Origin of the sequence: Flavobacterium artemisiae (assembly GCF_042678225.1) — a bacterium.
GTDB classification, from domain to species: domain Bacteria; phylum Bacteroidota; class Bacteroidia; order Flavobacteriales; family Flavobacteriaceae; genus Flavobacterium; species Flavobacterium artemisiae.
This window is the reverse complement of sequence record NZ_JBHUDZ010000009.1, coordinates 19,379-134,721: the sequence shown is the minus strand read 5'-3', so window position 1 is coordinate 134,721 and position 115,343 is coordinate 19,379. Positions and strand designations below refer to the sequence as shown.

Sequence of the window (115,343 nt, the reverse complement as noted above, 5' to 3'; positions counted from 1 at the left end):
GTTTCGAATACAATTTTGGCATTCCATAATTTCATAGGAATATCCTTTTCCGAGGACAGGAAATGAGAATGTAGCTTCTTCTCCATTTTTAATTAATGAATATCCATCTGGAACATACCACGGAGAATTAATTTCTATCCTTCCATTTGTACCGCTTATAGAAGCTTTTAAATCTGAATCTGAAACTATAGAAGCGTGCAAAACAGCTTGAGCAGACTCATATTGTAAAATCATAGACGTTTGCAAATCTATATCATTTTTGTGTTTAATTGCTTTTGCAATAATCTCTTTTGGATTTCCGAGCAAAACATAAGACAAAAACAAAGGATAAACACCGATGTCAAAAAGTGCCCCGCCGCCCATTTCTTTATCAAAAAGACGTTTGTTTTCAGTTTCACTTCCGTAAAAGGCAAAATCAGCTTTTATGTAGTTTGGATCTCCAATTTTTTTCGTATTCACTTTTTGGATGATATCCTGAATACTTGGAATAAAACGTGTCCAAAAGGCTTCCATAAAAAACTTATTATGCTTTTTAGAAGCTTCAACCATTTTTACCGCATCAGAAAAAGATAAAGCCATTGGTTTTTCGCATAACACATGTTTACCGCTTTCTAAGGCTTTGATGGTTAATTCGGCGTGTGAATTATGCGGCGTTGCAATGTAAACAATGTCAATAGTTTCGTCATTAAACAATTCTTCATAGGAACCATAACTTTTCTGCGAATTGTATTGTAATGCAAAATCATCAGCCTTCTTTTTTTCTCTTGATGCACACGCAGTTAAAACCGCATCTTCTATTAAGAGTAAATCGGATGCAAACTGAGCAGCGATATTTCCTAATCCGATGATTCCCCATTGCACTTTTTTATTTTCCATTCTTAAAATTGTTTTCAGACTTTTATTTAAAGTGTGTTTTTTATACTTCTTTAAAATTAAAGATAAAACATTTCAAAAAAACAAAAGGGTTATAACATATATTTCATATTTTTAGCAGCAAAATTGTAAATACTATATGAAAAAAGCCCTACTACTACTCTTTTTGAGTGTTTTTTTAACAAAAACCTACGCTCAAGATTATTTCCCTGTTAATGAAAGTGTGCATAATCAAAACAAAAATTTTACTGTTTTAACCAATGCTACTATTTATGTTACTCCGACTCAAAAAATTGAAAAAGGATCTTTACTGATACAAGACGGTAAAGTAATCGCTGTCGGAACAAATGTTACTATTCCTAAAAACAGCATCACCATTGATCTGTCTGGAAAGACTGTTTATCCATCATTTATTGATATCTACACTAATTTTGGTATCGAAAAACCAAAAAGTAATCTGCCTCCTGGCCGTAACCGAAATCAGACTTATGACACTAAAAAAACTGGTTATTACTGGAATGAAAGTGTGAGACCTGAAGTTAACGGTTACGAAGCTTTTAAATACGACCAGCCAAAAGCTGACGAATTATTGAAAGCCGGTTTTGGAGTTGTTGGAAGCCACGTTACTGATGGAATTGCGCAGGGAACTGGTATTTTGGTGGCGCTTAATAATACAGATAACAAAAATCAAGTTATTGCTAATAAGATTACTAACCATTTTGCTTTTACCAAAAGTGCTTTGACGAATCAGGCGTATCCAAGTTCTTTAATGGGTATGATGGCGTTACTTCGTCAGATGTATTTAGACTTAGACTGGTACAAAAAAGGAAATTCTGAAACTAAAGATTTATCATTAGAAGCTTTGGCAGCGAATGAAAAACTGGTTCAGATTTTTGCTTCAGAAGATAAATTAAATAGTTTAAGAGCGTCTAAAATCGCTAAAGAATTCAATTTAAATTACATCTTAAAAGGAAGCGGAAACGAATTTGAGAGAATTGAAGAAATCAAAAATACGAATGCAAAATTTATCATTCCGATCAATTTCCCAGAGGCTTACGATGTTTCAAATCCATATTTATCAAATCAAATCGAATTGACAGATATGCGTTTCTGGAATCAGGCGCCGACCAATTTAAAAGTACTTTCTGATAACGGAATCGTATTTGCACTTACGACTGACAAATTAAAAAAGATTGAAGATTTTAAACCTAATTTATTAAAAGCAATAAAGTATGGTTTTGATAAAACAAAAGCTTTAGAAGCTTTAACTACTGTTCCTGCCGCTCTTTTAGGAAAAAGCAATGAAATTGGAACTTTAAAAACTGGAAGTTATGCTAACTTTATTATTACTTCTGGAGAAATTTTTGACGAGAAAACGGTTTTATACGAAAACTGGGTTCAAGGATCTAAATTTGTTGTAAATGATCTTAACGCAAAAGATATTCGCGGTAATTACGATTTAACGATCGGAAAAGATACTTACAAATGGAAAATCGACGGAACTGCTGATGCTCAAAAATCGGAAATCACTACAACAGATTCTAAAAAAGTAAAAAGTACTTTCTCTATTGCTAAAAACTGGATAACTCTCGTTATTAAACCTGCTGATACGATCAAATCAAGCTTTACACGCTTAACGGGATTAATCGAAAATCAATCTAACTTGTCTGGTAAAGCAACTTTATCAAACGGAGATGAATTGGTTTGGAATGCAGTTAAAACAAGTCCGTTTACAGCTGTAAAAGATTCTACAAAAGCAGAAAAACCAAATGCAGTAATGCCGATAACATATCCTAACGTCGCTTTTGGAGATACAAAAAAACAAACGGCTCAAACTTTATTATTCAAAAATGCTACTGTTTGGACGAATGAAAAAGAAGGTATTCTGACTGAAACTGATGTTTTAATCAAAAACGGAAAAATTGCTGCTGTTGGTAAAAATCTTTCTGATGCTGCTGCAACAGTTATTGATGCTAAAGGAAAACACATTACAAGTGGTATTATTGACGAACACTCGCATATTGCCATTTCAAAAGGTGTTAACGAAAGCGGACACAACTCAACAGCCGAAGTAACAATTCAGGATGTTGTAAACTCTGAGGATATTAATATATATAGAGATTTAGCAGGTGGAGTAACCATTTCTCAATTATTACACGGATCTGCAAACCCAATTGGCGGTCGTTCTGCTATCGTAAAATGGAAATGGGGTTCTTCTGCAGATGAAATGCTTTATAAAAACCAGCCGAAGTTTATCAAATTTGCTTTAGGTGAAAACGTAAAACAAGCAAATTGGGGAATTGATAACCCGACTCGTTTCCCTCAAACTAGAATGGGTGTTGAACAGGTTTTTACAGATTATTTCCAATTAGCGAAAGAATATGACGAAAACTGGAAAAAATTCAATTCTGGAAATAAAAAAGGAAAAGCACCAAGAGTGGATCTAGAATTACAAACACTTGCTGAAATTTTAAATAAAGAGCGTTTTATTACTTGTCACTCTTATGTAGAGTCTGAAATTTTAATGTTGATGAATGTGGCTGAAAAATTCAATTTCAGAGTAAATACATTTACACATATTTTAGAAGGTTATAAAGTAGCTGATAAAATGAAACAACACGGTGTTGGAGCTTCAACATTCTCAGATTGGTGGGCTTATAAATTTGAAGTAAACGATGCAATTCCCTTCAACGGACCAATTATGCATAATGAAGGATTGGTTGTAGCTTATAACTCTGATGATGCTGAAATGTCTAGACGTTTGAATCAAGAAGCTGCAAAAGCTGTTAAATACGGAAATGTTTCTGAAGAAGATGCTTGGAAATTTGTAACATTGAATCCTGCTAAATTATTACACATTGATGATAAAGTAGGAAGTTTAAAAGTAGGTAAAGATGCCGATGTCGTTTTATGGAGCGAAAACCCGTTGTCTATTTATGCTAAAGCTGAAAAAACGATTATCGAAGGAGTTGTTTATTTTGATCTTGAAAAAGATGCTCAAAAACAATTGGCTATTACAAAAGAAAGAAATGAATTGATTGGACAAATGCTGCAAGAAAAAAACAAAGGAAACAGTACGCAGCAGCCAACAAGAAAAGAGAAAAAAGAATACCACTGTGACACTTTGGAGCAATGGTAAGAGCTTTTAGAAAATTTGTAATGATTAATAGAGAAAAGATGACACACAAAAATATATTCAAACTGGCATTATTGTTTTGCACTTCTGTACAATTGAGCGCACAGCAAATACCAGCACCAAAACAATCAAAATCGGTTTTAATTTTGAATGCCGTTGCGCACTTAGGAAACGGAACTGTAATTCAGAACAGCGCAATCGGATTTAAAGACGGAAAACTAACCTTAGTGGCAGATGCTTCGACAATCAGACTGGCAGAGAATGCTTATGATACAACGATTGACGCAACTGGAAAACACGTTTATCCAGGTTTTATTGCTCCAAATGCTACATTGGGATTAGTTGAAATTGATGCCGTGAAATCTTCTAATGACGAGGAAGAAATCGGAAGTTTTAATCCGAATGTGAGAAGTATTATTGCTTATAATTCAGAATCCAAAGTTGTAGAAACTGTTCGTCCAAACGGCGTTTTGATGGCTCAGATTACACCAAGAGGAGGCAGAATTTCTGGAACTTCTTCTGTGGTACAATTAGATGCTTGGAGCTGGAACGATGCAATTTTAAAAGAAAATGACGGAATTCACCTTAACTTCCCGTCTAGCTTTAAAAAATCTGGAAACTGGTTTGAGCCTGGAATTATAGAACCAAACAAGGATTATCCAAAACAAGCAGAAGAAGTAAATGCCTTTTTACTTAATGCTAAAGCTTACAACCAAGCTGCGGCAAAAGAAAGAAATATCATTTTAGAAGCGGCAAAAGGTTTGTTTGACGGAACTCAAATTCTTTACATCCACGCTGATGAAGAAAAACAAATTGTAGACGCTATTCAAATGGCAGTTAATAACGGAATCACTAAAATTGTTATCGTTGGCGGTTTCGAAGCTTACAAAGCTAGTGATGTATTACAAAAACACAACGTTGGTGTTTTATTAAGACGTGTTCACGATATGCCGACAAGTGCCGATCAAGACGTGAATTTACCCTACAAAATGGCTAAAATTCTTGTAGATAAAGGTATTCTTGTAGGTCTAGAAAACAGCGGCGATCACGAGCGTATGAGTGTTAGAAACCTGCCTTTCTTAGCTGGAACTTGTGCTGCATTTGGCCTTGACAAAGAAAAAGCTGTACAATTAATTACTTCAAACACAGCAAAATTATTGGGTATTGATGCAACTTGCGGTACTTTGGAAACAGGTAAAGATGCTACTTTATTTATTTCTGAAGGCGATGCTTTAGACATGAGAACTAATAAATTGACAACTGCCTTTATTCAGGGACGAAATATTAACTTAGAAACTTTTCAAGTTAAATTGAATAATAAATTCAAAGCTAAATTCAACCAGAAATAATTTTAAAATTTCTTGCTATAAAAATGGCATCAGGCGAATTCTTCGTTTGATGCCATTTTCTTTTATAAAACAATAATTTTTAGAAAATAGTCGAAGATAAAGCAATAATTACCCTAAATGCCATCATAATTATTCAGTTTTAAAGCGTAAAATCAATAAAAAAATCAAAACAGAGGTGTTTGAGATTACCAAATTGTAAATTTTAAGTTCATTTTAACAAATAGAATCAAAACATAGGGGGTTAAAATGAAAAATTAACAAAAATTAATGAGTATACCCTATTTTTTATTGGGGTGTCGATTGATTTTATACTTTTATAAAAAATTTTAAAACTAAATAACTATGCGAAAAATTATTTTAAGTGTGATTCTTATCACAATTTTGGTACTATCCTTTATATCGAATTTTATCATTTCGGATAACCCAATTCCAGCCGAAGCTGTAAAGTTTGATACCGGAGATACAGCTTGGATGATCGTTGCAACTGCATTTGTATTGTTGATGACGCCAGGTTTAGGATTTTTCTACGGAGGTATGGTAGGTAAGAAAAACGTAATTAGTACAATGCTTCAAAGTTTTATGGCAATGGTAATTGTTACTATTCTTTGGACTGTTGTAGCTTTTGGATTGGCTTTTGGACCAACTATTGGAGGAATTATCGGAAATCCATCTTATAATTTATTCTTTGAAGGAGTTGGAACTAATACAGCATGGAGCCTTGCACCAACAATTCCATTCATATTATTCGCATTATTTCAAGCAAAATTCGCCATCATTACTCCTGCTTTAATTACAGGTGCTTTTGCAGAACGTATCCGTTTCTGGGCTTATTTACTGTTCATGGTTTTATTCATATTATTAATATATACTCCACTTGCTCACATGACATGGCATCCTGACGGAATCTTCTTCAAAATGGGAGTTCTTGACTTTGCTGGAGGAACTGTAGTACACATGAGTGCTGGATGGGCAGCTTTAGCTGGTGCAATGTTCTTAGGAAAAAGAAAAGTTCAAAAAGCGAATCCTGCTAGAATTACTTATGTATTATTAGGAACAGGTTTGCTTTGGTTCGGATGGTTTGGTTTTAACGCTGGATCTGCTTTAGGAGCAAATGGTCTTGCTGCTCAAGCTTTAGGAACAACTACTGTTGCTGCTGCAGCTGCTGCAATGGCTTGGGTTTTCCTTGATAAGATTTTAGGACACAAATTATCTGCTCTTGGAGCTTGTATCGGTGCAGTTGTTGGTTTAGTTGCTATTACTCCTGCTGCTGGTTTCGTAAGCATTCCTCACGCAATCTTTATTGGTTTATTCTCTGCAATTGTGAGTAACATTGTAGTAAGCAAATTCCCTAAAGGAAAAATCGATGATGCTCTAGATGTATTTGCTTGTCACGGTGTTGGTGGTATGGTAGGTATGTTGTTAACTGGAGTTTTTGCTTCTAAAGCAATTAACCCAGCTGTTGGAGACAATCAAGGTTTAATCTTCGGAACTCCAACATTGTTCATCAACCAGCTAACTGCTCTTGTTGTAGTTTCAATCTTTGCTTTCGTTGCTTCTTACGCTTTATTCTTCATTGTAAATAAAATTACTCCTCTAAGAGTTACAGAAGAAAAAGAAGAATTAGGATTAGATATCTCTCAACACGGAGAATTCTTATAAGAAATTAATTTTCACTTTCGTTACTTGATAAAAAAAGCACTCTAGGTCTTACTTAGAGTGCTTTTTTGTTATTGTAGATTTTTTGATTGTAGATTTTAGAATTTAGAGTAAGGTATATTGGTTTAATATTCTATTTCTAATTTTCTAATTTTCTAATTTTCTAATTTTCTAATTTTCTAATTACTTAAAATTACCAATCCCTTCTTTCAACCAGTGTAAATATTCTTCTGTACTTACATAGCTTATTGTTGGTTTAGAGCTATTTAAATTATTCTCTTCCAAATCTGTAATTACATACAAAGGCTGTGTATTGGTTTTATATTTAGAAATCATAAAATCTGTCCATTTGTCGCCTGTTGTAATGATTTTATCTCCTGCTTTGGTTACAAATTGTTCTTCTTTTGGTAATTCACGTTTATCATCAACATAAAGTGAAATCAATACCACATCATTTTTTAGAATTGGCAGAACTTTTGGATCAGACCAAACATTATTTTCCATTTTTCTACAGTTTACGCATGCGTAACCAGTGAAATCAAGCATAATTGGCTTTTTAATTTCTTTTGCGTAAGCTACACCATCTTCATAATCATGAAAAACCATAATTCCGTGCGGGCCTAATTCTGCACCTTCCGGCAATCCTTTAATCGTTTCTTCTGAAACAGCTGCGTGTCCAGAACCTCCAACACCAAATGGACTTTCGCTATAAGTAGGCGGTGGCGGGAATGCACTGATTAATTTTAAAGGCGCACCCCAAAGTCCAGGAATCAAATAAAACGTGAATACTAAAGTAAGAAGTCCCAAATACAATCTTCCAACAGAAATATGCTGCATAGGACTATCGTGAGGCAAAGTAATTTTTCCGAATAAATACAAAGTCAACGCAGCGAAAATAGCGATCCAAATAGCAATAAATACTTCTCTTTCTAAGAAATGCAATTGTAAAACTAAATCGGCGTTTGATAAAAATTTGAATGCTAAAGCCAATTCTAAAAATCCTAAAACCACTTTTACAGTATTTAACCATCCGCCAGATTTTGGCAATGAATTTAAATAACCTGGAAACATTGCAAAAAACATAAACGGCAATGCTAATGCAGAAGAAAATCCTAACATTCCGACCACTGGAGCAATACCTCCATTTGAAGCAGCATCAACTAATAAAGTTCCGACAATTGGTCCTGTACAAGAGAAAGATACAATTGCTAAAGCTAAAGCCATGAATAAAATTCCAATTATACCGCCTTTATCAGCTTGTTGATCGGCTTTGTTTGCCCAAGAATTTGGAAGCATAATTTCAAAAGCTCCTAAAAATGACGTAGCAAAAATGATTAGGATGACGAAGAAAATCAAGTTAAACCAAACATCTGTAGATAAAGCATTTAAAGCATCTGCACCAAATATTTTAGTTACAATAAGACCTAAAATTACATAAATCGCAATAATTGAAAGTCCGTAGATAATAGCATTTCTTATTCCTTTTGCTCTGCTTTTACTTTGTTTAGTAAAGAAACTTACAGTCATCGGGATCATTGGGAACACACAAGGCGTTAATAATGCAGCAAATCCTGATAAAAAGGCAATAAAAAATATAGACGATAAACTTCTAGATGATGCCGGTTTTTCTGATTCTTCAACAACTTTCGCAGTAGTATTATCTACCGCTTTTACATCTTCAATTTTTGCAGCTACTGGTGTTTTTGTTACAGTATCAACTGCCAGACCAACTCTTTTAGTTTCGTCTTGTTTTACTTCTGAAACTGTCGGAATTGCAGCAGCGTTAAAATTTCCTGGAATTGCAATCGAGAATTTTTTATTCGAATTAATGCAGACTTCTTTACAAACCTGATAATCCAATTCAGCATCAACAGTTTTTAAATTCGGATTTATAATTGTGATTTCTTGCTCGATACGCGCTTTTCCTTCAAAGAAAATTTCGTCAACACCAAAAACATCATTAAACGCTTTTTTGGTTTTGCTCTCTTTAGCTTTTCCAACTAATTCATAATTCCCTTTTTGATTTTTAAAAGAAACCTCAAGTGCCAATGGCCCTCCATCTGGTGTAAATTGTGAGTAGACATGCCAGTCTTTGTCAATTGTTCCTTCAAAAATTATAACAGCGTTATTACCCGATTTCTTTTCAATTTTAGAAGTCCATTTTACAGGTTCTACCATTTGCGCGTTTACCTGTGTAAAAGCAGCAAAGAAAAACAACAAAAGTAAAATGGTTTTAGTCCAAACATTTTTCGACAAAATTGTCTGATGGTTTTGCGTAAAGTTCATTATTGCAGTTCTATTTTAAGTATTTTGTTTGTAGTATTTTTTATTTTAAAACGTTCGTCTTGCCTAATTCCAACAACCCATACAATCAGATTATCAGAACACAAAAGCCAGGTTTTTTCTTTTTCGATCAACGATAATTTTTCATCTTTAAAAAGCTTGCTTACTTTTTTGGACTTTCCATTCATCCCAAATGGATAAAAAACATCGCCTTCATTCCATTTACGTAATGTCAGCGGAAACTGGATTTTTTCAGCGTCCACAAAGATAGCTTTATTTGAACCTAAACTTATGTGACCAACGTTACAAAGCTTTAATTTTAAGGGAAAATTAACTTCTGTATCGCCTTCATTTATTTGAACTTCCTGCTCTTCTTCAATTTCCGAAAGCGGACTTAAAATTAAGGTTTCTCTATTCTTTAGTAATCGAAATTCTTCCGAAAATACTTGTTTGCCTGATTGTCCATTTATGAGATCATAAATGTCATTCCATGCCGAAAAACCAAATTCCTTCAGCCATTCATACAAATAAGATTTATAATTAGGAAGTTTTTTAAGCTGTAGTAAATCAAAATGAATATCCTCTCCCATTTCTTTGGCAACCCGCTGATAAATCATGATCGAGGCATCTTCAACCATTTCTTTTGATTCTTGAAGATACGATTGCGTTTTCTGAAAAGCATGCAAAAAATTCGGATTGATTTCTTTTAAAATAGGAACTAAATCATGGCGTATCTTATTTCGCAGATATTTATTTGATGCATTACTGCTGTCTTCTCTCCATTCAATAGCATTTTCCTGAGCATAATTCGAAATTTCTTCTCTCGAAAATGGCAGCAACGGACGAATTACTTTATCATTTTGTTCTGGAATTCCAGTTAAGCCTTCTAAACCAGTTCCGCGGGTAAGATTTATGATAAAAGTTTCCAGATTATCGTCTGCATGATGCGCCGTCAAGATATAATCGAAATGTTGTTCTTCTAATTGTTCGTAAAACCAACTGTAACGAAGTTCGCGCGCCGCAACCTGCGTTGATAACTTATAATCTTCTGCAAATGCTTTGGTATCAAAATGAGTCGTAATAATGGGAATATTATTTTGATCGCAATAGTTTTGAATGAACTCCTGATCACCAAAACTTTCTAAACCGCGAAGCTGAAAATTGCAGTGCAAAACGGCAATTTCATACGGCAATTGTTTCATTAAATGTAACAAAACCATACTATCAAGTCCACCGCTAACTGCTAGAAAAAGTTTTTTTTCTGCCAGGAAGGGAAATCTGGAAATGATATGATTTTGGAATTTTGAAACCATTTGATAAAAGTAAAAAATTAAATTCGATCTATTTTTAAATGAAATGTTAAGCATGGTCTTTTTTTTCAGCCATGAATTACACAAATTTCACTAATTTTTTTCATGCAGGTTGAGCAATTTTTACCACAATTAGCGCTAATTATTTTTTATGCAGATGGTGCATATTTTTTGCCACAGATTAAAAAATTCACGCAGATTTTAATCCTTTTAATCCTTTAATCTGTGGCTATATATTTTTTCACCATGATCTATAAAAATGATTAGCACTAATTTGTGGCTAACTTTTTATTATTGCAAAACTTCATGCATTGCCTTAGCTTTTAGCAGACATTCTTCGTATTCTTTTTCTGGAATTGATTGCGCTGTAATGGCACTTCCAACCGAAAAAGAAACATATTTATTTTCTTGATTGTATAAAATACTTCTAATTACGACATTAAAATCAAAATCTCCATCTGGTGCAAAATAGCCTACCGCACCGCTGTACAAACCTCTTTTTGTTTCTTCCAGATTTTCAATAATATTCATTACCGAAATTTTTGGCGCTCCAGTCATACTTCCCATCGGAAATGTTGTTTTTAGAACATCTATCGCAGTATATTGCGGATCTATTTTCGAAGTGACTGTCGAGATCATTTGATGCACCTGCAGAAACGAATAAATACCGCAAAGCTCTGAGACTTCTACAGAACCTTTTTGCGCCGTATGCGATAAATCGTTACGAACTAAATCGGTTATCATAATATTTTCTGCGCGTTCTTTTGCATCATTTTCAAGATAATGTTTCGATTTTTCGTCTTCTTCTGGATCTAAAAAACGTTTTGAAGTTCCTTTGATAGGCTGTGAAATAATCGTATCTCCAACTTTCTTTAAATAACGTTCTGGCGAAGCAGAAAGAAGATATTGTTTATTATTTTTAAAGAAAACAGAGAAAGGCGCTTGTGAAATTTCGTCTAATTTTTGAAATTTTTCTAACGGATTTATAACCGCATTTTCAGCGTAAAATTCCATACAAAAATTGGCTTCGTACATATCACCTATATGAATATGTTCCAGCATTTTTTGCACTTTCTGTACGTATAACTCTTTCGAAATTCGCTGCTTGATTTCTATTTTATTTACAGATTCAAAAACATCGATTTGCTCTTTTTCAATTTCTTCAAAATCCAATTCAAGTTCATCATCACAAAAACGTAAATATTGAATTTCAAGCTGATTTCCTTTCAATAAAAAAAGTTTTTTAGGTTGAAAGAAAAACAAATCAGGAAAATGTAATCCGTCAAAATTATTAGATTGCAGCTCTTCAATATCATTCTTTAAATCATAAGAAAGATAGCCAAAAAGCCAGTCTTTGGTATTTTGCTGGTATTGTTTTAAATCTTCAAAAGCATTGTAATAATCCGTTTTTAAAGACGTAAAAGCATCTACAGCCAGCACAAAATCAAAAGTAGAATATTGCTGCGGATAGGAATTACTGTCTAAAAAAGTGACTTCCCGAAACTGCTGCGCCCAACTTAAAAGCTGCAGCTTGAATTGTTTTGGATCTGTAATATTTTTATGAATGGAAACTCTCAAAAAAGGGTAATTTTTAGATTTCAAAATTACGACAAAAAAAATCCTTCGATTAAATAATCTCTAAAAATTATTGGCACACTTTTTAGTATAGCAAAAAGTATGCTTTGCATTTTTTAATTTTTACCTGCAGGAAAACTTAAAAGAACAATAAGCAAATTGCTATAACCAATTAAATATTATTAATCAATCTAAAAAGACATCTATGAAAACAAATGCCAAATTATTTTTGATGAGCTTGTTGCTTATTGTAACCTTTATTTCCTGCAAAAAAGCAGATTCGACTTCGTCAGCAGACGTAAAATTAGAATCTGTAAGTATTGAAGATCGCGCTGATGTGACGACCGACTCTTCTGAAAATGATTCTCAAAAACAAATCGAGGCTGGACAAATTACTGCCGGCGAATGGAATGATTTAAACAATTGGGATTTTTGGGAATCTCTAAACGGAAATTCTGAATTTTCTCAAATGAGCAGCTATTGGAACTATAATTTTGAAAACAGAATTTCTGTAAACGTACAATCTAATTCTGAAAATGTAATTGATATTCCTGTCGCGTTATTAAACTCTCAAAACGAAGTTGTCTGGAATTCAAGAACTAACAATAAAGGAAATGCAGAATTATGGCCTTCGTTAGAAAATAAAAATCAGTCGAATAAACAAAACCTGAAAATTAAAATTGGTGATCAAATATTCGAAAATATTGAAACTTATAAAAAAGGAACAATCAACAAACTTGTTTTGCAGAATGCCTACAAACAAAAAACAGAGCAAAATATCGACATTGCGTTTATGGTAGACGCTACAGGTTCTATGGGCGACGAAATTGATTATCTAAAAGAAGAATTAACCGATGTAATCTCTCAAGTAAAAAATAAAAACCAAAATTTAAAAATAAATATGGGAGCTGTTTTTTACAGAGACAAAGGAGACCAATATGTAACAAAAGTATCTCCATTTTCTTCAAATAGCAGTGATACAGTTTCTTTCATTAAAGAACAATCTGCTGACGGAGGCGGCGATTTTCCTGAAGCTGTAGAAACCGCTTTGGATGAATCTATAAATAATCTGCAATGGTCTGAAAATGCGACATCAAGAATTCTTTTTCTTGTTCTAGACGCGCCACCTCATTATAATGATCAAATTATTACCCAAATTCATAATTTAATCCAGACAGCTAGTAAAAAAGGAATTAAAATTATCCCAATTACGGCCAGCGGTATTGACAAAGAAACGGAATTTTTGATGCGTTATATGGCAATCGCGACCAACGGAACCTACATTTTTATAACCAATGACAGCGGTATCGGAAATGACCATCTTATAGCTTCTGTAGGGAATTACCAAGTTGAATATTTAAATAAATTAATGGAAAGACTCATCAATGAGAGCTTAAAATAAATTTATAATACTGAAAAAGGAATATATAAAACTGTTAAAATAACAATCATTTTATAAGAAAAAATTCGTTATATTTGACATACCATTAAATTAATCCCAAAATAGAATTAGTTTGTTTGTAAAATCCGCAGTAAAGCAAGTTCAAAAAACCGACTTTATTACTGCTTTTGAATTCGACAATATTTTTTCCAATAATATAATTATATTTTTTAACCTTAAAAAATCCTAAGTATTATGAAAATCGCCACTATTATTGTCCGTGTTCTAATTGGTCTTTTGCTTCTTTTTGCATCGATCAGTTATTTTTTCCATCTAATGCCAGAGCCAGAAACTACAGGAAATTTTAAAGCATTTAATGTAGGGTTAATGGCCTCGACTTATTTAATGCCTCTTGCAAAATCAATTGAATTGCTTTGTGGAATCGCTTTTATAACAGGACGCTATGTAACATTGGCCAATATTTTAATCCTGCCAATTACGGTTAATATTTTATTTATTAACTATTTCCTTGCGCCAGAGGGACTGCCTATCGCGATTTTACTTTTTGCAGCCAATTTATTTTTGATTTATAGATATTGGAATAACTATAAAAGTATTTTTACTCCTTGATTTTTAAACATTAATTTAAAATAAAAAACCCGACAGCTTTAAAACTGTCGGGTTTCTATTTTTTAATTTGCCTTATCGTGTTTTACCCAAACCAAGTCGGTTACATTGTACCCAATTTCTTGGGCTTTGATAAGAAAATCTGCTTTTACACTTTCTGGAATAGTTTTTTCTCGCGAAAGAATCCACATGTATTTGAGACTTTCTCCCGCAACCAGCGCGTATTTATAATCCTGATCGATGGCTACAACATTGTAACCCGAATAAAAAGGACCAAAAAATGAGACTTTCAGCATACCAATATTGTCCTTTTTGACATATCTAGCTTTCCCGACACTTTGTTCCCACTTGTCTTTTTTGACATTATAGCCCTTATTATCTACTTTTATTGTTTTATCTTCATTCAAAGAATACTCGGCAGTAACGTTGTCCAAATCTCTCTCCCATTTGTAATCCAATCTAGCGATTTCATACCATTTACCGAGATATTTTGTGCCATCAAAATTAGTAACGGCTTGTGCTTTTTCCGGAATTCCGCCACCGCAAGAGTATAATGCGAGACCAATTCCTGCTCCAATCAGAATTGGAACCACATATTTAGTTTTCATAACACTATCTTTTTAATTATCATAAAGATAGCTCCTTAAACACACATCTAATTTACAAAATTATTTTGAATTATTACATTTTGTAAGCGTAAATTAAACGCATAAAAAAACCGTCAAATGACTTTGACGGTTTTTAAGTATTCACCGTTTATTATACGTGTAAAGCCCTGTTTTCTGTAGCCGCCAAAGCTGCTTCTTTTACCGCTTCCGCGAAAGTTGGGTGTGCGTGGCTCATTCTTGAAATGTCTTCAGCCGAAGCTTTGAATTCCATTGCAGTAACCGCTTCAGCAATTAAATCAGCTGTACGAGCACCAATCATGTGAACTCCTAAAACCTCATCTGTTTTTTCATCAGCAAGGATTTTTACAAATCCGTCTAAATCAGCACTTGCTCTTGCACGTCCTAACGCTTTGAATGGGAAACTTCCTGATTTGTAAGCAACTCCAGCTGCTTTCAATTGCTCTTCAGTTTGTCCAACTGCAGCAACTTCTGGCCAAGTGTAAACTACACCTGGAATTAAATTGTAATCGATATGCGGTTTTTGACCTGCTAAAATTTCAGCAACCATTACTCCTTCTTCTTCCGCTTTGTGTGCTAACATTGCTCCACGAACAACATCACCAATAGCGTAGATATTTGGAACACTAGTTTGCAAATGATCGTTTACTTCAACTTGTCCTCTATCTGAAATTTTTACTCCAGCTTTATCAGCGTTTAATCCGTCTGTGTAAGGACGACGACCAACAGAAACTAATGAGTAATCTCCTTCAAGAGTGATTGTTTCTCCTTTTGCATTTTCAGCCTGAACTGTAACAGCATCACCGTTTCTTTCAACTGATTTTACTTTGTGAGAAACGTAGAATTTCATTCCTTGTTTTTTCAACACTTTAGTCAATTCTTTAGAAAGAGAACCGTCCATTCCTGGAATGATTCTGTCCATGAATTCAACAACAGAAACCTGTGCTCCTAAACGAAGGTAAACTTGTCCAAGCTCGATTCCGATAACTCCTCCACCAATAATAACTAAGTGTTTTGGAACTTCTTTTAAAGCTAAAGCTTCAGTAGAAGTAATGATTCTTTCTTTATCAATTTTGATGAATGGTAAAGAAGATGGTTTTGATCCTGTAGCAATTACAGTATATTTTGCTTCGACAGTTTCTGAAGTTCCGTCAGCTTTTGCAACAGCAATGTGAGTTGCATCTACGAAAGATCCTAAACCATTAAAAACAGTAATTTTATTTTTATCCATTAAGTAGTTGATTCCACCAACGGTTTGATCTACAACGGCTTGTTTACGCGCGATCATTTTCTCTAAATTGATTTTTACATCACCAGAAACTTCGATTCCGTGATCTGCAAAATGAGCAATTTCTGCATAATGATGAGAAGATGATAATAATGCTTTTGAAGGAATACAACCTACGTTAAGGCAAGTTCCGCCTAATGAATTATATTTTTCTACAATAGCAGTTTTGAAACCTAATTGTGCGCAACGAATTGCTGATACATATCCGCCAGGACCTGAACCTATAATGACTACGTCAAATGAACTCATAGTTTGTTAATTTTAATTTAGCGGTTACAAAATTAAGCAATAAAGTTCTGTTTGAAGTTTAATTTTCAATGTTTTTTGTGTGAAATTTTGGGTGTTGTTTTTACCGCAAAGAGCTCTAAGATTTACGCAAAGGTTCGCTAAGTTTTATTATATAGGATCGAAATTTGCACGCAAAGTCGCTAACACGCAAAATATTTTGAATTGCCTCCAGCTTTAGCTGGAGCTACTTTTATTGAAATACAAAAAAGGCTTTAGTCAAAACTCTCAAAGTTTGGCTAAAGCCTTTTTCATAGGAATTATTTTTATATCCAGCTAAAGCTGGATGCAATTCAACTTTACAAAATTCAGAAAAGAAACTTTGCGCCTTTACGAGATAAAAAACTAAGCATCTCAAAACCTTAGCATCTTAGTATCTTTAAAAAAAATCATGGCTTCTTTTCAGGATTTCTTGAAGTGTGAAATACAGAATAAATAATTATTTCTGTTCCGATGATCTCATAAATGATAACAAAGGGAAATTTAACCAAAGTCATTTCTCGATAACTTGGTTTCTTTTTTATTACGTATAATTCTGGATTTGTTTTTAAAACTTTGAGATAGGATTTCAAATACGTTAGAAATTGCTTCCCTAAACCTTTACTTCTACTTTCGTAAAATTCGATAGATTCATCAATTTCTTTTTCTGCTAATGGTAAAATTTTGATTTTAAAAACCATACTTTGCATTCAATCGCTGCTCAGCTTCTTCCCACGAACTTGCCTCTACTTTTCCAGACAAATATTTTTCTCTTTCTTCAGCAACTACATTGTAATGGGCATCAGGAATAATGGAATCTTTTTCATCTTGTTTAATCGCATCAAAAACGCTTTCCAAAATTTCCAATTTCGAATCATCGTCAATAAATTTTCCAAAATCATTTATAAGCTTACGTCTTAATTCCTTCGTTTCCATTTTTATTTATTTAAATTCAAATTTAAGATTTTTAATAATGAAATGTGTTAAGAGTTTTGAATTTTTAGTCTCGCAATCCCGATAACTATCGGTAGTGAAGTCGCAAAGTATTTTGAATTGCCTCCAGCTTTAGCTGGAGGTATAATATTGCTATATAAAAGAGGCTTTAGCCAAAGTTTACCTTTTTGGCTAAAGCCTTTTCTATGTCAAATCTCAATTCCCCCAGCTAAAGCTGGAGGCAATTCAATTATTATACACACTAAACTTTGCATGTTTGCTCCTGATAGTTATCGGGATTGCGAGATTAAAAAACTTAGAACCTGAGCATCTCATAACCTTAGAATCTTAAAAAGAAATCACCGTAGAATTCTTCACTTCACTAATCATAAACATACTTTGTGTACTTCCGATATGCTGAAGCGAAGTAAGTTTGGTTACCAAAAATTCTCTGTACGCTTCCATGTCTTTTACAAGGACTTTTAGAATATAATCGTAATCGCCGCTTACGTGATGGCATTCTAAAACTTCATTGAGTTTGATGACTTCGCTTTCGAATTTTGTTAAGAATTCTTTTGTATGCTGAATGAGTTTTAAATGGCAAAACACCACAAAACCTTTATCAATTTTGGATTTATCTACTAGAGCAACGTAGTTTTTGATTATTCCTTCTCGCTCCAGTTTTTTGATTCGTTCGTAAACTGCTGTCACAGATAAATTGAGTTTTAAAGACAATTCTTTATTGGTCTTTTTACTATCGGTTTGGAGTAAAACTATGAGCTTTTTATCGATTTCGTCAAGAATCATATTTATTTTTTTAAGTTGAAAGAAAATCTACAGAATTAGATTTTTCATCTCAAATTTAGATTAAAAATCAATATAAATAAATATTTATAGTTTTAAAATCTATAAAAACATGTAATTATTGACATTTTTTCTAATAAAACTTTTCTTTGAGTAGATTTTCTTTTGAACGACTTGAAACAAAACAAAAAAACTAACTATTATGAAAGACTTTAATCCAGCAGATAAAATTCAGGATTTGCAATATTTTGGTGAATTTGGCGGTGTGAATCCGTCGATTTCTGATTCTTCGACTTATACTTTTTTATCGGCAAAAACGATGTTCGATACTTTTGAAGGCAATATGGAAGGCTGTTATTTGTATTCGCGTCATTCTTCGCCAAGTAATTTGTATCTGGATGAGGCTTTGGCTGCGATGGAAGGAACAGAAACAGCAAATGTTTCGGCTTCGGGAATGGGAGCTATTACGCCTACTCTACTCCAATTGTGCGGTGCGGGCGATCATATTGTTTCAAGCCGAACGATTTATGGAGGAACTTATGCTTTCCTAAAAAACTTCACACCTCGTTTTGGAATTGAAACCTCATTTGTAGACATTACAAAGCTAGATATTGTAGAAAAAGCGATTACTTCTAAAACGAAAGTTTTGTATTGCGAAACAGTAAGTAATCCTCTTTTGGAAGTTGCTGATATTTCGGGATTGGCTAAAATTGCTAAAAAACACAACTTAAAATTAGTTGTAGATAATACTTTTTCACCACTTTCTGTTTCTCCTGCAAAATTGGGTGCTGACATCGTAATTCATTCTTTGACCAAATATATTAACGGAAGCAGTGATACCGTTGGCGGCGTAACTTGTGCTTCTAAAGAATTTATTAATTCATTGAAAAACGTAAATTCTGGTGCGAGTATGCTGTTAGGCCCAACGATGGACAGTCTTCGTTCTGCAAGTGTGATGAAGAACCTGCGAACGCTTCATATCCGAATTAAACAACACAGTCACAATGCACATTTTCTAGCTGATCAATTTGAAAAAGACGGTTTAAAAACGGTTTATCCTGGATTGAAAAGTCACCCAAGTCATGAATTGTACAAAACAATGATTAATCCGGAATATGGTTTTGGAGGAATGATGACAATTGATGTTGGAACTTTAGCGAAAGCGAATGAATTAATGGAATTAATGCAGGAAAGAAATCTTGGTTATCTGGCAGTGAGTTTAGGATTTTATAAAACGCTTTTCAGTGCGCCGGGAACTTCTACTTCAAGCGAAATTCCGTTAGAAGAACAAGCAGAAATGGGATTGACAGACGGTTTAATTCGTTTTTCTATTGGTTTGGATAATGATATTCAACGCACTTACGAAATGATGAAGGCTTGTATGGTTGAACTTGGAGTTTTTGAAAAAGATTCTAAGGTTCTGAGTTACTAAGTTACTAAGTTACTAAGCTTCTGAGTTTCTAAGATTTTAAGTTTTGTTTCACGCAGATTTTAAAAGATTTAAGCTGATGTGCGCAGATTTTAAAAACAAAAATCGAATTAAATCTGCTAAAATCTGCAGAATCTGCGTGAAACAAAATATAGACAAAGCTCGTAAAGATAAAAGCCGTAAAAATATCTCTCGCAGATTTAGCAGATCAAGGAGATTTTTTTTAAAATATTTAATAAATCTGCCAAATCTGCGGGAGAAAAAATAAAAAGCCGTTCTGATATTATTTTCAGAACGGCTTACTTTAATTTTGTTCAAAATTTCTAAACGACTGCCAGTATTTGTCTTTATAAATTTCGTAGCTTATTTCAAATGTGCTCTTGTATTTTTCCATCAATTGATCTGCTACTTTGGTCGGTTTTCTGAAGTCTTTACAGGCAAAAAAGATTTCTCTTTTATTTGCTGAAGTTTGTCTTCCAATGTTTAAATAACCTTCTAGATCTTTAAGTTCTAATGTTATTTCGTCCTCAATTGCATTTAACAGCTGATATGTTTCATCGTCTGGCATTCCATTATTGTTATTGTTTCCATCAAATGGAATTGTAGTAATAAAAACCCACGGATGCGAAGCTTTTTTATCCCATTTTAAAAGATCACTATTCATGATAGCAATCACAATTCCTCCATCTTTTTTAGAGGCTTCAAAACTTGAATAATTATCATTCTCCGTATTATGTCTTGTTCCTTCGTATTTTTCTACAAATTCTTTTTCTCTCCAAATTAGATAATCTTTCAATTTCTCAATCGGAATTAATTCTTCGGTAACATCATTTGGACCAACAATTTTCATGTTATCAATCAAAGTAACCGAATGCAGTTCGCCCAAATAATTATCCAACAAGATATATACGCCATTCGCTATAATTGCTCTCTTTTCTTCTACGAAATTATCATACACAACAGTTAAGTCAATTTCGTCAGGATAACCATCATGAAGGTTTGGATAAAACTTTAAATTATCTTTATTAAACTTAAAACCCTCGTAATCAATTCCAATATTTTGAATGTCAGATGCAGGTTTTAATGACGTAAATTTCCAACCTTCAATTTTCGGAGATGCATTTACCAACTCTTCTATGGCATAAATATTTCTGATTACTCCGTCTGGTGTCAAGATCAACTCAACTGTGTTATCATCAAGCATTCCAGTTAAAAAATAAATTCCGTCGTGGACTTCGTCAAGTTTAGGAGCAAGTTTTCCAAAAAAATCTTGATGAATATTTTGTCTGTTTTTTACGATTTTAAAAAAATCTTTTTCATGTTTTAAAAACCAGTTCCAGAAATCATTATTAGATTGTATTGGCGCGTCTTTCTTGCCCAGTATTTTATCGAGAAATCCCATTTATTTAAAATTAAATTTTGACTTTTATTAAAAACAAACTTAAGAAAAAGCGCTATCAAAACATAAGAATATTTCTATAAAAAAATACCTTTTTTTAAATAGCCTGAGAAAAAAGAACTTAGCTGGGAAAATTTTATTTCACGCAGATTTTAAAAGATTTATACAGATCATGCAGATCAATTAAAAAGTAATCTGCATGATCTGCGGAATCTGCATGAAATAAAAATGGGCAAAGATCTTTAAGATGCAGAATTGCAAAATTTCTCTCGCAGATTTAGCTGATTCGGCAGATTTATTTAATATTGAAAAATCTCATCGATCTCCTAAATCTGCGGGAGAAAAACAAAAAAGCCGTTCTGAGATTTCAGAACGGCTTATAACTTATAACTCTTGACTCTTTCTTAACTTATAACTTGAGTATTGAGTTTACTATTTTTTCGGCTGTAGCCAAAGTAAATCAACAATCCGATGATTAACCAAACAGTAAAATAAATCCAGTTCCAAACGCTTAATTCCGCCATCATGTAAAGACAACAGATAAGTCCTAAAAGCGGAATTAAAGACAGGTTTTTTCTGAAAGCCCAAACCGCTAATCCAACCAAAACAAATAAGAAAATCCACATCGGAATTTTGTGCTTGAATAAACTAAAACCTGTTTCATATTTTAATGAATCACTAATTGGTAGCCCTTTTACAACTTCGGCATATTTAGCTTCATCATCTTGATATTGGCTTAACAAATGTTCTAAATCTGATGTTTCAGAAGTTTTATTATTTGCATCGATGCTTTTTAAATAATTATAAACTTTATATGAATCTGTTTTATCTAATGAAGTTACAATTGTTGTAGCATCAAAAGTTTGAGATTCGTTATTAATAAAAGCCATTGTTGCTTTATTATTGAAAGCAAAAGCATAATAAATTCCTGCAATCATTAAAACTGGCAGAATATATTTTGAATTGATATAAGGCGTTTTGAATTTTCCTCTAGGAATTTCTGGTTTATTTTGAAGTACCAAAACTCCCGCACAAACCAATACAAAGGCAAATAAAGTTCCGATACTGCATAAATCGGTTACCATTGTCAAATTCAAAAACAAAGCCGGAATTGCAACCACAAAACCAGTTACAACTGTAGCAAAAGATGGTGTTTTGAATCTCGGGTGAACGGTTGAAAATTTCTTTGGTAATAATCCATCACGACTCATACTCATCCAGATACGAGGCTGTCCCATTTGAAAAACTAATAAAACACTTGCCATTGCTACTACTGCACTTACAGCAATAATTCCTGACATCCATTTTAGGTCTAATTTATCGAATACAAATGCTAAAGGATCTCCAACATTTAGTTCGTGGTATTTTACCATTCCAGTTAAAACCAAGGCAATAGCAATATATAAAATGGTACAAATAATGATCGCCCACATCATACCGCGTGGTAAATCTCTTTGCGGATTTTTACATTCTTCTGCGGTTGTAGAAATGGCATCAAAACCAATATAAGCAAAGAAAACTGCCGAAACACCTTTTAAAACTCCTCCAACTCCATTTGGCGCAAACGGATCCCAATTGGCCGTATCTACGTAAAAAACTCCAACTGCAATTACTAATAGAACTACACAAAGTTTTACCACAACCATCAAGTTACTTGCGTTACGAGATTCTTTCATTCCTCTGTAAACCAAAGCTGTAATCAATATAATAATGAATAAAGCCGGAATATCAGTTACAAAATGAAAAGAACCAATTGTTGGTGCTGTTGTCCAAGCTGTATGTGCCTGCTGTAAAGCGACACTTAGATTTTCGAACGATTTTCCGCCACGCATTAAAGCTTCTGCATCATTAAAACCGCTTGAAGCAGTCAAATAATCCATCTGAATCCATTGCGGTAAATCTATACCGCCGCTATGGAGCAGTCCCGTAAAATAATCACTCCACGATATAGCGACCGTTATATTTCCGACGGCGTATTCCATGATTAAAGCCCATCCAATTATCCATGCAATAATTTCTCCAAAAGCCACATACGAATATGTATAAGCACTACCTGAAACTGGAACCATCGAAGCAAATTCAGCATAAGCAAAAGCAGCAAAACTACAAGCCAAAGCGGTAAAAAGGAACAAGAATATTACAGCTGGACCTCCATCTGCACTGGCTTTTCCGATCGTACTAAAGATTCCCGCTCCAACAATTGCAGCGATCCCGAATGCAGTTAAATCTCTTGTCGTTAAGTGTTTTCCTAACGCCTCATGACCGTCTGCCTCATTTTTTGCAACTTGTTTTAATATATCTTGTACCGTCTTTTTTCGGAATAAACTTGAAAATGCCATATAGTGCCTTGCGGTTAAATTAATTTAATAGAGACTTAATGCTTTTATTTTGCAAATAATGCAAAAATTATCTTTATATCAAATATATAAAACGATTTTGTTTTATTGTGTGATTTTTTTTAAACCGCTAAGTCAATAAGACACTAAGTTTTTTTTCTGCAGCAGATTTTTTTGTTTCATACAGATTTGATTGGATTACAACAGATAAATACAGATTATAAAATCAGCAGTCAAACATTCAAAATGTAACTTTTTTAATCATTACCCTACTAATCAATGAAATGTTTAATTTTTTAACGATAAACCTATGGAAAAAATCACAAGGCGTTCTTTTGTAAACAAATTTGGAATTGGTGTTGGTGCTTCGGTTGTAATGACGACTCTTCCCTCTTTTTTAACTGAAACCGAAAAAGTTCAGAAAACTTATACTGGAAAAAAATTAAATATCGCGCTCTGCGGCTTAGGAAACTACGCGTCATTATTGGCTGAAGGTCTTCAGGTTTCTGAATATTGTCAGCTTGCCGGAATCGTGACTGGAACACCTGCTAAAGCTGAAACATGGAAGAAAAAGTATAATATTTCGGAGAAAAATATTTACAATTATGAGAATTTCGATTCCATCGTAAAAAACAAAGACATTGATTTGGTGTACGTTGTGACTCCAAATTCGCTTCATAAAGAATTTACTGTCCGCGCAGCAAAAGCAGGAAAACATGTTATTGTCGAAAAACCAATGGCAATTACTGTCGAGGACTGCGAAGAAATGATTAAAGCCTGCAACGATAACAACGTACAATTGGCAATGGGTTATCGCCTGCATTACGAACCGAATCATCTGGAAGTAAAACGACTGGGACAAGAAAAAGTTTTAGGTCAAGTTCGTTATATTGAAACTGGTCTTGGTTACAGCACTTATGATGTTCGCGACATTAATAAACCTGTCGATTTAAATGCTCGTAACGAATGGAGACTTACTAAAAAATGGGCAGGCGGCGGTACCTTGATAAATTTAGGAGTTTATTGTATTCAGGTTTCGCGTTATGTTTTAGGAGAAGAACCAATTACTGTTACCGCGCAATTTGGAAATATAAACAACAAAAACAGATTTGCTCAGGTTGAAGAAAATATCACTTGGCAAATGGAATTTCCAAGTGGTGCTGTTGCTAATTGCAGCAGTTCTTATGGCTTTGGCATTGATCGATTTTATGCGGCTGCAGATGAAGGTTTCTTCGAAATGAGTCCTGCGGTGAGTTATGGACCTTTTATAGGCAAGAGATCTGATGGAAAACCATTTAATTTTCCGGTCATCAACCAACAGCAAACCCAAATGGATGAGATTTGTAAAGTCATTTTAGCAAACAAAAAACTTCCAAATCATATTACTGGTGAAGAAGGAATTAAAGATGTCAAAATCATCAATGCTATTTATAAAGCTGCTGAAACAGGTAAAAAAGTTAGTCTGAAATAGTTTTTTTGCCACAAATTGCACAAATTTTCTCGAATTATATTTTTCACGCAGATTTAGCAGATAATATAAATTTTGATTGCAAGCAAAAGATTTACGCAGATTTTTTAAAAATTGAATCTGTAAAATCTGCTTAAATCAGCAAAATCTGCGTGAAACAAAATCTATCTAATCCTTTTAATCTGTGGCTATTTTTTTCTCTCGCAGATTTAGCAGATAATGCAGATTTTTATTAAGATGAAAGATTTACACAGATTTTAAAATCAAATCTACAAAATCAGCTCAAATCTTTTTAAATCTGCGTGAAATAAAAAAAATAATCTGCTCAATCTGCCAAATCTGCGAGAGAATAAAATCTTTGCGAGCCTTCACGTTCCCGATAGCTATCGAGATTGCATTCTTTGCGTTAAATTACTTCAAGCAACTTCTTAAAATACTCACAGGATGCTGCGCCTCACGACTCGTTCCATCATAAATTTGATGACGACAGCTTGTTCCTGCAGCAGCGATTTTTACATTTTCAGCAGTGTTGCGTACTTTTGGAAACAGCGTATCCTCTCCCATTTGCATGCTCACTTTATAATGTTCTTTTTCGTAACCGAAAGAACCCGCCATTCCACAGCAGCCAGAATTATAAATCGTAACCGTATTGTTCTTTGGTAAATTCAACATTGCGAAAGTCGCTTCTACAGAACTCAAAGACTTCTGATGACAATGTCCGTGAATTTTAATTTCTTTCGTTTCTTCAGAGAAAGAATCTGGTGTGATTTTACCATCTATGATTTCTTTTTTAAAGAATTCTTCAATCGTAAAAGCATTTCTAGACAATTTTTCTGCAGCTTCTTTATCATCCGCTAGACGAAGGTATTCATCTCTAAAAGTCAAAATTGCCGAAGGTTCAATTCCGATTAAAGGTGCATTTCCTAAAACTAAATCTTTAAAAACATTCACGTTATGATTCGCAATCTTTTTGGCTTCTTCTAAAAATCCTTTCGAAAGATACGTTCTCCCGCTTTCTTCGTGATCGATTACTAAAACCTGATAACCTAATTTGGTCAATAATTCGAAAGCATCGATTCCGATATTGACATCATAATAATTCGTGAATTCGTCTACAAACAAGTATAATCTTCCGTTCGGGAAATTTGTTGTTATCGGTTTGTTATTAGCAAACCATTTTCTAAAAGTCTTTTTCGCTAATAACGGCACTTGTCTTTCAGGAGCAATTCCCATTGTTTTCTTTACCAAAGACTGATTCGAAATAAAATTCGTTATTGAAGGGAATTTACTTCCCATTTTGTTCAGTTTTGCGTTGTTGGCAAAAATTTTATTTCGGGTTGAGAATCCGTTTGCTTTTTGATATTGGTATAAAAATTCGGCTTTTAAAGTGGCAACGTCTACGTTACTCGGACATTCGCTTGCGCAGGCTTTACAGCTTACACACAACTCAAAAACTTCGTATAATTCTTTCTGGTCGAATTTGTTTTCTTTCTCAGAATACGTCAAATATTCGCGTAAAGCGTTGGCTCTTGCACGTGTTGTTTCTTTTTCATTTTTTGTAGCACGATAACTCGGACACATTGCTCCTCCCGCCGACGGCAGTTTTCTACAGTCACCAGAACCGTTACACTTTTCGGCCGCGCGTAAAACACCTAAACTATCTGAAAAATCCTGAAAAGTTTTTATGTCTGGTTCTACCCTGCCCGAAACCACACGATGATTTTCGTCCATTTTTAGGGCATTCACAATCTTTCCGATATTCAGAACTGAATTTGGGTCGAATGCCAATTTGATTCTTTTCAGTAATTCGTAATTCTTTTCGCCCACCATAAATGGAATAAATTCTCCACGTACGATTCCATCACCATGTTCCCCGCTTAACGAACCTCGATATTTTTTCACTAAATGTGCTACATCAGTCGCGATGGTTCTAAATAATTTTAAATCTGAGGTTTTCTTTAAATTCAAAACCGGACGTAAATGCAATTCTCCCGCACCTGCGTGCGCATAATAAATTGCTTCTTGTCCGTGACGTAACATCATGGCTGAAAATTCTGCAATGTAAGCTGGTAAATCGCTCAATTCTACTGCGGTATCTTCAATAGAATCGGCAGCTTTATCATCGCCGACAATACTTCCAAGAAGTCCGAGACCCGCTTTTCTCAATTCGTTTGCTTTCTCAATATCAGCACCATAAATTTTTACGCTGGCATAACCAAAATTATGTTTTTCCAAATCGGCTATCAAAGCATCTGCTTGTTTTTCAGCATCTTCTAATGAATTCGAAGCCACTTCAAACATCATAATCGCTTTTGGTTCTCCAACTAAAAAGAAACGATTTTTTACGTGTTCACGATTTGTTTTGGTACAATCCAAAATGGTGTCATCGATCATTTCGCAAGTGTACAAATGATGTTTCATTGCCACTACAACCGATTCTAAAGATTCCTGAATCGTATGATAATGCGCTACGACCATAATGTTATGAGCTGGTGGTAAATCATCCACTTTCAAAACTACTTCGGTTGTAAAAGCTAACGTTCCCTCACTTCCACAAAGCAGTTTTCCAAGATTGATTGTTGGTTCAGTTCCGCCAAACAATTCTGATTTCAGCAGAATATCAACTGCATAACCTGTATTTCTTCTGTGAATTTCAGGTTTCGGAAACTCTTTTATAATTTCTTCCTGCGTTTCCTTAACCGAAAGTTCGTCGTAAATTGATTTGTATATTTTATTTTCTAAAGTATCTCCTTTCGTTTTTTCTATAAATTCTGCCGATGTCAAATCTTTAAAAACAACTTTAGAACCGTCACTCAAAAATCCTTTAACCTCAACAATTTTATCTCTTGTAACACCATAACGAATAGAAGTTGTCCCCGAAGAATTATTTCCAACCATTCCGCCAATCATCGCACGATTTGAAGTCGAAGTAATTGGAGCAAAAAATACGCCGTGAGGTTTTAAGAATAAATTCAGTTCATCGCGAATTACACCTGGCTGTACCGTTACGGTTTTCTTCTCTGCATCAAAAGATAAAATTTTAGTAAAATTCTTCGAAACATCTACAACCAATCCGTCTCCAACTGTCTGTCCTGCCAGCGAAGTTCCTGCAGTTCTTGGCGTAATCGAGATTTCGTGTTTTGCAGCAAAGGCAATCAATTTCGCAATATCTTCCTCGGTTTTTGGTATCGCAACTGCTTTCGGTTTTATGCGATAAACTGAAGCATCTGTTGAATAAAGAGTTTTATGAAGATCATCGTATAAAAGTGTTCCTTCAAGCGATGCTGCTAATTGATCTAATTCTTTTTGAATGGACATATAGTTTGTTGTTTTTTTGATCTAAAATTGCGTTGTAAAATTACTTATTTTTTACCTTAAAACCCACAAAGATTCACAGGTTTACGAGGTGTATTTTAAAGATTATTGTCTTTATTTTTCTTATTTTTGAGTGTTTAATTTTTGAACCATTTTTCAATAAAAATGGCCTAAAATTAAACTGAAATATTCGCAGGTTTTTGGACGGAATATTTCAAAATATCATTTAATTTTTATTCAAATTGACTTAAATTAACTTTTTCATAAAACCTATCTTTTTCAGGAAAAACTTTCTTTGTTTTCAAAAGAAGTAACTAGAAAAAACAGCAAATCATCATATTCATAAAACAAGATTCTAAACAAAAAATGAAACAAGCGATTATCAATTCAACTATACATACGGGTGAAGAAATACTAACCAACGAAGTAATAATTATTGAAAACGGCATAATACTTTCTGTTCAGAAAGAAATTCCCAGTGATATTCAAAAAATTGATTTAAAGGGAAAACATATTTCAGCTGGTTTTATTGATATTCAGATAAATGGAGGCGAGAAAAAATATTTCAGCCAAACTCCAACAGAAGAAACGATTCAAGATATTTATGATGCAAGTCTTAAATATGGCACAACTCACGTACTGCCTTGTTTGATTTCATCTTCAAGAGAAACGATTCTACAAGGAATCGAATCGGTTCGTAATTATAGAAACAAACACCATAACGGCGTAATCGGAATGCATTTGGAAGGACCATTTCTGAATCCGCAAAAACGAGGCGCCCATAGCATTGATCAGGTTCGAAAACCTACAAACGCAGAACTTAAAGAAATTATCGAACGCGGAAAAGATGTGATTAAAGTAATTACAATTGCTCCAGAATGTTTTACAGACGAACAGCTAGACATGCTTTTGGCCAGCGGTTTTGAAATTTCGATCGGACATTCAACCGTAACACACAAAGAAGCACAGCACTATTTTTCGAAAGGCATTAAACTTGTTACGCATTTGTTTAACGCAATGACACAATTCGGACACCGCGAACCTGGATTGGTTGGTGCTGTTTTTGAAAACGAAAATGTATTTGCTCCTGTTATTTTAGACGGTGTTCATTGTGATTATGCTGCTGCTAAAATTGCTTACCAATTAAAAAAGGATAAATTCTTCCTGATAAGTGACGCTACTTTCCTTGGACGAAAAATCGAAAATTTTAAATGGGATAATTTTGATGCTCATTTGGTAAATGGTTTTTACAGAAATGAAGACGGAAATCTCGCGGGAGCTACCATTTCAATGGAAGAAGCAGTTCAAAACGCTTATCATCATTTGAATGTTTCTGTAGATGAAGCCATAAAAATGGCTACTTGCCGTGTTGCAGACGCGATCGGATTAGGAGATCAATACGGAAAAATTAAAGCGGGATTTCCTGCTTCGTTTGTTCATTTTAATTCTGATTTATCTGAAATAACAACTTTGAAATTTTAAGTTTTTTTGTTGTCACAAAGGCATTTATCTTATTTAATAACTAATTTTTAATTCGCTGTTGCTTTTAAAAACTATAAAAAAGACGACAATCAAAATAACACACAAAACAAGGGAGCCGGCTCGAACATTTTTACCCATTTGATTTGAAATTTCAAAAGTTAGTGTAAACAAGTACAGAAAAAGCCCGACGAAGAATAAAACAAAAGTAATCACGATCATGAAAATCTTGCCTTCGCCGATTAAAGTCTGGCGGAGGGCAAGAATCTCATCTGCCACGAAAAAAAAGAAATAAACAAACCAAACCCAATATAAAAAATGGAAAACGAAGGCTAAATTTGATTTCATGTGTTCGGGATTTTAATTCACTCTTATTTATTGTTCTTCATTTTGACTAAAACTATTCTTTACCCCAAATCCTTGTATTCAAATCCAATTCGTGAACAATGTCATACATGAATCTCACAATCGAAAGATCATTTTCAAGTAAATTTGAAGCTAAAAGTGTCTCATGAATTGGCGCTTCGAAGTAATTATAATCTAACGGAAAAGCGATATACATTTTTGAAGCTGTAAAAGAAACTGAAATGGTTCCATCTGATTTACTGTTTAAGTCCAAAATTCTTTCCATCAAGGCTGGTGTCAAAATATACCTTGCTTGTATTTGATCGCTGGAGTACGTAACAAATGTGTTATCAAAATCAGTATTTTCTAGCTGTACAATTTGAGTGCTGTTAATATTGAAAACATTTTTTGAGAACCAAGATCTTACCGAATTACCAAAATTTTTTGGACGAACTATTGTTGCCGTATCAAAATTTTTATTGAAATCAGCAACAAAAATAATTCCTTTAAAAATGTCATGCCAAGTAGTACTTGTAGAGCCATTTTTATCTTGTCTTTCTGTTTTATATTCGGCATGAACTTCTGCAAAATAAAAAGAAGTTTTCTCGTTTACACCGCTGATCATATCTTCGGTTTTGTAACGATCTGGTTCTGTCGAAAAAAGATCAGAACTTATAAACTCATATTTTGGAAATCCACTTTTAGGTGTAATTGTAAGTGTTTCGTTAATTTCTTTTAAAGCCGCTCCGATAACATTCGTTTTAAAATTGTTTTTATATATTTTGGCATCGTCTTCGATACGAAAATACATTACAACCCCTACAATCAAAGGAACTAGGCAGCAGATAATACCCAAGATTACAAATCCGATAAATAAGCCTGCCATCAAAATCAACACTGTCAGACCAAATAAGATATAGCAGGTTTGATAGGTTTCGGCAATTTTTTTTCGATCAACTTCTAATGTATTCAGTACTTGCTGTAATCGCTCTTTTAAGTTTATTTCTGAATCCATTAATTATTAAAAAGTTCTTTTGCACTAACATTTTTACGCTCTTCTTCTTGAGTTGCCAGCACATCTATTTTGGTATATCCCAGCATTCCGGCAAACATATTTCCTGGAAACATCATGATCGCATTATTATAATCGGTAACCGCAGCATTGTAAGTTCTTCTTGCAGCAGCAATTTGTTCTTCGCTTTCTGTCCAAGTAGACTGAAGGTTATTAAAATTTGAATTGGCTTTTAAGTCTGGATAATTCTCCACATTTACCATCAAACCTCTTACACTGGCACTCAACTGTGTATCTAATGCTGCTTTTTCCTGATCACTCAAATTACCGTTTACGGCTTTGGCACGAAGCTCTACAATTTTGGTTAAAGTGTCCTGTTCGTAATTCATGTATTGTTTTACCAACTCTACAAGGTTCGGAATCAAATCAAAACGTTTTTTCAACATTACATCAATTGCCGAAAATGCATTAGTAACCTGATTTCGTTTTCCGATCAGTGAGTTATACATCACGATTCCGAATAATAGTAAGAAAACGATAAGTGCTAGAATAACAATCATATTAATTTATTTTTTTAATTGGTTTCTGACAAATATAAATAAAATGAAATACCCTTTTTTTAGAAGGACATAAATTTTACTTCAATTATTTAAGATCAATTTTTCAAAGAACTTTTTCTGATGATATTCCGTTTCATAAATGATTTTCTTAAAAAGATTTTCTTTCTAACGATAAATCAAATAGGGTTTTCTCATCTTTTTAAAATCACTCAAACCCTGTTTCCAGCTTTCTCGAATTTCTTCTTCCGAAATTCCAGCTTCTATTTGCTGCTGTAGTTTTTCATTTCCTGCCCGGATAGCAAATTTTCTTTTGTCAAAAAACTTAGATTTATCTGCTGTTGTTTGATACGCTTTGATCAGCCATTTAATTTCCAATCTATTGATTTTCGGAATTTTCGACAAATCTTCTCCGTTACATTCAATTCCGTTATATAAAGGATTTTTATCTCCAAAATTAGGCTTTGGTGTAAAAGCAAAATTGCTTTTTGGCAGATCTGGCGAACCGTAAATTTGGAATTGTTTTTCGGTACCGCGCCCCATACTTACATTTGTTCCTTCAAAAAGACATAAACTTACATACAAATTGATCGCTTGATCGTTTGGCAGATTTGGCGAAGGACGAACGGGAAGACTGTAACTCATTGTGCGGTTATAATTTGAACACGGAATCACAGTCAGTTTGCATTGAATGCCGTCTTTGAGCCATTTTTGTCCGTTGATCATTTTGGCTTCTTCGCCCAAAGTCATACCGTGTAACAACGGCGTTGGATGCATTCCGATACCGCTTTTAAAAGCAATATCCAAAACAGGCCCGTCGATAATTGCTATATTCGGATTTGGTCTGTCAAGTACAATTAACAGTTTATTGTTTTCGGCACAAGCCTCCATAATTCTGTGCATGGTTGAAACATAAGTATATAATCTTGTACCAACATCTTGTAAATCAAAAACCATGACGTCAATATCTTTTAATTGTGCTGCATTTGGTTTGTTGTTTTTTCCATAAAGAGAAGTAATCGATAAACCTGTTTTCGAATCAATTTCGTCTGAAACGTGTTCACCCGCATCAGCCGTTCCTCTAAAACCGTGTTCTGGCGCAAAAATGGTTTTGATTTTTATATTTTCTTTTACTAAAAAATCAACCAAATGGGTTTTCTCGTCTATAATTCCAGTTTGATTCGTTACAATTCCTACTGTTTTCCCTTTCAACAAAGGCAAATAAGCTTTGTAATTCTGTGCTCCTGTTTTTATTTGAGCAAACGAAACTGTAGTTACTAAGACACAGATTAAGATTAGTTTTTTCATACTCTCTTATTTTTTTGCCACGAATTCACGAATTAATCTGTAAAATTTGAAAGCAGGTAACCACCAAATTTCAACTAATTTGATTGTAATAATTCGTGAATTGCTTCGCCTGTTCGCTATCGCTCGGGTCGTGGCTAATAAAACTTTTAAAATTTATTAATTTGCTTCCAGATCTTAGCACTAAAATCATCTTTGTACATTAATCTGTTTGTTCTTGTTGGATTAACGCGATTGGTCAGAATAATCAAAAATCGGTTAGTGTTTGGATTCATAAAGAAAAAAGTTCCTGTAAAACCTGTATGTCCGAAATCCTCTTTTGTAAAAAACTCGTCTGGTTTTCTTTTGTCAAAACCTAAACCGCGATAAATTCCTGCTTTTGCAAGCGGTGACTCTGTAAATTCTTTTACAACTTTTTCTTTTAGAATTTGTTTTCCTTTATAATTTCCGTTGTTCATCAACATTTTGCAGATCACGGCAATCGACTCTGCATTGGCAAATAAACCTGCATTTCCAGAAACACCACCAAAAATTGCGGCAGCTTCGTCATGCACATATCCATGAATAGTATCTTTTCTGAAGAAATTATCCAATTCTGTCGGCATTACATTTTCTAAAGAAGTCCATTTTAACGGATTGTATCCAATTTTTGAAATTCCCAATTCGGTATAAATTTCATTTGTCAGCTGATCTAATTTTTTTCCTGTTTTTGCTTCAATCATTTCTTTTACCAAAATCAAGTTCAGATCACTGTAAACATATTTTCCACGCACATTAGTATTTGCGGCAGCGATCTGTTGATGAACCGTTTTATAAAACGCTGGATTTATCCACATGTTTTTATAAATCTGAACCCAATTTTCCTTAGGTTCGAAAGAAAGATAATTGGCATCATAAACGATGTTTTTGTTTACATACATCGTATCAAACAAATCTGGATATTGATCTGATTTTTGATTACTCAACAATGATGAACCATCAGGCGTTGAAAGCAGACTTTGATAAAAAGTGATACTTGCTTTTAAACCGGAAGTGTGTGTTAAGAGTTCGAAAAGCGTTAAATCGGCAATTGGCGTATTTTTATAAAACGGAACAATTTGACCTACCTGATCTGTCAGCTTTATTTTGTTTTCCCCTACCAAACGCATAGTTGCAAGCGTTGCTCCTAAAACTTTTGACATAGAAGCCAGATCAAAAACATCTTCCGATTTTACTAATTGCTTTTTACTGTAGTCGTGATAACCGTAATTTTTGGTTATAAGATTAAAATCTCCTGTACCAACAATAATTTGCACTCCTGGAAAAAAACCTTTTTCTAATGCGTTTGTCATCATCGAATCGATATAAACTTCATTTCGTTTTACATCAAAAGAATTTGCAGTTTTTTGTGCATAACAACTGAATCCTGAAAGAATCAATAATGCAATTATAATTTTTGCTGTTTTCATAATATTACGGATTAATTCTCAAATCCTCCGCTGCAATCAAAGGTTCATTATTCGTTCCTTTTATTTGTATTCTTACTGCTTTTACAGGTTGTTTTGGATAAATAGAAGCATTTCCGTAATCGAAAATTTCTCCTTTTTCAAAATCAATTCCATTATACGAATACTCTACAAAACCGTCATTGGCAATAAATCTCGGATGATGCGGAATTCCCGTTAAAACTTCAATTTTAGAAGAAACAACTGGATTTGTAAAAGTGTACAAAATCCAATCGCCGTCTTTGCAGGCAACATCTGTTCTTAAATAGGTTTCGATATTATAATCTTCTAAATTCGAAATCGGAAACTTCGGATTTTCTGCCATCGAAGAAGTCACTTTTACTTCTGGCTCCAGATAAGGCGAACAATTAAAATTTGCTTTTGCTGCAGTTTCTTTTGCTTCTTTATTTTCAACAGAAAAATCTAAACGATACGTATTTTTTTCATTATAATTTTCAATCAAAAATCGAAGACGAGGTTTTGATTTTAATGTTTTTTCTTCAGGATAGGATTGAATCAATTGATCATTTTCAAACAATGAAACCGACTTAATCATTCCATTTGCTGTTTCGTCTTTTTCTGCTGTGAATGTCAAATACCAAATCCCTTTTTTATCAATATGTTCCGAAATATTTTCAGAAATAATAATTGTTTCTGCTTTTGAAGTGCTCCATTTTGCAACTGGAAGTTTTTCTACTTTTACTGAAGGACTCGCCGAGTTTTCATCAAAAAAAGTTCTAAAAAAATAGTGTTCGTAATTCTTTGTCTTAATCGGATTGGTGTATAATGGAGAATTTCTCGTCGGTTCGTTTCCTTGTGCATCGTAACGTACAATTGCTCCTTCATAAGGTGTTGTTACTGTAATAATTCCGTTTTGATAAATCGCTGTTGGAGGAAAATCTCTAAATGCAATTCCCATATCGGCCAAACGTTTTAAATGACTGTTGGTAAGTCTTCCATAAAAATCATCCCAGTTTTTGTCTTTTTTCTGCGACCATCCAATTTCCGAAAGCGCACAGATTCTCGGATAACTCTGATATTCCATAATTCTTGCTGGACGATCTAGATATTCGCTCCACAAAGCACCCTGAACTCCAATTATGTTTTTTTGCTCTTCGGGTGTTAAATCAGCATCTGGAATTGGTTCAAATGAATACGCTCGTTTTGTATCTGTTATAGCCGCCCAGCGATGCCCGCGTTCTGTTTCAGATTGCGCCATATCATAATAAGTATACTGCCCCGGCATCATAATTGTTTTGTATCCTTTTTTTGCAGATTCGATTCCGTAACCAATTCCCTGCCAAGCAGAAATCAGTGTATTCGGATTGATTTCGCCGCCTTTCAGAATTTCATTCCAGCCATCTGTTTTCTTATGGTATTTATCTACAATTTTCTGAACTCTTTTAAAGAAATAATTCTGAAGCTGAAAACTATCGGTAAATCCTTCTTTCGCCATCAAAGCTTGACATTTTGGGCAGTGTTCCCAATTGGCACGATTGACTTCGTCTCCTGCAATGTGTATATATTCAAAAGGGAAAAGTCCTGATACTTCTTTAATAATGTTATCCAGAATTTCGTAGTTTTCTTCGCGTCCCACGCACCAAACGTTTTTTACTTCACCCTGAACACTTTTGAGTTCCTGCGTTATAGCGCATCCAACTTCAGGATAGGAAGCCGTTACAGCACGTGAATGTCCCGAAATTTCGATTTCTGGCATTATAGAAATACCTCTTTCTTGAGCGTACGCTACCACTTCTTTAATATCATCCTGAGTATAAAAACCTCCATAACGTTGATTTCCTGACCCATAAGATGGTAATAAAACTTCGCTTGGACCGCGCCACGCTCCTTTTGCTGTAAGATCCGGCATTGATTTTATTTCTATTCGCCAGCCATTATCATCGGTAAGATGCCAATGGAAAATATTCATTTTGTGTGCGGCCAGCCAGTCAATATAATTTTTAACGGTGGGTTTGTCAAAAAACTGTCGCGAGCAGTCTAGCATCATTCCACGCCATTCAAAACGTGGATAATCTTCTATTTTTACAAATGGAATTGTTCCTTTTTTTACTTCTTTGGCAACGCAAATTTGTAATAAAGTTTTATAACCGTTTAAAACTCCGTTAGCTGTTTTTCCTTTAACAATAACGCCTTTTTTGGTAACACTTAATTTGTATCCTTCGTTTGGAAGACTCAGCTTTTCATCCACCAAAAAGAAAATACTGTTTTTTTGAGCTTTAGTTCCAATAGAAACAATCGGATTGGTATTGGTATTTTTTGAAAATCCATTTTTAATATAATCCGAACTTCTTTTTATTTTTTCGTCAACAATAATATTTACAGTTGAAGGAATTATGAAAACACCTTCTTTCTGTTTCACTTTTACAGGTTTTGGAATAATATCCAATTTTTGTGCTTGTAAAATAGTCAGTGAACTCAGGAAAAGGGCAAATAGATAAATATACTTTTTCATTACTGTCTATTTTAGCGTAAATTCGATTGGAGCACTTTCGGTCTGCGTCTGACTCAGCGCTGTGACAGCATACACATATTTATCAAAATCAGGATTTGAGACTTCTAATTTTTCAGCAGTTGTGACATTGTAGATATTTTCTGGATTAGAAAAATCGGTAATCTTTCCTTTTACAAATCGATAAATCACATATTTTTTATCGTTTAAAGATGCTTTCCAACTTAAAATTCCTTTGTCGCCTTTTTGTACCGCAACTGCATTTGTCGGCGCCTGTGGTGTAATTCTCGTAATTCTATTCGCTTCTGGAGTTAAGGCGATGTATTTGTATTGCTTTTCGATTAAAGGTTTTCTAAGCGTGTCTCCTTTTTTAAGAAAAGTGGAAGCTGTAAAATGCATCGAACCGTCGATATTTGGCATTTTACGAATCATTTCGATCTGTTTTACAATTTGATCAGGACTTCTCCATTCTGGTTCTTTTGCCGTGTTAGAAATTTTGTAATCGCCGTGGCCAACGTATACATTCGCGCCAAACTTGTGAGAAGCCCACCATTTTGCCAAAACTTCATAATTAGCTCGGTCAAAACCAATGTGCCAGTACAATTGAGGCGTAACATAATCGATCCAGTTTTCTTTCTGCCATTTTAAAATATCGGCATACAAATCGTCGTAATTGGTTTGTCCCGCCACGGTGTTTGAACCATCAGCATCTTTGGCTTTGTTTCGCCAAACGCCAAAAGGCGAAATTCCGAATTCTACTTCTGGTTTATTGGCAATAATAGTATCTCGAATTTGTTTGATAATTAAATCGACATTATCTCTTCTCCAGTTGTCTTTGTCTTTAAACTGACGCGGTTCTTTAGCGAAAGCTTCTTCATCTGGAAATTCCTGACCAGTAATTTTATACGGATAAAAATAATCATCCATATGAATGGCCTGAATATCATAATTACGAACAATTTCGCCCACAACAGAAGAAACAAAATCTCTGGTTTCCTGATATCCCGGATTAAAATAACGGCTTTTTCCGTAAGTCACAAACAACTTTGGTTTCTTAAAAAACAAGTGCGATTTTGCCAAAACATCTCTAATAGTATCTTTCTGAACGCGGTATGGATTTAACCAGACATGAACATTCATGCCGCGTTTTCCGGCTTCATCAATCATTAATTGCAGCGGATCAAAACCTGGGGCAACACCTTGTGTTCCTGTTATCCAGTGCGAAGCCGGCTCTTTGGTAGATTTGTAGTAAGCATCGGCAGTTGGACGAATTTGAAAAATAACGGTATTCAGATTATTCGAACGCAGATTATCCAAAATAGTAATCATTTCTGCTTTCATTTGTTTGTCTGACAATCCCGGTTTTGACGGCCAATCTATATTTTCTACCGTTGAAATCCATGCTGCTCTCATTTCTCTTTTTGGCGAATGCTGACCGAAAAGAATGGTTTGAAAGAATAACAGCAGGAATAAAATTTTGATATTTTTCATAGTTTTTTTGGTTTGTTAGCTGCAGATTGGTTTCCGGTATGAAAAAATACCTAACAGGTTATAAAAACCTGTTAGGATAACCAACCAAAATTTATGTCAGGCTGATTGTGTGGTAATCAGCAAACATATTCGTTTATATTTTTGCTTTTTCATTGAAAAAATTACTAAAAAACAAAAGCTGAAATTTTAGTGCATTTTCCCAATAAGCAAGATTATGTTCTCCAGGACGTTCTATGTAATCGTGGTTTATTTTCTTGTCAAGCATTTTATCATGAAGATCTCGATTTACTTTCATAAAAAAATCATCAACACCACAATCAATAATCAGCTTTAGACTATTATTTGGTAATAAATCCAGCATATTTACTACGGTGTTTTTATTCCAATTTTCTGGAAATTCGTTTATAGAACCTAAACGTTTTTTGATATCCCAATTATCTGGAAACGGTCGGAAATCTACTCCTCCGCTCATACTTCCGGCCGCGCCAAAAATGTCTTGATGTTTTATTGAAAGATATAACGCTCCGTGCCCGCCCATGCTTAAACCTGAAATAGCACGGCCGTCACGAGTGGAGATGGTTTTGTAGTTTTTATCGATATAAGAAACCAATTCTGAAGTAACATAGGTTTCATATTTAAAAGAAGGATCAATCGGGCTGTCAAAATACCAGCTGGAGTAATTTCCATCAACACCAATTACAATAAAGTTATAAAGATCGACTTGCTTTTTAAGTTCTTTGAAGTCTTTTGCCCAAGAAGCATAATTACCACTGTAACCATGAAGCAGATAAACAACGGGAAATTTTTTATCACTTTTTTTATAACTGTCCGGAAGTATTACACAAGTCTTAATGTTTTTTTTCATCGAAGCACTAAAAACCAGAACAGTATCAACTTGTGCTGCTTTTGAAGAAAAAATTATGACAAAAAAAAGTAGTAAACTCGCAAGATATTGTTTGTTCTTCATGACTCGGTTCTTTGTAATATTTTGGTTTAACAAATATATACAAAAAACGCAAAGAATTCATTATTTTGCATTATTTAACAAAATAAAATTTAAAACACGCAAAAAAACGCAAAAAAAGATGCAGTAAACTCAAATTATAAGACAAAAACTCCTGATTTTCGATAATCTTCTAACAGAGGATCTTGAGGATCTAGTTCCGTTACGATCGTATCTAACTGACTAAGATCGCAAACACCATGAGGCATTTTGGTATTTAATTTATTGGATGAAAACATAGATACCACTTTTTCAGAGGCTTCTATCATTGCTTTTTTCACAATAGAAACTTCATAACCTACTTCTGTCAGCCCTTGTTTGATACTAATACTGCTTGCCCCAATAAAACAAATATCTGCTTTTATTTTCGACACAACCTGTATTACATCCATCCCAATTGTAACCATTGCGTTTTTCTGCATCTTCCCGCCAATAAATATTAAATCTACATTAGGATGTTGTGACAACTGCATAGCAATTGGAAGACTATATGTATATATAGTTGCTTTTAAATCTGAAGGAATAAGCTTTGCAAATACTAAATTTGTACTGCCGCCGCTCATTATAATTACTTGTCCGTCACGCAATAAAGAGAGTGCTTTTGTGACAATTTTTTTCTTTTCGTCTTCTGCATTTATTGCAATCTGAAAAACATCTGCTGACTTTTCTACAAATTTAATTGCACCGCCATATACCTTCTCTAGAAGCTTTTTACTATCTAATTCGTTTAAATCTCTTCTGATCGTGTCTTCGGATAAATCGAGCGCCAAAGCTAAATCTGTAGTAACAACTTTTTGCTCTTCAAGTAATTTAGTCATTATAAATTTATGTCTTTCAGCTTTTAGCATCTTTTCCCGATTTTTAAAATTCAAGACAAATATATCAAATAATTGATATAAATATTACACTCTTCCGCAATAACCGCAACAGCACGCAAAAACTAATCTTCGCAACAAATTTTAGAAGTAAAAAAGATTTAAAACTTGCATTATTTTGCGTTTTTTAAGAATATTTTTTAAAAAAGCAGAAAAAAATCGCATTTGTATGCAATAATTAGATATATTTGCTTGACAACCATAAAAAAACCGAATAATCATGAAAAAATTACTCCTTATTTCATTGTTGGTTTTGTTCATTCAATCAACCTTTGGACAAACAAAAACAATTACTGGAACTGTAAAAAACAAAACGGACGGATTTCCGCTTCCGGGAGTTAGTGTCCTTATTCAAGGAACATCAAATGGTACAACCACCGATTTTGATGGAAACTACAGTATCAGTATCGCACCTGGACGCAGCCTTGTATTTAGCTATATGGGTTTTGAAACCACTATTGTAAAAGTTGAAGGACAGCAAAAAGTCGACATTTCACTTTCAGAAAGCACCTCAAAACTTGATGAAGTTGTTGTAGTAGGATTTGCTTCTCAGAAGAAAACTAATTTAACTGGAGCGGTAGCCAATATTGACGTTGCTAAAACGATAGGCAGCAGACCTTTGACAGACGTGAGCAAGGCACTTCAAGGAACTACTCCTGGGGTAAATATTTCTTTTAACTCTGGAAATATCAATCGTGCGGCTACTATTAATATACGTGGTGCAGGAACTATCAATGGTTCTGATGCTCCTTTAATATTAGTTGATGGTGTTCCGACTGATTTATCACTTATTAACCCGAACGATGTTGCTACCATGTCGGTGCTTAAAGATGCAGCTTCTGCTTCTATCTATGGTGCTCGTGCCGCTTTTGGTGTGGTATTGATTACGACTAAAGGAGGAAAAACTGGTGAAGGTAAAGTAAGATTCTCTTATAGTGCAAACACCGCTTTTACAAATGCAATTTCTACTCTGAAATTTTTAGATCCGACAGAAGAAATTCCTGGACTTATCGCAGCAGGAACAAGAACTGACGGTGCTGTACCAGAGATCTTTGGTCAAAACTATAATACCCTGCTTGCCGGAATTAAAAACTGGAAAGAAAAATACGCTAACAATCGCACCAGCAATGAAATGGTTTATGGTGAAGACTGGGAAATTAAAAATGGCACACCATACTTCTACAGAGTTTGGGACGCTAATAAAGAATTGTATGCACAAAATGCATTACAAACTACTCACAATCTTTCTGCACAAGGTAATCTTGGAGATAAAAGTTCATTCTTTGCTTCTTTTGGACTTACCAATCAAGAAGGTATGTTACGTGTAAATCAGGAAGAAAGAAGAAGAATAAACATTAATTTAGGATTTACAACAAAATTAGCGGAGTGGCTTACTGGAGATTTTAAAGTAATGACCATAAACAGTTCTTATGATCAGCCATTTAACTATTATGGCGGTTCTGGTACTGACGATACTAGTTATGGCGGTTATTTTGGATATGCACTTCGATGGGGTCAGTATTTCCCGAATTTCGGAACGTATAGAGGTTATAATTTCCGTACTGCCGGAGGTTATTTGTCAAATGCTTCTCGTAACGAAAACAACAGACGCAACACCAGATTAAGTGCCAAATTTACGGCTGATATTACCAAAGATCTTAATTTAATTGCCGAAGTAAGCAGTGTTAATGATTTTTACAACAGAAAACAAAACGGTGGTAAATTCTTAGCTTGGGACAGCTGGTCTGCCATGCCTTATGATGCTACAACTATTCAAACCGCTACTCCGGCAACTCTTGAAGCTGGAAACGATTATGTCGCACAATCTAAAGCAGAGTCAACTACCAATGTTGTGAATATTTATGGTAATTATAAAAAACAATTAGGAAATCATAACTTTAAATTCTTAGGCGGTTTTAACTCTGAGTGGCAGGATTTCTCTCGTAATTATGCAAGAAGAAATACTTTATTAGATAAATCAAAACCAGAATTTAACCTTGCGGTTGGAGAACAATTTGTTTCTGGATCAGCGAATAAAGATTTGAATCCAACAGAAACTACTTATTCTATTGCTGGATTCTTTGCTCGTGTAAATTATGATTATAATGGAATTTATCTTGTAGAATTGAATGCTCGTTATGATGGTTCTTCAAAATTCCCAACAAGCGAACAATGGGGCTTCTTCCCGTCTGCTTCTGTAGGATATAAAATTGTTAACGAAAAATTCATGGAAGGAACGCGCGACTGGTTAACTGACCTTAAATTACGTGCTTCTATTGGATCAATTGGAAATCAAAACGTTGGAAACAATGCTTTCTTATCTTTATTGAATTCAACTAACCCTTCATGGGTAAACAGCGGTACTACAATTCCGCCTTCTACAGGATTGCCTACAAACGTTGACCCTGCATTAACATGGGAAAAAGTATATACAAAAGACGTAGGTATTGATATTAAAATATTCAACATGCTTGGCGCTTCATTCGACTGGTACCAGCGTGATACAAAAGGAATGCTGGCTCCAGGAATTACACTTCCGGGTTCATTTGGTCAAAATGCGGCGCAAACCAATTCTGGAAACATGAGAACAAAAGGATGGGAATTGGCTTTGAACTTCAACAAACAATTAAGCGAAAATGCTTCTGTATTTGTTGATCTTGCTTTATCAGATTCAAAATCGGTAATTACAAAATGGAATAATAGTTCAAAATTACTAGCTGTTGTTACACCGACTACTTATCCGTATTATGATGGTTTTGAAATCGGGCAAATCTGGGGATTAACCAGCGATCGATTATTACAAGCTGACGATGTTATTACAAACAACGGTAAAACGGTAAACGGCGTTGATTATTCTAAAACAATGGGTGGTAATTTTAAATACGGAGCAGGAGATGTTCATTATGTGGATGTTGACGGTGATGGTGCTATAACCCGCGGTGCTGGAACGGCTGACGATCATGGAGATTTGAAAAAAATCGGAAATTCAACTCCTCGTTATAAATATGGTATCACATTAGGCGGTAAATATCGCGGATTTGATGTTTCGGCTTTCTTCCAAGGAGTTGGAAAACGTGATTATTGGGCTTCGTCTGATGCTGTTTTACCATTCTATCGTGCTCCTCAGCAAATGTATGAGAACCAAGCAGATTACTGGACTCCAGAAAACACAGATGCTTATTGGCCAAATCCATATTATGGAAACGAAGCTAACACTCTTGGTTCTGGTACTACAGGTCAAAACAACTTTGTTACTTCTACAAGATATTTATTAGATATGTCTTACTTCCGTTTAAAAAACTTCAGTCTTGGATATTCTTTACCAAAAGAACTTGTAAAAAAAGCTAGATTAGAAAAAGTAAGAATTTATACTTCGGGTGAAAACTTATTAACATGGAAAGATAAACGTCTTCCTGTTGACCCTGAAATTGACGAAACAGAAGTTTTCTGGGGAAGAGCTTATCCTTACACCAAAACTTGGTCAGTTGGGGTTGAGTTATCGTTCTAATACTAATATTCAAAATTTTAAAAATGAAAAAATCAAATATAAAATCGAGATTTCTGCTGTTTTTCGCTGCATCTCTAACAGCACTGACTACAGTAAGCTGTTCGGATTACCTAAGTGATGATCCTGCAGATAAATTTACAAATGATAACTTTTGGCAGTCAGAAGACAACGTAAAAACGTTTTCATGGGTTAATTATGATACTTTTTATGGATACGGAAACGGTACAACAATCGGACTTTCCTTTTTCTACTATCATGGAAGTGATTATAGAGTAGATGATAACTTGGCCGCGTTTACTTTTTATCAAATGCCAATCACTGCTTCAACTACAAACCAATATTCATGGAACGAATACTATACGTTGATACGTCGTTGTAATTTGATGCTTGAAAAGATTCCAACAGTAAGTATGTCGCCAGATAAAAAGAACCATTACATTGGAGTTGCTAAATTTTTTAGAGCCTATACGTATTTCCGTTTAGTTCAAAAAATGGGAGACGTTCCTTATACTGACAGATATTTAGCGCAAAGTGACCCAGCGGTTTATGCTCCAGCAATGCCAAGAGCAAAAGTAATTGATAATGTAATTGCAGATTTAGAAGAAGCGGCAAACTTAATGCTTGTAACCGATGATAAAAACGTTACAGTTAACAAATATACTGCTTATGCTGCATTGAGTAATGTTTGTACTTATGAAGGAACTTATAGAAAATACCATTTAGGACAAGACGGAAGTGCTTACTTAAACAAAGCAAAAACAGCTTCTTTGGCCGTTATGAATAATCCTGCGTATAAATTAAATGCTGATTGGAAATCACTTTACAATTCAGTTGAATTATTAGGAAATACTGAAGTGATATTGGCAAAACGTTATTTGACAAACGTATTGATGCATTCACTTCAAAACTATACAAATACTTCAACTATTCAATATGGCTTAACGAAATGGGCTGCTGACAGTTACGTAACAACAAACGGATTACCAATTCAACAAGCTGGAAATACACAATTTGCGGGTGACGATAACGTTACTAAAACTTTCACTAACAGAGATCCTCGTTTTGCAAAAACAGTAAATCCTGCCAACTATGGTTACAAAGGAAAACCATACGGAACGGCCGCATTAGTATCAATGTCTGGATATGTTTTTGAATTGTACAACAATCCTGCAACAACAGGTCCTGACGTAACAACTGGCGGACGTAACTATACAGATGCCCCATTATTTACATTGAGCGAAGTCTATTTAAACTACGCTGAAGCTTGTGCTGAATTAGGTACTGCAACAAACATTGATCTTGATTTATCGATTAACAAAGTTCGTGCACGTGCTGGAATTGCACCTTTGACAACTGACGGAATCAATGCTTCTGCTGGTGGTATTCAAATTAACGATCCTAGAAGAACTTCTGCTTTAGAATCACTTTCTGGAGTTGTAAATCCGTTGATTTGGGAAATTCGTCGTGAGCGTCAAATCGAGTTTATGAGCTGGACAACTTTAAGACAAGCAGATATTTACCGTTGGAAAAAAGGTGATTATCTAGATACAAATAAAAACCTAGATGTGAATCTTGGAGCGAGAATTGGAACTCCGGTTGGCTCACAAACTGTGGTAGACGGCAACGGATATGTGAAAATTTATCCTGCAAGTGCAAGAAATTTTGAGCCAAAACATTACTTAATGAATATCCCAACAAACGATATTGATTTGTACAAAGCTCAAGGTGTAGAGTTAAAACAAAACCCAGGCTGGTAATCCTAATAACAGATTACTACCCAAATTTTAAACTGCCTCTGAGAACTAATTTTCAGAGGTAGTTTTTAAAATCTCATTTTTACTTACTATAAATAGAAAAGAAATCAATCTGATAAAATTTTCTATAACTACTACTCTACTTCATCACAATCAAAAAAACGCTAAATAGTAATCAAATAATAATCTAATTTTATAAAGTCTTTATTTGTTTTCTAACTATTAAAAGTAATTTCAAATGATAAAATTTATAACCAAAAGTATGCTTATTGCTGCCACTCTTCTCAATACGGCAATGTATTCTAATAAGGATAAAGTAAGCACACAAAATGAAACAGTATCATTTTCAACTATCAAAACAGGAGCAGATAATTACGAAAAATACCTGCCGTTATTAAAGGATAAAAAAGTCGGAATCGTAACCAATCAAACCGGAATTTTATCTGATAAAACACATGTTGTAGATTTTTTATTGGAAAAAAAAGTGGCTTTACAAACCATTTTTGCACCAGAACACGGCTTTAGAGGAACAGCCGATGCAGGTGAACATATTGTCGATGGAAAAGACCAAAAAACCGGACTGCCAATTATTTCGCTTTACGGAGATAATAAAAAACCAAAACCAGCGCAGTTAGCCAATATTGACATTATGATTTTTGATCTTCAGGATGTTGGTGCTCGTTTTTATACGTACATTTCTTCTTTGCATTATGTAATGGAAGCCTGTGCAGAAAACAACATTCCGCTGATCGTTTTTGACAGACCAAATCCGAACGGAAGTATTGTAGACGGACCTCTATTAGAAAAAGAATTTACCAGTTTTGTTGGTATGCACCCAATTCCATTATTACACGGAATGACGATTGGTGAATATTCACAAATGGTAAATGGACAAAAATGGCTGAAAGATGGTGTTCAATGTAAACTAACAATCATTCCTTGTATTGATTACAAAAGAACAATGCCTTACAGTTTATTGGTAAAACCTTCTCCAAACCTGCCTAATGACCAATCAATAAATTTATATGCGAGTTTGTGTCTTTTTGAAGGAACCAACGTAAGCATGGGACGCGGCACTGAAAAACAATTTCAAATTTACGGATCCCCTTTCCTGAAAAAAACAGGATTCAGCTTTACGCCAAAGCCAAATTTTGGTGCAAAAGATCCGGTTTATAATGGAAAAGAGTGTTTTGGAGAAGATCTAACTTCATACCCAAAACTCAACCAATTAGAATTAAAATGGCTCATTAAAGCTTATCAAAATACCAGCGACAAAACGAAATTCTTTAATGCCTTTTTCACCAAACTTGCCGGAACTAAAAAATTACAACAGCAAATAGAATCTGGAGTTTCAGAAAAAGACATCCGCGAAAGCTGGAAAAAAGATTTAGAAGCCTTCAAAACAATGCGAAAACAGTATTTGATTTATTAATCAGATTTTATACAGAGGAAGTTTTGCCTCAAAAAGACTTTTTTAAACACATAGAGACATAGATTTTTATTTTCTGTGAAAAGTCGTATGGAAGAAAAACTCGTTTCTCCACACATAGCTATACGCTGACAACTTTGTCAAAGTTTTAAACTTTGACAAAGTTACTCACAAAGAAAATTACACAAAGCTATGTGCATTAATCCTAAGTGAAACGCCTTTTAGACGGTCCAAAAAACTATATCTCTATGTGTTTAAAAATCAAAGCCAAAAAAAATATCGAAGTTGTAAATTCCCAAAATCTACCATTTCAAAAATCAAAAAAAAGAAAAAATGAAAAATAAAAATCCAGAAACAGAACAAGAATCTTTGTACAAAGACTTGGACCAAATGAGCGTGAAAGAGCTGTTGACCAGCATTAATACAGAAGACAAAAAAGTACCACATATAATTGAAGAACAGATTCCGAAAATCGAAAAACTCGTAAAAGCGATTGTAAAGAAAATGCAATTGGGAGGCCGTTTATTCTATATCGGTGCTGGAACTTCTGGTCGTATCGGAATTTTGGATGCTTCTGAATGTCCGCCTACTTTTGGCGTGCCGCATGATATGATTATCGGAATTATTGCCGGCGGTGATACAGCCATTAGAAAAGCGGTTGAAAATGCCGAAGACGATACGGAACAAGCGTGGAAAGATTTAGCTAAATTTGAAATTTCGAGTTTAGATTTCATTATCGGAATTGCTGCTTCTGGAAATACGCCGTATGTTTTGGGCGCATTGAAAAAAGCAAAAGAACACAATATCAAAACCGGAAGTATTTCGTGTATCAGCAACGGATTAATAGCGCAGGAAGCCGATTTTCCAATTGAATTAATTGTTGGACCAGAATTCTTAACCGGAAGTACAAGAATGAAAGCCGGAACAGCTCAAAAACTGACTTTGAACATGATTTCGACTTCGGTTATGATCAAACTCGGAAAAGTAAAAGGCAACAAAATGGTTGACATGCAGCTGTCAAACGAAAAACTGGTAAAACGAGGCATCAAAATGATTATGGAAGAATTAGGAATTGAATATGAGCTTGCCGAAGAATTATTGCATAAACATAAAAGCGTAAGAGCTGTTTTAATGGAAAACAGCGCCAAAAAATAATCTAAAAACTAAACCATAACCAAAATGTCTTCTACAACCATTCTCATTTTCATCTTTGTTTATTTTGGACTTTTATTGTTCATTTCGAACGTCATTAGTAAAAAAGGACAAGACAACGATTCTTTTTTCAAAGCAAATAAAAATTCTAAATGGTATTTGGTTGCTTTTGGTATGATTGGAACCGCACTTTCGGGCGTAACTTTCATTTCGGTTCCTGGCGAAGTTGGTTCGCCAAATGGAGAACAGTTTAAATATTTTCAGTTTGTTTTAGGAAATGCCATCGGATTTATCATTATTGCCAAAGTCCTGCTTCCACTCTATTACAGAATGAATCTGACTTCGATTTACAGTTATATTGAGCACCGAATGGGAGTTAGAAGTTACAAAACCGCTGCTTCGATTTTCTTAGTCAGCAGAACCATAAGTTCAGCTTTCAGATTGTATTTGGTTGTCATCGTTTTACAGCGATATGTATTCAACGATTTTCATATTCCGTTTCCTGTAACCGTACTTTTGGCGTTAGCATTAATCTTTTTATATACTTTTAGAAGCGGTTTAAAAACGATTATTATTACCGATACTTTACAGACATTTTTCTTAGTAAGTTCTGTTTTTATCACGATTTATTTTGTTTGCGACAGTTTAGATTTAACTGTAATTGAGTCTGTTTCAACCATTAAAAACAGCAATTATTCTAAAGTATTTTTCTTCGATGATTTTTTTACAAGTAAATATCATTTTGTAAAACAAATTTTAGGGGGAATGTTTGTAACCATTGCAATGACAGGGCTTGATCAGGATTTAATGCAGAAAAACCTAAGCTGTAAAAACATTGGCGAGGCACAAAAAAACATGTTTACCTTTACGGGAATCTTCGTTGTAATCAATATTATCTTTTTAAGTTTAGGAGCATTATTATATATTTACGCTTCCAAAAACAATGTTCAAGTTCCGTTAGATTTAGTTACAGGAAAACCGCGAACCGATTTACTTTTTCCAGAAATTGCTTTAAATCATCTTTCGATTGTACCGGCTTTTATTTTCCTTTTAGGAATTATCGCTGCTACTTTTGCAACAACAGATTCGGCTTTGACCGCCTTAACCACCTCTTTCTGTGTTGATTTCCTCGGAATGGATAAATCTGAAAATCTGGATAATAACAAAAACGTCAAAATTAGGCATTGGGTGCATTTTGCATTTTCAATCTTACTTTTTCTGGTTATTATTGTTTTGAATTCGTTTAATGACGCTTCGGTTGTCGCCCTAATTTTTAGAGCTGCATCTTATACATACGGACCATTATTAGGTTTATACGCTTTCGGATTGTTGCAAAAATCGAGATTAGTAAACGACAAACTGATTCCGATAATCTGTATTATTTCACCGATTTTCACTTATTTCTTAAGCGAACATTCAGCACAATTATTCGGATATACTTTTGATAACGAATTAATTATCGTAAACGGATTATTCACTTACATCGGAATTTATTTAACAAGTAAAAAATCCAGCGAAAGAATCTCTTTCTAAAAGCAAAAAAACAGCAATACAGATAATTAAGTATTGCCAACATATTATTTCATGAAAAATACTATTATCAAAATAGGTCTTTTGACTTTGGTTCTTTTTTTAATCGTCAACTGCGGTGTTTCTAAAAAAAGTACAACCACGGTAGAAACGACCAAACCCATTGCTACAGAAAACGACGAAGTTTATACTGCCAAAACAAAATCGGAAAGAAAACCTTTTTTTAAAGATTCTGATGCCGAAAATCGCTGGGCAGACAGTATTTATTCGCAAATGACTTTGGATGAAAAACTTGGGCAATTATTTTTTGTGAATGCGTATTCTAACAAAGATTCTGTTCATGAAAATAAAGTCAAAGAATTAGTTTCAAAATACAAAGTGGGCGGTGTCATTTTCTTTCAAGGCGGACCAATGCGTCAGGCGAAATTGACGAATATTTATCAATCAAAAGCCAAAGTGCCTTTATTTATTGGTCTTGATGCCGAATGGGGTTTGGCGATGCGTTTAGACTCAACGTACCGTTATCCTTGGAACATGACTTTGGGCGCGATCGAAGATTTATCTTTACTTGAAAAAGTCGGACGAAATATGGGCGTTGAATGCAAGAGAATGGGAATCCATTTTAATTTTGCTCCCGTTTTAGACATCAATACCAATCCGCTGAATCCAATTATCGGGAATCGTTCTTTTGGCGAAAGCAAAACAAACGTTGCTGATAAAGCCACTGCATTAATGAAAGGCATTCAAAGTCAAGGCGTTTTGTGTACCGGAAAACATTTTCCGGGGCATGGAGACACAGCTTCAGATTCTCATAAAACACTTCCGACAGTTTTACTTTCAAAAGAACAAATTGATCAGGTAGATTTATATCCGTATAAACAGCTTTTTGACGAAGGTTTGGCTTCTGTAATGGTGGCACATCTTAATATTCCGAGTTTAGAACCGACACAGAACATTCCATCTTCTGCTTCTTACAGCATTGTAACAGAACTTCTTCAAAAACAAATGGGCTTTGAAGGCTTGATTTTTACCGACGGTCTAGGCATGAAAGGCGCAAGCGATTTTAAACCTGTCGGCGACTTAGAACTGGCTGTTTTATTAGCAGGAAATGATATTTTCTTATGTCCAGATGACGTTCCGAAAGCTTTAGAAAAACTAAAAATTTTCTATTCAAACGGACAAATCACAGAAGAGCGTCTGGCACATTCAGTTAAAAAGATTTTGCATTATAAATTCAAAGCGGGTTTAAACAAATACAAAGCGGTCGATTTAAAAAATTTAAGAGAAGATTTAAACAGTCCAGACAAAGATGCTCTTCATTATACATTATATGAAAATGCTGTTACGGTCTTAAAAAATGAAAAAGAAATTCTTCCGATAAAAGATCTGACTCAAAAAATCGCTTATGTAAAACTGGGCGAAGACGTAAACAGCGATTTTGTTACTACTTTAAAAAAATACACTGAGATTACAGAAGTTTCAAATACCAATGTAGATTCTTTAAATACTGCTTTAAAGAAATTCGATTTGGTAATTGTAAGTTATCACAAAGTGAATAAAGCTTGGGAAAAACATGATTTTAAATCGAATGAATTATTTTTTCTGAATAAAATTGCCGAGAATAATAAAGTGATTTTAGACATTTTTGCAAAACCTTATTCACTTCTCCCAATAAAGAATTTTGATGAATTTGAAGGATTAGTAGTTTCGTATCAAAATTCGACTATTTCGCAAATCGTTTCTGCTGAAATTTTATTTGGAGCCAAAGGCGCAAAAGGAAAATTACCCGTATCTATAAATGATAATTTTAAAATAAACGATGGATTAACGACTGAAAAAATAGACCGTTTAGCCTTCCAAATGCCGGAAAACGTCGGAATGAGTTCAGCTGTTCTTTCTAAAATTGATGCGATCGCCCAAAAAGCAATCGACGGAAAAATGGCACCGGGAATGCAGGTTTTGGTTGCCAGAAAAGGAAATGTAGTTTTCCAGAAATCATACGGTTATCATACTTATAATAAGGATGTAAAAGTCTCAAATACCGATTTGTACGACGTAGCTTCGATCTCAAAAATGATTTCTACACTGCCAAATGTGATGCAGTTATATGATAAAGAAAAAGTGACTTTAGACACCAAATTGGGAACAATGATTCCGTTGTTTGCTAGATCCAACAAAAAAGACATTTCTTTCAAAGATTTATTAAATCATTATGCTGGTTTGATTGCTTGGAGTCCATTTTACAAATCGACTTTAGATGCAAAAGGTTTTCCGTCTGATAAATATTACCGAAAAATTCCAGAGAAAAACTTCACTACAAAAGTCGCCGACAGTCTTTTCATCAGCAATGATTATCACGACACGATCATGAAATTTATTGCTGATTCTCCTGTTTCACTTAAAAAAGAATACAAATACAGTGATTTTACATTCATTATTTTAAAAGAATATTTAGAAAAAATTACACATAAAAAACTGGAAGATTTAAGTCAGGAAAATTTCTTTAATTCTTTGGGAATGAATTACACAACGTACAATCCGTTATTGAAATTTGACAAAAATACAATCGCTCCAACTGAAATTGATAATTATTTCAGACATCAATTAATTCAAGGTTACGTACACGATATGGCAGTTGCAATGGAAGGCGGTGTTGCAGGTCACGCTGGAGTATTCTCTAATGCCATGGACGTTGCTAAAATGATGCAGCTCTTCCTTCAAAAAGGAAATTACGGCGGGAAGCAATATTTTTCTTCGGCAACATTCGATACTTTCAATACTTGCTTTTATTGCACTCAAGGCGTCGAAAGAGGTTTAGGTTTTGATAAAAGATTAGGAAAGGACGGTCCGACTTGTCAATGTGCTTCGGCATCAAGTTTTGGACATACCGGATTTACCGGAAATATGGCCTGGGTTGATCCTGCAAATGAGACGGTTTATGTCTTTTTATCTAACAGAACATATCCAGAAGTAGGTGATGAAGGAAATAAACTTGCGAAGGAAAAAATTCGCGAGGACATTCAGAAAATAATTTATGAATCTATAACGAAATAAAACCAGTTACTCATTTAATGAAACTATACAAAAAGTATTAAACAAAGAAAAAGCAGCTTCGGAGAAGCAAAATATTTATAGAAATTGTATTTATTGTCGATTTTAAAGAGCTCCAGTGGAGCGAAATATAGTAGAAAATGTATCGCTCCGATGGAGCTCTTTAGATTCATTGAATTGAATTTCTATAAATTTTTTGCTCCGCTGGAGCCGACTAAAATAAATATTGTTAAAAACCAAAGAGACTACCCAATATTTCAGAGCAGTATCTTTATGCCATAGGAATTATATCAAAATTCTTTTGTCCAGAATATAATAGCTATAACTTTAGCAGCATTTTAAACGAATTTTCATGAACAAAAATATAAACGCGCTTTATCAAATTGCTCAAAAACAAAGTCGAAAAATTATTGGCTTGATGTCGGGAACTTCACTTGACGGATTGGATATTGCGCTTTGCGAAATTTCAGGATCTGGCGTCAATACAGAAGTGAAATTACTTCAATTTGAAACTATTGATTATTCCGAAGAAATTAAAACAGAAATTCGTAAAGTCTTTGCAAAAAAAACAATCGATTTTCAGCATTTGGTTTTGCTCAATGAATGGATTGGTTTACTGCACGCCGAAATGATTAACGAGAGCTTGAAAAAGTGGAATATTGATTCGAAAGAAGTTGATTTAATTGCCTCACACGGACAAACCGTTTTGCATGCGCCAAAGTTTTTGCATCAGCAGGAAAAGTTTCCTAATGCAACTTTGCAAATTGGCGATGGCGATCATATTGCGGTGAAAACGGGAATTATTACGTTATCTGATTTCAGACAAAAACATGTTGCTGCAGGAGGAGAAGGCGCGCCATTAGCTGTTTACGGCGATTATTTCTTGTTCGGGAAAGAAGGCGAAAACCGAATCATGTTAAACATCGGCGGCATTGCCAATTTTACATATCTGCCCAGTGCTATAAATGCTGAAGCCACTTTTGTAACCGATACAGGACCGGGAAATACTTTGATCGATCTTTTTGTCAAACACTATTTCCTTGATAAAAGTTATGACAAAGATGCTGAAATTGCCAAACAAGGAATTGTAAACCAATCGCTTTTAGAATATTTAAAAGACAATTCGTTTTTTAAACAAGGGTTTCCAAAAACAATTGGACAGGAACTTTTCGGCTTTGATTACGTGAATATTGCTTTGAATAAAAGTGGAAATACAACAATTACGCCTCAGGATTTATTAGCAACTTTAACACGTTTCAGCGCTGAAACAATTGCAGAAGCGATTCAATTTGCAGCTCAAAACAGCAATTATAAAATAGAAGATTTCAAGATTTATATTTCTGGCGGAGGAGCGAAAAATCCTTTATTAGTAGCATGGCTGAAAGAATTATTGCCATGCTCATTTTTCAAAAGCGACGATTTAGGAATTAATAGTGATGCCAAAGAAGCAATTTTGTTCGCGATTTTAGCAAATGAAACCGTTTCTGGTGGTGATTTTAATTTCGGAACCAATAAAATTCCATCAGTAACAATGGGAAAAATTTCGATGCCGGATTAAATAGATAAACAGTGAGTTTTTTTAAATACATAGAATCATAGATTTTGCAATGCAGAAAAGGAATTTCACTTGTTTAACAAACATAGACTTTATGTTATTCTTTTCGAAAAGCTTTAACAAAGTTTAATATTTTGACAAAGCTGTCAATGCTAAGTTATGTGTGGAGAAACGAGTTTCTCTTCCCTACTCTTTTAAAAAGAAATAAAACCTATGTTTCTATGTGTTTAAAAATCCCAAAACAATAAAAACAACAAACCACAAACAATAAACTACTAACAAACTAAAAAAACCATGACAAAAGAACGTTTAACCTCACTGGACGTATTTAGAGGATTTACTATTTTCCTAATGACGATAGTTAACAATCCCGGAAGCTGGTCTTCTATTTACCCGCCGTTAGAACATGCAGAATGGCACGGTTGTACGCCAACCGATTTAGTTTTTCCATTTTTCGTTTTTATAATGGGAACAGCAATACCTTTTGCCATGCCGGTTAAACATCTTGATGGTGCGGTTTTTAATAAAATTTTAGTTCGTTCGCTTCGAATTTTCTGTCTGGGATTATCTCTAGGATTCTTCGGCAGAATTCATTTGTTTGGTTTAGAAGGCTTGCCGCTTTTGGCTTTAAGACTCCTTATTTTCTTCGGAATCGCTTATGCTCTTTTGGGTGATTTTAGTTTAAAAGTTAAAACCTATCTTGTCTTTGGAATTTTAGCTGTTTTATTATTTTTGGCTTACAGCGGTTTAGAACATTTTGAAGATGTGAGAATTCCAGGTGTTTTACAGCGAATCGCAATTGTGTATTTTTTTACTTCACTTTTATATTTAAAAACGAATTTAAAAGCACAAATCATAACCGCAGTCTCAATTTTAATTGGATATTATTTGTTGATGGCTTTTGTTCCCGTTCCTGGAATTGGAGAAGCTAATTTTGAAAAAGGAACCAATCTGGCCGCTTGGTTCGATAATTTAGTTTTAAACGGACATCTTTGGAGCGTTTCTAAAACTTGGGATCCAGAAGGAATTTTAAGTACACTGCCAGCGATAGCAACAGGAATTACAGGAATGTTTATCGGACAAATTTTAAATTTATCTATTACCAAAATGGAAATCGTAAAGAAACTGGCAGTTGCAGGAATTGTTCTTCTAATTTCAGGATTACTTTGGAATATTATTTTCCCAATCAACAAATCACTTTGGACAAGTTCGTATGTGCTGTACACGGGCGGTATTGCGACTTTATGTTTAACGTTTTTGTATTACATTATTGATGTCGCGAATTATAAAAAATGGGCCAAATTATTTTTAATCTGGGGTGTAAATCCGATGATTGTTTTTTATTTTTCTGGAATAATTCCGAGGGTAATGAGTTCTGTAAAAATGCAAAATCCTGAAATTGGCGGTGAAGAAATTGGCTTTCAAGCTTACATTTACAAATTCGGACTTCTACCGAATTTTGAAAACCCATTAAATGCATCATTGGCCTATGCACTTTCTTATGCCCTATTTTGGTCAATTATTTTATGGATTTTATACAAAAAGAAACTAATATTCAAAGTTTAACGTTTCAGAAATAATGGTATTATTATTGCGAAATTTAAATTTCCTTTAATCATCTAAAAAAACTATTTTTGGTTTTTGTTAAAAACATTGAAATGCATAAAAATCAGTATCTAATATTCTCTACCCTATTCATATTATTCGTTTCGACGATCTCTTTTGCGCAGGAAAAAATAATGCATCCGAAAAATGAATTCAGAGGTGTTTGGATCGCAACTGTAGTAAATATCGACTGGCCAAAAACCGCTTCCGATAACGTGGAGAAAGAAAGAGCTGATTATCTTGAAATTTTAGAAACGTATAAAAAATTAAATTACAACGCTGTAATTGTTCAGGTACGTAGTGTGGGAGATGCTTTTTATCCATCTGAATTTGCGCCTTGGTCTCGTTTTTTAACTGGAAAAGAAGGTGTAGCACCGAATCCGTATTATGATGCTTTAGCTTGGATGATCGAGCAGGCACATGCGAGAGGTTTTGAGTTTCACGCTTGGCTGAATCCGTATCGTGCGACTTTCGATTTAAATAAAAATCTTTTAAATCCTGCACATGATGTATTTAAACATCCAGAATGGATGATTGAATATGGCGGAAAATATTATTACGATCCTGCTTTACCAGAAGTTCAAGCGCATTTAACAAAAGTAGTTAAAGAAGTCGTTGACAAATATGATATTGATGCCATTCATTTTGATGATTATTTTTATCCGTATGCCGTTCCCGGAAAAGTATTTAACGACACCGCTTCGTACAAAAAATACGGATCTGGTTTAAGCCTTGCCGATTGGCGTCGTGCAAATGTGAGCAACTTTGTACATTCTATTTCAGTAACCATCAAAGAAAGTAAACCTTGGGTTCAGTTCGGAATCAGTCCATTCGGGGTTTGGCGAAACAAATCTCAAGACCCGAGAGGTTCAGAGACACAATCGACATCCAATTACGACGATTTATACGCCGATCCAATGTTGTGGATGGAGCAAAAATGGATCGATTATATCATGCCTCAATTGTATTGGAGTATGAATAATCCGAGAGCTTCTTATTCTAAATTAGTAAAATGGTGGTCTGAAAATGCCAATAATACTGCAATTTATATAGGTCATGCTCCATACAAAATAAGAGGCGACGGCGACAAAAGCTGGAATTTTGCTACCGAAATTCCAACGCAGGTAGATTTTGCCAGAAGTTTTAAAAATGTATCGGGAAGTGCTTATTTCAGTGCTAAATGGTTTATGGGTAAAAATTTTGATGTTGTTCGTTTGTTAGAAGAAAATCAATATAAATATCCTGCGCTTCCTTTGGCTGTTCCGAATTTAAGACACGTTATTATCGACAAACCGCAAGTTCTTGAATACAACAAAGACAGCATTAAATACAATTTTACATTCAAAAGTCCGCTGAATACCAGAGTTCGCTACATGGTAGTTTACGGAGGTGAACATATTTCTAAAATAGACATTAACGATGCTTCAAAAATCATTGAAAAAGTTACTGTAAAAGAAGAAGACGGCAAGATTACCTTTGCAATCGCTGGTGGAAAACTAAATTTGTACAAAGCCTGCGCGGTTACTTTTATTGATTATTACGCCAACGAAAGTTCACCAACCGCAATAGATTTAAAAAAACCTGTTAAAAACTATATCCCAAATCAGCCTAATGAAAATAGACAATAAACCTTGGTTCTGGATTCCGCTTCTTAATTTCGCTTCAGGATTACCTTATGCCGTAATTATTTCGGTTTCGGTAATTATGTACAAAAATCTTGGCATTACAAATGAAGATATTGGAGTTTACACCAGTTTATTATATCTACCTTGGGTTATAAAACCGCTTTGGAGCCCTTTTATAGAACTAAAAGGAACTAAAAGAAAATGGTTTCTATCGATGCAATTGCTTATTTCAATTGCCTTTTTACTAGTCGGTTTTGCCATTCCAGCAAATGGATTTTTCATAATGACTTTGGCCATTTTTTGGGTTGCTGCTTTTGCTTCAGCTTCAAATGATATTGCGAGTGACGGTTTTTATTTATTGGTTTTACCTAAAGAACAACAGTCTTTTTTCCTCGGAATCAGAAGTACTTTTTACAGACTTTCAATGCTTGCCGGAAACGGATTAATTGTACTTTTTGCCGGTTATTTAGAACATAAATATGGTGATAATACAAAAGCGTGGTCATATACAATGATTTGTGTTGGTTTATTAATGACTTTCATAACCGTTTACAATTTCATATTTACACCTAAAAACGAGATCAATAAAGCTGAAAGTAAAGATATTCCACATCAAAACTTTGGAACAATATTCGCCAGTTTCTTTAAGAAAAAACAAATCGGATTAATTCTGACTTTTATTCTGGTTTTCAGGTTAGGAGAATCGCAATTACTAAAAATGTTAAGTCCGTTTTTACTAGACTCTAAAGAATTAGGAGGAATGGGGTTAGACACCGAATCTGTCGGAATTATTTATGGTACTTTAGGAATTTTAGCCTTAACAATCGGCGGCATTTTAGGCGGAATCGCAATTTCTAAACACGGTCTTACCAAATGGATGCTCCCAATGTTTTTGGCGATGCATTTACCAATTTTGGGTTTTATAGGTTTAGCGCATTTTCAACCGCAAGAACTCTTTCATCTTCATGCAAATATGTATTTTTTCGAAATAAATTCCCCACTTAATTTGTACACTTGTCTAACTGTAGTTTTAGAACAATTTGGTTACGGATTCGGTTTTACAGGATTTATGATGTATCTGATTCATGTTGCCGAAGGAGAATCTAAAACGGCACATTATGCTCTTGCAACTGGTTTTATGGCGTTAGGAATGATGCTTCCGGGAATGTTAAGTGGATTTATACAAAAATTTTTAGGCTATCAAAACTTCTTTATTTGGGTTTTCATCGCCACAATTCCAGGTCTTATTTTATCACGTTTTTTAATTTTCCCGAAAGATTTTGGGAAAAAACAAGAAGAAGTTTAACCCCAAATCAAACTTTTACCTATGGAAATCAATGAAAATTTGCAGGCCGAACGCAATCTAAAAGGATCTGAGTTCGAGAAAACAGGAAATCTTGAAAAAGCAATTGAGTTGTATGAAGAAAATGCTGCAGAAGGCTTTAAAGGAAATCACCCGTACGATAGATTGGCAACAATCTACAAAAACCAAAATGATCTCGACAATGAGATTAGAGTTTTAGAAAAAGCAATTTTGGTTTACGAAGAAATCACAGTCGAAGATCGTTTGGAAGGACTTCCTAAACTTTTCCGTTTCAAAAACCGATTAGAAAAAGCCCTTGAAACCAAAAAGCAATTGGCCAAACAGAAAAAAGCAAAGTTGAAATAAAATAATCTTTTTAAACACATAGAAACATAGATTTTATTTTCGTGTGAAAAGAGTATAAAAGAGAAACTCGTTTCTCAACACATAGCTATGATTGTTTAAATAAAGTGAAACGCCTTTGAGCGTTCCAAAAACTATGCATCTATGTGTTAGAAAAATTAACTCAAGGAAATAATCATGACTACCATAAAACGAACCAATTCAGACAATATTGATTTTATAAATCTGGTTGCTTTATTAGATCAGGATTTAGCTATTAGAGACGGTGAAGATCATGCGTTTTATAATCAGTTTAATAAAACCGATAAAATAAAACATACGATTGTTTATTACGAAAATGATATTCCTGTAGGCTGTGGTGCTTTCCGCGAAAAAGAAACGGATAAAACCGAAATCAAACGAATGTACGTTCATCCCGATCACCGCAAAAAAGGAATCGCTTCTGCGATTTTAAAAGAACTCGAAATCTGGGCAAAAGAAGTCGGTTATGCTTACACTATTCTGGAAACTGGCAAAAACCAGCCGGAAGCCATCAACTTATATCAAAAATTAAATTATACCATCATACCTAATTATCCGCCTTACGAGGAAATGGATAATAGTGTCTGCATGAAAAAGACTTTATAATAATGAAAATTACTGCCGAAGCATTACGCCAAAAAATAGGACAATTTTTCTTCCCTGCTGTATTCATCAACGATACCGAAGAAAATATTCAGGAAACCGAACGTTTAATCAAAGAACACAATATTGGCGGATTGACTTTCTTTCACAGTCGTGCAAGCGCTGCGACGAATTATGAAAGCAAGAAAAAAGTGGTTTTCAATGATGACAGCTACGAAAAAATCAAAGCTTTAATTGTTCGTTATCAAAAAGCAGCTTCCACTCCACTTTTAATCAGTATTGACGCTGAATGGGGATTAGCAATGCGTATCGAAAAAACACCGCAATATCCGTATGCGATTACGCTTGGCGCTTTGCCAGACAACAAATCAAGTTTAGTTTACGAAGTTGGAAAACAAATTGGTTTAGATTTAAAAGCTGCCGGAATTCAGTACAATTTATCGCCTTTGGCAGACATCAATAACAATCCGAACAATCCGGTTATTGGTTATCGTTCTTTTGGTGAAAACAAACAAAAAGTAGCCGATTTTTCGATTGAATATCTAAAAGGAATGTCTGAAGTTGGCGTTTTAGGCTGTCTGAAACACTTTCCCGGACACGGAAATACCAATGTCGATTCCCATTTAGGATTACCAGTTTTGAAGGAAACTCTGGAAGAATTGATGGAAAACGAATTATATCCGTTCATCAAAGGAATTGAAAATAATGTCGATTCGATTATGATTGGGCATTTGGCTGTTCCAAGTTTAAATGACGGAAAAGATACGTCGGCAACTTTATCAAAAGCCGTAATTCAGGATCTTTTGCGAGATAAATTAGGCTATGACGGCTTAGTAATCTCTGACGCTTTAAACATGCACAGCGTTTCGAAATTATATGATATAAAAGGACAATTAGAATGGGAAGCTTTTAACGCTGGAAATGACGTTTTATGCTTTGCCGAAAATGTTCCAGAAGGAATCGAAGCGATTTACAAAAATGCTTCGCCAGACCGTATTTTTGAAAGTTATGAAAGAATCAGAAAAGCCAAAGAAAAAGCGGGACTATTCTCAAATGAAAATTTTACTTCAGGTGAATTAAACTTCGAAAAAACATCCAAATTAAATCTCGAAATTGCTGAAAATGCGATTACTAAAATTATTGACAATTCAAACTCTGATTCAATTTTTGAAGCACAAAAGAACAACAAATTAGCAAAACTTAGTTTATACAAAAATACTGAAAATCCGTTTTTCAAAACTTTAAATTCAAAATTAGCATCACCAGAATTTGCCTTCGAAAATCTTGAAAATTCAAACATTCAGGAAATCGAAAAAAATCTAGAAAATTTCGAAACGATTTTAATTGCATTATTTCCGCCAAAAGCAAAACCACTAAATAATTTTGAAATTGACAATGAAGTTTTTGAACTGCTTTCACGATTACTTGTGACAAAAAAATGCTTCGTTTACGTTTTCGGGAATCCGTATGTTCTGCCTTTAATTCCGAATCTTAAAAAAGCCACAGGACTTGTAGAAGCATATCAGGATTTTGAAGAATTCCAAATAACAACAGCAATGCAAATTTTAGAGAATATTTCTTCAAACGGCTCACTCCCCGTAAACATTGAAATTCAATAAGTTAAAACAAATAATAGTCAAAATTTATCAACTTATAAATTTTTATAATCACATCTTATTGTAAGAACGTGCACTTCTGTCCTACTTTTGCACCAGAAATAAATCTTTAACTTTAAAACGAAAAATATGTCTTTAGTAGGAAAAAAATTCCCAAGTATTGCAGTTGACGCTATCTCTGAAATGGGTGATAATTTAAAAATCAACATCTTCGAAGAAGCAGTAAACAACAACAAAAAAGTACTATTGTTCTGGTATCCAAAAGATTTCACTTTTGTATGTCCAACAGAATTACACGCCTTTCAAGCTGCATTACCAGAATTCGAACAAAGAAATACTATCGTAATTGGTGCTTCTTGCGATACAAACGAAGTTCACTTCGCTTGGTTGAACACTCCAAAAAACAATGGTGGTATCGAAGGTGTAACTTACCCAATTTTAGCAGATACAAACCGTAACTTAGCTAACATTTTAGGTATTTTAGATATCGAATCTACAAGCTACAGCGAAGACACAGATTCAGTTATCATCGAAGGTTCAAACGTAACTTACAGAGCTACTTACCTAATCGACGAGACTGGAAAAATCTTCCACGAAAGTGTAAACGATATGCCATTAGGACGTAACGTAAACGAATATTTAAGAATGGTTGACGCTTACACACACATCCAAACTAAAGGTGAAGTTTGTCCTGCAAACTGGGAAGCTGGTAAAGAAGCAATGTCTGCTGACAGAGTTAGTACTGCTGAATACTTAAGCGCTAATTAAGCTTCTAAGATACTAAGGTTCAAAGATGCTAAGTTTTTTAACTTAACTTTTGAATCTTAGATACAATTCTACAATAAAAGTCAAGAGATTCTAAGATTAACTTAGATCTTAGAATCTCAACGACTTAAAATCCATCAAATAAATCCACACAAAGTTATTCGGTTCGAGAGCAAACTTAGCATCTTAGAACCTTAGCAACTTAGTGTCTTAAAAAGAAAAATTATGTTAATCGACTTAAACGAAGATACGTTAGCAGATTTAGTTGCTAAAAACGAAAAAGTAGTAGTACAATATTCAGCTTCATGGTGTGGAAATTGCCGTATTATGAAACCAAAATTCAAAAAATTAGCAACAGAAAATGAAGCTATCACTTTTGTTTTGGTTGATGCAGAAAATTCTCCTGAGTCTAGAAAATTAGCCAATGTGAGCAACCTGCCAACATTCGCAACTTTCGTAAACGGACAATTAGTTGGCGAAACGCAGACTAATAAACAAGAAGTTTTAATCGACTTAGTAAACGCAATTGCTTAATTCATAAACTCCACAACATGAAATTACCAGTAATTAAGCATTTAACGCAATTCATCGAAGAAAACGATCAAGATTATATCATCGAAACGATCGAAGTTCTAGAAGCAATGACAGAAATTCCGTCTCTAAAAGACGAAGAATTAGATGTAATCGGCGAATTGATTTCCAATATGTACGGCGCCCTTGAAGTTCAAAAATTGGTAGCACAAGGAACCGACAAAAAAGAAGCTTTAAATACGTTTATGAAACGTGTTTTAGGTTCTATCGATAAATAATCGACCTCCACTTTCAAGAAAAAACAAAAAACATGGCAAGGAAAGCGTTTCTAATTTAGGGACGCTTTTTTTTTAGTTTACAGTGATCAGTTTTTTAGTATTCAGTCTTAGGTTTTAGTGCCAGTTTACATTTTTCTACACAATCTTGTCATCCCGAGGAACGAGGGATCTCCACAAGTAACTCCACAATCAAAATGGACCTTTGTCAAAGCTTAACTTTGACAAACAATAATGCGCAATTATAGCAAATCTAAAATCTACCCTCTAAAATCTAAAATAAAAATCTGGGCGAGCCACCATTAGAAAAAGGGGCAAATCTTGCAGGTCTATATTCGCCCCTTTCCCTAATGCTGTCGGGCTATCCGCGCTACTTCGGTAGCATGCTCCTATCCCTCTCGCGGATAAACGTTTTCAAAAGATGTTTTTTATTTTAACGATCCAACAATAAAACAATCAATTGCCTCCAGCTTTAGCTGGAGGTGTACCAACAAGTATCTAAAGGCTTTAGCCGAATGCGCAATTTTGGCTAAAGCCTTTTCTACATCTATAAAACCTCCAGCTAAAGCTGGAGGCAATTGAAAAACCTAACTTTGTCAAAGTTTTAAAGTTGAGCGTACAGAAATGCAAATAAACAGAGCAATATTCTTACAGAATAATAGTTATAATGAGAAACAAAACAGTTCAAAAAGAATATAAATTAGTGAATTAGTGCACACTCCAAAACCAATCTTAATCTCTCCTTAAACCCATAATAAATACTTTTAGATTCGAATATTAATCCTTACTTTTGAGCCTCATTAATTTTAAACAAAAAACATGGCATCTATCACATTAGGAGGAAATCCAGTTCATACATCAGGCGAATTACCAGCAGTTGGATCACAATTAGCTGACTTCAAATTAGTTCAAAACGATTTATCTGTTGCTTCATTAAGTAACTTTGCGGGTAAAAAATTAGTTTTAAACATTTTCCCAAGTGTAGATACTGGAACTTGCGCAACTTCTGTTAGAACATTTAACGCAAGTGCTAGCGGTTTAGAAAACACTACCGTTTTATGTATTTCTAGAGATTTACCATTCGCTCAAAAACGTTTTTGTGGTGCTGAAGGTTTAGAAAATGTAGTAAACTTATCAGATTTTCAAACTGGTGCTTTTGGTAAAGCAAACGGATTAGAAATCGTTGACGGGCCTTTAGCAGGTTTACATTCAAGAGTAATCATTGTTGTTGATGAAAACGGAAAAGTTCTTCATACAGAACAAGTTGCTGAAATCGCAAACGAACCAAATTACGAAGCTGCTTTAGCCGTACTATAATATTTTCCCTTAAATGGAGTTTCAAAAAGACAATACATTTGTTACAGGTCGTTTAAAAAGCATGAAATATGCTTTTAATGGAGCTGTAAAATTAATAAAAACCGAACACAGCATTATGGTGCAATTCTCTTTGGGAATCATCATGACTATTTTTGGGTTTTATTTTCATATTTCACAAACCGAATGGCTATGTCAAACACTGGCCATCGGTTTTGTTTTAAGCATTGAAGGATTAAATACGGCTGTAGAAAAAATAGCCGATTTCATCCACCCCGATTACAGCAAACGAATCGGTTTTATAAAAGATATCGCTGCAGGGGCAGTATTTTTTGCTGCAATGACGGCAATCGCAATAGGCTTGATTATTTATATTCCAAAATTTATTTAGGCAACAGTAAACGCAAGAATGGCAAAAACTAGCAAAAAAGAAACTTTAGACAAAAAAAACGATAAACAACAAGAGGGTAAAAAATCTTGGAAAATGACCAAACAGCAAAAAATTGTTTTAGGCTGTCTTTTGGTTCTTTTTTCTATTGCACTTTTAGTGGCTTTTATTTCCTTTTATGTTAACGGACAATGGCAAACAGATCAAAGTGCTGTCAGTCAGCTTGGCGATCGCGAAGAAGTGGTACAAAACTGGCTCGGAAAATTCGGGGCTTATCTTGCCGATCTTATTGTCTATAGAGGTTTCGGAATTGCGTCTTTTGTATTTGTACGTTTATTTTTCCTTACGGGAATGTTTTTGGCATTAGAACTTTCTACTCAAAAACTTAAAAACACTTGGTTTTGGGATATTTTTGCCATTATTATTGTTTCCGTTTTATTTGGCTTTTTTGCCACTTCAGCTCCAGAATTGGGAGGAACGATTGGATATGAATTAAATTTATTTTTACAGGATTATATCGGAAAAACAGGAACTTTACTAACACTGCTTTTCGGATTAATTGTGTATTTAATTTTTAAAATCAAAGTTTCACCAGAAAAAATCCAATCGTATTTTGATTCGACTAAAAAAGAATTCAAATCTGAATTAGATGCCTTAAAACCAGTTGTTGCAGAGCCGGAAAGCGCTTATAATTTAGAAGAATTTGCGGTGGAAGAACCAGAAAGCGATCCAGATTTGGATAATATCCACATTAAAACTGTCGATTCTCAGTTCGAAATCAACAAAGAAGCGTTGAAACCAACAATTTCACATCCTTCTGAAATTGAACTGAATCCTATTTTAAAACCAATTACTCCAAAACAAGAATTACCATTAGTTTCTCCAGATGAAGCTTTTGTAATTGAAAAAGCGGAAGAAGAAGATATTATCGAAGAAAACTTAGCTTCTCGCCTAGTTGCTGATTTCGGATTATTTGATCCAACTTTAGATTTATCAAATTACAAATTCCCAACGATTGATTTATTAAAAGAATATTCAACTGGCGGCATTACAATAAATCAAGAGGAATTAGAAGAAAATAAAAATAAAATTGTAGATACACTTCGTAACTACAAAATCGAAATTGCGCAGATTAAAGCAACTGTTGGACCTTCTGTAACCTTATATGAAATTGTTCCAGAAGCCGGAATCAGAATTTCGAAGATTAAGAGTTTAGAAGATGATATTGCTTTATCACTTTCAGCATTAGGAATTCGTATTATTGCGCCAATTCCAGGAAAAGGAACAATCGGTATCGAGGTTCCGAACAAGAACCCAACTATGGTTTCGATGAAAAGTGTTATCGGAGCAGCAAAATTCCAAGAAGCTGAAATGGAACTTCCAATTGCTTTAGGAAAAACGATCTCAAACGAAACTTTTGTTGTCGATTTAGCCAAAATGCCTCACTTATTGATGGCGGGTGCTACAGGACAAGGAAAATCGGTTGGATTAAATGCAGTTTTGACTTCGCTTTTGTATAAGAAACATCCAGCGGAAGTAAAATTTGTCTTGGTCGATCCTAAAAAAGTAGAGCTTACGCTTTTCAACAAAATAGAAAGACATTATTTAGCCAAACTTCCAGATACCGAAGACGCTATTATTACTGACAATGCTAAAGTTGTAAATACTTTAAATTCACTTTGTACCGAAATGGACAATCGTTATTCTTTATTAAAAGATGCGATGGTTCGTAACATTAAAGAGTACAACGAAAAATTCAAGTCTAGAAAATTAAATCCAGAAGCGGGCCACCGATTTTTACCATACATTGTTTTGGTTGTCGATGAGTTTGCCGATTTAATTATGACTGCCGGAAAAGAAGTCGAAATTCCGATTGCGCGTCTGGCACAGCTTGCCCGTGCGATTGGCATTCACTTAATTATTGCGACTCAAAGACCTTCTGTAAACGTTATTACTGGTTTGATCAAAGCCAACTTCCCTGCGAGAATTGCTTTTAGAGTAACTTCTAAAATCGATTCGAGAACTATTTTGGACACTCAAGGTGCTGATCAGCTTATCGGACGCGGAGATTTATTGTACACAAACGGAAACGATGTTGTACGTGTTCAATGTGCCTTTATTGACACTCCAGAGGTTGAAAAAATTACAGATTTCATTGGCGGACAAAAAGCGTATGCCACGGCTTATTTGCTTCCAGAGTTTGTTGGGGAAGAAAGTGGCATTAATCTTGATATAGATATTTCCGAAAGAGATACTTTATTTAGAGAAGCCGCGGAGATAATTGTCAACGCTCAGCAAGGTTCTGCTTCTTTATTGCAGCGAAAACTTAAATTAGGATACAACAGAGCCGGTCGTTTGATCGATCAGCTGGAAGCAGCAGGAATTGTTGGTCCGTTTGAAGGCAGTAAAGCGCGTAGTGTTAATATTTTAGATTTAAGTGCTCTTGATCAATTTTTTAATAATGAACAAAATTAATCTTATCATGAAAGCAAATTTTCAAGAAATCAACAACAATTCTATCACAAACATGACTAAAAAGTGTTTTCAAATGGCATTTATATTGCTTTTGAGCTTCACTTCTATTCAAGCACAGGATAAAAAAGCCAAAGATTTATTGAACGAAGTGACTTCTAAAATAAAAAGCTACGATAATATCGTTATCGATTTTAAATATTCATTAAATAACGCTAAAGAAAACATCAATCAAGACAGTAAAGGAAATGTTACCATGAAAGGAAATCAATATGTATTGAATTTTATGGGCGTTACCAAAATTTTTGACGGACAAAAAACCTACACCATTGTTCCTGAAGACGAAGAAGTTACTATTTCTAAAGTAAACGAAAAGGATGATAATGCGATCACCCCTTCAAAAATGCTTACTTTCTTTAATTCTGGCTACAAATACACAATGGACATTGTTCAAAATGTAAAAGGAAGAAAAATTCAATACATCAAATTAGTGCCTACAAGCGGAAAAGACCAAAGAAAAGAAATTTTGTTAGGTGTTGACGTTCAGACAAAACACATTTATAATTTGATTGAGACTGGAAAAAACGGAACAAAAACAACTTTAACCGTTAATTCTTTTAAAACCAATCAGCCATTGTCAAAAAATCAATTTACATTTGTAGCGAGTAAATACCCGAAATACTACATTAATAAATTAGATTAATCAGAAGGTTGAAAATTCTAGACAAATACTTATTAAAAACATTCTTACTTACATTTACTACTGTATTTGTAATTCTATTTTTCATATTCATACTACAAACAGTATGGCTATTTATATCAGAACTAGCAGGAAAAGATCTTGACTTATTATTAGTCGTGAAGTTCCTGCTTTTTTCTATGCCTAGAATTATCCCATTGGTTTTACCGCTTTCAGTACTTTTGGCATCCATCATGACTTTCGGAAATTTGGCTGAGAATTACGAATTCGCAGCCATGAAATCATCCGGTATTTCACTTCAAAGAGCCATGAGGGTTTTAATCATCTTTATTTGCGTTTTGAGTATTGTAGCCTTTTGGTTTGCCAACAATGTGATTCCGTATGCCGAATATAAATTCGTAAACTTTAGAAAAAATATTGCGCAAGCCAAACCCGCAATGGCTATTGCCGAGGGGCAATTTAACGATGTTGGATTTTATAATATTAAAGTTGTAAAAAAATCGGGAGAAAACGGTAACCATTTAACTGGCGTTACGATTCACGAAAAGCCTAATAATATGGGCGAAAATAAAACGGTTATTAAAGCCAAAGACGGAGAATTGATCAGTAACGAAAAATCGAGCATTCTGAAACTCGTTTTAAATGACGGTTATTATTATCAAGATGTTACTCCAAAAAAATACGAAGAACGTGCTAAACTGCCTTTCATAAAAGGAGCGTTTAAAAAGCATATCATCAACATTGACTTATCCGAATTAAACAAAGTTGATGACAGCAAAGAAAGCATCAACAGCACTAACGGAATGTTGAATGTAAATGAGCTTCGTTATACACTTGATTCTTTAAACAAAAATCTAGATAACGAGATTCTTTCGTTTTCAGAAAATATTAATCAGCGTGTCGGAATCAGAAAACCATCTCCTACCCCAGCGATTAAAAAAGATTTCAAGAAAAAACAATTACCTAATAACCTACTTTCTTTGTACATCAACAAAGAAAAAGCAGACATTATTAGAATGGCAAATAGTAATATTACCAGTAATATTTACACTATTGAGACTACACAAAAAGACCTAAAAGACAAGCAGAGAGAAATCAACAAACACATGAATGCATTGTACGAGAAATTCGTAATTGCCTTTGCCTGTTTTTTGATGTTTTTTATTGGTGCTCCGCTGGGTGCCATTATTAGAAAAGGAGGACTTGGACTTCCGATTGTATTTGCCGTATTAATCTTTATTACTTTTCACTTTATCAATACTTTTGGAAAAAGATTATCACAAGAAGGCGGAATGAGTCCGTTTATGGGTTCTTGGATGTCGTCGTTTATCTTGTCACCTTTGGCGGTTTTACTCACATATCGTGCAACAAATGACAACGGATTGATTAATTTTGATGCGATTACAACTCCTATTTCACTATTTTTTCAAAAAATTTCTGAGCGATTTTTCCCAGCTCAAAACAAAGAATAACTATGTCAACAACTAAAATACAACTAAATACCATTGAGGAAGCTATAGAAGATATCCGTCAAGGTAAAGTAATCATTGTAGTGGACGATGAAGATCGCGAAAATGAAGGTGATTTTTTGGCCGCTGCCGAAAAAGTAACTCCAGAAATGATTAACTTCATGGCTACACACGGACGCGGATTAATCTGTACACCACTTACTGAGAGCCGATGCAAGGAACTTGATTTACGTGCCATGGTTACCAATAATACCGATCACATGGAAACTGCATTTACGGTTTCTATTGATTTAAAAGGAAATGGCGTTACAACAGGAATTTCTGCAGCTGACCGTTCTAAAACTGTTGAAGCTTTAGTTGACCCTAACACAAAACCACATGATTTAGCTCGTCCTGGTCATATTTTTCCGCTTATTGCTAAACAAGGCGGTGTTTTAAGAAGAACCGGACATACTGAAGCAGCAATTGATTTTGCTCGTCTGGCAGGATTTAAACCAGCTGGAGTTATCTGCGAAATCTTAAATGAAGATGGAACTATGTCTCGCTTGCCTGAATTGATTAAAGTAGCTAAAAAATTTGATTTAAAATTAGTTTCGATTGAAGATTTAGTAGCTTACAGAATGCAGCACGACAGTTTGATCGTTAAAAAAGAAGATTTTGATATTGAAACCCGTTTTGGAATTTTCAGATTAAGAGCTTACGAACAAACTACTAACAAACAAATTCATATTGCATTAACCAAAGGAACATGGAATCTTGGAGAGCCTATCTTGACGAGAATCCACTCTTCTCAGGTAAATAACGATTTATTAGGCACATTGACTAATAATGCAGAACAGCAGTTAGATGATATGTTTAAAGTAATTAACGAAAACGGAAAAGGTGCTGTGATTTTCATCAATCAAGATATGACGGCAGTTAATCTGTTAAACCGAATTTCTGAGCTTAAATCGCTTCAATCTCAAGGAACTTTAAAAGCTCCGAAAGTAATCATCGACAGTAAAGATTACGGAATTGGCGCCCAAATCCTCCATGATATTGATATTTCTAAAATTAGACTGGTTTCGAATACAGAACAAACAAAACGCGTTGGTATGATTGGATACGGGCTTGAAATTACTGAATACGTAAATTATTAATATGGGTACAATAGAAGAAAGAATTCTAAAGTCTGAAACACGTATTTTTAAAGCTGTTTTCCCGAGTACAACCAATCATTACGACACTTTGTTTGGAGGAACTGCACTTCATTTAATGGACGAAGTAGCTTTTATCTGTGCTACTCGTTTCAGCCGAAAAAAAGTAGTGACGATTTCGACAGGACAGATTGACTTTAAAAAAGCGATTCCAGCAGGAACTTTGATCGAATTAGTAGCAAAAGTAGACAGCGTTGGAAGAACCAGCTGTAAAATTCACGTCGATATTTTTATGGAGCAAATGTATTCTGAACTTCGCGAAACAGTAGTTTCTGGAACTTTTTCGTTTGTTGCGGTCGACGAAAACAAGAAACCAACACCAATTTTAGACGATTTGGACTAAATTTTTAAAAAAACTCATTTTCGGAAATACTGATAATTAGACACTTGAAAATTATTTTAAAAAAGTCTCTAAAAAAGTTTTGATAACCGAAAAAGCGTCTTATATTTGCACTCGCAATCACAAAATGATAGCAACATACTGGAGAAATGGCAGAGCGGTCGAATGCGGCAGTCTTGAAAACTGTTGACTGTAACAGGTCCGGGGGTTCGAATCCCTCTTTCTCCGCTGAGAGCTTAAAAAGAGACTTTTCAAAGTTTACAAAAAAGGCTAAAATTCACGGAAAACCCTGCAAATCAAAGATTTGCAGGGTTTCTTCTTTTATACACATTTTCAATTTTTTCAAAACTGCACAAAAGTTTTGTGGCGTAATCGTGGCGCAATGAAAAAAAATGCCAATGCGCCACAGAAAAAGTCATTAACCCCAGTAATCAAAGGGGTTAAGCACGTTTACATCTTGTTTAAACCGCGTTATAATTCTACATTTACTAATCTAATAAGTTGAGTTATGCTAGAGAACAGCTTTGGGTTAATTTTCTATCTGAAAGTGCCCCGCAATGAGAGTAAAATTAGAAGTGTCTATTTCCGGATTACTGTTGACGGTATCCCGAAAGAAGCATCCACCAGACGCCAGTGGGATATGGAACGCTGGAACCAGAAAACTGAAAGGGCGGCCGGCACAAAGGAGGACGCAAAATCCCTTAATTTTTTTCTGGACTCGCTCACCACCAGAATCCATGACATCAAAACAGAGATCCTTTACAGTGGAAAACCATTAAGCTCGCAGAAAATAATGGATCACGTCATGGGAAGAATAGCTCCAAGAGCAAAAGTTCTTGAAGAATTTCAAAAACATAATGACGAGCTGGAGGCTCTGGTGGGAAATGGATATACGGGAGCTACACTGGAGAGATTCAATATAACCAAGAATCACGTATCCACTTTTATAAAATTCAAGTATAATTCGGATGATTTTGAATTTGCCGATCTAAGTCTAGAATTTGTAAAAGATTTTGAGTTTTACCTGCGGTCTGTCCGCAAGTGCAGCAATAATACCACCCTTAAATACATTGCTAACTTCAAAAAAATCGTAATACGCGCGATTGATAAGGAAATTATTGAAAAAGATCCATTCAAGAATTTTAAAGGAAAAAAAACGAAAGTTGTAAAGAAGCCTATTTCTGCAAAAGAACTGGCACAACTGGAAGCGCATCAATTTTCGACGGAACGGCTCAATATCGTACGAGATATTTTTGTTTTCCAATGCTACACTGGCCTGGCATACATTGATGCATACCAGCTTACAAGTGCCGATATTAAGGATGGCGTGGATGGCAATCTCTGGATTATATCTGAAAGGCAGAAAACAAATTCTACAGCAAAGATTCCACTGCTTCCCACCGCGCTGAAAATTCTTGAAAAATATAAAAACCATCCAGTGAATGTCAAGCGTGGAACCCTGCTGCCGGTATCTTCAAACCAAAAAATGAATGAGTACCTTAAGGAAATTGCCATACTATGCGGTTTTCCGTTCACCCTTAATACACATATGGCGCGACGCACCTTTGGAAGCACTGTCACATTAAATAATAATGTTCCCATTAATGTCGTAAAAGAACTCCTGGGACACGCTTCAGTTAAACAAACCGAAGCTTACGCAATTACAGAGCAGGCCACAATAGGCCGAGAAATGGCTGAACTTACGCTAAAACTCAGCCAGCCAAAAACTATCATCTCCGCGACCGACAAAGATGCACTTGTCAGATTGGAAAAAGAAATCCAGAATATTAAAGACAAGTATAATATTTGATTCTGCCAAAAAAGAAAAGAGGTTATCTTATATTTTAGATAACCTCTTTTTATTCAGTACAACTTCACTTCTGACTCCAGGATGATATGAAGGAATGTATCTGAAATATCCCAGATCCTGCAGTTCCTTGAAATATTTATGATAAGTCGGAAAAGTGCTAATATGGGAGACCGCCATTATATTTTTACGGCTGACCCTTATCTTCCTGCGCTTACCCTGCTGGCAGCCTAAATAAAGTATAGCTGTTAGAATCGCCAGATGCCACACATTAAGAGTACTTTCCTCTGTAATTGGCGATAAATACTGCATAATTCTATATTTATCCCCTTTTTTACTATTTCTCATCCTTAAAAAGATTTAGAAGATCCTCCCTATTGTAATAATATGACCCCAAGACCTTCTTAAATCTGACCTTCTTCGAGGTCCGAAGATTTTGTACAGAACCTGCAGAGATATCCAGCAGCCTGCGCACAGCCTTGCTTCTGAGCCACAGAGTATCTGTTTCATTATCCTTAGACTTAAGTGCTTCTGCAACAACAGACCGCATTGTATCTGACAACATAAGCCCAAATTGTCTTAAATCATCTTTAGTTATAAATTTTTCCATAAACTTTAATTAATCGCATTCAGTTTTCAAACCGTAGTATGTATGTTGTAGTCGTGGAATATTTCAGCAATTGAATATTTCTTCATGAATTATTCGACATGAAAGTATATACTGCTCCTTTTATTCTTATTTTTAGTAGGAACATAGAGTATGTAGCCATAAGAATCAAGTTCCTTTATACATTTATGATAAGTCTTTGGTGACACAATCTTTGCAATATGCTGAATTTCTATGCTGTATGCCTGTATAGGATTTATGAAATCTTTACCAGCTCGAAACTCAAGCAATGCCGCAAAAATGGCAATGTGGGTGGTGCCGATCCGAAAATCGTTTTCAATTGCCTGAAAAAAACCCGTTAAAAGCTTAAGATTTTCCATAAAATATTTTCAGATTTAATCCTTATAAATGATGTGATTTTCTCTTTGTAACAGTATCCACAGCCTGCTGCGTCATTAAAGGAGTAACTTTACAGCCATTTTTTATCTCATTCAGACTAGTCTTCTGCATTCTGTCGTTGTAATAGGTCAGAGTCTTAAACCGTGGGTTTGCTTCCAGATAGACTTTCATTTCATTCCCTTGGATCAGCAGCACCGCCTCCTCCCTTCCTCCTTTTTTCAAAGAGTCTGCAAGTTTCTCAAATGACTCGTAATCCTCTTTTTTGAGCGGCAGAGTATTCAGGACACTGCTCACATTATAACCGTACGCTTCTGGATATTCATGCAGACGGTAGTTGTCCATTTTATCTTTGTCATAAAAATTAAACTGTTTCCTGTCATTATATTTTATCATGTGGGGCAGTGCCTTATTTATACTGTCAAGTCCTGCACGATAATTTCTTTTTTGCAGCTGATTTGCCCCCTCATTTAGTATAAAAAGGTATTTTAAACGTGTATTTTTTGTAATTGACGATTCTCTAAATCCAAGTTTATTGTAAAGTGTAGATGAATCAGTTTTTTTTAATGACTTATAGCAATCTGCAATGCCAAAAATTATATCCTGAAAGTCATTTGCATATTGTTCTGTTCTGTAATCTTTTGTTTTATAATAGGTGTAACATTCCTTGTATATTTCTACGGCTTCATTGTATTCGCCCAGATCTTCAGATTTTGTAATACCTATATATTCTCGTACTACGTAATAATAGTCAACATTAGTCTGAAGCGCTATTTTTTCGGCTAATTTGTAATTATCCATAGCTTCTTTAAACTTAAACTGGTTTTTAAGAAAATCTGCCTTTTCACAATATGCCGCCGCAGGAAAGTATTTATCTTTAGAATCTTTGGAATATTTTATGACACTGTCCAGATAATCGATTGCTTTGTTTTGATCTGACTTGTAATACAGTAAGGCTTTTTGATAATTAGCCCGCGCTTTTTCAATGGGGTTATTTTCTTTTATCGCTTTAGCCATGTAGGCATTATTGTATAGTATTTGCCTTTTGGGATTCTTCGCATTATCGAAATAAAGATTTCCTAATTCTATATAAGACAATTCAGTGAGGTTGCTTTTTGAAGTTTGGCTCCATAACAGGAAAGGAAATAGGGATAAAAACAGAAACTTAAATAATTTAGACAAAATCATATGTATTGGTTTCTTACAAAAATAGAAGATATAGTGAGAATTTGCATTACCTAGCAGGTATTTTTAAAAAGTAAACAAAACACTGAATTCCAAATAATTACACAAAAAACAACACAAGATTCAGGAATTTAGTATCGAGATTCAGGAATTTCGACATGAAACATTTGCGGGCAATTTGAGCTTTGTCTAGTTTTGGATCCAGGAAAGTGAGACATTTTTTACAGTTCGACGTCACTATAATAAATTGAACCTTTTTCTAAAATGTAACTGGCCGTTACGATAGAATTATTAAAGAATAATGAATCAAAAAGCAAAAATGCGGAAGAATAAACCGTATTAATTTTTAACACTTAAAAATAGAAAAATTATGAATTTGGAAAATTTGAATTTGGTTGAGCTTAATGCTCAGGAAGTACAGGAAATAGATGGCGGGATTTGGGGGGAAATAATCGCAGCCGGAATTGCTGTCGGCGGTGGTCTTGCATGGGCTTTTGATAAAGGAGAAGCTTTCGGAAGACATTTAGCTCAAGCTTATTAATTTTTAAAAACTTAAAATGATGAAAAATCTAAAATTGATTGAATTAGACGAAAAAGAATTAGTAGAAATTGAGGCAGGCTTTGGTCCTCTTTATTATTTGTTTGCCGGAGCATGGGCCGCAGGAGTTGCATATGGATATATAACAGAAAGTGCATAATATGAGATTCTTCAAAAGCAACTCGTTTTATATTTTGGTTTTAATTTTTGCTGTCATGCTGTTGTTAGCTTGTATATTTAATAAAGGAGAGATTCTAGGGAGAGCATTAGCTAAATGATTTCAATGATAAAATGCAATGAAACATGAATGGTGCTTTGAAGGTTTATCACTGTACTTATAGAAATCCCTATGCATTTAGCAGAGACTAGTCCTTAAGTTATTTATTACGGATTGTTTTTAACAATCCGTAATTTTTTTTGAGGATAATCTTTAATGTTTTGCAAATCATGATCAAAAAATAATTGTAATTAAATTAACATCCTTAATTATTACTTTATGAACTTCAGTTCAGACCCAATAAATACAATGGAAAATCTTGTTTCCAAAAACAAAACAAAAAGCATTTCAATTTATCTTATCATTCTTTTGTTTATAATCGTTTTTTTAGGGCTTTTACCTATTATAAAATTTGATATCAGCAGTCAAAGCCGGGGTATCATTCGAAGCGTTACAGATAATGTTCCAGTTTCAACGATGGTAAGTGGCAGGGTTAAATGGCTGCATTTAAAAAACAATGCTTTTGTAAAAAAAGGAGATACACTTTTAAAAATTGGTACGGAAAACCTGGAAAGCGACAAAAAAATTCAAGATACATTATCCAAATCCGTTTCTAATCTATTACATGATATTTCAGCTATCCTTCAAAATAAAACATCTCATTTATTGACAGCTGCGGCACGGGAAGATGTATTGAAGTTTCAATTGGGAAAAAATGAATTGAAAAGTAAAATCTCACAAGCACAAATCAGTCATGAACGAAATAAAATTCTCTATGAGAAAGAAATTATTGCCAAGGCTGATTTTGAGAAACCTGAATATGAACTGCGTTTAGCCAAACAAGCCTTAGAAAGTTTTGTAAGCCAGCAAAAATTAACCTGGGAAAATCAAAAAAGAGATTTGGAAGATCGTTTGAAAAACTTGAACGGAACAGCTGCTAAAATAAATGCAGAATCAAATAATTACCTCATTTTGGCTCCTGTTTCCGGCACTATAGAAAACTATTCAGGCATTCAAGAAGGTTCTTTCATAAATGCTTCACAGCCTATTGCCACAATTTCTTCAGCAGATCAGCTAATTGTTGAATGCAATGTGTCTCCAAATGATATTGGCCTTATTAAGAAAAATCAAAAAGTAAAATTTCAGTTAGATTCCTTCAATTATAATCAATGGGGATTGCTGGACGGAAAGGTAATTGATATTGACCGCAATATAACACTGCAGCAGGATCAGGCTTTTTTTAAAGTGCGTTGTTCCTTAAATTCAAAGACCTTACAACTAAAATCAGGTTATCAGGCTGATGCCTCAAAAGGAATGACCTTAACAACAAGATATATAATAACGAGAAGAAGCTTATTCGATTTGTTATTTGACAAAATAGACGATTGGTTAAACCCGAAACAAATATCAAATAATAACTAATGGCTTCAATAAAAATAAAACAACATGATATTAAAGATTGTGGCGCTACTTGTCTGGCTTCTATCGGAAACCATTTTAAAGTTAATCTGCCTATAGCCAGAATACGTCAGTTTGCTAATACTGATAAACGCGGTACAAATGTTTTGGGTATTATTGAAGGGGCGGAAAGGATGGGTTTTACCGCCAAGGGAGTAAAAGGCAGTTTAGATGCATTAGATAAAATTCCCCTTCCAGCAATTGCTCATATTCTGAATAAGGAACAACTGCATCATTATGTTGTAATTTATAAAGCAGAGAAATCTAAAATCACAGTCATGGATCCAGGTCCTGGAAAAATTGAGCTTTATACTTTCGAGGAATTTCAAAAAATATGGTCAGGCGTATTGATTCTCTTTGCACCAAATGATGCTTTTAAGGTGAAAAACGAAAAAACATCACCTTTAAAAAGATTCTGGAGCCTTATCCAGCCCCACAAAACTATTTTGCTTCAGGCATTGACCGGCTCAATATTATTTACTATTTTAGGATTAGCAATGTCTGTTTACATTCAAAAAATAACAGATTATGTTTTGATAGATGGTAATAGAAATTTACTGAATTTATTGAGTTTTTCTATGATAGCCATTATTTTGCTGCAAGCTTATATTGGCTCAAAAAAAAGCATTTTTGTGATGAAAACCGGGCAATTAATTGATGCCAAATTAATTCTGGGCTACTACAAACATCTACTGCATTTACCACAACGCTTTTTTGATACGATGCAGATAGGAGAAATTACTTCACGAATAAACGATGCTGTAAAAATACGCTCGTTTATAAACGAAGTGGCAATTGAAATGATTGTCAATATATTCATTGTTGTTTTTTCATTTGCTTTAATGTTCACCTATTACTGGAAACTGGCTCTGGTTATTCTTCTTGTCATTCCTTTTTACGCAGCAATATATTTTGTTTTAAATAAATTCAATAAAAAAGTCGAACGAAATATCATGGAGAATGCAGCCGAACTGCAGACACAATTGGTTGAAAGCATTACCAATGTCAGAACGGTAAAAGAATTTGGAATAGAAGAATTCTCAAATCTAAAAACAGAAAACAAATTTGTAAAACTCTTATTTAGCACTTACAAATCAGGTTTAAACGGAATCTTTGCCAGTACATCCACACAGTTTTTGGCATCTGGTTTTACTGTAGTTTTAATGTGGATTGGATCCGAATATGTAATCGACAGGGCGATTACTCCCGGCGAATTGTTTTCATTTTACGCTTTGATTGGTTATTTCACTTCTCCCGTTGCTGCTTTAATAAGCATGAATAAAACTGCACAAAATGCATTAATTGCGGCAGACCGGCTTTTTGAAATTATGGATTTAGAAAGAGAAGAAACGGAAAACAAGTTCGAATTGCAGAAAGAAAATTTAGGCGATATAAAGTTCGAAAATGTCTCTTTTAGATATGGAACTCGTCTGGAAGTTTTTAAAAATTTTAATGCCGTCTTTAAAAAAAACCAAACGACAGCAATCGTAGGAGAAAGCGGGAGCGGAAAAACAACTTTAATTTCATTGTTACAAAATTTATATCCAATTAAAGATGGTAATATATATATCGGAGAATATGCTACAAAGTTTATACATTACCAAAGTCTAAGAGGTATTATTGGAGTTATTCCGCAACAGCTTAATCTGTTTTGTGGAAATATTATTGAAAATATTGCATTAGGCGATTCATTTCCTAATATTCAAAGAATTTTAGACTTATCAAAACAACTAGGTATTGTAGAATTTGTAGAAAAACTGCCAAATGGTTATGAAACGCAGATTGGTGAAAATGGAGCAATATTATCGGGCGGGCAAAAACAAAGAATTGCAATCGCCAGAGCACTTTACAAAAATCCTGAAATTTTATTGATGGATGAAGCAACATCTTCATTAGATACAAGTTCCGAAATGATCGTTAAACAAACAATAGATAACTTCAAAAAAGAAGGAAAAACGATTATAATCATAGCCCATAGACTAAGTACAATTGCAAGTGCAGATAAAATTTTGGTCATGCACAATGGAGAAATCATAGAATCTGGCAGCCATCATGATTTATTAGAAAAAAAAGAAAAATACTTTGATCTCTGGAAAAAACAAAGTTTAATTTAAAACCTAGTAAAATCTGAGATTATATCTAATAGTACTTGATAAGGTTCTGTCCCACCTGTCAGAATGGAATATAAGAATTTAAGTAATTTAAAATTTAGGAAGCTAATTTACTGAATGATTTAAACATATTTATCCCTGGTCTGACCATCTTTTTTTTTCTAAACATATGAATAACCTCTATAAACATCAGGCGGTTAAGACCTACATCGAGCATAAAAGCGTGCGGATTGCGGCCAATAAGCTACGGATCAACAAAACCGCCTGCAGCATTGGAAAAATCTCTTCCAGGAAGGAAAGCTCACCTTGTGCGAAAGAAATGGTCCAGATCCAGATAGAAGGGAACAGCCAGACTGCAGAAAGCACTCAGAAACATCCAGTTGGAGCGAGATATTTTACAGGAAAGCGCTGGAATCCTTCACTGGGACAGACATGTAGTATACCGGTTCATACGCGAAAACACAGGCAGATTTTCCGTCGGGAAGATGTGTCTGGTTTTTCAGGCTACTCCCTAGCAAAGACAGCGCAAAAAAAGCTTAGGTTCGAAACTACTAAAGAAAGAATTGGATAGCTAGAAAAACTTAAATAACATTAGTACAAATATGGGTGCAGAACAGTGGATCACTTTTATGAAAAAATTTAAAACATTGTTCTACATTCACTTGAAGATATAAGTTCGAAACATTCCTACATCCTATGTCTTAAATATTACTTGTTGTTCAACCGATGCCTGTAATTGATTTATTTCAATCTCCGTTGATTTCCAAATGTAAAATATATAAAAATTCTATTTTTAAAATGTTACGGATTCCCGTAAGCTTTTTATTCAGGAATGTTTTTTATTTGTTTATCTAAAAATGATCTGCCAAATGGAAAAATCGCTTGTTGAACAGTATTTTGATGTTAGAAATGAATTAAAAATTCAGATTGATGAATTTGAACGTGAATCTAAGATTGAAATTACAATTATTAAAGTCCTGATCGTCCTTCTTGTTGCTGGCTCCATTACATTTTGTATTAATATTTGAAGTTAAGCGATGAATCAATCACCTTAATAATGTTTCCTTGCCAGAAGAACTTGAAATCACTCTAATTTTACAAAACAGATTACATATTCATAAGACTTTTACCAACACTCCTATAATTGATTTGTATGGACTTACAGCATGGATTCATACAATTTGTGGTACAAAGGGATAAGGCAGATTTTTCGATTTTTCATTGAGATAGGTTTTGCGGCGAAATCCTTGCACATGCGTTTTTACAGAATAAGAACTCCAAATCAGCACATACCATTTTTAGGTCAGGGTATATGAATTAAGGTACATCTTGACCAAGCTGGTATTGATACAATCTGTTTGTTTCAGATCTTTCTCCTGAAATAGATCCAGGTACTGCCTTATATGAAATCGAATCTGCTTATTTTAAATATATTCTATCAAACTCTTCAATGGTCTTGCAACCTAAAAAAGAATGCCTTCGCTTTTTATTATACCAGTTTTCAATATATTCGTTAACCTCGATCCTCATCTGCTCCCTTGATATGAGTTTACTGCCGTGAATCAATTCTCTCTTAAAACTGGAGAAGAAGCTTTCGGAAACAGCATTATCGGTGTGGTTCTGCTTACGGCTCATACTGCGTCTGACAAACTTATGCGAGTCCAATGTTTTGGTGAAAATTTTATTGGCATATTGCGTGCCCCTGTCGGAATGGAAAATCAAATCCTTAGTGATATTTCTATTTTTAACCGCCATTTCCCAAGCCGGCACAGTGGTTTCCCTAGTGCTCATTCGGTCGCTCAGACTCCATCCTATGATTTTCCGGTCAAATAAATCCAAAACAATTGTAAGATATAAGAAACCTTTTAGCGTTGCTATATATGTAATGTCTGAAACCCACGCTTTGGCAGGCTCACTCACTGTAAATTCCCTATTTAGGATATTTGGTGCAATATAATGGTTGTGATGTGAATCGGTTGTTGCTATGAATCTTAATTTAGCTTTTTTACGCAAACCCAGCATTTTCATATAAACTTTTATCTGTCCCTCTCCAACCTTAAATCCTCTAAGTCGAAGTTCTTTTGTAACTTTAACATAGCCGTACGTTTTCTTAAACTGATAATAAATAGATTTAACTTCTTCTTTCAGCAGCATTATTCGATTTTGTTTATCTGATACTTCTTGTCTTTTCCTTTGATAGTAAGCGCTTGGAGACATCTGCAGTACTTCACACATTTTTCTAACAGAATATTTCGTTGCATTGTTTTCAATGAATCGTTTAGTCATTATTTTTCCTTGTGAAACGTGTTCACGCGCAGTTTGTAAAATTTCAAGTGTAATTTGAGAATCTTTAACTTTTTTGTTGAGCTCTACAATTACAGCATCCTTTGGTGCCAGTTTCAGTTCTTCATGTTCTTTCCTCCATCTACCCAGACAACTTCGAGCGATTCCAAGCTCTCTTTCCACACTTCTGATTTCTCCCCGCTCGTAACTTAACCTTACTGCGTTTTCTTTAAAACTATGCTCATATTTTCTTTTCATAGCTTGTGGGATATTAATTATTACATTGTGATTTTTTTAAAGTAGGTTTTCAATATAGTCAGATATCTTTTCTTTCATTTTTACTCTGGTTGGAAGCATATCTAAATCGATTATTTCAGATTTTAGGGCTGCAAAAAAGGTTCTGGGCACTTGATTATCTAAACGGTTGCCTGCCCGGCTCATGCTTTGTTTGACATGTTTATATTTGCTCAACTTACGGATGAATAGTTTATTGGCAAATTGAGATGATCTTTCTGAATGAAATATCAGCCCAATCTTTGTTTTGCGATTTCCAACAGCCATTTCCCAAGCGGGCAGGGAAGTTTCTTTTATAGTGAGTCCTTCGCTTAGATTCCATCCAATAACTTTTCTGTCATATAAATCCATGATTATTGTTAAAAACAGCAGGCTTTCAGATGTTTCTAGACTTGTTATTCCTGATACCCAGACCTGCGAAGGTGCTTCGGCTGTAAACTCTCGATTTAGAACGTTTGGGAAAATACACGGATTATGTATTATGGATCTTGAAGGAGATTTAACTTTATGTCTTGTACTATGCTTGCTGACAAGGCCTAGACTTTTCATATAACAGGTTACTGCGCTGTTTTTTAATTGAATTCCGCGGCTCTGTAATTCAGCTGCTATTCTTACATTACCGTACATCTCCTTATATTCATAAAATATCGAGGTTATCTCTTTTTCGATTGAAGCCCTGTGGCATTCTCTGGGAGAAAGTATTTTATTTTTCCATTTATGATATGTTTCTGGTCTTATATGCAAAACTTCACACATACTCCAAAGTGAATATTTATCTAAATTGTTTTCAATAAATCGAAAAATGCTTGGTTTTCCTTCAGAAATACATTTGCCGGCACTTTTAAAAATTTCAATATGAAGTTCTGTCTTTTTCAGCTTTCTTTTGAGTGCGATTTTGAGTTCTGCGATCCTCTTTTGTTCGGGTGTTCTGCCAGAAAAACTTTTTGTTTCATCTTTTTGAAGTTCATTACGCCATCTATAAATAGTAGTAGTTGGAATGCCAAGTTCTTTCGAAACTTTAAAAAAATTTGTTTCCCGCCCTAATTTGACCGCATTTACCCTGAAATCACGGTCATAAATTTTACCTTTCTCCATTTCTTTAAGTTAACATGCTGGTCTCATGTGAATTTAAGAAATATAAATGACATAGGTATATCAACACTACATTGGAATTGATAACATTATGTTATTAATTACTTCAGTGGTTTGATTGTTTCTTCCCTTGTTTTAAATGGCATAGTCTCGGCGCATGACATTTGGACTTGATGGCATTTCTGCCACAAAAAGCTAAGGCGGATTTACTAGATTTCTTTCCCTTCTTAGTTTACGGCAGAATCATGGCACGATCCAGCTTAAAAAAGTTAAATATCAACAAAATCATGACTTATCTATTCAAGGTTCGATTATATTAAACATACTAATGTATTAAATATTACTTTGTTCAACCGATGCCAAAAGTTGGTTTATTGCACGTTTTCAATATTTATAGTACTACATAAAAGAATAATAGAACATCCGATTCATTAAATATTCTATTGACCTGTGTGCAATTTTATTTTTTCTTTTAAATAATCAAAAGTCAATGGTTCAGTGTAATTGATTTCTATTAAAACGATCTCAAGTTTTATACAAAGATATCTTTTCCGTTCGTCACGCTTTTTTAAGTTTTCCAATGCTTTATCACCTCCCCAAGCCTTAATCGGATGAAAATGTTGTTGCCCTTGATACTCAAAAGCTATATTCTTTTCGGGCAAATAAATGTCTAATTCCAAATTTTCAAGCCAATCTGGTCGAATATTACGTTCTATAGTACAAAAAGGAAAAGCACTAGAAACTAATTTAAATAGAATTGTTTCACTAACCCATCCTTCTCCAATTTTTCGAAAACCAAACTCAGTCCTTGTTGTGTTTTCAGGTAATTTAGATAATTCTTTAGAGTATTTAATAGCTAATAATTTTTCTTCTGTACTTTCAAAAGCCTGATTATCCATCATCAACTTATTTGAGAGCTTTAGCTTTTCAATAATTTCTGATGGACAAATACCGGGAAGACACTGAAAGTCAAGAAAACCAAGCTTCAATGAGGCTAATTTAATATACCAACCATAATACTGTTTAAAATTGCCTCCATACATTTCATGGCACCATCTTAATGTTGGAGTTGCCATATTACAACGATGACAAAGTTTTGGGCGAAATTTAAAAATTGCATCAATTCGAGTTTTTGGTTTTATTTTATTATTATATGAGTTTGGAAATGGCGCTTTCCAAGGCATTCTAGTAATTTCTTTTTTATTTTCTGAAATACATTCCGACAATTCAAAATAATTTATCACTGCTTGTTCAGTACACAAACATAGGAATTGTTCACTGTTATGCTCTTCAGAAAAAGAAATAAATGTTCCATAATGTTCTGGATAATGTACATATGGAAATGGTAAACTCTCAAATTGTACCGGTGATCATAAGGCTACTTCTGGTAGTTGAGGACTACTATAGGAAATATTTCTTGTTGTTTTTTTGTCATCTCTTTGAGCCATCTTTTAGGAAAAGTCTATATAACTATGTGAATTAGATTATATACTAAATTAATACTATCCTGCAATTATTATTTACTTATTTCTATTTTTTAGTTTGCCAGCTAAAATTAATATATGTTGTACTAATTTTTAAATCCTCCAGGAAGTTAAGAGAACAATCTTACAACTAGAATTAGTACATACTAAATTTTACGCTATAGTCGGAGCTATAGATTTTTTATGTGAATAAATTTCAGCAAAAAATAATTAAAATTGCTTTTTATATCATTTAAAATTTATTGACATTTTTTGGTATTATAAGTACACCAATAGTGATAGGGAATGCATACCAATTCTGCCACAAATAATTAAGGTGCTTTTGTCGAATTAAATGTTGTGGCAGATTCGTGGCGCACAACTCTTCACAGCGAACTTAACTCATCAAAATCAAACTCTTCCTTAACGAGGTTCGAATGGCGGAGCGATCAGAACTTCTTACTTTTTTCGCATAAATTACTAACGCTAATTTTAATTATGCTGTAGCATTTTTTCCTTTCATGTCATGTCAGAATAGTGACAATTGAATTTTGAAAAGTAAAAACCAAATATTTATAATGTCTGCCAGCATTATTTTCCAATAGATGAAAAAACCAAGGATGTTATTCAGTTTTTTCTCTTAAATTCATCAGATTCTATAAATTCTTCAGCATAAAAATTGTTTTTGAGAGCCATTATGCTAAAAAAAATACACACACTTAAAAATCAGGTGTTTATACGCGTAAAAAATTGATATAAAAGTTGTTTTTTTGTCTAAACATACACTTAAAAAGTTAAATGATGATAGGAAGTAATGCATTACCATCTACATCTAATTTTATAAAATAAATAAAGAATCTTATTCGTATTTAAAAACACTCTTTTTCATCTGAAATTTAAACGATACAGTTTTCATCACAAATTATGTACACATATGGAAAAAAAATATTATTATTTTTTAAAACTTCTCGTTACACTGTTGATTTTTTATAGTTCATCCACTTTATCTCAAATTTCTTCTCCACCAACTGAAATTTCAGATGAAATCAAAAAAAAATTTCCATTCATGGGCGAAAATATCTATAATATAGAATATGCTAATGATAATGGTGGAGAAGGAATGACGGTTTTCACAATTGATAAAAAGCTATATCAAGAATACATGTTACAAAAAATTCGTGACACACTTGACACATTGTCAAATCGGTACAAATTTTATGACACAGCATGTACATCAGGATTCAATGATTGTGGAGAAAAATATTCACAAATTTATGAGCACCTTTTAAAAAATACTTCTTCAGATTTTCAAGTTAATAACAATACATCCATAATAGGGTTATCAAAATTCCAATTAACCGCTAAATACAAAAAGGTATATAGAGCTAGGGTAAATTTCTCTTGCAGAAAAACAACTAATTACTATGATATTTCGTTGCTAAATACCGAATTTTTCGTTCAATCGAAGTTTACTTATGACGAACGAAAATCTTCAATAATTATTTTAAATAATATAAACGTTATACTAAATATTTTATTTGATAAGTGCGGAGGTTTATCTAATTTTTCAAGCCCATATAGGCAAATTAACACGTTCAATAGCAATGCAAAAAATGAGTTAAAAATTGACTTTTCCAGTTTAGCTCCAATTTCCTTTGAATGGATAAAAATTTTAACCTTAAATACTAAACGAATTAATGTACATGAAGATGAAAAATATTACTATGTCTACTGCATTAGGGAAAAATAAAAAAGTTTTCCTGGCTCTTTTCTTTTTTTTGATATGCATACTTTTATTCGCTTTTACAAGATTAAATAAAAGTAAAGTTTTTTCCGTACATCTTTCCGATAATCAGTCAGGTCAAGCTTTAGTTTTTGTACCAAATAGTTTTCTTGAAAAACTTATAATAAAAAAGATACTTCAAAATGATTCTCCTGTTTGTGACTTTAAAATTTATGATTTTTTATCACTTGAGCATAAATCTACGATAGGTAAAAAAAAGACTTTTAGATTGGCACTACTTAAAAAAAGCAATTTTGACAGCTCAGATTTGACTTTATCTGAAAAAGATTTAATTAATTCTGTTAGAAAAAATTATGCTCCAGAGAATATTATTTATAAAGATATTGTTCTCGAAAATAACGATATGGACTTAAAATTAAGTACTACAAATGATACGAATCAATTATTTGTTATTTATCAAATAAATCTCAAACCTGTATGTATGTCTTTAAAAGATGAAAATATAAATATCACTCAAAAGGATCTTAAATCTATTTTATATTCAGATAAGGGTATAACTGCGAACTTCAGTACAATACAAGAACAAGTAATTAGAGAGCAAATTAAATATTTTGAATCAAAAGCTGAATATCAAAATTTAGGAATATCTGTTAGTTTCCCATTTTCATTTATCTCTTCAGTTACCCAAAGCTCAAAAATTTATTTTTATAGCGGCAATCCGTTACTAAAAAACACATATATAAAGAAAATGACAATTCAGAAAACAAGTGACCATAAAGTTATTAAAGGTACTTTTGAAATTGATAATGACAATCCATTCCTATTCCCAACAGCATTAAAAGGAAATTGCAATTTAACAACAAGCCAAAATAAAGTGATTTCATTCGATAATTTCACATTTGAACATCACAATTTATCTATTTCCGAAATTTCTAGAATGAATTCTCTGGTAAAGTTATGCCAAGACTCAATTGTGCCTAAGCTCACTAATAAAAGACTCGTTCCTACCTTAGATAATTCAAATCTTATAATAAACTTACCACATATAGAAATGACAAATTCAATAGAAAATTCGTCAATAAGTTATTTTAAAGAAAATATTATTTACAAAGTTAATCTTAATCCATGAATAGATATCTATTACTTATAATTGCGATTGGAATCCTTTTTTCATGCGACGCAGGTAGAAGAAACCCTCTTCCATCAGAATGCATTGGTATAGACCCCTGTGAATTCAAAGATGTATCCGTCATCGACATACAAAATGCCGATTTCGCTAACATTTATTTTAAATATGGGTATAGTAATACTGGAAAAAAAATATCATCTTTTAGTGGAAATGGTGTAATATCAAGTCATTCACAATATCCCAACGGGATAGCTCTTAATAATACAATGTTTAATCACATTTATTTTTACTCTACTCCTCAAATGAATCCGAAAGATTCAATTGGAAGCTTTATATATAGAAATAATCAGCCAACAAATGTCACAATATGCAAACTTAAAGTCCTAGTAAATGGAAATTTTTCAGCAGATGATAGCAGAATTAAAATAATACGATCTAGAGAATTTGGTTCAATTAAGTATGCACAGCATTACACATATAATTATTTAATTTTTAATGACGCGAATTCTCAAATTAATTTTAATGGAGTCTGTGGAGTTTCAACTGTTTTAACTTCACCAGCAAATTATTTTCATCACCTGTATTTTTATAGTAAAGAAGGAAATTTAGCAGACGAAAATAATGTTTTTTCAAAAATAATTTATAAAAACACTAGATCAGAGAAAATTAACATTAATAACATAGTAGTGAGATGAAGATAATTACCCTAATTTTGATGATATTGACTTTGAATATTTCGTCAGCTCAAATAATTTTTATTAACAAACCATCTGTTCAATATTTTGAAAAAATACAAGTATCAAAATTACCTGACCAACAAAGCAATTGTGGTGGTCATATTTTTTTCTTTTCAGATTCTTCATATTTCAATACTTATGTTAAGACAAAAGTAAAAAATTTAATACAAAAAACCTCATCAAACTACTACTTGTCCAAGTTTAAAAAAAACAAATATATTTACACAAACTACAATTACAGCGTAATAAATACAAATTATTTTGAGAATAAGGTCAAGGGAACATTTACAGATACGACGAACATACAAATTTCTGCAGATCGTCACAAAAAACAGTGGTCGTGGAAGCATTTTAAATTTAAATCCAAGTTTCTCTCAAATGATATAATTTACACAGGTAAGATATATTCGGTTAACAGATTAAAATCGGATTCTTTAAACTCTAAATTAGTTCTTCAATGCTCTAATTCTACAATTAAAATTTTCTACAATAACGCACCATATTTTAATTTTGATTCTGCAGACACTGCCTATAATATAGTATATAATTTTTCCGATGATAGTTTTGAAAAAATAAAAATTTCAAGTAAAATTAATTTTAATAATCCCGGAATAGAAATCACTAAAAACAGCAAAAATATTATATTTTATTTTCCTTTATTTTTATAAGTTAAAAATATTTTTTTAGGATTATTGATCTTTAAGGTTAAAGAATTGTGGAGGAACTACCCCGATAGAATTAAACTCTATTGATAGACAATTAAAAAAGTAAAATTACAAGATATGTTCCTGAATTATTGCATATTATTTTTGGACTTCATCCTTTTCCCCAGACGAAAAATTAAGGTGGCTATTACACGAATTTGATTGTAATTACTATTTTTTAAGAGAGCTACTTGAACCATATCAATTAACTTACTGAACATTTAGTTCAATTTTATGGCAGAAAGTATATAATAGCATCCTTAATGATTAAACTTCTACATTACAATCTAAATAATTCTATCCGTATTGGTTACAAAGCTACAAAGATCAATATGAGACTCACCTCCCAAAATTAAAATACAAATCTTCAAACCTTTACATTGTGTCCGCAATTTGGACATAATTGAACTAGTTAGCTAAAAAAATGCATAGAATCTAATAAAGATCGATATTTTTCACACGATCACTTACAAAACATAACCACGTAAACAACAATTAATTATAGAGATAAACTAAAATTTTAGACTTATGGATATTTTTTTCCTTCAGAAAACTATCAAATAAATTTCCAGAATTGAAAAAACATTTTATCTTTGCACCCGCAATGCGACAATGATTGCGTCTTAATGGAGGAATGGCAGAGCGGTCGAATGCGGCAGTCTTGAAAACTGTTGACTGTAACAGGTCCGGGGGTTCGAATCCCTCTTCCTCCGCTGAAATGTCTAAAAAAAAGGATATCACTATTTTATTAAAAGACTTAAAAACTAGTAAACCCTGAAAATCAATCGATTTTCAGGGTTTTTCTTTTATTGTTATTAAACATTATAATTTAAAAAATTGTGACATATTCTTGCCAATTAACTTTAAGAAAATGTTTATAAAAATTTCATTTTATCCCGTGCAAGTATTATAACCAAGAAATAAGATTGAAATGTAGTTCTTGAACGAGAGAAACAAAAGATGTATCACTAAGTTTCGGATGAAAACTTACCTTATTTTTTCCCCTATAACTTTAGGCAGGTTTTAGTGCTGGTTTAGTACTAGGCATGTTTTTATTTCGATCATGAGGTTTTTCAAGTTTACTTGTCGAATCGGCAATTTCTTTTGCTCTTAGTTTGAGTGCCGTAATTTTATTTTGTATAAATACTTTATCAGCTAATCAAAAATAACGACTCTAGAATCTGATAAGATTAATTTACGTGATGAAAGTAAAATCTTTGAAGAATAATTAATATAAAACAAGAAGCTTGTAATATCATTTGTATGTAATTAACACGACAATACCTTATTATAACAGACTGTTTCATTTTGCTATTTAAATCTCTTAAAAAGTCACAACTCTGTTTATTTTATCTTACAAAAATTATTGTATGTTTGAAGAAAAATAATAAAATGATTGATAAAATTACCTCTGTATTTGATAACTACCAAAATAAAATCAAGAACCCATTTATCGGCACAATAATAGGGGTTTGGATTATTCATAACTGGAAAATTTTATTTGCTTTATTCAACTTTGACAAAGGTTATACCTTAGAAAAAAAAATAAAATTCATTGACGATCACTTTGCTAAACAGATTTTTTGGCATGAAGTTTTAACTCTCGTAGGGGTTTCATTTCTTCTTTTATTGATTTCTTTTTTATTGATGGCTGTGTCACGTGCCCTAACCGACTTTTACTTCAAAATTGTTGAAACTTTTATCATCAATAAAATCGACAAAAATGCTGTATTGTCAAAAGAATTAAAAGACAAACTGGAAGTACGAATTGTTGAACTGGAAAAAATAATAAATAACCAGCGCTCAGAAATTACAAGCACTGAAAGCAATAATCAATTAATTGTTATGAAAAGAGATGCTGTCAGACAGGAATTTGATTTGTATATCGAAAAAACTAAAAAGGAACAGGAAAGCTTAAATGTCCAAATTGCTAATCTTGAAAAATTTAGAGAAATAAATAAAGATATGTACTCAAGATTTCAAACTATAATTAAAAACTTCGACGAAAGTGAAAAAAAATTAATAAAGTTATTTATGAATAAAAAAAGTATCATGAACAGTCCCCATCTAAAAGAGAAAAATCTGGTTCTTATTTTAGAAAGTCACGGATTTTTAACAAAAGGAACCGCGGAAAAAAATTCAATATCTTTTTCAGATCTTACTGATGTTGGATTAGTGTTTGTTCAATACTGTGAATTAATGATGCCTTGATATAAATTACACAAGATTTAACAAGAGGAAGCTTTATCAAAATAAATCTATAAGTGCATTTCACCAATACTTTTTGACGTTCTACAACAATCTCCTTACTCTATAAAAAATCGAAAAACAATTACAACAACAAACGTAATTAAATGGTGTATATCCTTACTGCAGCTCTAAATCGTATACTTGCAAGGCGTTACATTTTCGAACAATTTACAGTCTTAGATATATTAAAAATGCCAATTTTACCAGCAAACATGTTATTGCCTCTTAAAAAAGTCTTTATTGAGTTTCCCGAAATGCAACAAACAATTTTTATAATTATTCCGCTTTCTGTTAACTTCGGATTGATCGATCTACAAAAAGGCATTACAAGCCTTAAAGATTTCAACAACTTAAATTTTGTGGCACATTCGTGGCGCATTTGGAATGGAGCGTATTGTGCCACAAATATTGCACATTATAATTTTGTGGCAGAATCGTGGCACAGTTGAAAATCCCCTATTAAAGGTAACTAATATCAACTACACTTAAGTATGGTTCGAATCTGATTGAGACCGGAAATATTCACCCAAAATTTGGTTTATTTTATATATAAGTTGTGGACAATCTTGAAATGAGCTAGCAGTTAAGATTACAAAACTCCCGCCAAAATAGTTGTTTTCACGCCAAATTCATGCCACAACAATTATATTTGCGCCATAGTGACGCCATTAAAATAGTATATCTTGTTTTTTGCGTCATGTCATATCCAATAAACCTAAAGCTTACAAAGAACCTAATTACAAGTTCAGCGAACTGACGAAAAATATCACTAGAATAACTGATTATATACATTTTAACAAAAAAAACATCCATAAGGTTTCTGAATTAAATAAAACCCTTCATATTCACACTTTTACTTTTCATTGCTTTTTCGTATCATTGTAAATCATATATATGCAGATGTTTTATCTGCAAAATAAGGTTACTTACAATAATAGTTTTTAATTGCGTCCACACTGCGGACGCAATTGAGAAAAATATTTTTTTTCAATATAGCACAGTAGGATAAGCGATTATATGGCAGACAACAGCAATAGTTTAAAGATTTTAGAAAATGATTTATTCATTGACTTATCACAACTTATAGAACAAAACAGACAACAAATAGCGATTCAGGCAAATAGTACCGTTACGATTTTGTTTTGGCAAGTTGGTAATCGTATCAATCAGGATATCCTGCAGAACAAACGTGCTGATTATGCAAAACAAATTGTGTCGACAGTGTCGACACAATTGAAAGAACGATACGGTAATAATTTCGAATTAAGAAATTTACGACGTATGATGCAGTTTGCGGAGCAATTTACCGATTTGCAAATTGTGGTGCCATTGTCACGACAATTGTCTTGGTCGCATTTTGTGGAATTATTACCATTAAAAACTATTGAATCAAAACTATTTTATGCACAAAACGCATCAAATAATTTATACGGAATTAGAGAACTAAGGCGACAAATTTCTTTGAAAGCTTATGAAAGAACAAACATCGCTGATTCACAAATAATCGAATCAACTAAAATTCCGTTCAATACATTCAAAGATCCATATATTTTAGATTTATTAGGTTTGCAAAATACTTTTTTAGAAAAGGATCTAGAAGAGGCAATACTTCACGATTTAGAAACTTTCATATTAGAACTAGGTAAAGGGTTTACTTTTGTAGAACGACAAAAACGAATGATTATAGATGGCGAAGACTTCAACTTAGATTTGCTTTTCTATCATCGAAAACTAAAACGATTGGTTGCCATAGAATTAAAGTTAGGGAAATTCCAAGCCAAGCACAAAGGTCAAATGGAATTATACCTGAAATGGCTGGACAAATACGAAAAGCAAGAAGGAGAAAACACCCCAATAGGACTAATTCTTTGTGCCGAAAGCAGTCGGGAACAAATAGAACTTCTCGAAATGCACAAAGACGGAATAATGGTTGCTGAATATTGGACAGACCTGCCTCCTAAAAAACAGTTCGAAGAAAAAATCCATACCCTTTTAGCTGAGGCAAGAGAAAGAATAGAAAGAAAAAAGTTGATATAGTAAACGAATAAGTAAGAACATTAAACAAAATGAGCTGGGTCATTTTCATGACCCAACTCAAAGTAAAACATACTCAATAAAGTAATAAACTTTATTATACAAAAAAAACTTTATTGTCTTTTAAACAATTATAATTTTATCAGCTTGAAAGAATTCATGTTCTTGACGCTGAACATATCCAAGTTGATTAGTTACCAAATTAGTATTTCCAATTACAAAATCTGTATTATTATAATGACTGTGTCCGTAAATCCAATACGATGGACCTATTCTCTCAATGACTTCTGAAAGCTCAACAGCAAAAGCGTCATTCAAAGGACTATTTTCATAAATTTTTGGATATTTATTAAAAGTCGGCACATGATGGGTTGTTACAATAATTTTTTTAGAATCTGCAACCTCGAGACTATTAGTAATAAAATCTAGACTCTCAAAATAAAGCCTATTATAATCATCTGCTGAAAACCTTGCCCCATTAAATTTAATAACATGAAAATCACTAAGCCCTCTTTCAATATTCACTCGGAAAACCGGACTAATGTGGGACCATAGAGTCGAAAAAACCAGTTTTAAATTATCATATTCTACAACATAATTATTTAGAAGAATTACATTATTTCTAATCTTTTCATAAAAAGTTCCTGTTTTAAGAAGAGCATCAAAATAGTAGTATTCATGATTTCCAGGAATCCAATATGTCATTTGGAAATTATCGGATAAAAAATCAAAAAAATCCTGATGTTTGTCCATGAGCGCAAAAGGTACAATATCCCCAGCCAGAATTAAGATATCTCCGTTTGGAAACAAGGGATTATCTCTCATGAATTCTTTATTTTTAATAAACTCGAGATGCAGATCTGAAGCATATTGAATTCTGTTTACCTCCATATTATTATTTTTTTAGAGAACCAAGACTCCCAAAAAGAAAGAAAGTTGCTCTTTATATTGTTATTAAAAAAAAGATTCATTCAGATACTATTCTTACGAAGAGTTTCCTCAATCTTCACACTGTCGTATAAAAATATATCTCCTAGTTTAGTATATGGAAGAATCCCAGTCTGCCTGTATTTTATAATAGTATTATTAGACAGCCCAAATATCTTTTTTAAATCTTCATTTCTGTAATAGGCAGGTCTCAAGGTTTTCCCTTTGCTGATTTTTGAATCGATCACTTCCAGTTTTACCATTAAAGGATCTATAATATTTTTAATCTCCATTATAAAAGCCTGTCTCTTTTCTTTCTTTGTCATAATTGAATTGTTTGTTAATGTTATATTGTTTTCATCCCAAGCTTACCAGTTCTCAAGTTTTCTTTTTCGCTCCATCAATATCCCCATCAATTCATCTAAAAATTTCATCTGTTTCTCTTTATAAGTATAACCTTTACACTCAGAAAACTGTCTGCTTATTCTAGTTATTTTTTTCTGAACTCCTTCATTATCTTTATATGTGAAATTTTCACTTAGAAATTCCTGAATACTGATTCGATTTTTTTTCACATCAGATGGATCAAAAAATAAAAGACCTTCATCCATTAGGATATAAAAAAGAATTGCAAGCTCACTTTTACTGTAAGAGCTTTTGCATCTTTCAGACGATGAGTGATTATTCTGAAAATCATTTAAGAGCAATAAGTTTTCAATCTTTTTTACCCTCTTATCGAGTTTGAAGAAATTATCTAAAATTTTAGAGGTCTTGGCTTTCGTCATTTAAATAAATTATTATTTCTGATCTTTTCCCAACAGAAGTCTCTGTCGAACAATTAGCCATAATGCTTTTAGGCTATTAAGCTGTAAAACAAATCTGACTATAAAGAATGCTAAAGTAATTGTCGAAAATAGGATTATCTGTATCTTTTGTCACACTCGACCTTTTTATTTATTTAACTTTTAAGTTTTTACATTAAATTTAAAGTATATAAGCTCCAACAGATATGAAGTATTGGAATACAATTATATATTTTAATAAAATTATTATAAGGGTAAAAATCTTCAAATTTTGAAGTATCAATAATTTTACTGCTTTAGCAGTAAAAAATGTATTTTAAAAACTCAGAGGACCGAAAATGAACATAAAAAAGGCTCTTTTACCGCCAGAGCAGTAAATACCGTAGTTTTAAAATGACTTTTAGAAAAGTGTGTCTCTTAATGACAAATAAATACATTTAAATGCTTAAACATATGGGGCAATGTTCGTTATTTCAATCAAAAAAAGTATATGTATGAAATAACAAACATTAATAACATTAGCACGAGTAGCAAGATTGATAATATAATATTGAAAAGATGAACAGGAAGAAACATATCATTTGTCCAAAATATCAGAAGGTAATGGAACAAATGGCAGAAAATATTAAACTAATAAGAAATTATTATAGTTTTACCCTGTTTAAAAAAGCTAAACATTTATTGAAGTAAATTTCTAAAATATTCATTTGTTTCTCGATCAACACAATAAATATAACAGCCTTTCATACCTCTTGTCATTAGTGTTCGATAGGTATTTTTAATGATATTTTCAATTAATTCCTTCGTTTTCGCTGAATCGCCTTTTTGCAGCGCCTTATATCCTCTAATGGTACTGTCATTAGAATCTCGCATAGAAGGATCCACTATAACAATTCCATCTCTAACAATTAAATCTTTGCCGATTATAACTCCAATGTAATCCACTTCAAGACCTTGGCAAGTATGAATACAGCCTATTTCATTAACTGACTCAGGTTGTATTACCCACTTCATCCCGTCTTCAGTCAAGTTCCATTTCATGGCAAAATCATATTGCTCAAAGGAAATATCTACTGCATTGAAATCTTTTTTGCTTTTCCATGGCCAGCAGTAACCTGCCACTAATCTCGCTTTATTATTTATTTGATTTACCCTAAAAATCTCATCTCTCAATTCTGACGGATTGTCAAATACTCTGAAATCATATTGTTTTTCTTCCAATGATGTATTAGCTGTTTCTCTGATCTGCAAAACATGATCCAGCCATGCCAAATAGCCGTCAGATCCATTACATCTGAATTGAGAATTCAATTCTAATTCTGTAACCTCAGCATTCTGATCGTTAGCCAACCTTTTAATTTCTTCAATTTCACCAATATCATGAATAGCCACCTTCTGATTCTCGTCAATAAAAAAGATTGAAAATTTAGAAGCATGTATAATTTCTTTGATTTGATTTTCACCCAGATTTTTAAACATTCCGGATTTAGCATTTAAACGATGTGCCTCATCCACAATCAAAGCATCAAAAACATTTGGTAATGCGTTTGTAAATGATCCAGATCCAGTAAAGAAATTTGATATTTCAGATTTCTTAAAAGTCCCTTTTAATTTTGATTCGTACACAGCTCTCGGCGCTGCATTTTTAGTTACATACTGGCAGAGAAATTTCAAACTTGTAAGCTTTACCAGCAAGTTAACTGCCACAACAGATTTTCCAGTCCCGGGACCACCTTGAATTATAAGTACCTGCTTTTTATTCGATGAGGCCTTTTTTGCTAAATGAAGTGCGTTTTCATAAACGATCTTTTGATCGTCGATCATAACAAATTCATTATTTCCTTTCAACATTGAAGAGAGATTGTCTGCTAAATTCTTTGAAGGTCTTATTCGTCCCCCGTCAATTTTAAACATGACTTTATCCTTGTCTCCGAATTTTACAAACTGCTTTATAAAATCTCTTAATTTAAAGGGGTCTGTTTTCAAAAACAAGGGTGCCTTATCAATATGCTCTTTATAAAAAGCATTATCAATAATGTTATCCGAGCTGTAGTTATGCAAATAAGCACATGGCTTTAATTGAATATTAGAAGTGTAAACTGCTTCATTAAACCCTTCCAATAACGATGCATAAGACCACGCCTGATATGATGGATGGCTGACTTCGCGTTTTCTCTTCCCTACAAATGTTGAAATAACTGCATCCTTATCTGTTATCTCCGATTCTGACCATTGTTTCAACTCGATAAGGATCGCAAAATTCTTTCTGCGATCATCCTGTCCTGTTACAATAAAATCTATTCTTTTTGAAGTCTGAGGAATTTGGTATTCTATAATTACACCGGCATCATGAGGAATTCCATCATCACACAAAATATTATTCATGTATAGCATTGAATTTTTCCATGAATTTATTTCTGCCGTCGTTGTGGTTTGTCCGAGTTTTAATTTAAAGAAATCATGAATCACATTCTCTATATTATTAGAAATTACATCATGACAAAAAGATGTTTTAGAATTCTGATAAATTATCATAATTCATTATATTTTTTTGCATTACCTTTTGATTTGTCTACAGGATATTTCTGTGCATTCTTTTGAATCTTATCTAAAACAATCTCTTTGATGTTAAATTTATATTTATCCGCCAGCAAAAATGAAAAGGACAAAATATCTGCTAATTCATCTTTAATTTTTTCAATATCTGCTTCCTCAGATTTCTTCCATAAAAAAAGTTCCAATAGTTCAGAAGCTTCAATCGAAATTGCTAATGACAAATCCTTTGGATTATGAAATTGTTCCCAATCACGCTCGTTTCTAAATCTAATCAGAGCATCAAAAATTTGTTCGAAATCATTCATTTGTCTTTTTTTTTTAGAATAAATAATGCAGTAACTTCACAAATATAACGATAAAAAATATTCAAATCTACTTCTTTTCATACTGTAAGATATAGATTTTTTCCATATTTAAATTAAGATCAGACATGTCCAACTAGCTTCTATTGACATATAAAAATTTCTAAAATGTTGCTTATATAATTAAAAAAAGTCTACTTTTGCTTTCTAACCAATAATAGAACCATAACCAATTAAAAAGCAAGGTGTTACATACCGAATCAGCACGTTTTAAAGTTCGTGGCAGAATCGTGGCGCAGCAGGTAAAAAAATATTAAAAATGCAGTATAAAAGCGGGATGCGGAGCTTAGGTTCGAATCCCTCTTTCTCCGCTAGAAGCCAAAAAGAGACTTCAAAAAGTAAGACCTCAGCTTTTTTAATACCAAATGTTAAGCATTATCAAACATCAGTTGTGGCAATTATTTTAGTACACTGTTTACTTCTACGAGTTCAAAATCATCATTATTTTCTATTAGGTGTTTTAGTATAGGAATGTGTCCTTGCCCAAATATTAATATAACGTATTTGTCATTTGGACTTATTTGATTCATTATATTGGCATAAATCGCAATATTCCTCAAGTACCAATCAGAAACTGATTCAGCACCTATATAATTTTCTCCTGCTCCAACTTTTGCCAAATATTTTAAATACAGTGATAAATTTCTTTGCAAAAGTTCATCTCTGTTTATATATTTTATGACCTCTGTTATTGAATTTCCTTTTACTACACTATCTATTTCATGCAATAAATTATTTGCATTAGTACCTAATTCCTTTAATAAATATAACTGATTTTTATCTTTAGCAGTTACAGCTACTAAACTATCATGTTTCATCCCATAAAAAACATCTATACAATTTATGTGTTTTAAATTTAATTTTTTAGCTAATCTAAAACCTATTTGCTCTCGTTCAGAAACTGTTAATTTATAGCTGTTTTGTAAATATGCATTATACAAACTATCTATTTTTCTTTGCTGATTTAATGGTTTTTCTATCATCACTTTATCCGCATTTGTTCGTTTTAAAACCTCAGTCAATTCTTCTAATTCCTGCTGTCTTTTCGGAGCTAAAAAATCGTCTGTCTTTAATTCAAACTCATCTAAATGAGGCGTTTCGAAATGAATCGTTCCCAGTAATAAGATTTTAGTTTTATGTTTAGCTTGTTGTCCAAAAGTTGTTGTTACAATTAAAAGTGTAATTAAAAATGTATAAATTGTTTTAATAAAAGTCATCTTCTTTTAGTTTATTATTTATTATCGTTTCCTTAAATATGTGTCGTAGATATTACATTGCTCTGTTCTCCAACATTTTGTTATAATTATCGATAATTAGAGAAGCTCCATTTACAGATGATAATTCTTCCAGACTAGTTTCGCAAAGGGCATCTATTCGACACATCTGATCTATATCTGATTTTAAATTTCCTTGAGACTCGTGAAATATTGAAATGTTTTCAATAGCCATTTTTATTATTTTAATCAACTGTTTAAAGTCTTCTTTAGATAATTTATTGTCTGATATATAATTTTCCAACCTCGCTCCTTGTCTGTAGTCGGGATAGTTTTCAAGTCCCATGAATAGTAACATCCATGATTTATTGTATTTACCGATAGTCTTTACAATTCCTATGTAATCTGCGATTAACTCATCGTGCAGATTATTTGATGCTGTCCCAAATTTTTTAAGAGTGTACAAATGTGCAAATTCATGTTCTATTCTTATCGAAATGGAATAGGATAACCATAAACTTTCACTCAAACCCAATTGCTTTGCCAATACATTACTGTACGGTTTTGTACTTATAACAATTAACTGATCTTGATATAAACTATAATTTGGTAAAACATTTATATAAAACTCCTGGCTCCAATTTCCTGCAATATTGGCCGCCATCCAGTCATTTTTTAAACCAGTTATTTTTTGCCAGTTATTTATTCCATTAATCAATACCGCCCCCATTGAATTAGGAATATGCCTAGGATTATTTTTATACAATAGGCATTGTAGAATTGTTATAAAGTCTTCTTTATCTGGAACTATTATTATAGGTATTTTGCCTGCAATACTTTCCCCAATTCTTAGGGTTATATTTTTGCAATCGTTTAATTTTAATAAAAAAGAAAGATTTACATTTTCTGTCTTACCTCTCAAAACTAAATTTTTATATTCTTCTTTTTTTTCTATCTCTGGTTCAATTGGAAAGTTCAATTGAGGATAACACTTTTTTAATTCATCAAATATTAATTCATCCGCAGCGCTTTTTCCTGCAAAATCTTCCCAATATTTAATACTTGTTTCATTTTCGAGTGATATTGTTTTTTTTGATTTAAAATTATTTATCAAATAGTTTTTGAGTTCCTCAGATAGAGCAGGATTAATGAGACGTTCTTCTTTTTTTAAAGGAGTTGATTGATTTATCATTGCTAGGCGGTTTGACGTTTAGAAAGTTCTGTAAACAAACCTTCCATTTGTATTAACTCATCATAAGTTCCCGATTCTTTGATTTCTCCTTTATCTAAAACAAAAATACGGTCAGCATTTTTTATAGTACTCAGCCTATGTGCAATAACTATGCGGGTAGCCTGAAGTTTGTCTAAACTTTCTGCAACAATATTTTGGGTCTTATTATCAAGAGCGCTTGTTGCTTCATCCATAAATAATAATCTGGGTTTATGAACAATTGCTCTGGCAATCATTAATCTTTGTCTTTGCCCTCCGGAAAATGTTCCTGCACCTTCACTAATATAGGTATGCATTTCCATCGGCATGTTCTTTATATCATCTTCCATACCGGCCATGCGTGCTGCAGCCCATGCATCTTCTAGTGTTAATTCTGAATTACCAACAATATTTTGATAAATACTGCCTGACATAAGAGATCCATTTTGCAGTACTACGCCTATTTGTCGCCGTGTAAGTTCTTTATTCATCGCATCAAATGTATTCCCATCATAAAAGATAGAACCTAACTCAGGGGTTTCAAAACCTAAAAGAAGTCTCATAATTGTTGATTTTCCAGAGCCAGACGCTCCTACAAAAGCAATCATTTCACCTGGTTTTATTTTAAATGTGACATTTTTTAAAATCAGCGGCTGATCTGCATAGTATCTAAATGAAATAGAATTCAGTTCAATCTCTCCCATCAATTCACCCGGATCGATACTTTCATTTATCGACTCAGGCTCTTCTTCTAAAATTGGCTTTACTCTTTCGTACAACGGAATAACACTAAGTGAGGTAATAAATGCCATACTTAATCTTAAACTATCATTTAAAAATTTATTAAAGGAAATAATAAAAGCCATAAATGATCCTACAGATAACACTCTGGACTCTGGTGAGTTTAAAACCGTATAATATAAAAATGAAAAAAATAATATGCTTGTAAAAAGAGGATAAGAGCTATTAAAAACTTCTACAAAATTTTGATAACTCCCTGAACTAAATCCTAACTTTTTCAGTTTTGAAAACTTGTCTCCCCATAAAGAAAAAATTCTTTTTTCACCTCCAGTTATTCTTATTTTACTAATTCCTGATAAAAACTCGAAAAGTAAACCCTGAATTTCTCCTTCGCATTTAGATACCTCCCGATCATACTTCAATTTTAGCCAGCCCATTAAAATCATAAAAGCAATAGCAGCTAAAGCAAGCCCAACTCCTACCCATGCTAAACTCGAATCATAGTAAAACAGCAGTAATAAATTAACAAATGAGAATGCCCCGCTAAGTACTACTGTCATAAGTGTATTAGAAAGGATTTGCCTGACTGCGTTAATGCTTAAAACTCTATTTGTGAGATCCCCAGCGGTATATTTTTTATAAAAAGTTACAGGTAATCGAAGTATATAATCCATTACTCCAGCTTGTAGATTAATACTTGATTTTGACTCTACTCTCATTTGTAAAACTCCTTGGGTAAGCTGCAGTCCGGCAGACACCAAAGCTATTATTATCATGATCGTAAAGATTTCCAAGTGTATGGATTTATCTGCAGTTGGTATTACATCATCGTATATCATCCCTGACAATATGGGAATCAATAAACCTATTAGACTTCCGAGTAAAGAGGCTGTTAATAATAGTTTGGCATCTTTTTTTACACCATTCATCGCGAAACTTAATACTTTTTTTATGGAATTCATTTTTGTATCAAATCCCGAAAAAAACATATAACCTATAGGCTCTAAAGATTCGGCTATTTCATTATCAACAACAGTTTCAGTTCCTTTTGAAAGATTTTTAATTATATAAGTCGTAGAATTTTTTTGTATAAGCGCAACAGGCTCATTAGTCTCTTTTACAAATGCTAATAAATGACCATTTTCATCTTTCCACCATACATCTCTCAAAATAACTTTTCGTATTCTTACTTTAGAACTTTGAGCAATAGCATATAAAAGATTGTTTGTGTTATTTACATCTGATTCAAAATGTTTTGGTTCTTCAAATTTAAAGCCAGCATGTTTCCCAATTAATTGACATGTTAAATAAAGTACGCTTTGCTTTTTATTATTTGTGAGGTGATGTAATTTTTTTTTACTGCCTGTAACTATAGATTTAATTTTTTCTAAAGTGTTTTCTAACACTTCTTCCTGATAAATTAATTTTTCGTTAAGGGTATTGTTTTCCAGCAAGCTATTGATCTCAATATTTTTGCAAAGCTGTTTGTAAAAATGGGATTGTAATTTTTCTAAAGAAATTAAAAAATTAATTTCATCTTCTAAAACTTCTCTGGTACTCATTAATTTAAGCTCTGAGAATTCAGACAATGATTTAATCCATAATTTGTTGCAAACGGGAATTGAAAATGTAAGGGCATCGTCAGAGTTAACAGCTTCCTGCTCTGCGAAAACAGAAAGTTGCCCATAAATTAAATTTACCCAATTTATTCCTTGCGAAGGATATGCTATTGCATTTTGATTTAAAATAAAACTATTATAGCTGTCTAAAGTGTTATACGCTTTTGGAATATTACTTGAATTAATTTTAAATGAAGTTTTTAAGATCCATTTATCTATCATACTTGTTAGAAAGAAATGATCAATATTAATGAGTTCGTGTTTGTTTATAGCTAATAAATTGGCTTCGTTTGAAAAAACAACTAAACGGATATCATCCTTACAATCAGCAGATAGTAAGCTAAATAATAAATCTCCTTTTTTGGCAGAGTAAAGATATTTTAAAGCGCATAAGTATTCTCCCTTTTCATCAACTCTAACATAAAACACATTTACTTCTCCAGAAACTAACATCCAAAATTTGTCAGTACTGTTAAGTATAAATGGTTCTTCAACTCCTATATGTATTTTTTCTTTCGTTGACATATCTTAACTTTTATTTTGTTTCAATCAATTTTGCATAAACACCATTTAGTTTTAATAATTCTTTGTGAGAGCCTCTTTCTACGATTTTACCAAATTCCATTACAATTATCTCGTCACAGTCTATGATGGTGCTTAATCTGTGGGCAACAATTAAACAAGTACATCCTCTTTTCTTAATATTATCCATGACAATTTTTTCTGTAGCAGGATCTAATGCACTGGTAGCTTCATCCATAATTAAAATGGTAGGATTACAAACTAAAGCTCTGGCAATTTCAATGCGCTGGCGTTGTCCTCCACTGAAGTTCGAACCACCTTCTAATACTGAACTATCATATCCATCATTTCTTGCAGCAATAACATCATGAATAGCAGCATCTCTTGCTGAGTTTATAATGTTTTTTTCAGGAATTATGGAATCCCAAAAAGAAATATTTTCTTTAATAGTACCATTAAATACTAAAACCTCCTGATCTATCACGGCTAATGATTCTGTTATGATATGTCTGGGTATATATTTTCTGTTTTTATTATCAAGCAAGATATCTCCCTGCCATGGATCATAAAGCCCTGAAGCTATTTTTGCAACGGTTGACTTTCCGCTCCCAGAACCGCCAACCAATGCCACTCTGCTTCCAGGTTTTAATTTTAAATCAAAGTTTTCTATTAATGGAGGCATGGTCTGACTATATCCAAAAGTCACATTCTTCATTTCGAAGTATCCAATCAATTTGTTATTAACAATTTGAATATCTGCATTTTGAATATTTTCATCTGCAGTTTTTGTAAATTGTTTGTCCATTTCGTAGTTCAATACATCATCAATGCGTGCCATATCACTTTCTGTTTCGTGCAGCATGGCTCCTGCTGTTACAAGCTGGTTTACTGGTGTAATAAAATTATTCATTAAATAAGTAAAAGCAACTAAAGCTCCTAAGGTCATTTCTCCTTCTATTATCCTTAATGCGCCTATCCCTAATATTAGAGCATTTGTTAAGGATAAAATTAGATTTGGAAGTATGTTAAGCCTTACTGTTAACCATCCAAATTCTTGTTGAGAATTCACTACTTTAGCTAAATATCCTATCCAATTAGTAAAAAAATCATTTTCTCTGCCAGAGGCTTTTAATGTTTCAATCATACTAATTCCAGACGTAGTAGTGCCTAAAAGTTTTCCCATTTCATTACCTAATCTTCGACTTACATCTTTTCTGGCTGTTGAAACATATTTTAAAGCAGCAACATTTAATGCAGCCATAAAAACACCAATTAAAGTCAGGGTAACATCATAGGAGAACATTAAAATGGCATAAAAAATAACAACAATGACATTTAATGCTGCGTTTGCTAAATCCCCGCTTAACAGTTTTGCTACTTTATCATTTAATGAAACTCTATTACCTATTTCGCCACTGTATCTTTGAGTAAAAAAAGCAATTGGTAAATGAAAAACATGCCAAAGAAATTTACTGGAAGTTACCAATGCCAGTTTTGTTTCTAACTTAAGTAAATAGTATTGCTGGAGATAAACTAATGAAGCATTAACTATTAGAAGCACACTCATAATTAGCAAAAGGGGCATTACAAAACCTGAAAAGTTATTAATTAAAAATTTATCGATGAATATTTTAAGAAATGAAGGAATTACTAAACCAGGAATTACTAAAAACAAACTTGCTATAATAATGTAGGTAATACTTGATTTAGAATTTGCAATCCTTGAAATTAAGGAGGGTACTAATCCTTTCTTTTCATTTCCTTTTTCAAACTCTTTTGAAGGTGTAAAGGTTAAAACGACACCTGTATAACAATCGTCAAATTCTTTATGACTCACATAATACCTTCCTTGTGCAGGGTCACTGAGATAGACTCTGTTTTTTGTAAACCCTTCCAAGACTAGAAAATGATTAAAGTTCCAGAAAATAATCGCTGGAGTTTCCATTTGCATCAGTTTTTCAACAGATTTAGCAAATCCTTTTGCTTCTAATCCAAACTCTTTAGCTGCTTTTATGATATTAGTAGCTTTCAATCCATCTCTTGATACCCCGCAAGCTATTCTCAATTTTTCTAATGGAACAAACTTGCCAAAATACCCTAAAATAATACTTAAAGCAGCAGCACCGCATTCAACGCTTTCCATCTGCAAGACAGTAGGCACTTTAACCGGTTTTGCTTGTTTTTGTATAAGTAAGTTTATGTTATTTTTCATTTTAATAGATCAATAAAGGTCAAAAAACTTCTTAAATGCAGGAACAACTAATGTTACAGGAGGCTCACGTTTGACAGTAATTTTACCCAAGCATGATGTGCCTTCTTTAAGAGAAATATCCGGCCCTTTAGCAGAAGTCCATTTATAACCGCTATACGATACAGAATCTTTTTCAAAATCCACATAAACTTCAAACAAAGGACCGCCGACCAAAAGCTGTTTCGCAAGCTGATCATTTTTAACGGAGGTTAACATTCCTCGCTCGGTTATCGGAAAATCAGATACATAAGTAACTTTTCCTTTTATAAAACCGTATTCTTCAGGTTGCACAGTCGATGGTACAACTAGAGCTTCCATTCCTTTTTTAATTTTTTTCCCATCTTTAGAAGGGATATAAAGAATTCCTTTTAGCTGCGATTGCGCCGTCTTGATTGTATTTTTAAGTTTAAATAATGGAGATCCTGCTGATACTACAATTCCAGCATCGGTTAAAACCTCAACTACTTCCCCGCTGTACGGACTTTTAATATTTCTTTGGATATCATATTTTTCACTTAAAAACTGAAGATTTCTTTGAGCTTCAGCAATTCTTTGGTTTTGTAATGTAACTTTCTGTTGAATATCAAATCCCAAATCATTTTGCTGTCTGGATGTTTCTACGATTTGTTCTTTTAATCTTTCGATTGTATTTTTAGCAGCCTCTATTTGTTCTTTTGTACCTGCAACCTGCGATTTCGTTATTAAACTTTTTTCAAGAAGTATGTTCTCTGATTCTAATTGATTATTCAGAAATAGGATCTTCTTTTTTTGTGTTTCAATTTCGCCTGCAATACTTACACGTGACTGGTTAATCATTTTATGTTGTAATTGAGCACCTTGATTTCCATAAGACATTAGCTTTTCCATTTCAAATTTTCTATCTGACAATACAACTTTTGCATCTTCGATTTGTTGAAATAATTCTGGCTGTTTTATTGTAGCGATGATATCTCCTTTTTTGACTTTATTGCCTATGGCTACTTTTAATTCTACCAATTGTCCTTGCGCTGTAGCAACTACTTCATGAACGTCTCCGCCTAATACAACCCCAACTACATCCAATTTTGTTTTGACTGTGCCAACAAACGACCATATTAATGCTGTGAAAATCGCAACTATAATGGTGGTTAGAGCTATCCAGGATTTTGTGCCAGTAACCTTGATTAATTGATCTAATTTTTCTGGGGTAGAAAGTTTCTCTAATGCTGATTTTCTAAAAAAAGGTGCTGACATAATCTGTATATTTTTAATTTTCTATTTTAGGAATAGTATAAAATGCATTTTGAGTAATTTTAAAACCAAGATCTTCTTTAGAAATGAGCGTTCCCGTTTCGTGTCTGAGAGCAAGGATTGCATTTGAAAATTGTTCCTGTGCATTTAAATTATCTAATTCTGAAGATGTTAGCCTTTCCTGAAATAAGATTAAATTTAAAAGAGTGGTCAATCCTGATTGAAACTTTATCTGTTCACTATTAAAAGCATCTTGATACGATTTAAAAGATTCTCTTGCCTTCTCCAGAACTATAATACTGTTTTTCAAATTATTAATTGCTATATCAATATTCAGTTCAATATTTCTATGAGTGTTTTCAATTATTACGGACTGATTTTGTAAAGCGATTTTATTTATTGAATAATTTCCTTTTGCCAGATTGTTATTCAATGGAAAAGAAAATGTGAGTCTAGCCCCAGCTCCAGCATCCCGGCCTTCATTATTAACGAGAGAAGTGAAGGATTCATCAATACCGTTTCCAACGCTTGCACTTCCATAAAAAGCAAATGCAGCTAAATTTAATTGCGGTTTTAGATTGTTTGCCGCCTGCATATATCGAAGTTCTATTGCTTTATATTCTTCTTCAATTGCCTTTGCGTCACTTCTTTTATCCTTGGCAATCTTAATAAGTGCATTTGTATCAATACCATCATTAAATCCAGATTCCATGACTGTTGGAAAGTCATTTATAGGAATATCTAATCTTTGGCTTTCTTCATCCGTTAGACCGATAACCCGTCCTAAATTTAATCTTGAATTATATAAATCTTGTTTTGCGACAGCAGTTAACCTTTCCTGATTACTTAAATCGGCATTGACCTGATATAAATCACTTGCTGGCTTTTTATCCGCTTTTACAAGTTCAATAGTCATATTCAGTACTTCTCTTACCCTATTTTCATTTTCAATATAAATTGAGAAACTCTTATATGAAGTATAGTAATTCCAATAAGCAATGCCTATTTGCTGAATTTGATACGAATTAGAAAATTCGTACTCATATTTACTTTTATTAATATAAAAAACAGATGCTTCTTCTAAAGCTGTAGCCACCTTCTTTCCTCTTCCTCTTAAAAGAGGCTGGGTTAGTGTAAGATTAACAGTACTGTTGTGATTACCATAGTAAGCACCAACATATTGAGCAAAGGAGTTGTAAGGATAATTATTATTATTGTAATTATATTTTAAACTAACATCTACTATTTGTCCGGTACGTAATGTTTTTTCTAAACCAGCTGAAACATAAAATGAATTATTTTTTAAAACTTTATCGAGGTATTTATTTCTTGAATCAGCATCAAAAAGGTTATATCTTTCATTTTGATACCCGACTTCAGAGTTTAATTTAAAATCAAATACACTTTTTTGCACTTGAAAATTACCTTCGGCATTTTGGATCGAGAAATTAGCGCTTTTTATACTTGGATTTTTATTAAATGCAATACTTGAGACCTCAATTAAGTCACACTTAATTTTAGACTGACTATATAAAATATTACCTACAGCCAATAAAATATAAAGCAAAAGGGAATTCCTCATATCTGAACCTTAACAATTAGCACTTAACTTAACCTCGGAAAACCTATTTAAGATCTGTCCGAAACGTGCGCCTGCCTGAGAAACTACATCCAATACTTTGGCATCAATTAAATCCTCTTCTTCAACAATCCCATATCCTAATTGATCTGTTGTTTTTCTCAGCCTATTAGAAAGGAATAATGCTAATGAATAATAAAAATTGGCTTTAAAATCTGGATTTGAAGAGAGTCTTGTTTCTATTGCATTTCGAGATATTTTATAAACGACAGAAGTATCTTTGGAAATAACCGAAACTGAAGGAGGTCTGGATTCTAAGAAAGACATTTCACCTATAACTTCTCCTGCTCCTAAAAGTGCAATTTCTTTACCTTCAATTGAATCGGAACAAATTGACAATTGACCTGATAATAAAATGTATAAATTATCTACATGATTTCCTTTTTGGATCAGTGTATCTCCAATTTTTAATTCTAATTTTTGGCCATTAAGGACCATCCATTCTAAATCTCTGTCATTTAATTGGCCTAGGAAAAAAAGCACTCGTTTCATAATATATATTTTTAGGGTTATGGTTATTAATTTGCTTTGTTTTAAATGTTGTTAAGTCATTCCAAAAAATCTTCCAACTTTTTTCTGAGTTCTGATCAGTATTCTTTTAGAGTAATGAGTTTATTAATTCTTTGGGTGATATATCATATTGATTACTAAACAATTTTGAAAAATAATGGGAATCATTGTATCCTACAGAATAAGAAACCTGAGAAATAGAATCCTGATCATAATTGTCGATCAGCTGCTTTGCTTTATGCAGCCTTAATATGCGTATGTACTTATTAGGGGTTAAGTAAACTAAACTTGCAATTTTTCTATGAAGCTGTCTTTCGCTGACAGCCATCTTATATGATAAATCAACTAGATCCAAGTCGTTCTTAGAAATGGAATTGTAGATTTCTTTTTCTAAGTTTATTAACCAATTCTGATCTTTTTTTGTAACTTTTTCTGGATTTATCTTTTTCGAGCATAGGTCCTGAACATTCTTATTTGATTCGTAAATATCAAAAATATCCGGCCTGCTTTGTATTGTCAAGCTTACTGATTTAGATTTAATCTCATTCAGTATTTCTTCAATAATATCATTAATTTCTTTACTGCTGGAAAGAATGATTTCATTTTTAATCTCACTTCCGGCTGCGCTTGGAGCACTAGCCGTAATTATAGAATCTAATGGAGTCTTAATATGTAAGAATAAGTGATTTAAAATATCCGGTGAAGACCAATCTATTGCATTTCTTTTTACTGTTGTATTCATGATTTGTAATGGTAATTAATTCTGTTGATTACTAATTTTCAAGAATCGAGTATTTATAAGTCGTTAGGAAATTCAAGACGTTTGATTTTTATTTTTCAAACAAGACAGCTTTTTGCATGCAACCACCTCAAATACAGCTTCATAAAAAAGCTTGTATGATTTTATTACTTTATAATCACGCTGTCTTCTTGGCTTTTCTAAACCCCAAAAATTTAATTACTAATACTATCTGGAGCAGCTTGATATTTCAAATTTAGGATAAGGGTTTTGCGTGGTTTTACACTTTAAGTGTAAAAAAAGTTAAAAGGCGGTAAGTAATCTCTGCCTATAAATAAGTGAGGTAATGGAAATAAAATCGAATATCCCGCAATAAATTAAATCGCATATTAACTCCAATTTGTAGTGATTGTTGAAGTTATTTGGATAATTTTTTTAAATGTTTGAGAGGATGGTATGGGAGAAACGAATGATTGTCGGAAAATGATTTAGCATCATAATCTGATTACGTTTATAAATATATCTGAAATTGAACGTAAAAACAGCTGAACCCGGCCTCTAAGCCATTTATTTTTTATGCTGCATATAATTGGAATAAGAATTTCCGTAATAGGAGTGATTATTTTTATCAGGTTCTGAAAACAAGTGCCTTTAATTATTACTAAATCATTTGTAATAATCTACACTCACGCAAAATATCTTCATCGTTGCCTTTATCAATGCCTAAAATATCCTTTATTTTACTTTTGCGTTTTTTAACGGTATCTTCTGAAACTTTTATAGTGTTTGCGATGGTCTTGATTTGACACCCTTTAGAAATAAGTGTTATGATCTGGCGGTCAAGAGAATCAAAATGTCCCTCTGCTAACAAACGTTCTGTTTTTGCCTTTTTAGCCGTTTTACTAAAATAGTTTTCATCGCTCATGATTTTTTCATAAGCTAATAACAACTCTTCATCGTCAAAATCAGTTTTGACCATAATTCCGTTGACCTGAGTTTTTTGATAGATATTGTACAAAATAACACTTTCAAAATGCGAAGTAATAATTAATGTTTTTGCACCAGGAATGTATTTGTGAACTAAAATTGCTAAATCACCACCATTAAAAATTTCCTTTTCAGGAAAAGCCGGCAAGCTATAATCAAGCATTACCAAATCAAAAGAAATGGGTTGGGTTTCATTTGAAATACAATCGTAAGCATCTTTACAATTGTTTGCAGAATAAAACTCCAACACATCCCCTAACTTGTTATGAGAGAGTATAGTTTGGTATCCAGTAATCATTGAAGGGTGATCTTCAACTATTAGTATTTTTCTTATCATTAGTCTTTAAAACTCAAAACTATTGAATTCAATCGGAATTGACAAATTTATTTTTGTGCCTATATTTGGCTTCGATTCTACAGAGAATTGCCCCTTAAGTTCCGTTGCTCGATGATCCATATTTTTTAATCCAATTCCTTTTTTCGTCTGCGTTACATCAAAACCTTTACCGTTGTCGGCAATTTGAATGCTAATACCTGTTTCGCTTTTAGCAATTGCGATTGTTATTACACAAGCATCCGCATATTTATTGATGTTTTGTAAGGCTTCCTGAAAAACTCTGTAAAGATTCATTTTTACATTTATATCGACTAAAGACCAGTCTATTCTCTGATCAATTTCTATACTTATTTCAGCAATTGGATTATTGTTTAATTCTGAGAATAATGCTTTTATCGTTGTTTCAAAATCATCAGATCCAGAGAAAACATTCGTATTTAATTCGTGTGTCAGATTACGGATTTCTTCTTCGATGTTTTTCATCTCAGCAATATATGCCAAATGTTTTTTTAAAGTTTCTGGTGATTGATTATATTTTATTTCATATAAATTCATTCGTATTGCCGACAATTTTCCAATTATACCGTCGTGTAGTTCTCTCGAAATTCGTTGTTTTTCGATAATTTTGCCTTCTTCCATTTTCTGCTGATTTGAAAGCATCAAATTATAAATCTGCGAATCGTTTAAAGCCTGTTCTTGTTTACGGAACAATTTTTCAAGTTTGATATTTTTGTTTTTATGATATAAAATAATCAACAATAATATCAATACCAGTAAACTCATAACAGCATATAATATGAATTGTTTTGAGATTTCATTCTTTTTATTCTCGACCATTTTCTTCTCCTCGATTATTTGGTCGGTTTCAAATTCTATACGGGCATATTTATTACGAGAAGTACGTTCCACATCCTGAAGGCTGTCGTTAAGATGAATGTATTTATTACTATAAAAGTATTTTTCCTGAGGGTATGCAAGAGCTAATAAATTAAGAATAGTGCGTTCGTCTTCGAAAAAATTATTTTCATGTGCCTGCAGTTGTGCGTCATTTAAAAAATATCTGGCTCTTAAAGTATCTTTTTCACTTAAATAATATTCTCCTAAATAGATTTTTGAAGTAATCTGTACAGGAATATTATTTATTTTGTCGCCAATTTTTAAAGTTTCTTCAAATTGTTTTACTGACGATTTGTTGCCGAGTTTAAATTTAGAATAAGCAAGTTTATTGGTGAGATAACAATAAATTGGAGGATCTGCTTTTTTGAAATCTGCTATAGCTAAACCTTGTTTTGCAAATGAAATAGCTTTTTCATAATTTTTGTTTTTTACATAGATATTAGCAATATGATTGTAGGGCTGGCACTTGTACGACAAATAATTTGGATTTGATTTTAATTTTTCAGAAATCTGAATAGCTTTGTCGTAATAATCTATAGCTTTCTCATAATTATTCATACCAACAAGTGCACTTCCTAACGTGAGATAACAATTGTAAATCAATAAATTATTCTTTGTTTCAAGACCAAATTTTAAGGCTTCAATTGCTAATTTTTCTGCTCCTACATAATCATTTTTAAAAGATAATATTTCTGCTTTCCAAATCTTTACATTACCCAATAAGTTATCATTATTTTTTTTCAAAAGGGCTTTTTCTGATTTTGTAAAGTAATAATAGGCTGAATCATATTGTGTTTCTTTATTATAAACAACTGCAATACTATAGCTTGCATTTTGAATGCCTTCGCTATCTTTTATCAAAATTGACTTTTTATATAAGTTTTGCAATAAATGAAGACATTTTTCACTTTCTCCTAGCTGCAAAAATGAATCCGCCAATAGAAAATAATAATCAGAGGACATCACTAAAGTGTCATTTTTTTGAATAATTTCAGAGGCTAATAAAGCCTTATCGAGCCTTTCTTCTTTAGTTTTATTTTTGTCTGTCGAAATTGAAATCAACGAATCTAACTTACTAGTGTTTGAAGCGTAAAAACTTTCATTTTTACGCTTGCACCCAATAAAAAAAATACTGAAAATCAATATTGTTGTAAATAGTTTCAATGGCGCTTAATTAGAATAAGTGTAAAAATACATTTTTTAACTTTTTAATATAATGCTAAAAAAGTAAAACGGTTAATTTTTTTTTGGCGGGATTATGCTGCCAGGATTATTTGGATCAACGTCAGCTTGATTTTGAGTTTTTTTAGGTGCTTCAGTTTCAATTTCGTCAGCAGTACAAGAATTTAAAGTAGCTAATAGGAATATGACAGCGATAAGGTATAAGAAATTTTTCATGGTGTTTTTGGTTTAGTTTAGATAATATTTGTTTGAACAACAGCTATAAAAGTTGTTGTGTCATTAAAAAATGCTTTTCAGGAATTCCTTGTTGTTGTAATATTACATTAACAAATCTAGTTCGATTCTAAAGGCCAGCTTTAGACTAAAAGTGTAAAAAATGTTAAAATTCTTACTTTTTAACGTAGTGTATCTTTTTGAAAGAAGTTTAGCTATTTCTGTAACAAACAATATTCTTTAAGAAGAGAATCCTGCTTAGATTTCATAAACAAATCACCAATAAAAATGAGGTCATATTTCCAATAGATTAAATAACACAAAAAAAACCAGCATTCATTTATTCAGCTAGTTGTAAGTTTTTGTTTTGCGTTATATTATAATGAAGTATTATTAAAATAATAAAAAAATAAAGTGGTTAATTAAGTAACGAGACGTCAATAAAAGCTGCCTAAAAGGTTAGTACACAATTTCATTCCTTTTACGTTTTTTAAATTCTTGAAAATCTTATGTGAGACTTTCTAAAATTATTTTCTTTTGAAATTCTAAATCTTCTATTGAGAGCTTTTTTAGTTTTCTTTCTATATTTTCTACTGCACTAAGTTCAAAGTAATCTTTAATTACTCCAAACTCTGTATGTAAATCTCTGGAAGATGAATTTACCTCAAAATAAGGAATGTCTCCTCTTAGCATTTGTGCTGTTTCATGTTTATAGATAAAACGTAAATTAGAGTCAATAGGGACGTTTTTAAAAGCATTTGAAAAATAGTTCTCTATTTTTTGTTCATGCAGTTCTTTATTTTTTAAATTTTCCGGCAAGCTCATTAATCTTAAAATCCTGCCGTATGAATTGGTAGGTCTCCAGATATGTCTTATGGGAACATTATGGAATTTTTGTATCGGAGAATCTTTGGATAATAAAAACGACTTTTGTTTCAATAAATGAGTATAACATTCCTCAAACCCTATAAGAAATTCCTTCAAATAGTGATCAACAAAAACCTTCTCTCCATTTAAAGCGGGAATGTTTTTTTTAATATACTCCTCTTTCATTTCCTTGTTTACCATCTTCCAATCTTTGGAGAATTGATTAATTCCTGTTTTTTTAAAATAGTAGCCATAGGTCTTTTTTGAATATCCCAGTCCACACATTACACAAGAAGAAGAATTTTCGTCTTTGCTTGGCAGCAAACCTGACATAAGTATAGAATCCCCTAATTGACTGGAATCATTATATTTTTCTAGACCAGAATTACCAAAAGATTCTCTTACTTTATCATTAATCTTTGGCTGTATTATAGTTTCATGATCGATAAACACAACTGAATCACCGTTAGCGATAAGATTTTCCGCATGAAAATCGGTAGCGTTTAATAAATATAAGACACATGATAAATACCCAGCTCTCTGATAATATTTTTTAATTTCTTCTTCGTTGCTGCAAGGTTGCTCTGTTACAAATTCCTGCCAATGGTATTGGTTTTTATTCAGTATGTTATACTTATAATTACCCAATGAAAAAGAATTATTGCACCAATCTAACAGATGAAAAAAAGGGAAGGAAATAGTTCCGTTTGTAGGTTTGTAAACTAAGTTACTATCTTCAGAATCAATTATAGCTGTTGATGAACCATTATGAAAATCTCCCTCACCTATTTTAATGTCTTGAATTTCCTCATCCATGTATTTAATCAAACCATTATTAAACAAATCAACAGAATCATTTTTAAAGGAATGTAAAATTTTATCATACAATTTCTGAATGTTATTTTTTTGCAGTGGCAAAATCTCGCCTAAAACAGGAAATGACTGACCAAGATTCTTCCAATCATTATTTTTTAAATCTTCAAAAAAATCTTCAAAAATTAAATCTTTATTATTTGCAATGCTGACAGCTAATAACTCTATTATGCTTTTTTCGTATAAGGAACAAATAGCAGTATTAGTTTTTTCTTCAACTTGGAAGGGCATGTCTATGATATTTCCATTTTTCATCTTGTAGTCCATCAAAATATTTAATTATTATAGTTTGTTCCTAAAATACCTTACATGCAGGGCTAAAAAATAAAAGAGGCTGATTTGAGTTTTCAAACAGCCTCTTTTATTAACTCAAAAAAGTTTTTATCTTAGCAAGATAAAAAGTAACAGCTTTCAACAGCCAGCTCTTGGTCTTGTGCCCCACCAGCTACTAAATTTAAATCTTCTTGAGTTAATTCAATTGCATCTGAATCTCCATCAAGCAAAACATATTGTGTTGCAGATACATTCACATAAATGGTATTTTTATCTGTTTGATCAAAAACAACTATGTTTCTTGTTTCTCTTTCGATAAGATCTGGGTAAAGTTCTGCAATTGCTGCTTTAGGATTTTTTACCAATCTTTCTTTGAAAGAAGCATCATTAAGAGATTTAAGAATTACTTCTCTAACTTTTACTTTTGACTCGTCTGTTAATTCAATTTTTTTGCTCATGATTTTAATGTTTTAATGTTTATATTTAATTTTTAATGTACCTGCTTGTACATTTGTTTTTTGGTTTATCCATTTTAAAAAACTATGTCCAGCACAATCTCTTAAAAAAAATAATTATCCTGATGTTTCAGCACAGAAAACAAAGATCCTGTTAACCTGTTTTTATTAACTGAAACAAGTTTTCATTCTAATCTTTATCTTAGCAAGATAAAAAGTAACAGCTTTCAACAGCAAGCTCTTGGTCTT

Annotated in this window: 91 protein-coding genes and 2 tRNA genes (1 of these 93 cut by a window edge); 47 read left to right on the top strand and 46 right to left on the bottom strand. The window is 33.3% G+C overall.

Annotation, left to right across the window (positions count from 1 at the left end; genetic code table 11):
* Nucleotides 1-876 carry the 5' portion of a Gfo/Idh/MocA family protein gene (locus tag ACFSC2_RS09610; protein WP_379814204.1) on the bottom strand. 96 nt of this gene lie to the left of the window's left edge, so 876 of the gene's 972 nt are visible here — the first part of the coding sequence; its start codon is at nucleotides 874-876; its stop codon lies beyond the left edge, outside the window.
* A gap of 136 nt (nucleotides 877-1,012) precedes the next feature.
* On the opposite strand from ACFSC2_RS09610, the gene ACFSC2_RS09605 reads away from it, so the two are divergent.
* From ACFSC2_RS09605 to ACFSC2_RS09595, 3 genes are all read left to right on the top strand, one after another.
* On the top strand, nucleotides 1,013-4,012 hold the full coding sequence (locus ACFSC2_RS09605; protein ID WP_379814205.1) for an amidohydrolase family protein: 3,000 nt from the start codon (nucleotides 1,013-1,015) through the stop codon (nucleotides 4,010-4,012).
* A gap of 20 nt (nucleotides 4,013-4,032) precedes the next feature.
* Entirely contained in the window at nucleotides 4,033-5,358 is a 1,326-nt protein-coding gene (locus tag ACFSC2_RS09600) for an amidohydrolase family protein (RefSeq protein WP_379818625.1), read from the top strand.
* Between the two features lie 342 nt (nucleotides 5,359-5,700).
* Entirely contained in the window at nucleotides 5,701-7,017 is a 1,317-nt protein-coding gene (locus ACFSC2_RS09595; protein WP_379814207.1) for an ammonium transporter, read from the top strand.
* A gap of 180 nt (nucleotides 7,018-7,197) precedes the next feature.
* On the opposite strand, the gene ACFSC2_RS09590 is transcribed toward ACFSC2_RS09595, so the two are convergent.
* The 3 genes from ACFSC2_RS09590 to ACFSC2_RS09580 all read right to left on the bottom strand — a co-directional run bounded on the left by ACFSC2_RS09590 (nucleotide 7,198) and on the right by ACFSC2_RS09580 (nucleotide 12,185).
* Nucleotides 7,198-9,300 (bottom strand): protein-disulfide reductase DsbD family protein, encoded by a 2,103-nt coding sequence (locus tag ACFSC2_RS09590; protein WP_379814208.1) that lies wholly within the window; start codon nucleotides 9,298-9,300, stop codon nucleotides 7,198-7,200.
* Nucleotides 9,300-10,610 (bottom strand): tRNA lysidine(34) synthetase TilS, encoded by a 1,311-nt coding sequence (gene tilS / locus ACFSC2_RS09585; protein ID WP_379814209.1) that lies wholly within the window; start codon nucleotides 10,608-10,610, stop codon nucleotides 9,300-9,302. Before tilS ends, ACFSC2_RS09590 begins: the two co-directional genes overlap by 1 nt.
* Before the next feature lie 288 nt (nucleotides 10,611-10,898).
* Nucleotides 10,899-12,185: an anthranilate synthase component I family protein gene (locus ACFSC2_RS09580; protein ID WP_379814211.1), complete on the bottom strand. Its 1,287-nt coding sequence runs from the start codon at nucleotides 12,183-12,185 to the stop codon at nucleotides 10,899-10,901.
* Nucleotides 12,186-12,387: 202 nt separating this feature from the next.
* Here ACFSC2_RS09580 and ACFSC2_RS09575 point away from each other — a divergent pair, with 202 nt between their 5' ends.
* The gene (locus ACFSC2_RS09575) at nucleotides 12,388-13,584 is read left to right on the top strand and encodes a vWA domain-containing protein (protein ID WP_379814212.1); all 1,197 of its coding nucleotides are present in this window, start codon (nucleotides 12,388-12,390) and stop codon (nucleotides 13,582-13,584) included.
* Between the two features lie 234 nt (nucleotides 13,585-13,818).
* Nucleotides 13,819-14,193 (top strand): DoxX family membrane protein, encoded by a 375-nt coding sequence (locus tag ACFSC2_RS09570; RefSeq protein WP_193844579.1) that lies wholly within the window; start codon nucleotides 13,819-13,821, stop codon nucleotides 14,191-14,193.
* A 62-nt stretch (nucleotides 14,194-14,255) separates the two neighbouring features.
* Here the strand turns inward: ACFSC2_RS09570 and ACFSC2_RS09565 are convergent, their stop codons facing one another.
* The 5 genes from ACFSC2_RS09565 to ACFSC2_RS09545 all read right to left on the bottom strand — a co-directional run bounded on the left by ACFSC2_RS09565 (nucleotide 14,256) and on the right by ACFSC2_RS09545 (nucleotide 18,108).
* Nucleotides 14,256-14,798: a lipocalin family protein gene (locus ACFSC2_RS09565; RefSeq protein ID WP_379814213.1), complete on the bottom strand. Its 543-nt coding sequence runs from the start codon at nucleotides 14,796-14,798 to the stop codon at nucleotides 14,256-14,258.
* A 151-nt stretch (nucleotides 14,799-14,949) separates the two neighbouring features.
* Nucleotides 14,950-16,353 (bottom strand): dihydrolipoyl dehydrogenase, encoded by a 1,404-nt coding sequence (lpdA, locus tag ACFSC2_RS09560; RefSeq protein WP_379814214.1) that lies wholly within the window; start codon nucleotides 16,351-16,353, stop codon nucleotides 14,950-14,952.
* A 425-nt stretch (nucleotides 16,354-16,778) separates the two neighbouring features.
* The gene (locus ACFSC2_RS09555) at nucleotides 16,779-17,069 is read right to left on the bottom strand and encodes a type II toxin-antitoxin system RelE/ParE family toxin (RefSeq protein WP_379814215.1); all 291 of its coding nucleotides are present in this window, start codon (nucleotides 17,067-17,069) and stop codon (nucleotides 16,779-16,781) included.
* A complete protein-coding gene (locus ACFSC2_RS09550) occupies nucleotides 17,059-17,304 on the bottom strand; it encodes a hypothetical protein (protein ID WP_379814216.1) in 246 nt (81 codons plus the stop codon). The genes ACFSC2_RS09555 and ACFSC2_RS09550 overlap by 11 nt, the downstream gene beginning before the upstream one ends.
* A 345-nt stretch (nucleotides 17,305-17,649) precedes the next feature.
* Complete coding sequence (locus ACFSC2_RS09545; protein ID WP_379814217.1) at nucleotides 17,650-18,108, bottom strand: Lrp/AsnC family transcriptional regulator; 459 nt, start codon at nucleotides 18,106-18,108, stop codon at nucleotides 17,650-17,652.
* 199 nt (nucleotides 18,109-18,307) lie between these two features.
* Here ACFSC2_RS09545 and ACFSC2_RS09540 point away from each other — a divergent pair, with 199 nt between their 5' ends.
* On the top strand, nucleotides 18,308-19,537 hold the full coding sequence (locus tag ACFSC2_RS09540; protein ID WP_379814218.1) for an aminotransferase class I/II-fold pyridoxal phosphate-dependent enzyme: 1,230 nt from the start codon (nucleotides 18,308-18,310) through the stop codon (nucleotides 19,535-19,537).
* 301 nt (nucleotides 19,538-19,838) lie between these two features.
* Here ACFSC2_RS09540 and ACFSC2_RS09535 read toward each other — a convergent pair whose 3' ends face one another.
* Together ACFSC2_RS09535 and ACFSC2_RS09530 are read right to left on the bottom strand one after the other, a co-directional pair.
* On the bottom strand, nucleotides 19,839-20,936 hold the full coding sequence (locus tag ACFSC2_RS09535; RefSeq protein WP_379814219.1) for a DUF695 domain-containing protein: 1,098 nt from the start codon (nucleotides 20,934-20,936) through the stop codon (nucleotides 19,839-19,841).
* A gap of 401 nt (nucleotides 20,937-21,337) precedes the next feature.
* Nucleotides 21,338-23,272: an amino acid permease gene (locus ACFSC2_RS09530; RefSeq protein ID WP_379814220.1), complete on the bottom strand. Its 1,935-nt coding sequence runs from the start codon at nucleotides 23,270-23,272 to the stop codon at nucleotides 21,338-21,340.
* 307 nt (nucleotides 23,273-23,579) lie between these two features.
* Here ACFSC2_RS09530 and ACFSC2_RS09525 point away from each other — a divergent pair, with 307 nt between their 5' ends.
* On the top strand, nucleotides 23,580-24,740 hold the full coding sequence (locus ACFSC2_RS09525) for a Gfo/Idh/MocA family protein (protein ID WP_379814221.1): 1,161 nt from the start codon (nucleotides 23,580-23,582) through the stop codon (nucleotides 24,738-24,740).
* A 408-nt stretch (nucleotides 24,741-25,148) separates the two neighbouring features.
* On the opposite strand, the gene ACFSC2_RS09520 is transcribed toward ACFSC2_RS09525, so the two are convergent.
* Nucleotides 25,149-28,055, bottom strand: coding sequence for an FAD-binding and (Fe-S)-binding domain-containing protein (locus tag ACFSC2_RS09520; protein WP_379814222.1), 2,907 nt, complete (start codon nucleotides 28,053-28,055; stop codon nucleotides 25,149-25,151).
* Between the two features lie 363 nt (nucleotides 28,056-28,418).
* Here ACFSC2_RS09520 and nagA point away from each other — a divergent pair, with 363 nt between their 5' ends.
* On the top strand, nucleotides 28,419-29,534 hold the full coding sequence (nagA, locus tag ACFSC2_RS09515) for an N-acetylglucosamine-6-phosphate deacetylase (RefSeq protein WP_379814223.1): 1,116 nt from the start codon (nucleotides 28,419-28,421) through the stop codon (nucleotides 29,532-29,534).
* 33 nt (nucleotides 29,535-29,567) lie between these two features.
* Here the strand turns inward: nagA and ACFSC2_RS09510 are convergent, their stop codons facing one another.
* The 9 genes from ACFSC2_RS09510 to ACFSC2_RS09470 all read right to left on the bottom strand — a co-directional run bounded on the left by ACFSC2_RS09510 (nucleotide 29,568) and on the right by ACFSC2_RS09470 (nucleotide 40,046).
* A complete protein-coding gene (locus ACFSC2_RS09510; protein ID WP_379814224.1) occupies nucleotides 29,568-29,879 on the bottom strand; it encodes a hypothetical protein in 312 nt (103 codons plus the stop codon).
* Nucleotides 29,880-29,931: 52 nt separating this feature from the next.
* Nucleotides 29,932-30,891: a DUF3137 domain-containing protein gene (locus ACFSC2_RS09505; RefSeq protein WP_379814225.1), complete on the bottom strand. Its 960-nt coding sequence runs from the start codon at nucleotides 30,889-30,891 to the stop codon at nucleotides 29,932-29,934.
* The gene (locus tag ACFSC2_RS09500) at nucleotides 30,891-31,448 is read right to left on the bottom strand and encodes a LemA family protein (protein ID WP_379814226.1); all 558 of its coding nucleotides are present in this window, start codon (nucleotides 31,446-31,448) and stop codon (nucleotides 30,891-30,893) included. The genes ACFSC2_RS09505 and ACFSC2_RS09500 overlap by 1 nt, the downstream gene beginning before the upstream one ends.
* A gap of 165 nt (nucleotides 31,449-31,613) precedes the next feature.
* Nucleotides 31,614-32,753, bottom strand: coding sequence for an exo-beta-N-acetylmuramidase NamZ family protein (locus ACFSC2_RS09495; RefSeq protein WP_379814227.1), 1,140 nt, complete (start codon nucleotides 32,751-32,753; stop codon nucleotides 31,614-31,616).
* 146 nt (nucleotides 32,754-32,899) lie between these two features.
* A complete protein-coding gene (locus ACFSC2_RS09490) occupies nucleotides 32,900-34,198 on the bottom strand; it encodes a serine hydrolase domain-containing protein (RefSeq protein ID WP_379814228.1) in 1,299 nt (432 codons plus the stop codon).
* Between the two features lie 4 nt (nucleotides 34,199-34,202).
* Nucleotides 34,203-36,707 carry a beta-N-acetylhexosaminidase gene (locus ACFSC2_RS09485; protein WP_379814229.1) on the bottom strand — a complete coding sequence of 835 codons (2,505 nt, stop codon included), beginning with the start codon at nucleotides 36,705-36,707 and terminating at the stop codon, nucleotides 34,203-34,205.
* Between the two features lie 6 nt (nucleotides 36,708-36,713).
* Nucleotides 36,714-38,195 carry a glycoside hydrolase family 10-like protein gene (locus ACFSC2_RS09480; RefSeq protein WP_379814231.1) on the bottom strand — a complete coding sequence of 494 codons (1,482 nt, stop codon included), beginning with the start codon at nucleotides 38,193-38,195 and terminating at the stop codon, nucleotides 36,714-36,716.
* Between the two features lie 133 nt (nucleotides 38,196-38,328).
* Nucleotides 38,329-39,162, bottom strand: a complete 834-nt coding sequence (locus ACFSC2_RS09475; RefSeq protein ID WP_379814232.1) for an alpha/beta hydrolase — start codon at nucleotides 39,160-39,162, stop codon at nucleotides 38,329-38,331.
* 134 nt (nucleotides 39,163-39,296) lie between these two features.
* The gene (locus ACFSC2_RS09470) at nucleotides 39,297-40,046 is read right to left on the bottom strand and encodes a DeoR/GlpR family DNA-binding transcription regulator (RefSeq protein ID WP_379814233.1); all 750 of its coding nucleotides are present in this window, start codon (nucleotides 40,044-40,046) and stop codon (nucleotides 39,297-39,299) included.
* Nucleotides 40,047-40,293: 247 nt separating this feature from the next.
* On the opposite strand from ACFSC2_RS09470, the gene ACFSC2_RS09465 reads away from it, so the two are divergent.
* From ACFSC2_RS09465 to ACFSC2_RS09345, 25 genes are all read left to right on the top strand, one after another.
* Nucleotides 40,294-43,581 (top strand): SusC/RagA family TonB-linked outer membrane protein, encoded by a 3,288-nt coding sequence (locus ACFSC2_RS09465; protein WP_379814234.1) that lies wholly within the window; start codon nucleotides 40,294-40,296, stop codon nucleotides 43,579-43,581.
* Nucleotides 43,582-43,604: 23 nt separating this feature from the next.
* Complete coding sequence (locus ACFSC2_RS09460) at nucleotides 43,605-45,338, top strand: RagB/SusD family nutrient uptake outer membrane protein (protein WP_379814235.1); 1,734 nt, start codon at nucleotides 43,605-43,607, stop codon at nucleotides 45,336-45,338.
* 292 nt (nucleotides 45,339-45,630) lie between these two features.
* Nucleotides 45,631-46,767 (top strand): exo-beta-N-acetylmuramidase NamZ family protein, encoded by a 1,137-nt coding sequence (locus tag ACFSC2_RS09455; protein WP_379814309.1) that lies wholly within the window; start codon nucleotides 45,631-45,633, stop codon nucleotides 46,765-46,767.
* A gap of 330 nt (nucleotides 46,768-47,097) precedes the next feature.
* Nucleotides 47,098-47,919 carry an N-acetylmuramic acid 6-phosphate etherase gene (gene murQ / locus ACFSC2_RS09450; protein WP_379814236.1) on the top strand — a complete coding sequence of 274 codons (822 nt, stop codon included), beginning with the start codon at nucleotides 47,098-47,100 and terminating at the stop codon, nucleotides 47,917-47,919.
* 24 nt (nucleotides 47,920-47,943) lie between these two features.
* On the top strand, nucleotides 47,944-49,449 hold the full coding sequence (locus ACFSC2_RS09445) for a sodium:solute symporter (RefSeq protein ID WP_379814237.1): 1,506 nt from the start codon (nucleotides 47,944-47,946) through the stop codon (nucleotides 49,447-49,449).
* 51 nt (nucleotides 49,450-49,500) lie between these two features.
* A complete protein-coding gene (locus ACFSC2_RS09440; protein WP_379814238.1) occupies nucleotides 49,501-52,500 on the top strand; it encodes a glycoside hydrolase family 3 N-terminal domain-containing protein in 3,000 nt (999 codons plus the stop codon).
* A 349-nt stretch (nucleotides 52,501-52,849) separates the two neighbouring features.
* Entirely contained in the window at nucleotides 52,850-54,055 is a 1,206-nt protein-coding gene (locus ACFSC2_RS09435) for an anhydro-N-acetylmuramic acid kinase (RefSeq protein ID WP_379814239.1), read from the top strand.
* A gap of 291 nt (nucleotides 54,056-54,346) precedes the next feature.
* Entirely contained in the window at nucleotides 54,347-55,618 is a 1,272-nt protein-coding gene (locus ACFSC2_RS09430) for an acyltransferase family protein (RefSeq protein WP_379814240.1), read from the top strand.
* A gap of 92 nt (nucleotides 55,619-55,710) precedes the next feature.
* Nucleotides 55,711-57,285 carry a family 10 glycosylhydrolase gene (locus ACFSC2_RS09425; protein WP_379814241.1) on the top strand — a complete coding sequence of 525 codons (1,575 nt, stop codon included), beginning with the start codon at nucleotides 55,711-55,713 and terminating at the stop codon, nucleotides 57,283-57,285.
* A complete protein-coding gene (locus ACFSC2_RS09420; RefSeq protein WP_379814242.1) occupies nucleotides 57,269-58,588 on the top strand; it encodes an MFS transporter in 1,320 nt (439 codons plus the stop codon). The genes ACFSC2_RS09425 and ACFSC2_RS09420 overlap by 17 nt, the downstream gene beginning before the upstream one ends.
* Before the next feature lie 21 nt (nucleotides 58,589-58,609).
* Entirely contained in the window at nucleotides 58,610-58,951 is a 342-nt protein-coding gene (locus ACFSC2_RS09415; RefSeq protein WP_379814243.1) for a hypothetical protein, read from the top strand.
* A gap of 174 nt (nucleotides 58,952-59,125) precedes the next feature.
* Nucleotides 59,126-59,575 (top strand): GNAT family N-acetyltransferase, encoded by a 450-nt coding sequence (locus tag ACFSC2_RS09410; RefSeq protein WP_379814244.1) that lies wholly within the window; start codon nucleotides 59,126-59,128, stop codon nucleotides 59,573-59,575.
* Between the two features lie 2 nt (nucleotides 59,576-59,577).
* Nucleotides 59,578-61,191, top strand: a complete 1,614-nt coding sequence (locus tag ACFSC2_RS09405) for a glycoside hydrolase family 3 protein (protein WP_379814245.1) — start codon at nucleotides 59,578-59,580, stop codon at nucleotides 61,189-61,191.
* 126 nt (nucleotides 61,192-61,317) lie between these two features.
* Nucleotides 61,318-61,956, top strand: coding sequence for a peroxiredoxin (locus ACFSC2_RS09400; RefSeq protein WP_057119327.1), 639 nt, complete (start codon nucleotides 61,318-61,320; stop codon nucleotides 61,954-61,956).
* A 222-nt stretch (nucleotides 61,957-62,178) separates the two neighbouring features.
* The gene (locus ACFSC2_RS09395; RefSeq protein ID WP_007805605.1) at nucleotides 62,179-62,487 is read left to right on the top strand and encodes a thioredoxin family protein; all 309 of its coding nucleotides are present in this window, start codon (nucleotides 62,179-62,181) and stop codon (nucleotides 62,485-62,487) included.
* A gap of 17 nt (nucleotides 62,488-62,504) precedes the next feature.
* Nucleotides 62,505-62,762 carry a DUF6952 family protein gene (locus ACFSC2_RS09390; protein WP_008462029.1) on the top strand — a complete coding sequence of 86 codons (258 nt, stop codon included), beginning with the start codon at nucleotides 62,505-62,507 and terminating at the stop codon, nucleotides 62,760-62,762.
* Between the two features lie 816 nt (nucleotides 62,763-63,578).
* The gene (gene tpx, locus ACFSC2_RS09385; protein ID WP_306158862.1) at nucleotides 63,579-64,076 is read left to right on the top strand and encodes a thiol peroxidase; all 498 of its coding nucleotides are present in this window, start codon (nucleotides 63,579-63,581) and stop codon (nucleotides 64,074-64,076) included.
* Between the two features lie 13 nt (nucleotides 64,077-64,089).
* Complete coding sequence (locus tag ACFSC2_RS09380; RefSeq protein WP_379814246.1) at nucleotides 64,090-64,464, top strand: diacylglycerol kinase family protein; 375 nt, start codon at nucleotides 64,090-64,092, stop codon at nucleotides 64,462-64,464.
* An 18-nt stretch (nucleotides 64,465-64,482) separates the two neighbouring features.
* A complete protein-coding gene (locus ACFSC2_RS09375) occupies nucleotides 64,483-66,936 on the top strand; it encodes a DNA translocase FtsK (RefSeq protein ID WP_379814247.1) in 2,454 nt (817 codons plus the stop codon).
* Between the two features lie 52 nt (nucleotides 66,937-66,988).
* Nucleotides 66,989-67,636 carry an outer membrane lipoprotein periplasmic chaperone LolA1 gene (gene lolA1 / locus ACFSC2_RS09370; protein ID WP_465254538.1) on the top strand — a complete coding sequence of 216 codons (648 nt, stop codon included), beginning with the start codon at nucleotides 66,989-66,991 and terminating at the stop codon, nucleotides 67,634-67,636.
* Between the two features lie 8 nt (nucleotides 67,637-67,644).
* Entirely contained in the window at nucleotides 67,645-69,105 is a 1,461-nt protein-coding gene (locus ACFSC2_RS09365) for an LptF/LptG family permease (RefSeq protein WP_379814249.1), read from the top strand.
* Between the two features lie 2 nt (nucleotides 69,106-69,107).
* The gene (ribB, locus tag ACFSC2_RS09360; RefSeq protein ID WP_379814250.1) at nucleotides 69,108-70,241 is read left to right on the top strand and encodes a 3,4-dihydroxy-2-butanone-4-phosphate synthase; all 1,134 of its coding nucleotides are present in this window, start codon (nucleotides 69,108-69,110) and stop codon (nucleotides 70,239-70,241) included.
* Between the two features lies 1 nt (nucleotide 70,242).
* A complete protein-coding gene (locus ACFSC2_RS09355) occupies nucleotides 70,243-70,641 on the top strand; it encodes an acyl-CoA thioesterase (protein WP_379814251.1) in 399 nt (132 codons plus the stop codon).
* A gap of 140 nt (nucleotides 70,642-70,781) precedes the next feature.
* Nucleotides 70,782-70,866 (top strand) — tRNA-Ser (locus ACFSC2_RS09350).
* 280 nt (nucleotides 70,867-71,146) lie between these two features.
* Nucleotides 71,147-72,448, top strand: coding sequence for a site-specific integrase (locus ACFSC2_RS09345; RefSeq protein ID WP_379814252.1), 1,302 nt, complete (start codon nucleotides 71,147-71,149; stop codon nucleotides 72,446-72,448).
* Nucleotides 72,449-72,475: 27 nt separating this feature from the next.
* Here ACFSC2_RS09345 and ACFSC2_RS09340 read toward each other — a convergent pair whose 3' ends face one another.
* From ACFSC2_RS09340 to ACFSC2_RS09325, 4 genes are all read right to left on the bottom strand, one after another.
* Nucleotides 72,476-72,793, bottom strand: coding sequence for a hypothetical protein (locus ACFSC2_RS09340; RefSeq protein ID WP_379814253.1), 318 nt, complete (start codon nucleotides 72,791-72,793; stop codon nucleotides 72,476-72,478).
* Nucleotides 72,783-73,055 (bottom strand): DNA-binding protein, encoded by a 273-nt coding sequence (locus tag ACFSC2_RS09335; protein WP_379814254.1) that lies wholly within the window; start codon nucleotides 73,053-73,055, stop codon nucleotides 72,783-72,785. Before ACFSC2_RS09335 ends, ACFSC2_RS09340 begins: the two co-directional genes overlap by 11 nt.
* An 89-nt stretch (nucleotides 73,056-73,144) precedes the next feature.
* Complete coding sequence (locus ACFSC2_RS09330; protein ID WP_379814255.1) at nucleotides 73,145-73,432, bottom strand: hypothetical protein; 288 nt, start codon at nucleotides 73,430-73,432, stop codon at nucleotides 73,145-73,147.
* 22 nt (nucleotides 73,433-73,454) lie between these two features.
* Nucleotides 73,455-74,465 carry a tetratricopeptide repeat protein gene (locus tag ACFSC2_RS09325; protein ID WP_379814256.1) on the bottom strand — a complete coding sequence of 337 codons (1,011 nt, stop codon included), beginning with the start codon at nucleotides 74,463-74,465 and terminating at the stop codon, nucleotides 73,455-73,457.
* A 538-nt stretch (nucleotides 74,466-75,003) separates the two neighbouring features.
* Here ACFSC2_RS09325 and ACFSC2_RS09320 point away from each other — a divergent pair.
* The 6 genes from ACFSC2_RS09320 to ACFSC2_RS09295 all read left to right on the top strand — a co-directional run bounded on the left by ACFSC2_RS09320 (nucleotide 75,004) and on the right by ACFSC2_RS09295 (nucleotide 79,985).
* Nucleotides 75,004-75,174 carry a class IIb bacteriocin, lactobin A/cerein 7B family gene (locus ACFSC2_RS09320; protein ID WP_379814257.1) on the top strand — a complete coding sequence of 57 codons (171 nt, stop codon included), beginning with the start codon at nucleotides 75,004-75,006 and terminating at the stop codon, nucleotides 75,172-75,174.
* 19 nt (nucleotides 75,175-75,193) lie between these two features.
* Nucleotides 75,194-75,331 (top strand): hypothetical protein, encoded by a 138-nt coding sequence (locus tag ACFSC2_RS09315; protein WP_379814259.1) that lies wholly within the window; start codon nucleotides 75,194-75,196, stop codon nucleotides 75,329-75,331.
* Nucleotides 75,332-75,667: 336 nt separating this feature from the next.
* Entirely contained in the window at nucleotides 75,668-76,810 is a 1,143-nt protein-coding gene (locus tag ACFSC2_RS09310; protein WP_379814260.1) for an HlyD family secretion protein, read from the top strand.
* Nucleotides 76,810-78,960, top strand: a complete 2,151-nt coding sequence (locus ACFSC2_RS09305) for a peptidase domain-containing ABC transporter (protein ID WP_379814261.1) — start codon at nucleotides 76,810-76,812, stop codon at nucleotides 78,958-78,960. The genes ACFSC2_RS09310 and ACFSC2_RS09305 overlap by 1 nt, the downstream gene beginning before the upstream one ends.
* A gap of 166 nt (nucleotides 78,961-79,126) precedes the next feature.
* On the top strand, nucleotides 79,127-79,528 hold the full coding sequence (locus ACFSC2_RS09300) for a hypothetical protein (protein ID WP_379814262.1): 402 nt from the start codon (nucleotides 79,127-79,129) through the stop codon (nucleotides 79,526-79,528).
* 298 nt (nucleotides 79,529-79,826) lie between these two features.
* On the top strand, nucleotides 79,827-79,985 hold the full coding sequence (locus ACFSC2_RS09295) for a hypothetical protein (protein WP_379814263.1): 159 nt from the start codon (nucleotides 79,827-79,829) through the stop codon (nucleotides 79,983-79,985).
* Between the two features lie 391 nt (nucleotides 79,986-80,376).
* On the opposite strand, the gene ACFSC2_RS09290 is transcribed toward ACFSC2_RS09295, so the two are convergent.
* The 3 genes from ACFSC2_RS09290 to ACFSC2_RS09280 form a co-directional block, all read right to left on the bottom strand.
* Entirely contained in the window at nucleotides 80,377-81,498 is a 1,122-nt protein-coding gene (locus tag ACFSC2_RS09290) for an IS3 family transposase (protein WP_379814264.1), read from the bottom strand.
* 36 nt (nucleotides 81,499-81,534) lie between these two features.
* The gene (locus ACFSC2_RS09285) at nucleotides 81,535-82,629 is read right to left on the bottom strand and encodes an IS3 family transposase (protein WP_379814265.1); all 1,095 of its coding nucleotides are present in this window, start codon (nucleotides 82,627-82,629) and stop codon (nucleotides 81,535-81,537) included.
* Between the two features lie 437 nt (nucleotides 82,630-83,066).
* The gene (locus tag ACFSC2_RS09280; protein WP_379814266.1) at nucleotides 83,067-83,888 is read right to left on the bottom strand and encodes a PDDEXK family nuclease; all 822 of its coding nucleotides are present in this window, start codon (nucleotides 83,886-83,888) and stop codon (nucleotides 83,067-83,069) included.
* 1,135 nt (nucleotides 83,889-85,023) lie between these two features.
* Between ACFSC2_RS09280 and ACFSC2_RS09275 the strand changes: the two genes are divergently transcribed.
* From ACFSC2_RS09275 to ACFSC2_RS09240, 8 genes are all read left to right on the top strand, one after another.
* Nucleotides 85,024-85,839, top strand: a complete 816-nt coding sequence (locus tag ACFSC2_RS09275; RefSeq protein ID WP_379814268.1) for a hypothetical protein — start codon at nucleotides 85,024-85,026, stop codon at nucleotides 85,837-85,839.
* The gene (locus ACFSC2_RS09270) at nucleotides 85,799-86,962 is read left to right on the top strand and encodes a hypothetical protein (RefSeq protein WP_379814269.1); all 1,164 of its coding nucleotides are present in this window, start codon (nucleotides 85,799-85,801) and stop codon (nucleotides 86,960-86,962) included. Before ACFSC2_RS09275 ends, ACFSC2_RS09270 begins: the two co-directional genes overlap by 41 nt.
* On the top strand, nucleotides 86,959-87,657 hold the full coding sequence (locus tag ACFSC2_RS09265; protein WP_379814270.1) for a hypothetical protein: 699 nt from the start codon (nucleotides 86,959-86,961) through the stop codon (nucleotides 87,655-87,657). Before ACFSC2_RS09270 ends, ACFSC2_RS09265 begins: the two co-directional genes overlap by 4 nt.
* Complete coding sequence (locus ACFSC2_RS09260; RefSeq protein WP_379814271.1) at nucleotides 87,654-88,367, top strand: hypothetical protein; 714 nt, start codon at nucleotides 87,654-87,656, stop codon at nucleotides 88,365-88,367. The genes ACFSC2_RS09265 and ACFSC2_RS09260 overlap by 4 nt, the downstream gene beginning before the upstream one ends.
* Before the next feature lie 664 nt (nucleotides 88,368-89,031).
* Nucleotides 89,032-89,116 (top strand) — tRNA-Ser (locus ACFSC2_RS09255).
* A gap of 661 nt (nucleotides 89,117-89,777) precedes the next feature.
* Nucleotides 89,778-90,614, top strand: a complete 837-nt coding sequence (locus tag ACFSC2_RS09250; RefSeq protein ID WP_379814272.1) for a hypothetical protein — start codon at nucleotides 89,778-89,780, stop codon at nucleotides 90,612-90,614.
* Between the two features lie 230 nt (nucleotides 90,615-90,844).
* Nucleotides 90,845-91,102: a hypothetical protein gene (locus ACFSC2_RS09245; protein ID WP_379814273.1), complete on the top strand. Its 258-nt coding sequence runs from the start codon at nucleotides 90,845-90,847 to the stop codon at nucleotides 91,100-91,102.
* Between the two features lie 568 nt (nucleotides 91,103-91,670).
* Nucleotides 91,671-92,690, top strand: coding sequence for a PDDEXK nuclease domain-containing protein (locus ACFSC2_RS09240; protein WP_379814274.1), 1,020 nt, complete (start codon nucleotides 91,671-91,673; stop codon nucleotides 92,688-92,690).
* A gap of 120 nt (nucleotides 92,691-92,810) precedes the next feature.
* On the opposite strand, the gene ACFSC2_RS09235 is transcribed toward ACFSC2_RS09240, so the two are convergent.
* The 18 genes from ACFSC2_RS09235 to ACFSC2_RS09150 all read right to left on the bottom strand — a co-directional run bounded on the left by ACFSC2_RS09235 (nucleotide 92,811) and on the right by ACFSC2_RS09150 (nucleotide 115,097).
* Nucleotides 92,811-93,578, bottom strand: a complete 768-nt coding sequence (locus ACFSC2_RS09235) for a metallophosphoesterase (RefSeq protein WP_379814275.1) — start codon at nucleotides 93,576-93,578, stop codon at nucleotides 92,811-92,813.
* A gap of 80 nt (nucleotides 93,579-93,658) precedes the next feature.
* Nucleotides 93,659-93,940 (bottom strand): helix-turn-helix domain-containing protein, encoded by a 282-nt coding sequence (locus tag ACFSC2_RS09230; RefSeq protein WP_379814276.1) that lies wholly within the window; start codon nucleotides 93,938-93,940, stop codon nucleotides 93,659-93,661.
* A gap of 42 nt (nucleotides 93,941-93,982) precedes the next feature.
* Nucleotides 93,983-94,399, bottom strand: a complete 417-nt coding sequence (locus tag ACFSC2_RS09225) for a hypothetical protein (RefSeq protein WP_379814277.1) — start codon at nucleotides 94,397-94,399, stop codon at nucleotides 93,983-93,985.
* Between the two features lie 696 nt (nucleotides 94,400-95,095).
* Nucleotides 95,096-96,952 (bottom strand): DNA/RNA helicase domain-containing protein, encoded by a 1,857-nt coding sequence (locus ACFSC2_RS09220; protein WP_379814278.1) that lies wholly within the window; start codon nucleotides 96,950-96,952, stop codon nucleotides 95,096-95,098.
* Nucleotides 96,949-97,278, bottom strand: coding sequence for a nucleotide pyrophosphohydrolase (locus ACFSC2_RS09215; RefSeq protein ID WP_379814279.1), 330 nt, complete (start codon nucleotides 97,276-97,278; stop codon nucleotides 96,949-96,951). The genes ACFSC2_RS09220 and ACFSC2_RS09215 overlap by 4 nt, the downstream gene beginning before the upstream one ends.
* A gap of 455 nt (nucleotides 97,279-97,733) precedes the next feature.
* Complete coding sequence (locus tag ACFSC2_RS09210) at nucleotides 97,734-98,552, bottom strand: DUF5694 domain-containing protein (protein ID WP_379814280.1); 819 nt, start codon at nucleotides 98,550-98,552, stop codon at nucleotides 97,734-97,736.
* Between the two features lie 52 nt (nucleotides 98,553-98,604).
* A complete protein-coding gene (locus ACFSC2_RS09205) occupies nucleotides 98,605-99,741 on the bottom strand; it encodes a DUF7005 family protein (RefSeq protein ID WP_379814281.1) in 1,137 nt (378 codons plus the stop codon).
* A gap of 2 nt (nucleotides 99,742-99,743) precedes the next feature.
* Nucleotides 99,744-102,644, bottom strand: a complete 2,901-nt coding sequence (locus ACFSC2_RS09200; protein WP_379814283.1) for an NHLP bacteriocin export ABC transporter permease/ATPase subunit — start codon at nucleotides 102,642-102,644, stop codon at nucleotides 99,744-99,746.
* A 10-nt stretch (nucleotides 102,645-102,654) separates the two neighbouring features.
* Nucleotides 102,655-104,853: an NHLP family bacteriocin export ABC transporter peptidase/permease/ATPase subunit gene (locus ACFSC2_RS09195; protein ID WP_379814284.1), complete on the bottom strand. Its 2,199-nt coding sequence runs from the start codon at nucleotides 104,851-104,853 to the stop codon at nucleotides 102,655-102,657.
* A 9-nt stretch (nucleotides 104,854-104,862) separates the two neighbouring features.
* Nucleotides 104,863-106,125 carry an NHLP bacteriocin system secretion protein gene (locus tag ACFSC2_RS09190; RefSeq protein WP_379814285.1) on the bottom strand — a complete coding sequence of 421 codons (1,263 nt, stop codon included), beginning with the start codon at nucleotides 106,123-106,125 and terminating at the stop codon, nucleotides 104,863-104,865.
* A 13-nt stretch (nucleotides 106,126-106,138) separates the two neighbouring features.
* Complete coding sequence (locus ACFSC2_RS09185) at nucleotides 106,139-107,704, bottom strand: TolC family protein (protein ID WP_379814286.1); 1,566 nt, start codon at nucleotides 107,702-107,704, stop codon at nucleotides 106,139-106,141.
* A 9-nt stretch (nucleotides 107,705-107,713) separates the two neighbouring features.
* Nucleotides 107,714-108,253: a cyclic nucleotide-binding domain-containing protein gene (locus tag ACFSC2_RS09180; protein WP_379814287.1), complete on the bottom strand. Its 540-nt coding sequence runs from the start codon at nucleotides 108,251-108,253 to the stop codon at nucleotides 107,714-107,716.
* Nucleotides 108,254-108,359: 106 nt separating this feature from the next.
* A complete protein-coding gene (locus tag ACFSC2_RS09175) occupies nucleotides 108,360-109,013 on the bottom strand; it encodes a helix-turn-helix transcriptional regulator (RefSeq protein WP_379814288.1) in 654 nt (217 codons plus the stop codon).
* A 658-nt stretch (nucleotides 109,014-109,671) separates the two neighbouring features.
* Complete coding sequence (locus ACFSC2_RS09170; protein ID WP_379814289.1) at nucleotides 109,672-110,334, bottom strand: hypothetical protein; 663 nt, start codon at nucleotides 110,332-110,334, stop codon at nucleotides 109,672-109,674.
* A 6-nt stretch (nucleotides 110,335-110,340) separates the two neighbouring features.
* Complete coding sequence (locus tag ACFSC2_RS09165; RefSeq protein ID WP_379814290.1) at nucleotides 110,341-112,092, bottom strand: ATP-binding protein; 1,752 nt, start codon at nucleotides 112,090-112,092, stop codon at nucleotides 110,341-110,343.
* Between the two features lie 375 nt (nucleotides 112,093-112,467).
* Nucleotides 112,468-112,629, bottom strand: coding sequence for a hypothetical protein (locus tag ACFSC2_RS09160; protein ID WP_379814291.1), 162 nt, complete (start codon nucleotides 112,627-112,629; stop codon nucleotides 112,468-112,470).
* A 504-nt stretch (nucleotides 112,630-113,133) separates the two neighbouring features.
* Nucleotides 113,134-114,621 carry a type 2 lanthipeptide synthetase LanM gene (gene lanM, locus ACFSC2_RS09155; protein ID WP_379814292.1) on the bottom strand — a complete coding sequence of 496 codons (1,488 nt, stop codon included), beginning with the start codon at nucleotides 114,619-114,621 and terminating at the stop codon, nucleotides 113,134-113,136.
* Between the two features lie 131 nt (nucleotides 114,622-114,752).
* Nucleotides 114,753-115,097: a hypothetical protein gene (locus ACFSC2_RS09150; RefSeq protein WP_379814293.1), complete on the bottom strand. Its 345-nt coding sequence runs from the start codon at nucleotides 115,095-115,097 to the stop codon at nucleotides 114,753-114,755.
* Nucleotides 115,098-115,343 lie beyond the last annotated feature (246 nt).

Coding starts and splice junctions, on each gene's coding strand:
- ACFSC2_RS09170 (WP_379814289.1), bottom strand. CDS start 110,334: ATGATAAGAAAAATACTAATAGTTGAAGATCACCCTTCAATGATTACT.
- ACFSC2_RS09405 (WP_379814245.1), top strand. CDS start 59,578: ATGAAAATTACTGCCGAAGCATTACGCCAAAAAATAGGACAATTTTTC.
- ACFSC2_RS09195 (WP_379814284.1), bottom strand. CDS start 104,853: ATGAAAAATAACATAAACTTACTTATACAAAAACAAGCAAAACCGGTT.
- ACFSC2_RS09160 (WP_379814291.1), bottom strand. CDS start 112,629: ATGAAAAATTTCTTATACCTTATCGCTGTCATATTCCTATTAGCTACT.
- ACFSC2_RS09525 (WP_379814221.1), top strand. CDS start 23,580: ATGGAAAAAATCACAAGGCGTTCTTTTGTAAACAAATTTGGAATTGGT.
- ACFSC2_RS09545 (WP_379814217.1), bottom strand. CDS start 18,108: ATGATTCTTGACGAAATCGATAAAAAGCTCATAGTTTTACTCCAAACC.
- ACFSC2_RS09570 (WP_193844579.1), top strand. CDS start 13,819: ATGAAAATCGCCACTATTATTGTCCGTGTTCTAATTGGTCTTTTGCTT.
- ACFSC2_RS09220 (WP_379814278.1), bottom strand. CDS start 96,952: ATGATAATTTATCAGAATTCTAAAACATCTTTTTGTCATGATGTAATT.
- nagA (WP_379814223.1), top strand. CDS start 28,419: ATGAAACAAGCGATTATCAATTCAACTATACATACGGGTGAAGAAATA.
- ACFSC2_RS09290 (WP_379814264.1), bottom strand. CDS start 81,498: ATGAAAAGAAAATATGAGCATAGTTTTAAAGAAAACGCAGTAAGGTTA.
- ACFSC2_RS09535 (WP_379814219.1), bottom strand. CDS start 20,936: ATGGGATTTCTCGATAAAATACTGGGCAAGAAAGACGCGCCAATACAA.
- ACFSC2_RS09285 (WP_379814265.1), bottom strand. CDS start 82,629: ATGGAGAAAGGTAAAATTTATGACCGTGATTTCAGGGTAAATGCGGTC.
- ACFSC2_RS09210 (WP_379814280.1), bottom strand. CDS start 98,552: ATGACTTTTATTAAAACAATTTATACATTTTTAATTACACTTTTAATT.
- ACFSC2_RS09215 (WP_379814279.1), bottom strand. CDS start 97,278: ATGAATGATTTCGAACAAATTTTTGATGCTCTGATTAGATTTAGAAAC.
- ACFSC2_RS09430 (WP_379814240.1), top strand. CDS start 54,347: ATGACAAAAGAACGTTTAACCTCACTGGACGTATTTAGAGGATTTACT.
- ACFSC2_RS09315 (WP_379814259.1), top strand. CDS start 75,194: ATGAAAAATCTAAAATTGATTGAATTAGACGAAAAAGAATTAGTAGAA.
- lanM (WP_379814292.1), bottom strand. CDS start 114,621: ATGAAAAATGGAAATATCATAGACATGCCCTTCCAAGTTGAAGAAAAA.
- ACFSC2_RS09565 (WP_379814213.1), bottom strand. CDS start 14,798: ATGAAAACTAAATATGTGGTTCCAATTCTGATTGGAGCAGGAATTGGT.
- ACFSC2_RS09265 (WP_379814270.1), top strand. CDS start 86,959: ATGAATAGATATCTATTACTTATAATTGCGATTGGAATCCTTTTTTCA.
- ACFSC2_RS09420 (WP_379814242.1), top strand. CDS start 57,269: ATGAAAATAGACAATAAACCTTGGTTCTGGATTCCGCTTCTTAATTTC.
- ACFSC2_RS09225 (WP_379814277.1), bottom strand. CDS start 94,399: ATGACGAAAGCCAAGACCTCTAAAATTTTAGATAATTTCTTCAAACTC.
- ACFSC2_RS09375 (WP_379814247.1), top strand. CDS start 64,483: ATGGCAAAAACTAGCAAAAAAGAAACTTTAGACAAAAAAAACGATAAA.
- ACFSC2_RS09150 (WP_379814293.1), bottom strand. CDS start 115,097: ATGAGCAAAAAAATTGAATTAACAGACGAGTCAAAAGTAAAAGTTAGA.
- ACFSC2_RS09345 (WP_379814252.1), top strand. CDS start 71,147: ATGCTAGAGAACAGCTTTGGGTTAATTTTCTATCTGAAAGTGCCCCGC.
- ACFSC2_RS09175 (WP_379814288.1), bottom strand. CDS start 109,013: ATGAATACAACAGTAAAAAGAAATGCAATAGATTGGTCTTCACCGGAT.
- ACFSC2_RS09305 (WP_379814261.1), top strand. CDS start 76,810: ATGGCTTCAATAAAAATAAAACAACATGATATTAAAGATTGTGGCGCT.
- ACFSC2_RS09475 (WP_379814232.1), bottom strand. CDS start 39,162: ATGAAGAACAAACAATATCTTGCGAGTTTACTACTTTTTTTTGTCATA.
- ACFSC2_RS09310 (WP_379814260.1), top strand. CDS start 75,668: ATGAACTTCAGTTCAGACCCAATAAATACAATGGAAAATCTTGTTTCC.
- ACFSC2_RS09230 (WP_379814276.1), bottom strand. CDS start 93,940: ATGACAAAGAAAGAAAAGAGACAGGCTTTTATAATGGAGATTAAAAAT.
- tpx (WP_306158862.1), top strand. CDS start 63,579: ATGGCATCTATCACATTAGGAGGAAATCCAGTTCATACATCAGGCGAA.
- ACFSC2_RS09205 (WP_379814281.1), bottom strand. CDS start 99,741: ATGATAAATCAATCAACTCCTTTAAAAAAAGAAGAACGTCTCATTAAT.
- ACFSC2_RS09495 (WP_379814227.1), bottom strand. CDS start 32,753: ATGAAAAAACTAATCTTAATCTGTGTCTTAGTAACTACAGTTTCGTTT.
- ACFSC2_RS09425 (WP_379814241.1), top strand. CDS start 55,711: ATGCATAAAAATCAGTATCTAATATTCTCTACCCTATTCATATTATTC.
- ACFSC2_RS09330 (WP_379814255.1), bottom strand. CDS start 73,432: ATGGAAAATCTTAAGCTTTTAACGGGTTTTTTTCAGGCAATTGAAAAC.
- ACFSC2_RS09185 (WP_379814286.1), bottom strand. CDS start 107,704: ATGAGGAATTCCCTTTTGCTTTATATTTTATTGGCTGTAGGTAATATT.
- ACFSC2_RS09300 (WP_379814262.1), top strand. CDS start 79,127: ATGAATAACCTCTATAAACATCAGGCGGTTAAGACCTACATCGAGCAT.
- ACFSC2_RS09445 (WP_379814237.1), top strand. CDS start 47,944: ATGTCTTCTACAACCATTCTCATTTTCATCTTTGTTTATTTTGGACTT.
- ACFSC2_RS09260 (WP_379814271.1), top strand. CDS start 87,654: ATGAAGATAATTACCCTAATTTTGATGATATTGACTTTGAATATTTCG.
- murQ (WP_379814236.1), top strand. CDS start 47,098: ATGAAAAATAAAAATCCAGAAACAGAACAAGAATCTTTGTACAAAGAC.
- ACFSC2_RS09500 (WP_379814226.1), bottom strand. CDS start 31,448: ATGATTGTTATTCTAGCACTTATCGTTTTCTTACTATTATTCGGAATC.
- ACFSC2_RS09490 (WP_379814228.1), bottom strand. CDS start 34,198: ATGAAAACAGCAAAAATTATAATTGCATTATTGATTCTTTCAGGATTC.
- ACFSC2_RS09485 (WP_379814229.1), bottom strand. CDS start 36,707: ATGAAAAAGTATATTTATCTATTTGCCCTTTTCCTGAGTTCACTGACT.
- ACFSC2_RS09575 (WP_379814212.1), top strand. CDS start 12,388: ATGAAAACAAATGCCAAATTATTTTTGATGAGCTTGTTGCTTATTGTA.
- ACFSC2_RS09335 (WP_379814254.1), bottom strand. CDS start 73,055: ATGGAAAAATTTATAACTAAAGATGATTTAAGACAATTTGGGCTTATG.
- ACFSC2_RS09275 (WP_379814268.1), top strand. CDS start 85,024: ATGGAAAAAAAATATTATTATTTTTTAAAACTTCTCGTTACACTGTTG.
- ACFSC2_RS09455 (WP_379814309.1), top strand. CDS start 45,631: ATGTATTCTAATAAGGATAAAGTAAGCACACAAAATGAAACAGTATCA.
- ACFSC2_RS09550 (WP_379814216.1), bottom strand. CDS start 17,304: ATGGAAACGAAGGAATTAAGACGTAAGCTTATAAATGATTTTGGAAAA.
- ACFSC2_RS09415 (WP_379814243.1), top strand. CDS start 58,610: ATGGAAATCAATGAAAATTTGCAGGCCGAACGCAATCTAAAAGGATCT.
- lolA1 (WP_465254538.1), top strand. CDS start 66,989: ATGACTAAAAAGTGTTTTCAAATGGCATTTATATTGCTTTTGAGCTTC.
- ACFSC2_RS09555 (WP_379814215.1), bottom strand. CDS start 17,069: ATGGTTTTTAAAATCAAAATTTTACCATTAGCAGAAAAAGAAATTGAT.
- ACFSC2_RS09435 (WP_379814239.1), top strand. CDS start 52,850: ATGAACAAAAATATAAACGCGCTTTATCAAATTGCTCAAAAACAAAGT.
- lpdA (WP_379814214.1), bottom strand. CDS start 16,353: ATGAGTTCATTTGACGTAGTCATTATAGGTTCAGGTCCTGGCGGATAT.
- ACFSC2_RS09540 (WP_379814218.1), top strand. CDS start 18,308: ATGAAAGACTTTAATCCAGCAGATAAAATTCAGGATTTGCAATATTTT.
- ACFSC2_RS09465 (WP_379814234.1), top strand. CDS start 40,294: ATGAAAAAATTACTCCTTATTTCATTGTTGGTTTTGTTCATTCAATCA.
- ACFSC2_RS09480 (WP_379814231.1), bottom strand. CDS start 38,195: ATGAAAAATATCAAAATTTTATTCCTGCTGTTATTCTTTCAAACCATT.
- ACFSC2_RS09400 (WP_057119327.1), top strand. CDS start 61,318: ATGTCTTTAGTAGGAAAAAAATTCCCAAGTATTGCAGTTGACGCTATC.
- ACFSC2_RS09440 (WP_379814238.1), top strand. CDS start 49,501: ATGAAAAATACTATTATCAAAATAGGTCTTTTGACTTTGGTTCTTTTT.
- ACFSC2_RS09235 (WP_379814275.1), bottom strand. CDS start 93,578: ATGGAGGTAAACAGAATTCAATATGCTTCAGATCTGCATCTCGAGTTT.
- ACFSC2_RS09590 (WP_379814208.1), bottom strand. CDS start 9,300: ATGAACTTTACGCAAAACCATCAGACAATTTTGTCGAAAAATGTTTGG.
- ACFSC2_RS09505 (WP_379814225.1), bottom strand. CDS start 30,891: ATGGATTCAGAAATAAACTTAAAAGAGCGATTACAGCAAGTACTGAAT.
- ribB (WP_379814250.1), top strand. CDS start 69,108: ATGTCAACAACTAAAATACAACTAAATACCATTGAGGAAGCTATAGAA.
- ACFSC2_RS09320 (WP_379814257.1), top strand. CDS start 75,004: ATGAATTTGGAAAATTTGAATTTGGTTGAGCTTAATGCTCAGGAAGTA.
- ACFSC2_RS09180 (WP_379814287.1), bottom strand. CDS start 108,253: ATGAAACGAGTGCTTTTTTTCCTAGGCCAATTAAATGACAGAGATTTA.
- ACFSC2_RS09340 (WP_379814253.1), bottom strand. CDS start 72,793: ATGAGAAATAGTAAAAAAGGGGATAAATATAGAATTATGCAGTATTTA.
- ACFSC2_RS09470 (WP_379814233.1), bottom strand. CDS start 40,046: ATGCTAAAAGCTGAAAGACATAAATTTATAATGACTAAATTACTTGAA.
- ACFSC2_RS09605 (WP_379814205.1), top strand. CDS start 1,013: ATGAAAAAAGCCCTACTACTACTCTTTTTGAGTGTTTTTTTAACAAAA.
- ACFSC2_RS09460 (WP_379814235.1), top strand. CDS start 43,605: ATGAAAAAATCAAATATAAAATCGAGATTTCTGCTGTTTTTCGCTGCA.
- ACFSC2_RS09510 (WP_379814224.1), bottom strand. CDS start 29,879: ATGAAATCAAATTTAGCCTTCGTTTTCCATTTTTTATATTGGGTTTGG.
- ACFSC2_RS09380 (WP_379814246.1), top strand. CDS start 64,090: ATGGAGTTTCAAAAAGACAATACATTTGTTACAGGTCGTTTAAAAAGC.
- ACFSC2_RS09245 (WP_379814273.1), top strand. CDS start 90,845: ATGCCAATTTTACCAGCAAACATGTTATTGCCTCTTAAAAAAGTCTTT.
- ACFSC2_RS09595 (WP_379814207.1), top strand. CDS start 5,701: ATGCGAAAAATTATTTTAAGTGTGATTCTTATCACAATTTTGGTACTA.
- ACFSC2_RS09410 (WP_379814244.1), top strand. CDS start 59,126: ATGACTACCATAAAACGAACCAATTCAGACAATATTGATTTTATAAAT.
- ACFSC2_RS09355 (WP_379814251.1), top strand. CDS start 70,243: ATGGGTACAATAGAAGAAAGAATTCTAAAGTCTGAAACACGTATTTTT.
- ACFSC2_RS09240 (WP_379814274.1), top strand. CDS start 91,671: ATGGCAGACAACAGCAATAGTTTAAAGATTTTAGAAAATGATTTATTC.
- ACFSC2_RS09520 (WP_379814222.1), bottom strand. CDS start 28,055: ATGTCCATTCAAAAAGAATTAGATCAATTAGCAGCATCGCTTGAAGGA.
- ACFSC2_RS09600 (WP_379818625.1), top strand. CDS start 4,033: ATGATTAATAGAGAAAAGATGACACACAAAAATATATTCAAACTGGCA.
- ACFSC2_RS09270 (WP_379814269.1), top strand. CDS start 85,799: ATGAAAAATATTACTATGTCTACTGCATTAGGGAAAAATAAAAAAGTT.
- ACFSC2_RS09395 (WP_007805605.1), top strand. CDS start 62,179: ATGTTAATCGACTTAAACGAAGATACGTTAGCAGATTTAGTTGCTAAA.
- ACFSC2_RS09295 (WP_379814263.1), top strand. CDS start 79,827: ATGGAAAAATCGCTTGTTGAACAGTATTTTGATGTTAGAAATGAATTA.
- ACFSC2_RS09530 (WP_379814220.1), bottom strand. CDS start 23,272: ATGGCATTTTCAAGTTTATTCCGAAAAAAGACGGTACAAGATATATTA.
- ACFSC2_RS09390 (WP_008462029.1), top strand. CDS start 62,505: ATGAAATTACCAGTAATTAAGCATTTAACGCAATTCATCGAAGAAAAC.
- ACFSC2_RS09190 (WP_379814285.1), bottom strand. CDS start 106,125: ATGTCAGCACCTTTTTTTAGAAAATCAGCATTAGAGAAACTTTCTACC.
- ACFSC2_RS09200 (WP_379814283.1), bottom strand. CDS start 102,644: ATGTCAACGAAAGAAAAAATACATATAGGAGTTGAAGAACCATTTATA.
- ACFSC2_RS09325 (WP_379814256.1), bottom strand. CDS start 74,465: ATGGCTAAAGCGATAAAAGAAAATAACCCCATTGAAAAAGCGCGGGCT.
- tilS (WP_379814209.1), bottom strand. CDS start 10,610: ATGGTTTCAAAATTCCAAAATCATATCATTTCCAGATTTCCCTTCCTG.